The 115343-nt window shown below is 33.4% G+C and carries 104 protein-coding genes, 1 tRNA gene and 2 other annotated features (1 of these 107 running past the window's edge); of the genes, 5 read left to right on the top strand and 100 right to left on the bottom strand.

Annotated elements, in window-relative coordinates:
- The 59 genes from B5D16_RS04740 to B5D16_RS04455 form a co-directional block, all read right to left on the bottom strand.
- On the bottom strand, positions 1–588 hold the beginning of the coding sequence (locus tag B5D16_RS04740) for a leucine-rich repeat domain-containing protein (RefSeq protein ID WP_078765827.1). Its footprint begins 1671 nt before the window's first position; only the first 588 of its 2259 coding nucleotides appear in the window; the start codon lies at positions 586–588; the stop codon falls past the left edge of the window.
- Between the two features lie 261 nt (positions 589–849).
- A complete protein-coding gene (locus B5D16_RS04735; RefSeq protein ID WP_078765826.1) occupies positions 850–3327 on the bottom strand; it encodes a glycogen/starch/alpha-glucan phosphorylase in 2478 nt (825 codons plus the stop codon).
- A 20-nt stretch (positions 3328–3347) separates the two neighbouring features.
- Positions 3348–6512, bottom strand: a complete 3165-nt coding sequence (gene ileS / locus B5D16_RS04730; protein WP_078765825.1) for an isoleucine--tRNA ligase — start codon at positions 6510–6512, stop codon at positions 3348–3350.
- A 58-nt stretch (positions 6513–6570) separates the two neighbouring features.
- Positions 6571–6791: a binding site (T-box leader), on the bottom strand.
- An 89-nt stretch (positions 6792–6880) separates the two neighbouring features.
- Positions 6881–7387, bottom strand: a complete 507-nt coding sequence (locus tag B5D16_RS04725; protein WP_078765824.1) for a hypothetical protein — start codon at positions 7385–7387, stop codon at positions 6881–6883.
- 141 nt (positions 7388–7528) lie between these two features.
- Positions 7529–8233, bottom strand: a complete 705-nt coding sequence (locus tag B5D16_RS04720; RefSeq protein WP_078765823.1) for a CpsD/CapB family tyrosine-protein kinase — start codon at positions 8231–8233, stop codon at positions 7529–7531.
- Positions 8234–8241: 8 nt separating this feature from the next.
- Positions 8242–8964: a YveK family protein gene (locus B5D16_RS04715; RefSeq protein ID WP_078765822.1), complete on the bottom strand. Its 723-nt coding sequence runs from the start codon at positions 8962–8964 to the stop codon at positions 8242–8244.
- 194 nt (positions 8965–9158) lie between these two features.
- A complete protein-coding gene (locus B5D16_RS04710) occupies positions 9159–10232 on the bottom strand; it encodes an LCP family protein (protein WP_078765821.1) in 1074 nt (357 codons plus the stop codon).
- Positions 10201–10923, bottom strand: coding sequence for a CpsB/CapC family capsule biosynthesis tyrosine phosphatase (locus B5D16_RS04705; RefSeq protein WP_078765820.1), 723 nt, complete (start codon positions 10921–10923; stop codon positions 10201–10203). Before B5D16_RS04705 ends, B5D16_RS04710 begins: the two co-directional genes overlap by 32 nt.
- A gap of 86 nt (positions 10924–11009) precedes the next feature.
- On the bottom strand, positions 11010–11726 hold the full coding sequence (locus tag B5D16_RS04700) for a lysophospholipid acyltransferase family protein (RefSeq protein WP_078765819.1): 717 nt from the start codon (positions 11724–11726) through the stop codon (positions 11010–11012).
- Entirely contained in the window at positions 11726–12178 is a 453-nt protein-coding gene (locus tag B5D16_RS04695; RefSeq protein WP_078765818.1) for a hypothetical protein, read from the bottom strand. Before B5D16_RS04695 ends, B5D16_RS04700 begins: the two co-directional genes overlap by 1 nt.
- The gene (locus B5D16_RS04690; protein ID WP_078765817.1) at positions 12175–12609 is read right to left on the bottom strand and encodes a YwiB family protein; all 435 of its coding nucleotides are present in this window, start codon (positions 12607–12609) and stop codon (positions 12175–12177) included. The genes B5D16_RS04695 and B5D16_RS04690 overlap by 4 nt, the downstream gene beginning before the upstream one ends.
- A gap of 39 nt (positions 12610–12648) precedes the next feature.
- Positions 12649–13482: a glutamate racemase gene (gene murI / locus B5D16_RS04685; protein ID WP_078765816.1), complete on the bottom strand. Its 834-nt coding sequence runs from the start codon at positions 13480–13482 to the stop codon at positions 12649–12651.
- 49 nt (positions 13483–13531) lie between these two features.
- Entirely contained in the window at positions 13532–14392 is an 861-nt protein-coding gene (gene ispE / locus B5D16_RS04680) for a 4-(cytidine 5'-diphospho)-2-C-methyl-D-erythritol kinase (RefSeq protein ID WP_078765815.1), read from the bottom strand.
- A 108-nt stretch (positions 14393–14500) separates the two neighbouring features.
- Positions 14501–16231 carry a phospho-sugar mutase gene (locus tag B5D16_RS04675; protein WP_078765814.1) on the bottom strand — a complete coding sequence of 577 codons (1731 nt, stop codon included), beginning with the start codon at positions 16229–16231 and terminating at the stop codon, positions 14501–14503.
- Positions 16232–16396: 165 nt separating this feature from the next.
- A complete protein-coding gene (locus tag B5D16_RS04670; protein ID WP_242942986.1) occupies positions 16397–17764 on the bottom strand; it encodes a CCA tRNA nucleotidyltransferase in 1368 nt (455 codons plus the stop codon).
- An 8-nt stretch (positions 17765–17772) separates the two neighbouring features.
- Entirely contained in the window at positions 17773–18174 is a 402-nt protein-coding gene (locus tag B5D16_RS04665) for a hypothetical protein (protein WP_078765813.1), read from the bottom strand.
- Between the two features lie 81 nt (positions 18175–18255).
- A complete protein-coding gene (locus B5D16_RS04660) occupies positions 18256–18816 on the bottom strand; it encodes a chromate transporter (RefSeq protein ID WP_078765812.1) in 561 nt (186 codons plus the stop codon).
- Entirely contained in the window at positions 18816–19388 is a 573-nt protein-coding gene (locus B5D16_RS04655; protein ID WP_078765811.1) for a chromate transporter, read from the bottom strand. Before B5D16_RS04655 ends, B5D16_RS04660 begins: the two co-directional genes overlap by 1 nt.
- 17 nt (positions 19389–19405) lie before the next feature.
- On the bottom strand, positions 19406–19831 hold the full coding sequence (locus B5D16_RS04650; RefSeq protein ID WP_078765810.1) for a GNAT family N-acetyltransferase: 426 nt from the start codon (positions 19829–19831) through the stop codon (positions 19406–19408).
- A gap of 23 nt (positions 19832–19854) precedes the next feature.
- A complete protein-coding gene (locus B5D16_RS04645) occupies positions 19855–20304 on the bottom strand; it encodes a GNAT family N-acetyltransferase (RefSeq protein ID WP_078765809.1) in 450 nt (149 codons plus the stop codon).
- Positions 20305–20311: 7 nt separating this feature from the next.
- Positions 20312–20770: a GNAT family N-acetyltransferase gene (locus B5D16_RS04640; protein WP_078765808.1), complete on the bottom strand. Its 459-nt coding sequence runs from the start codon at positions 20768–20770 to the stop codon at positions 20312–20314.
- A gap of 20 nt (positions 20771–20790) precedes the next feature.
- Positions 20791–21399 carry a histidine phosphatase family protein gene (locus tag B5D16_RS04635; protein ID WP_078765807.1) on the bottom strand — a complete coding sequence of 203 codons (609 nt, stop codon included), beginning with the start codon at positions 21397–21399 and terminating at the stop codon, positions 20791–20793.
- A gap of 82 nt (positions 21400–21481) precedes the next feature.
- Positions 21482–22879, bottom strand: a complete 1398-nt coding sequence (gene proS, locus B5D16_RS04630; RefSeq protein WP_242942992.1) for a proline--tRNA ligase — start codon at positions 22877–22879, stop codon at positions 21482–21484.
- 209 nt (positions 22880–23088) lie between these two features.
- Complete coding sequence (gene metK, locus B5D16_RS04625) at positions 23089–24276, bottom strand: methionine adenosyltransferase (RefSeq protein ID WP_078765805.1); 1188 nt, start codon at positions 24274–24276, stop codon at positions 23089–23091.
- 297 nt (positions 24277–24573) lie between these two features.
- On the bottom strand, positions 24574–25347 hold the full coding sequence (locus B5D16_RS04620) for a class II glutamine amidotransferase (protein WP_078765804.1): 774 nt from the start codon (positions 25345–25347) through the stop codon (positions 24574–24576).
- Positions 25325–26560 carry a glutamate-cysteine ligase family protein gene (locus tag B5D16_RS04615; RefSeq protein WP_078765803.1) on the bottom strand — a complete coding sequence of 412 codons (1236 nt, stop codon included), beginning with the start codon at positions 26558–26560 and terminating at the stop codon, positions 25325–25327. Before B5D16_RS04615 ends, B5D16_RS04620 begins: the two co-directional genes overlap by 23 nt.
- A 206-nt stretch (positions 26561–26766) precedes the next feature.
- The gene (locus B5D16_RS04610; protein ID WP_078765802.1) at positions 26767–27318 is read right to left on the bottom strand and encodes a glutathione peroxidase; all 552 of its coding nucleotides are present in this window, start codon (positions 27316–27318) and stop codon (positions 26767–26769) included.
- An 18-nt stretch (positions 27319–27336) separates the two neighbouring features.
- Positions 27337–27798: a MarR family winged helix-turn-helix transcriptional regulator gene (locus tag B5D16_RS04605; protein ID WP_078765801.1), complete on the bottom strand. Its 462-nt coding sequence runs from the start codon at positions 27796–27798 to the stop codon at positions 27337–27339.
- Between the two features lie 250 nt (positions 27799–28048).
- Complete coding sequence (locus B5D16_RS04600) at positions 28049–29344, bottom strand: UDP-N-acetylglucosamine 1-carboxyvinyltransferase (RefSeq protein ID WP_078765800.1); 1296 nt, start codon at positions 29342–29344, stop codon at positions 28049–28051.
- Positions 29345–29619: 275 nt separating this feature from the next.
- Positions 29620–30621 carry an immunoglobulin-like domain-containing protein gene (locus B5D16_RS04595; protein WP_078765799.1) on the bottom strand — a complete coding sequence of 334 codons (1002 nt, stop codon included), beginning with the start codon at positions 30619–30621 and terminating at the stop codon, positions 29620–29622.
- 19 nt (positions 30622–30640) lie between these two features.
- Positions 30641–31582, bottom strand: a complete 942-nt coding sequence (locus tag B5D16_RS04590) for an immunoglobulin-like domain-containing protein (protein WP_078765798.1) — start codon at positions 31580–31582, stop codon at positions 30641–30643.
- Between the two features lie 141 nt (positions 31583–31723).
- Positions 31724–32578 carry a zf-HC2 domain-containing protein gene (locus B5D16_RS04585; RefSeq protein WP_078765797.1) on the bottom strand — a complete coding sequence of 285 codons (855 nt, stop codon included), beginning with the start codon at positions 32576–32578 and terminating at the stop codon, positions 31724–31726.
- Positions 32568–33098, bottom strand: a complete 531-nt coding sequence (locus B5D16_RS04580; RefSeq protein ID WP_078765796.1) for an RNA polymerase sigma factor — start codon at positions 33096–33098, stop codon at positions 32568–32570. Before B5D16_RS04580 ends, B5D16_RS04585 begins: the two co-directional genes overlap by 11 nt.
- 109 nt (positions 33099–33207) lie before the next feature.
- Complete coding sequence (locus B5D16_RS04575) at positions 33208–34062, bottom strand: Mrp/NBP35 family ATP-binding protein (protein ID WP_078765795.1); 855 nt, start codon at positions 34060–34062, stop codon at positions 33208–33210.
- A 46-nt stretch (positions 34063–34108) separates the two neighbouring features.
- Complete coding sequence (locus tag B5D16_RS04570; protein ID WP_078765794.1) at positions 34109–34606, bottom strand: GreA/GreB family elongation factor; 498 nt, start codon at positions 34604–34606, stop codon at positions 34109–34111.
- Position 34607: 1 nt separating this feature from the next.
- Positions 34608–35894, bottom strand: coding sequence for a GTP-binding protein (locus B5D16_RS04565; RefSeq protein WP_078765793.1), 1287 nt, complete (start codon positions 35892–35894; stop codon positions 34608–34610).
- 159 nt (positions 35895–36053) lie between these two features.
- Entirely contained in the window at positions 36054–36869 is an 816-nt protein-coding gene (locus B5D16_RS04560) for a hypothetical protein (RefSeq protein WP_078765792.1), read from the bottom strand.
- 211 nt (positions 36870–37080) lie between these two features.
- Complete coding sequence (locus B5D16_RS04555) at positions 37081–37755, bottom strand: DUF4956 domain-containing protein (RefSeq protein WP_200803939.1); 675 nt, start codon at positions 37753–37755, stop codon at positions 37081–37083.
- Complete coding sequence (locus B5D16_RS04550) at positions 37745–38455, bottom strand: polyphosphate polymerase domain-containing protein (protein ID WP_078765791.1); 711 nt, start codon at positions 38453–38455, stop codon at positions 37745–37747. The genes B5D16_RS04555 and B5D16_RS04550 overlap by 11 nt, the downstream gene beginning before the upstream one ends.
- A 395-nt stretch (positions 38456–38850) precedes the next feature.
- The gene (locus tag B5D16_RS04545; RefSeq protein WP_078765790.1) at positions 38851–40734 is read right to left on the bottom strand and encodes an extracellular solute-binding protein; all 1884 of its coding nucleotides are present in this window, start codon (positions 40732–40734) and stop codon (positions 38851–38853) included.
- A complete protein-coding gene (locus B5D16_RS04540) occupies positions 40731–41564 on the bottom strand; it encodes an ABC transporter permease (RefSeq protein WP_078765789.1) in 834 nt (277 codons plus the stop codon). Before B5D16_RS04540 ends, B5D16_RS04545 begins: the two co-directional genes overlap by 4 nt.
- Entirely contained in the window at positions 41565–42608 is a 1044-nt protein-coding gene (gene potA, locus B5D16_RS04535) for a spermidine/putrescine ABC transporter ATP-binding protein (protein WP_078765788.1), read from the bottom strand.
- 17 nt (positions 42609–42625) lie between these two features.
- The gene (locus B5D16_RS04530) at positions 42626–44383 is read right to left on the bottom strand and encodes a tetratricopeptide repeat protein (RefSeq protein WP_078765787.1); all 1758 of its coding nucleotides are present in this window, start codon (positions 44381–44383) and stop codon (positions 42626–42628) included.
- Between the two features lie 226 nt (positions 44384–44609).
- Complete coding sequence (locus tag B5D16_RS04525) at positions 44610–45542, bottom strand: calcium/sodium antiporter (protein ID WP_078765786.1); 933 nt, start codon at positions 45540–45542, stop codon at positions 44610–44612.
- Between the two features lie 125 nt (positions 45543–45667).
- Positions 45668–45823, bottom strand: a complete 156-nt coding sequence (locus B5D16_RS12435; RefSeq protein ID WP_159444277.1) for a hypothetical protein — start codon at positions 45821–45823, stop codon at positions 45668–45670.
- Positions 45824–45893: 70 nt separating this feature from the next.
- Positions 45894–46298, bottom strand: a complete 405-nt coding sequence (locus B5D16_RS04520; protein WP_078765785.1) for a hypothetical protein — start codon at positions 46296–46298, stop codon at positions 45894–45896.
- A 456-nt stretch (positions 46299–46754) separates the two neighbouring features.
- Positions 46755–47138 (bottom strand): ArsR/SmtB family transcription factor, encoded by a 384-nt coding sequence (locus B5D16_RS04515; RefSeq protein ID WP_078765784.1) that lies wholly within the window; start codon positions 47136–47138, stop codon positions 46755–46757.
- Between the two features lie 11 nt (positions 47139–47149).
- A complete protein-coding gene (locus B5D16_RS04510) occupies positions 47150–49102 on the bottom strand; it encodes a heavy metal translocating P-type ATPase (RefSeq protein WP_200803937.1) in 1953 nt (650 codons plus the stop codon).
- A 96-nt stretch (positions 49103–49198) separates the two neighbouring features.
- On the bottom strand, positions 49199–49417 hold the full coding sequence (locus B5D16_RS04505) for a cation transporter (RefSeq protein ID WP_078765782.1): 219 nt from the start codon (positions 49415–49417) through the stop codon (positions 49199–49201).
- A 260-nt stretch (positions 49418–49677) separates the two neighbouring features.
- Positions 49678–51099, bottom strand: coding sequence for a DUF5808 domain-containing protein (locus B5D16_RS04500; RefSeq protein ID WP_078765781.1), 1422 nt, complete (start codon positions 51097–51099; stop codon positions 49678–49680).
- A 2-nt stretch (positions 51100–51101) separates the two neighbouring features.
- Positions 51102–51470 (bottom strand): GntR family transcriptional regulator, encoded by a 369-nt coding sequence (locus tag B5D16_RS04495; RefSeq protein ID WP_078765780.1) that lies wholly within the window; start codon positions 51468–51470, stop codon positions 51102–51104.
- 46 nt (positions 51471–51516) lie between these two features.
- Positions 51517–52278, bottom strand: coding sequence for an ABC transporter permease subunit (locus tag B5D16_RS04490; RefSeq protein ID WP_078765779.1), 762 nt, complete (start codon positions 52276–52278; stop codon positions 51517–51519).
- Positions 52275–53165: an ABC transporter ATP-binding protein gene (locus B5D16_RS04485; RefSeq protein WP_078765778.1), complete on the bottom strand. Its 891-nt coding sequence runs from the start codon at positions 53163–53165 to the stop codon at positions 52275–52277. Before B5D16_RS04485 ends, B5D16_RS04490 begins: the two co-directional genes overlap by 4 nt.
- Positions 53166–53218: 53 nt before the next feature.
- The gene (locus B5D16_RS04480) at positions 53219–53449 is read right to left on the bottom strand and encodes a PLDc N-terminal domain-containing protein (RefSeq protein ID WP_078765777.1); all 231 of its coding nucleotides are present in this window, start codon (positions 53447–53449) and stop codon (positions 53219–53221) included.
- 274 nt (positions 53450–53723) lie between these two features.
- Complete coding sequence (locus tag B5D16_RS04475) at positions 53724–54725, bottom strand: C39 family peptidase (protein ID WP_159444276.1); 1002 nt, start codon at positions 54723–54725, stop codon at positions 53724–53726.
- Between the two features lie 227 nt (positions 54726–54952).
- Positions 54953–55804, bottom strand: a complete 852-nt coding sequence (locus tag B5D16_RS04470; RefSeq protein ID WP_278286354.1) for a sensor histidine kinase — start codon at positions 55802–55804, stop codon at positions 54953–54955.
- A gap of 422 nt (positions 55805–56226) precedes the next feature.
- On the bottom strand, positions 56227–56928 hold the full coding sequence (locus B5D16_RS04465; protein WP_078765909.1) for a response regulator transcription factor: 702 nt from the start codon (positions 56926–56928) through the stop codon (positions 56227–56229).
- A 201-nt stretch (positions 56929–57129) separates the two neighbouring features.
- Positions 57130–58236 carry a helix-turn-helix domain-containing protein gene (locus B5D16_RS04460; protein ID WP_078765774.1) on the bottom strand — a complete coding sequence of 369 codons (1107 nt, stop codon included), beginning with the start codon at positions 58234–58236 and terminating at the stop codon, positions 57130–57132.
- Positions 58227–59519, bottom strand: coding sequence for an MFS transporter (locus B5D16_RS04455; RefSeq protein ID WP_078765773.1), 1293 nt, complete (start codon positions 59517–59519; stop codon positions 58227–58229). The genes B5D16_RS04460 and B5D16_RS04455 overlap by 10 nt, the downstream gene beginning before the upstream one ends.
- 335 nt (positions 59520–59854) lie before the next feature.
- Between B5D16_RS04455 and B5D16_RS04450 the strand changes: the two genes are divergently transcribed.
- Together B5D16_RS04450 and B5D16_RS04445 are read left to right on the top strand one after the other, a co-directional pair.
- On the top strand, positions 59855–61207 hold the full coding sequence (locus tag B5D16_RS04450; protein WP_078765772.1) for an ArsB/NhaD family transporter: 1353 nt from the start codon (positions 59855–59857) through the stop codon (positions 61205–61207).
- A 15-nt stretch (positions 61208–61222) separates the two neighbouring features.
- On the top strand, positions 61223–61819 hold the full coding sequence (locus tag B5D16_RS04445) for a cytidylate kinase-like family protein (protein WP_078765771.1): 597 nt from the start codon (positions 61223–61225) through the stop codon (positions 61817–61819).
- Between the two features lie 63 nt (positions 61820–61882).
- Here B5D16_RS04445 and B5D16_RS04440 read toward each other — a convergent pair whose 3' ends face one another.
- The 30 genes from B5D16_RS04440 to B5D16_RS04295 all read right to left on the bottom strand — a co-directional run bounded on the left by B5D16_RS04440 (position 61883) and on the right by B5D16_RS04295 (position 97263).
- Complete coding sequence (locus B5D16_RS04440; protein WP_242942985.1) at positions 61883–63829, bottom strand: endonuclease MutS2; 1947 nt, start codon at positions 63827–63829, stop codon at positions 61883–61885.
- A 27-nt stretch (positions 63830–63856) separates the two neighbouring features.
- Entirely contained in the window at positions 63857–64573 is a 717-nt protein-coding gene (locus tag B5D16_RS04435) for an SAM-dependent methyltransferase (RefSeq protein WP_078765770.1), read from the bottom strand.
- Positions 64574–65360: 787 nt separating this feature from the next.
- The gene (locus B5D16_RS04430) at positions 65361–65753 is read right to left on the bottom strand and encodes a helix-turn-helix domain-containing protein (RefSeq protein WP_078765769.1); all 393 of its coding nucleotides are present in this window, start codon (positions 65751–65753) and stop codon (positions 65361–65363) included.
- Positions 65737–66663, bottom strand: a complete 927-nt coding sequence (locus B5D16_RS04425) for a CPBP family intramembrane glutamic endopeptidase (RefSeq protein ID WP_078765768.1) — start codon at positions 66661–66663, stop codon at positions 65737–65739. The genes B5D16_RS04430 and B5D16_RS04425 overlap by 17 nt, the downstream gene beginning before the upstream one ends.
- A gap of 135 nt (positions 66664–66798) precedes the next feature.
- The gene (locus tag B5D16_RS04420; RefSeq protein ID WP_341465187.1) at positions 66799–67326 is read right to left on the bottom strand and encodes a GNAT family N-acetyltransferase; all 528 of its coding nucleotides are present in this window, start codon (positions 67324–67326) and stop codon (positions 66799–66801) included.
- A gap of 12 nt (positions 67327–67338) precedes the next feature.
- A complete protein-coding gene (locus tag B5D16_RS04415; protein ID WP_078765767.1) occupies positions 67339–67965 on the bottom strand; it encodes a hypothetical protein in 627 nt (208 codons plus the stop codon).
- A gap of 90 nt (positions 67966–68055) precedes the next feature.
- Positions 68056–68556, bottom strand: coding sequence for an AAA family ATPase (locus B5D16_RS04410; RefSeq protein WP_078765766.1), 501 nt, complete (start codon positions 68554–68556; stop codon positions 68056–68058).
- A gap of 322 nt (positions 68557–68878) precedes the next feature.
- Positions 68879–69568 carry a phosphohydrolase gene (locus tag B5D16_RS04405; protein WP_078765765.1) on the bottom strand — a complete coding sequence of 230 codons (690 nt, stop codon included), beginning with the start codon at positions 69566–69568 and terminating at the stop codon, positions 68879–68881.
- A gap of 291 nt (positions 69569–69859) precedes the next feature.
- Complete coding sequence (locus B5D16_RS04400) at positions 69860–70663, bottom strand: hypothetical protein (RefSeq protein WP_078765764.1); 804 nt, start codon at positions 70661–70663, stop codon at positions 69860–69862.
- Positions 70664–71531: 868 nt separating this feature from the next.
- Entirely contained in the window at positions 71532–72719 is a 1188-nt protein-coding gene (tuf, locus tag B5D16_RS04395; protein ID WP_078765763.1) for an elongation factor Tu, read from the bottom strand.
- Between the two features lie 220 nt (positions 72720–72939).
- Entirely contained in the window at positions 72940–75057 is a 2118-nt protein-coding gene (fusA, locus tag B5D16_RS04390) for an elongation factor G (protein ID WP_078765762.1), read from the bottom strand.
- A gap of 46 nt (positions 75058–75103) precedes the next feature.
- Entirely contained in the window at positions 75104–75574 is a 471-nt protein-coding gene (gene rpsG / locus B5D16_RS04385; RefSeq protein ID WP_200803936.1) for a 30S ribosomal protein S7, read from the bottom strand.
- A gap of 153 nt (positions 75575–75727) precedes the next feature.
- Positions 75728–76141, bottom strand: coding sequence for a 30S ribosomal protein S12 (gene rpsL / locus B5D16_RS04380; RefSeq protein WP_078765761.1), 414 nt, complete (start codon positions 76139–76141; stop codon positions 75728–75730).
- Positions 76142–76369: 228 nt separating this feature from the next.
- Positions 76370–80026 (bottom strand): DNA-directed RNA polymerase subunit beta', encoded by a 3657-nt coding sequence (gene rpoC, locus B5D16_RS04375; protein ID WP_078765760.1) that lies wholly within the window; start codon positions 80024–80026, stop codon positions 76370–76372.
- 14 nt (positions 80027–80040) lie between these two features.
- Complete coding sequence (gene rpoB, locus B5D16_RS04370; RefSeq protein ID WP_078765759.1) at positions 80041–83904, bottom strand: DNA-directed RNA polymerase subunit beta; 3864 nt, start codon at positions 83902–83904, stop codon at positions 80041–80043.
- A 262-nt stretch (positions 83905–84166) separates the two neighbouring features.
- Positions 84167–85540 (bottom strand): hypothetical protein, encoded by a 1374-nt coding sequence (locus B5D16_RS04365; RefSeq protein ID WP_078765758.1) that lies wholly within the window; start codon positions 85538–85540, stop codon positions 84167–84169.
- The gene (locus tag B5D16_RS04360; RefSeq protein WP_078765757.1) at positions 85541–86050 is read right to left on the bottom strand and encodes an RNA polymerase sigma factor; all 510 of its coding nucleotides are present in this window, start codon (positions 86048–86050) and stop codon (positions 85541–85543) included.
- Between the two features lie 179 nt (positions 86051–86229).
- On the bottom strand, positions 86230–86595 hold the full coding sequence (gene rplL / locus B5D16_RS04355) for a 50S ribosomal protein L7/L12 (RefSeq protein WP_078765756.1): 366 nt from the start codon (positions 86593–86595) through the stop codon (positions 86230–86232).
- Between the two features lie 238 nt (positions 86596–86833).
- Entirely contained in the window at positions 86834–87331 is a 498-nt protein-coding gene (gene rplJ, locus B5D16_RS04350) for a 50S ribosomal protein L10 (protein ID WP_078765755.1), read from the bottom strand.
- Positions 87332–87411: 80 nt separating this feature from the next.
- Positions 87412–87544: a sequence feature (ribosomal protein L10 leader region), on the bottom strand.
- A 56-nt stretch (positions 87545–87600) separates the two neighbouring features.
- The gene (rplA, locus tag B5D16_RS04345; protein ID WP_078765754.1) at positions 87601–88296 is read right to left on the bottom strand and encodes a 50S ribosomal protein L1; all 696 of its coding nucleotides are present in this window, start codon (positions 88294–88296) and stop codon (positions 87601–87603) included.
- Positions 88297–88353: 57 nt separating this feature from the next.
- Complete coding sequence (rplK, locus tag B5D16_RS04340; RefSeq protein ID WP_078765753.1) at positions 88354–88779, bottom strand: 50S ribosomal protein L11; 426 nt, start codon at positions 88777–88779, stop codon at positions 88354–88356.
- A 94-nt stretch (positions 88780–88873) separates the two neighbouring features.
- Entirely contained in the window at positions 88874–89395 is a 522-nt protein-coding gene (nusG, locus tag B5D16_RS04335; protein ID WP_078765752.1) for a transcription termination/antitermination protein NusG, read from the bottom strand.
- An 18-nt stretch (positions 89396–89413) separates the two neighbouring features.
- A complete protein-coding gene (secE, locus tag B5D16_RS04330; protein ID WP_078765751.1) occupies positions 89414–89629 on the bottom strand; it encodes a preprotein translocase subunit SecE in 216 nt (71 codons plus the stop codon).
- A gap of 18 nt (positions 89630–89647) precedes the next feature.
- The gene (rpmG, locus tag B5D16_RS04325; RefSeq protein ID WP_078765750.1) at positions 89648–89797 is read right to left on the bottom strand and encodes a 50S ribosomal protein L33; all 150 of its coding nucleotides are present in this window, start codon (positions 89795–89797) and stop codon (positions 89648–89650) included.
- Between the two features lie 237 nt (positions 89798–90034).
- On the bottom strand, positions 90035–90751 hold the full coding sequence (locus tag B5D16_RS04320) for a ComF family protein (protein WP_078765749.1): 717 nt from the start codon (positions 90749–90751) through the stop codon (positions 90035–90037).
- 90 nt (positions 90752–90841) lie between these two features.
- Complete coding sequence (mnmA, locus tag B5D16_RS04315; RefSeq protein ID WP_078765748.1) at positions 90842–91909, bottom strand: tRNA 2-thiouridine(34) synthase MnmA; 1068 nt, start codon at positions 91907–91909, stop codon at positions 90842–90844.
- A 1-nt stretch (position 91910) separates the two neighbouring features.
- Entirely contained in the window at positions 91911–94109 is a 2199-nt protein-coding gene (gene recD2 / locus B5D16_RS04310; RefSeq protein WP_078765747.1) for an SF1B family DNA helicase RecD2, read from the bottom strand.
- 28 nt (positions 94110–94137) lie between these two features.
- Positions 94138–95136 carry a rod shape-determining protein gene (mreB, locus tag B5D16_RS04305; protein WP_078765746.1) on the bottom strand — a complete coding sequence of 333 codons (999 nt, stop codon included), beginning with the start codon at positions 95134–95136 and terminating at the stop codon, positions 94138–94140.
- A gap of 14 nt (positions 95137–95150) precedes the next feature.
- Positions 95151–96455, bottom strand: a complete 1305-nt coding sequence (locus B5D16_RS04300) for a DUF6273 domain-containing protein (protein ID WP_078765745.1) — start codon at positions 96453–96455, stop codon at positions 95151–95153.
- A gap of 76 nt (positions 96456–96531) precedes the next feature.
- Positions 96532–97263 (bottom strand): MIP family channel protein, encoded by a 732-nt coding sequence (locus tag B5D16_RS04295; RefSeq protein WP_078765744.1) that lies wholly within the window; start codon positions 97261–97263, stop codon positions 96532–96534.
- A gap of 186 nt (positions 97264–97449) precedes the next feature.
- Here B5D16_RS04295 and B5D16_RS04290 point away from each other — a divergent pair.
- Positions 97450–97520, top strand: a tRNA-Trp gene (locus B5D16_RS04290).
- Between the two features lie 53 nt (positions 97521–97573).
- On the opposite strand, the gene radA is transcribed toward B5D16_RS04290, so the two are convergent.
- The 10 genes from radA to metE form a co-directional block, all read right to left on the bottom strand.
- Entirely contained in the window at positions 97574–98962 is a 1389-nt protein-coding gene (gene radA, locus B5D16_RS04285; protein WP_078765743.1) for a DNA repair protein RadA, read from the bottom strand.
- 81 nt (positions 98963–99043) lie between these two features.
- Entirely contained in the window at positions 99044–99457 is a 414-nt protein-coding gene (locus B5D16_RS04280; protein WP_078765742.1) for an endosialidase, read from the bottom strand.
- A gap of 115 nt (positions 99458–99572) precedes the next feature.
- Positions 99573–102089, bottom strand: a complete 2517-nt coding sequence (locus B5D16_RS04275; protein WP_078765741.1) for an ATP-dependent Clp protease ATP-binding subunit — start codon at positions 102087–102089, stop codon at positions 99573–99575.
- Positions 102090–102127: 38 nt separating this feature from the next.
- On the bottom strand, positions 102128–103585 hold the full coding sequence (locus B5D16_RS04270; protein WP_078765740.1) for a hypothetical protein: 1458 nt from the start codon (positions 103583–103585) through the stop codon (positions 102128–102130).
- 2 nt (positions 103586–103587) lie between these two features.
- Positions 103588–104868 (bottom strand): phosphoribosylamine--glycine ligase, encoded by a 1281-nt coding sequence (purD, locus tag B5D16_RS04265; protein ID WP_078765739.1) that lies wholly within the window; start codon positions 104866–104868, stop codon positions 103588–103590.
- 78 nt (positions 104869–104946) lie between these two features.
- Entirely contained in the window at positions 104947–105570 is a 624-nt protein-coding gene (gene purN / locus B5D16_RS04260; protein ID WP_078765738.1) for a phosphoribosylglycinamide formyltransferase, read from the bottom strand.
- Positions 105564–106589 carry a phosphoribosylformylglycinamidine cyclo-ligase gene (gene purM, locus B5D16_RS04255; protein WP_078765737.1) on the bottom strand — a complete coding sequence of 342 codons (1026 nt, stop codon included), beginning with the start codon at positions 106587–106589 and terminating at the stop codon, positions 105564–105566. The genes purN and purM overlap by 7 nt, the downstream gene beginning before the upstream one ends.
- A gap of 39 nt (positions 106590–106628) precedes the next feature.
- A complete protein-coding gene (gene purE, locus B5D16_RS04250; RefSeq protein WP_078765736.1) occupies positions 106629–107129 on the bottom strand; it encodes a 5-(carboxyamino)imidazole ribonucleotide mutase in 501 nt (166 codons plus the stop codon).
- A 172-nt stretch (positions 107130–107301) separates the two neighbouring features.
- The gene (locus B5D16_RS04245; protein WP_078765735.1) at positions 107302–108669 is read right to left on the bottom strand and encodes a TrpB-like pyridoxal phosphate-dependent enzyme; all 1368 of its coding nucleotides are present in this window, start codon (positions 108667–108669) and stop codon (positions 107302–107304) included.
- Positions 108670–108916: 247 nt separating this feature from the next.
- Positions 108917–111217, bottom strand: coding sequence for a 5-methyltetrahydropteroyltriglutamate--homocysteine S-methyltransferase (gene metE / locus B5D16_RS04240; protein ID WP_078765734.1), 2301 nt, complete (start codon positions 111215–111217; stop codon positions 108917–108919).
- Positions 111218–111457: 240 nt separating this feature from the next.
- Between metE and B5D16_RS04235 the strand changes: the two genes are divergently transcribed.
- On the top strand, positions 111458–112357 hold the full coding sequence (locus tag B5D16_RS04235) for a LysR family transcriptional regulator (RefSeq protein WP_078765733.1): 900 nt from the start codon (positions 111458–111460) through the stop codon (positions 112355–112357).
- 92 nt (positions 112358–112449) lie between these two features.
- Here B5D16_RS04235 and B5D16_RS04230 read toward each other — a convergent pair whose 3' ends face one another.
- Complete coding sequence (locus B5D16_RS04230; RefSeq protein ID WP_078765732.1) at positions 112450–114237, bottom strand: DUF4832 domain-containing protein; 1788 nt, start codon at positions 114235–114237, stop codon at positions 112450–112452.
- A gap of 864 nt (positions 114238–115101) precedes the next feature.
- Between B5D16_RS04230 and B5D16_RS04225 the strand changes: the two genes are divergently transcribed.
- Positions 115102–115343: transposase (locus B5D16_RS04225; protein ID WP_479723670.1), on the top strand; the 242-nt coding region annotated here is incomplete at its 3' end.

Here is a 115343-nt window from a genome sequence, read left to right as displayed (position 1 = left end):
TTCATCTTCACGATCAATATAGATACCAACTAACTCTTTAGTATCCTTTTTAACTCTGTAAAGTTCATCCACAACTTCATAATTAGGATCAGTCTCTACTACTGGTTCTCTAACCACTTCCACTGGTTCAGTTTCAACTTCAGTCGATTCACCTTCAGTGCTTTCTTCCTTTGCTTTAGTTTCACCGGTATTACCATCATCTGGCTTCCCCTTAGAAATCTCATCTTCAGCCTCTATAAAACCAGCCGCTGGAATCTCAACTTCAATAGGATTTTCATCACTTACAGAATCCTCAACATCAACCTGAGCTAATCCAGTACCCACTGATGTTTCCACTTCAGTAGATTTCTCAGTTTCCTTTTCAATTTTTTGTTTCTTTTTCTTGGATTTTTTCACTTCGACTTTTATGTCATTATCAGTATTAGAAGCTACTTGATTTGTAATCTTCTTATTAGCAACACTTTCAAGCATAGATTTTTTTTCATTTAATACCTGTACCTGATTAAAATATGTATACGTTTCAACGCTACATACTGTAGATAATAATACAATAGCCGTAAGACCTTTTTTAGTAAAATTCTTTTTCATACGTATCCCCGTTTCTCTAGCATTATTTACAGTAACAGATTTTATATTTCCACAAAAATCTTAAAAATATTATAACATAAAAGTTAACATAATTAAACCTTTTCACACTAATTAAAAACTTAACAATTTCTAACAAAAACATAACATATATCTTATATTTACAATAAAAAACTAGTATCAGTAGCATCAACCAAGCGCTAAAGTGATTGATAACTTTCCAATACTAGTTTTGTATATTATGTTAACTAAGTTGAGTTTTAACTATACTTCAACTTTAACTTTTTTAAGTTTCCAAATATCCTTAACATATTCTTCAATTGTTCTGTCTGATGAGAACTTACCAGCATTTGCTACATTTAAAATAGCTGATTTAGCCCAGCGTTTCTCATCCTTGTAAGCTTCCTCAACAGCCTTTTGAGCCTCAATGTAAGCTCTAAAGTCCTTAAGGATAAAGTATCTGTCAGCAACATCTGTACTCTTTGTATTAAGAAGTGAATTATAAATATCTCTGAATCTTTCAGGATCATCTGGTGCATAGAATCCATTAATGAGCTGCATAAGAACCTTCCTAACATCCATGTCCTCATTAAATATCTTCATTGGATCATATCCACCATTCTGCTCATAGTTAATAACTTCATCAGAAGAAAGGCCGAAAATAAATGCATTCTCTTCACCAACTTCTTCAACTATTTCTACATTAGCACCATCCATTGTACCAAGTGTAAGAGCACCATTAAGCATAAACTTCATATTACCAGTTCCTGAAGCTTCCTTACTAGCTGTTGAAATCTGTTCAGATACATCAGCCGCAGCAAATATTATCTCAGCATTTGATACTTTGTAATCCTCAATAAATACAACCTTAAGTTTTCCTTCTATGGATGCATCATTATTAATTACATCGGCAACACTGTTAATAAGCTTAATTGTAAGCTTGGCAATTTTATATCCTGCAGCTGCCTTTGCACCAAATACAAATGTTCTTGGATAAAATTCCTTTTCAGGATGCTCCTTAATCTCATTATATAAGTACATAACATGTAAGATATTAAGAAGCTGACGCTTATATTCATGAAGTCTCTTAACCTGAACATCAAATATAGAACGTGGGTCAACATCTATTCCATTATGTTTCTTAATGTATTCTGCAAGTCTCTTCTTGTTTTTATACTTAATGTTCATGAATTCCTTCTGACATTTTCTATCATCAGCATAAACTTCAAGTTCTTTAATATGTGATAAATTAGTAATCCATTCATCACCAATTTTTCCTGTAACCCATTCTGCAAGAAGTGGATTAGCGTGAAGTAAGAATCTTCTCTGTGTGATACCATTTGTTTTATTATTAAACTTCTCAGGCATCATCTCATAGAAGTCCTTAAGTTCCTGATTCTTTAATATCTCTGTATGAAGTCTTGCCACACCATTAACTGAAAATCCAGCTGCAATTGCAAGATGAGCCATCTTAACCTGCCCATCATAAATAATTGCCATACGCTCAACCTTACCTCTGTCACCAGGATATTTTTCTTCGATTGAAATACAGAATCTTCTGTTGATTTCCTCGATAATCTGATAACATCTTGGAAGTAATCTTGAGAATAATTCAATAGGCCACTTTTCAAGAGCTTCACTCATAATTGTATGGTTTGTATAAGCAACACACTTTGTTGTAACTTCCCAAGCTTCATCCCACTCAAGCATATAAACATCCATAAGGATTCTCATAAGCTCGGCAACTGTAAGAGTTGGATGAGTATCATTCATCTGGAATACTACTTTTTCATGAAGTTTCTTTATGTCTTTATGCTTATCCATGTACTTCTTAACTGCAGTCTGAACACTGGCAGAAATAAAGAAATACTGCTGTTTAAGTCTTAATTCCTTACCCGACATGTGATTGTCATTTGGATATAATACTTCTGTAATAGTCTTTGCAAGGTTTTCCTGCTCAACTGCTGCGTGATAGTCACCCTTGTCAAACTCATCAAGATTAAAGCTTACCAAAGGTTCTGCATCCCAGATTCTAAGTGTATTAACAACATTATTGCTATAACCAACAATTGGTAAATCATAAGGGATAGCTCTAATTGACTGATATCCATCCTGTGTAAAATGGCTTCTGCCATTCTCATCAGTAAATGTTCTTGTATATCCACCAAATTTTACTTCACACGCATATTCATCTCTTCTAACTTCCAATGGATTACCATATCTTAACCAGTCCTCTGGTACTTCCTTCTGATATCCATCTTCAATCTTCTGTTGGAAGAAGCCATACTTATATCTGATACCACAACCATATGCTGGATATCCAAGTGTTGCAAGTGAATCAAGGAAGCACGCTGCAAGTCTTCCAAGACCACCATTACCAAGAGCTGCATCTGGTTCCTGATCTTCAATAACATTGATATCAAGTCCCAACTCTTTAATGGCTTTCTTTATTTCATCCCTGCAGGATAGATTAATGATAATATTGCCAAGTGCTCTACCCATAAGGAATTCCATTGATAAATAGTAAACTGTCTTTACATCTTTTTTATCATATACTCTATGTGTAGCAATCCATTCATCAATGATTACATCCTTAACGGCATATGCTACAGCCTGAAACTTCTGACGATCATCTAATTCATCAATAGTTTTTCTAAAAATATTCTTTGCATTTTCTGATACTTTAAACTTAAACTGTTCACTAGTAAGTTCAACAACATCATTTATAAGACCAGTTCTCATATTACTACCTCCCCAGGTTCTTATGATAATTTGTTAACTGCAAGTGTTACCATTTCAGCATTGATATTCCATTCTTTTTCGTATTTGCTGTCTTTATCTAAGCTTTCAAAATAAATATCATTTGCTAAAACTTCTGAAGCAATCTTATCCTTATTAGCCTTTACAATTTCAGTAACCTTATCGTTATTTGAAACTGCTACTTCGATTTTGTCCATTACTTCGTATCCAGCTTCTTTTCTCATAGTTTGGATTTTTGAAATGATTTCTCTTACAAAACCTTCTTCGATAAGCTCTGGTGTAAGATTTGTATCAAGTACTACTGTAATGCCGTTATCACTGTTCGCTACATAACCTTCCTGTGAAGCTTCATCGATAAGTAAATCTTCTTTTGAAAGAACAACTTCTTCACCATCAAAGTTAAACTTAAGTGCTCCTTCTGCATTAAGTGTATCCATAGCTTCGTTACCATCAACTTCTGTAAGTGCCTGTTTAATCTTTCCAAGAAGCTTACCATACTTAGGACCAACTGTCTTAAGCTGTGGTTTAAATGTATATGAAGTAAAGTCTTTAACTTCCTGAGTAAATACTACTTCCTTAACATTTAATTCATCTTCAATAATTTCTTTATAGTAATCATTAAGGTCAAACTCAGCCTTAATGAACATCTTGCCGATAGGCTGTCTGTTCTTAATATTAGATTCATTTCTACAAGCTCTACCAAGAACAATTGCCTTAAGAGCATTATCCATGTTCTCTTCTAGAGTAGAATCAATCATCTTTTCATCAACTTCTGGGAAGTCGCAAAGGTGAATACTCTCTGGAGCTGTCTTATCAACATTAACAACAAGATTCTGATAGATTTCCTCTGTCATAAATGGAATCATAGGAGCTGCTGCCTTACATACAGTTACAAGTGCTGTATATAAAGTCATATATGCATTAATCTTATCCTGTTCCATACCCTTAGCCCAGAATCTATCTCTACATCTTCTTACATACCAGTTACTTAAATCATCAACAAATTCATCTAAAGCTCTAGCAGCTTCAGGAATTCTGTAATTACCAAGGTTTTCATCAACAGCTTTAACCATTGTGTTCATCTTTGATAATGCCCATTTATCCATAACTGATAATTTATCGTAATCAAGACTATACTTAGTTGGATCAAATTCATCAATGTCAGCATAAAGAACATAGAATGCATATGTGTTCCAAAGTGTACCTAAGAACTTTCTCTGTCCTTCCATAACTGCTTTACCGTGGAATCTATTTGGAAGCCATGGAGCACTATTGATATAGAAATACCATCTAATTGCATCTGCACCATACTCTTTAAGTGCATCAAATGGGTCTACTGCGTTACCCTTTGACTTACTCATCTTCTGACCGTTTTCATCCTGTACATGTCCAAGAACGATAACATTTTCATATGGTGCCTTATCAAAGAGAAGTGTTGATTCAGCCATAAGTGAGTAGAACCAACCTCTAGTCTGGTCAACTGCTTCTGAAATGAACTTAGCAGGGAACTGCTGTTCAAATAAATCCTTATTTTCAAATGGATAATGATGCTGTGCGAATGGCATTGCTCCTGAGTCAAACCAGCAGTCAATAACTTCTGGTACTCTCTTCATAGTACCGCCACATTCGCATTTATATGTAACATCATCAATATATGGTCTATGTAATTCAACATTTGCTGAATCTGGGTTACCAGTTTTCTCTGCAAGTTCTGCTCTGCTTCCGATAGCTTCCTGCTTACCACAGCAATCACATTCCCAGATATTAAGTGGTGTACCCCAGTATCTATTTCTTGAAATTCCCCAGTCCTGAACGTTTTCAAGCCAGTTACCAAAACGACCTTCACCGATTGACTGTGGAATCCAGTTAACAGTCTTGTTGTTAGCCACTAACTGATCCTTAACTTCTGTAACCTTAATAAACCATGATTCTCTAGCATAGTAGATAAGTGGTGTATCGCATCTCCAACAATGTGGATAATCATGTTCAAACTTAGGAGCATCGAAAAGCTGATTTCTCTTATCAAGATCGATAAGTACATCCTTGTCAGCATCCTTTACGAACTTACCAGCAAATGGTGTTTCCTCTGTAAGTTCACCCTTTTCATTAACGAACTGAACAAATGGAAGTTCATACTTTCTACCAACATTTGCATCGTCTTCACCAAATGCAGGAGCGATATGAACGATACCAGTACCATCACTCATTGTTACATATGAATCACATGTAACGAAGAATGCTTTCTTATGCTGCTTATCAGCAACTGTTTTAGCGCATTCAAATAATGGTTCATATTCCTTATATTCAAGATCTGTACCCTTGTATGTTTCTAATACTTCATATGCAGGGGCATCTTCAGTTTTTAATTTTCCTAATACTGTATCTGCAAGAGCTTCTGCAAGATAATATGTAAAGCCATCAGCTGCTTTAACTTTAATATATGTATCCTCTGGGTTTACACAAAGTGCAAGGTTTGAAGGTAATGTCCAAGGAGTTGTTGTCCATGCAAGGAAATATGCATCCTCATCCTTAACCTTAAATCTAACAATTGCAGATCTTTCTTTTACAAGCTTATAGCCCTGTGCAACTTCCTGTGAAGAAAGAGGAGTTCCACAACGTGGACAGTAAGGTACAATCTTAAAACCTTTATATAATAATTTTTTATTCCAGATTTCCTTAAGAGCCCACCATTCTGACTCAATAAAGTTATCATCATATGTTACATATGGATCATCCATATCAGCCCAGAAACCTACAGTACCTGAGAAATCTTCCCACATACCCTTGTATTTCCATACAGATTCCTTACACTGTTTAATAAATGGTTCCATACCGTATTCTTCAATCTGTTCTTTACCATTAAGACCTAAAAGTTTTTCAACTTCAAGTTCAACAGGAAGACCATGAGTATCCCATCCTGCCTTTCTAGGAACGAATTTACCCTTCATAGTCTGATATCTTGGAATCATATCCTTAATTACACGAGTAAGAACGTGACCAATATGTGGCTTACCATTCGCTGTTGGTGGTCCATCATAGAAAGTATAAGTTTCTCCTTCCTTTCTATTCTCCATACTCTTTCTAAAGATATCTTTTTCTTTCCAGAATTCTTCTACCTGTTTTTCTCTATCAACAAAATTGAGATCAGTAGATACTTTATTATACATATGCTTCCTCCTTCTTGGATTTTCACTTATTTTTCTTTATAAATAAAAAAACCGTCCATAATAGGACGATTCTATCGCTTACCACCTATTACATCATGCTCAAGAGTTCCTTGAATATGTGTCCTCTGTAACGGGAGAAAACCGTCAGCGCCTACTAAAAACTTCGGGCTGCAACTCCGGAGTGATGTTCGTTTTGATTTCTATTCATATCCGGCTCTCACCATCCCGGACTCGCTTTGACTTTCAAAATTAAACTACTGTCTCCATCAAAGTCTTTCTTTGTTTATATACCTTGTTATTTTAGCCTAATTATATACTCTTTGTCAAGTAAGTAAAATAAAAAAGAACACCGAAGTGTTCTTTTTTATTTATGCTTTAACTTTACCTTTTTTTACTGTTCCCTTATATCCAGCTTTCTTTAATCTCTTCTTAAGAAGTTTGAACTGAGAAGCTTTCATTTTCTTGTTAACAATAAAAACTGTTTTCTTTGTATCAACGCCGTTGAATGCTCCCTTAGCAAATTTTAAAGCCTTAGTAGGTCTATAACTAAATTTCTTAATTTTCTTACATCCTTTAAATGTATTCTTACCCACCTTAGTCACTTTATACTTTTTGCCATTACAAATAACGTAATCTACGATTGGAGCAACTTTAACGTTCTTTCTATTCTTGATTACTTTAAAACTTGTAGCAGTACCTTTAGTTGTAGTATTATACCAATATATAATTCTTTTAACTTTCTTAGCTACGAACTGATCTTCCTTAGCCTGTGTAGGACTCTTTGTAGTATTATCAGCTGCCATAGCAGGAACTGTACCAAGTACAAGAGTAGATGCAAGAGCCAATGTTGCTGCTCTCTTAAGAATCTTCTGCATTATTCCTCCTCCTTTCCGTAACCATATTACACTCTAGATTCCCTAGATAAAATTATTATAAGACTTGTTAACCATAATTTCAAGTTTTATTTTATATTTTTTGACATTAATTTTATAAATAAATTTCAAGCAAAACAGAAACTATTTTCCTTCTTTGCCATAGTAATATTTTTTACCATAATACTTACCGTATCTTTTTTTAGTTGAATTTACACGGTTTAAAACAACACCAAGTATTGGACATCCCGCTCTTTCTAGTCTACTAATAGAATTTCTAACTATCTGTTTTGATGTAACTCCACCACGGATACATAAAATGACACCATCACACTTACTAGCAATGCTTTCACCATCGGATACAAGTTCTAATGGAGGTGCATCAACAAATACATATCTGTAGTTTTCTTCAGCATATTTTAACATTTCATCAAACTTCTTATTTTCAAGAAGCATTGATGGGTTAATTACATTATCAACATTTGGTAATATATCACCATTTTCATATTCTGTACTGTAAATTACATCTTCTATCTTTGATGAATCTGACAAATAATGAGATGTTCCTCTAAGTTTTCCATTACTAGCTTCCTTAATTCCATAATTTCTAAGCAAAACAGAATTACGCATGTCGCAATCAATCAATAATGATTTTTCTCCCGCCATAGACATCTGTTTCCAAAGATTTGTTGCTACAAAACTCTTTCCTTCATTAGGTTCAGAACTAATTATCATTATCTTTTTTATATCATTTCCTAAAAATCCCACATTAACTCTAAGTCTATTAATTGACTCTTCTAGAGCATATGGAAGTTCATATTTCTTTCCAAATACAATCTTCTTATTCATAATCAATCCTACTTTCCACTTACTTCTTCAAGCTTACCTTCTGGTATTACACTAAGTGGTATAATACCGAATGTCTTTTCAACATCCTCAGCTGTCTTTAATGTATCATCTGTTATAAATAAGAATGTTAATATTCCTAATACTAAAATAGTTAAAAGCATTGCACCAATAATAACATTCTTTGTCATACTTGGTGAACTCTTAACTTTTGGAACAACTGCATATTCAACAATATTTGGTTCAGGTGCTTCCATAATATGTGGAATCTGATCCTTTGTTTTCTCTGCAAGTTCGTTCGCTATATTCTTAGCCTCTTCAGGTTTTGTAGATGTAACTCTTATCTTAACAATACGAGTATCATGTACAACTGATAAATTCATCATTGATAAAACCTGTGAATATGTATAATCAAGTTTCAAATCAGCAATAACGCCTTCAACTATCGGTCTTGACTGCATAATCTGTATATAATCGCTTGATAATGCACTACCTATATTTAAGTCGCTAATATCTACTACTGAATTAGTCGATGCTGAAACCATATACATTGTTGATGTTGCAGTGTACTTTTTAGGAATTGCAAACTTTGTAATAGATCCAGCAATGACAGCACCAATAATAAATGCTGCAATTATAAATAACAATTTTCCCTTAAAATAATATAATAATTCGAGAAGATCGATTTCTACTTCATCATTCGGATTGTAATTCTTGCTTTTGTTTGAATTCATATTCCTTCTCCTTACCTATATACTCATACCTATCTATTTTATCTTTTTTCCGTAAAATAATCAACCTATAATCACTCAAAGAGTTCCCTATAAACCGTGTTTATAAAACTGATTTATTATACTAATATAAAAACGTCCTTAATCTGCTTATATACAATGACATATCAATATAAATAAATTTATTGTTCACCATATTAATTATCTATCTCTAAACAATACAATGTTTTTAACACTTCAATAATTGACGATTTATCTACATAAAACTCAGCATGTTCTAAACCATCACCAAGTTTTTTACCAAGCTTACTTTCTCCATCAAAGGTAAATATACCCTTGCTTGTCATTTTTGAAAGCATATTTGCTATTTTAGAAGCTTCATTTCCGTTAATATCAGTAACTGCCTTATCAGTCATATCCTTATATGCCTCATTAATAAATTTAGGATTATCATTAAACATAGCCTTAGCTTTATCAAAATATGCTGACATATATGTACGCTGTCTTCGCATTCTGGATATGTTATCACCATCTCCAACGCCCATTCTAGCTCTTATATACTTTTCTGCCTGTTCATCAGTAAGCTTAACAACGCTTCCTTCTTTTAATGCTGCATCTTCCTTAGTCAAATCATCTTCTATCTTAACTTCAACGCCATCAACCAAATGATTAATGCTTGAAATGTCTTTCATACTAACAGAATAATATCCATTTATATCTAGTTCACCCAAAAGAAGTGATACTGAATTCACTGTATTCTCACAGGACTGTTCTTTATCCTTACCATACCAATGGGCAGTACATAACTGAAGTTCTTCCATTCCTTCGCCTTCACCAGTACTGTCAACCTCTTTAACATCGCATATGGTATCTCTGTTAAACTGAATATATCCATATTCGTTCTTGGTTTTGTTAATTACCAATAACAATAAAAAGTCAGCCATTGTTCCTCGATACGATTCATCCTTCACATTTTCGTTACCAGAATTATCCGTACCAATAACAAGATAACTTTCTACATCATCAGTATATTTATAAAGTGTATCCCCTATTTCGACATAATTAGTAAGCCCACCAGGGTTATCCTTATTTGTATCCTCTGTTGTTTGTTCAGTCTGCTTACTTATGCTTTTTGCATTTGCTTTATCAGATTCTTTTTCGAAGAAATATATAATCCCAGCAAATGCCCCCACTACTAGTACTGCAAGAATTATTCCACAAACAACCTTAATATTTTTCTTATTCATGGCATATCCTCTTACCGTTTTCATCTATTTTATCAAGGACATCCTGTCCGTGTTTCTTTCGTATTTGCTCCCTAGCCTTTACTAAATTAGGCGTTCTTGTACTTAAATTATGGCAATCGCTTCCTAACAAAATATTATCATGTTTTACAAGCAATTTATCAACCCATCTTTTTTGGAAAAAGCCACCAAGGAAAGCTTCCGCATTAAGCTGAATCAAAAGATCCATGCTAAGTAGCCTATCAAAGTGCTCTTTATCCTTTTGAAATTTATAAAATCTTTCAAGATGCGCAAGAATAACATTAAGTTTTCTGTCATTAATGATATACTCTATCTCATCTATATTTTTCTTTGTCCATTGAGCAAATGGCATCTCAATTAAAATATAATTTGTCCCGCTAATACAAAGACTATCTAAATCTTCAGCCTTACTCATATTTTCAAAATAGTAAACTTCAGAACCTAAATATAAGTTCTTTTCATTAAAACCTACATCACTTAGTATTTTTAATACTTTTTCAAAACTTTCATTACGTTTATTCAAAAATCTAGTGATTGAATTCCTACTAGCATAAAAATGAGGCGTAAAAACAATGTCAGTAATACCGTCTCTTTTTTCTATTTTTAGCATTTCCCTTGTCATATCTATATTTCCGCTTCCATCATCAATTCCTGGAAGTATATGAGTATGACAATCAATTATATGTCTCTCTTCCATAGCCCCATCCTAAACTTTCCCAATATACATCATGAGAACTGAATTACCAGTTCTCATGCATATTGAATACCTTTATTTACGTGTATCTATTTCTGATTTAGCATATCCAAGATAGAATTTCTGGCCATTTCACTAACCTTTTTCTTTTCTTCCTTTGGAAGTTCATCAATGTATATCGGATCACCATATTCCATGGTTACCCTAGCCGCCTTAATATACGGCTTCTGTTTTTCAAAAATACTTTCTGTGTTATAGAATGCAACTGGTACTACTGGAACACCAGATTTCTCTGCAATCTTAAAACTTCCAGCCTTAAACTCTGCTACAGTTCCATCCTTAGATCTTGTTCCCTCAGGGAATATAAATATTGATGTACCATTCTTAGCATAATCTATAGCCTGAAGAATTGTCTTAAGTCCAGCTTTTGCACTACTTCTATCAAGGAATAAACAATTTAATGACTTCATCCACCATGGTAATAATGGGAATTTTTCTATTTCCTTCTTAGAAATAAAACCAGTCAATCTATCAACCTTTGCATATCCTACAAATATATCAAAAATACTTCTATGGTTTGCAACGTATAAAACTGCACCCTTAGGTAATTTTTCCTTACCCTTAACAGTAATCCTTGTTCCACATAATAATAATATGAATTTAAATGCTATCTGTATTGTAATTAAACATATCTTTTGTTTAAGTTTCTTATTAAACAGGCCAATTATGCAATATAACCCATATAATGGAATACTCAAAACTAAAAGAGAGATAATTACAAAAGCAACAATTATTAATCTAATCATTATTTCTTACGACCAAATAGACCTTTCTTTTTCTTATCTTCTTTCTGATATACAGGGCCCTTAAGTCTTCTAGCCTTAGTGATATACAAACCACTTACTGTAGCCATAACTTCCTGCTTTGGAAGTAATGTTTCAAATACTTTTGCATCACAAATAAATGTTACAATCTTAGGACCAACCTTTGCTTTTACAAGTGGCATCTTTGAAAGTTTTGCCATCTTAGGAATACTTTCCATAATACCCTTTGGTAAATTTGCATCCGTTATCTTGCCCTTCTTCTTATCTATAATATACAGCTTCATATCCTGAGCTGCTTCTGCTATCGCCTTTTCATTTTCTTCCTGTCTCTTCTGCGCCTTCTTACCAACTACCACTAATACAGCAAGTGCTATAAGCATGATAACTAGTAATACTATGGCAATTGTTCCCGCTGTTCCAATCGCTAAATTCATTGAATCCTCCTTAAAATGTTTATTTTCATATCACAGGATGATGTTAATTCATCTCCCTGATATAATTCATATTCCATTTCGATAAGTAAGTCATCACCATCTTCAGTTATGTAAACCTCTTTGGTAACCTGCTTTAAACTAAGTACAAGACCTCCAACATCTGTATCTAAATCTCGTACCTCATTCTTAGCAAATGCCATCTTATACTTAAAGTCTCCATTATTAATAACTTCTACTCTATCACCACCTGCCTTAATCAAGGCCTTGGTAATGGCACCACTTTCCTCATCCTTATACTCATAGTTAACATAATGAGTATCATTTATCTTTTTATAATTTCCATCCGCAATGACCGACATAGGAAACTCTCCCTCATCAGTCTTATGAATAGTTGTAATCTGTACTTTTATCTTTTCATTCATATTAATCATATTTCTGTATAAATATCTATTATGGTTAACATAATTTTCTTATACAATATATTCTTCTATCTCAACCTGAGTAATAGTATCTATATCAAATGGAAGTATGGAATTAGCAAATGTTCTAAACTTTCCACCAGCATCACTTACGAAAAATTCATACTTCTCATTTTCATCCATATTAAGCTTACCATCAAACTTCAAATCCTTATCCTCAAGTAATTCCTTAAGTCTCATGGCTGTTTCATAAGCTGGATTAATAAGAGTAACCTTATCACCCATGATTCTACCCACTGTACTTCTAAGAAGTGGATAATGAGTACAACCTAAAATAAGAGTATCAATGTTTTCTGTCTTAAGACCTGCTAAATATCTTTTAGCCATCTCATCAGTAACTTCATCATGAAGCATGCCTTCCTCAACTAAAGGGACAAACAAAGGACATGCCTGACCAACAACAGTAATATCACTATCAAGTTCATGAATAAACTCTGTATAAAGTTCACTTTTAATAGTTGCATCTGTTGCGATTACACCAATTCTCTTATTCTTTGTGGATCTAACCGCAGTTCTAGCACCAGGTTTAACCACACCAATAATTGGAATATCTATTTCATCCTTAATTTCATCAAGTGCCAAAGCTGAAGCTGTATTACAAGCAACAACAATTGCCTTAACTCCCTTACTCTTAAGGAATTTAACTATCTGTCTTGAATATTTTAAAATATTTTCCTTTGACTTACTACCATAAGGAACTCTTGCAGTATCACCAAAATAAACAATACGTTCATCAGGTAACTGTCTCATAATTTCCCTTGCAACTGTAAGTCCGCCAACACCTGAATCAAAAACTCCAACAGGTGCCTGCTTTAAATCATTCATATTTTCCTCCAAATCAGCATTTTATGTAAGCCAATTACATTTGCTGAAATTATACAAGTTCTGTTACATATATCTGTGCATCAGGATACTTAATGCTTAAAACCTTATAGGCCTGTGCAATATTATCCTCATCAGTAAAAAGGCCAAATACTGTTGGTCCACTTCCACTCATAAGTGAATTGTCAGCACCAAGCTCTAACATATCCTCTTTTATCTCGCTAATAATAGGATATGCCGGAATTGTAACACTTTCTAGTACATTCCCAATATTATCTGAAACTGCCTTATAGTCGTTATTCTCAATACCTTTAAGCATAACATCTATATCCGGATGCTTTGTATTTTCATCTATCTTAAGATTTCCATATACAAAACCAGTTGAAACATCAATAGGTGGCTTAACTAAAAGCACTTTACATGATGGTGCGTCACTAAGCTTAGTAAGCTTTTCACCAATTCCTTCAGCAAGAGCAGTTCCACCCATAATACAATATGGAACATCAGCCCCAAGTTTAACGCCTCTTTCACGAAGCTGCGTTTCACTAAGTCCAATATTAAACATACGATTAATACCCACAAGTGTTGCAGCACAATCACTACTTCCACCAGCCATACCAGCAGCAACCGGAATAACTTTTTCAATATTAATCTCTAAACCATCAATAATATTAAACTCATCCATCAATAGTTTAGCAGCTTTATATACTAAATTGGATTCATCCGTAGGAACTGACTTAACATTACATTTAATGTGAATTCCACTTTTCTTCACACGTCTAATTTCAATTCCATCATAGATTCCAACTGTTTGCATTATCATTCTAAGATCATGGTAACCATCTTCTCTTTTCCTTAAAACATCAAGTCCAAGATTGATTTTGCCATAAGCCTTAACGTAAATTTTTTGCATATCCACTCCGCATAACAAACATTATTTGAACTCAAATGCCCACGCGGATGGTTAATATTTTTATCATCCACGTAGGCACATATATTTTCACAATAAATTTCAAGTAATTTATAGCATCTTATTAATCATTTCTACTAAGTCTTTTTCAAATGCCTCACTCTTCTTATCAGCATCTTCTAATGATGTTCCCTTAACACCATAATAAAATTTAACCTTAGGTTCTGTACCTGAAGGTCTAACACATAACCATGCATTATCTGATAAATCATAGTAAAGTACATTTGACTGTGGAAGTCCTGTTGTTGTAACTTCGCCAGTTTCTAAGTTCTTAACTGTATCCTTATCATAATCTCTTGCTGATAATACCTTATATCCAGCGATTTCTGTTGGAGTATTATCTCTAAGAGTATTAAGAATCTGCTTAATCTTTTCAAGTCCTTCAATACCTGCAAGTTCAATAGCCTTAATACCATCTTTGTAATAGCCATACTTTTCATACATATCAAGCATAACATCCCAAAGTGTCTTGCCCTGCTTCTTATAGTAAGCAGCTGCTTCACAAAGAGCCATAGTTGCTACGATAGCATCCTTATCTCTTGCATGTGTTCCAATAAGACAACCATAACTTTCTTCAAAACCGAAGAGGTATGTGCCCTTTCCACTATTTTCGAAACCAAGTATTTGCTGACCGATATATTTGAAACCAGTAAGTACTTCAATAAGCTTAATGTTATATGACTTTGCAATTGCATCTGCAAGGTTTGTTGTAACAATAGTCTTAATTAAAGCACCATCTTCTGGAATACCACTCTTTTCTTTAATCTGGCTGATTTCATACTCAGCAAGTAAGCTACCTGACATATTACCTGTAAGTACTTTGTAATCACCATTCTTATCCTTAACATATACACCAAGTCTGTCTGCATCAGGATCTGTAGCCAAAACTAAATCAGCATCTTTTTCCTTAGCAAGCTTAAGTGCAAGTTCAAAAGCTTCTGCTGCTTCTGGGTTTGGATAACTTACTGTAGGGAAGTTACCATCAGGAAGTTCCTGCTCAGCAACAACATAAACATTCTCAAAACCAATTTCCTTAAGAACACGTCTAGCAGGAATATTACCTGTACCATGAAGTGGTGTGTAAACAATGCTGATGTCCTTCTGCATTTCCTTAATCACTTCAGGGTTCTTAACCTGACTCTTAAGTCTTTCAATATATGAATCATCAATGTCCTTACCAATTACATTGTAAAGGCCTTTTGACTTAGCCTCTTCCTTATCCATTGTAAGAACTTCTGAAAAATCCTTAATTGCCTTAATGGCATCCATAATACCTTTATCATGAGGTGGTGTAATCTGTGCACCATCTTCCCAATATACTTTATATCCATTATATGCAGGTGGGTTATGACTAGCTGTAACGTTAATACCTGCGATACATTTAAGTTCTCTAACTGCATATGATAATTCTGGAGTTGGACGAAGTGAATCAAATACATACGCCTTAATTCCATTTGCATTTAAACAAAGTGCAGCTTCATCAGCAAATTCTGGTGAAAAATGTCTGCTATCATAAGCAATTGCAACACCCTTATCCTGACCATTCTGTGAAAGAATGTAATTTGCAAGACCCTGTGTAGCACGTCTTACGATATACTTGTTCATTCTGTTAGTTCCTGCAGCGATAATACCTCTAAGACCAGCTGTACCAAATTCAAGTTCAGTATAGAATCTTTCCTTAATTTCATTATCATCGCCTTCAATAGCTCTAAGCTCCGCTTTTGTCTCCTCATCAAAGTAAGGATTTGATAACCACTCTTTATATGCCTCTGTGTAATTCATGTTATCCTCCATTTCACTAACATATCGTTAGATTTATTTTCTCTTTTTCTTTGGCTCTCCTATTATGTTTTTATGCGCAAACCCCTACTTTTACACATAAATCCACTAGCTTATAATTATATAATACATCGCTAGAAATTACAAGATTTAACACAAAATAGTGTTTTATAAATACTTTTCTTTAACTATTGTTTCCAACTGTTCATATGTATTAAGCTCTGGTTCATCTACAACCACTTCCAGCAAATGCTTTAAACACTCACCCATTTGCACTCCTGGCTTCATGCCAAGTTTAATCAAATCATTACCTGTTATCTTTAAATCCTTTATTTCTAAAGCATCCTCTCTTTCAAGAATTCTCTTGTAACCTTCCTTAGCAAAATTTAAAGTTTCAATGCTTCTAGCCTTTCCATACTCACTCTTACCATTTAAATCTGCTTCAAACAATTCTAAAAAGTAAGAGAAATACTTCTTTCCTATTCGACTTACTGCTCTTCTTAAAGCCTTGTCAGTATTTGGAAAACTACCTGTCAAATCACTATGACAAGCAACCACCTTAGTAACAATATCCACTGTATCATTATCAAACTTAAGGTCTTTAAGTTCCTTTCTTGCCATATCACTACTAATCTTTGCATGTCCCTTAAAGTGATCAATGCCTTCCTCATCCGTTGTTTTACAAAGTGGCTTACCCATATCGTGGAAAAGAGCAGCCCATCTAAGATAATGGTCATTTTTTATATTAACCAAAACTTTTAATGTATGTTCACCAACTGATGAATCATGATAAGGAGTATTTTGCTCTGTATTCATCATTTCATCAAATGCTGGCATAATCACCTTAGTAATTCCTGTTTCATATAAAGTTCTAAACATCTCTGGATGGCTACTTATAAGAAGCTTATCAAGTTCAACATTAATACGCTCCTTACTAATAAGTTCAAGATTAGGCGCAAGCTCTTCCATAGCCTTTAGAGTTTCATCATCAATCTCAAATCCAAATCTTGCAGCAAATCTTACAGCTCTAAGTATTCTTAATGCATCTTCAGTAAATCTCTCATGAGCTATCCCAACGCATTTGATAATCTTTCTTTCAAGATCCTCAATGCCACCAAATTCATCTATAATTCCATTCTTTGGATTATAAGCCATGGCATTAATTGTAAAATCTCTACGCTTTAAATCTTCTTTCAAGTCCGAAGTAAATTCTACACTATCAGGATGTCTGCCATCACTATAATCACCATCTATTCTATAAGTTGTAACCTCGTAACTTTCTCCACCTTTTCTTACAGTAACTGTACCATGCTGTAAACCAGTATCAATTGTCTTTCTAAAGATGGACTTTACTTCCATAGGTTTCGCAGATGTTGTAATATCCCAATCCTTAGGTGCTTCACCCATTATACAATCTCTAACACAACCACCTACGGCATATGCTTCATATCCTCTATTTTCAAGCATGTCTATAATCCATAAAACATCACTTGGAATTATCTTTTCAATTTTTTCACAGTATAAATTCTTATTCATAATAAATCCTAACTATTAATCTTTCTTGTTTCTTGAACAATTTTAATTCTATCAGTTTGCTTACTATAAAACTGATTCATCTTATTTATGGCTTCTAAATATTCTTTATCAGGGTCAAAGTTAGTTATAACCTCAATTATATAATTATATTTTGCTAAATCTTCTCGATCTGGGAAGAAATTGCTCACAGCATTTGCTCCAATACAATTAATATAATTTCCAACTTTTTTATTTAGATAAACAAGATGCTCTAACTTCTTATCTTCCACAATTTTCTTTTGTTTAAAATCAAACAGTCCTTTTGGTGCATCTACTACCCACGGTTCAATGGTATCAATTATCACCATAATAATACACAAGTTATTATCATCTATCACTATTTTATCTATCTTGTCTAATTCTATAAGCATGTTAATATACTCCTATCAAAAATCATTTACAATCAATTTTTCATTTTTCCTAAAAAAGATTCTTTCATACTAACCTCATATCTACATTGCTCCATAAACTATCGTACCACACACTGCCGATATACATATAAGCATTATAGGTGAAATTTTCTTTTTAAACTTTCTTAATCCAAAATATAAACCACCTAAAACTATAGTTAAAACAATTGCCGGAACATCAGTTTCTGTTTCTGAAGAAATATTGAAATTTTTCCATATCATATATATTCCTGTTGCAAGAATAATACCTATAATACATGGTTTCAATGCACCTAATACTGATTGAAACAATTTATTTTTTAACAACCTTTTAAATAATAACATTATAGTAAGTATTATCAAAAAAGCTGGCAAAACAACAGCTGTAGTTGCGATAAAAGCTCCAAGGATTCCTCCTTTTGAACTTCCTATATATGTTGCCAAATTTACCATAATTGGTCCTGGTGTACTTTCACTAACTGCAATCATATATGAAATTTTTTCCTCATCTATCCATTCATAAGATATAACAATATCGCGAATTAAAGCTATGGATACATAACCACCGCCAAAAGAAAATAAACCAACCTTTAGAAATCCTATTAATAATTCAATATACTTCATCAATCAGCACAACTCCCTTCTGTTTTATTCTTTATCAGAAAGGACACTACCCCAATTAATGCAGCAAATATCATAATCACAAGTGATGATATATGTAATGCATATATATTTATCACTAATACAGCTATACACGCCGAACTTATTATAACCATCTTAAGTACTGTCATTTTTGTATTTGAAAGCATCTTCACAGCCGCATCCACTATCAATAATCCCACTGCAATTTTTATTCCATGAAAAGCATTGGCAACCCATTTTATTTCTAGAAATCCATCCAAATATTTTGAAATAATATATATAATAACAAACGACGGAAGAATCATTCCTATGGTTGCAAAGATAGCACCCAAAAGTTTCTTTCTTTTATATCCTACATACGTGGCACAATTAATTGCTATCGGACCAGGTGTCGATTCAGCAATAACTGTAATATCCATCATTTCTTCATGCGTAATCCACTTTTTCTTTTCTACGCAAATATCCTCAATAAGGGAAATCATTGCATATCCACCACCAAATGTAAATGCTCCAATTTTAGCAAATGTCATAAATAATTCAATTAAAACCTGCATTATTTCATTTTCCCTATTTACTCTTCGTCAAATATCAACCATTGATCCATTCCAGGACCCGCGTCCTCGTTAGGACGTACTCTAAATCCAAATTTCTCATAAAAAGGTTCTTTTCCTATAGCCGAATTTAAAGTCAGTTTTACTTTATACCCCAGTTTCATTCCCTCTTTCAATTTTTGAATGCTTGCTTCAACAAGCTTACGTCCAATTCCCTGTCCTTGATATTTTGGATCAACAATAACATCTGACAAAAAGGCAATATATCCGCCATCCCAAAGTAATCTTACAACTCCAATAGCTTTTTCGTCGTCTCGAACGCACTGAATCATATATGCTTTATCTATACATGCCTTGGCTTGTTCAAGTGGGAATTCAACCCATCCAACCATTTTACGTAAATCCATATATTCTTCAGGTGTAATATAATTTTCAAAACTTATCATTCTTTATTTCCTCTTTATTCAACTTAAATGTCATCTAACACTAACTTCATAAAAACATCTGCGTATTGATTATCATTATATCTTTCCGTTTTTATAAAGCCAACTTTTTCATATAATTTCAATGCCTCTTTATACTTAGACATTGAATCTAACATTATCAATTTATATCCTTTTTCTTTGGCTTTATCAATTACACTATTAATCAGTTTAAACCCAAGTCCTTGTCCTCTTAAATCTTTTAAAAGATATAATGCCTTAAGTTCAGCTGTATCATCATTTATTTTCTTTAATCCAACTGTTCCAACTACTTTATCATCTAGAACCAAACAAAAAAATACATCAAAGTATGTTTCTATATCATTATAAAAATAATGCCTTCCATATGGTTCAAATTTCTTTCCCAATTCTCTAAAACAATTTTCTGTAAACGCAAAAACGTCTTGCTTATATTCTTTTTTATACTCAACTATCATTGGCTTATTAAACCTCTCTAGTCAAAACCATACATTCAGTTGAATCAGCAAATCCCATGCTTTCATAAAGTGGTCGTCCTGATTCAGTTGCATCTAAACTAATCTCTGTAGTTCCTGCTTTCCAAGATTCTTCAATTAATAAATCAACCATTTTTCTTGCAATACCTTGACGACGATATTCACTTCTTGTATATACATTCATTAAATGAGCACGTTTTCCTGTAGGATGATTAAAAGCTGGCATTACTCTAATAAAACTCATTGATGCACAACCAATAACTGTATCATCATCATACGCAAGCACCGTTATATGATCGCCATTCAAAAAATAATCATAACTTTCATTTACCATCACATCAGAATACTCGTAATCTTCTGACAGATTATTTACAACCTTAAGCATTTCAAGACGACTACTCATCAATTCATCAATATCATCACTTGTTGCTAATCTTATATTAATCATTTACTTCTCCCTCATAACTCCTACACCATATACGACATATCATTAATATGTCTCACCATATGCTTTCCATCATCACCAACAAACATATGAGAAACTCCGCCTCCTGGTCCATGAATATCAACTTCCATTAAAGACTCTACAGAAATACCTATAAACATAGCATTCCATAAACTTAATAAATCTCCATGGGAAACAATAATGATATTTTCATCATCACTTGCCATCACCTCTTCATAAAATGGTCTAAGGCGATTCCAAGCATCTCTTCTACTTTCTCCGTCTGAGAACAATCTATCATCAACTGTTTTTTCCGGGCACTCAATGTTTTCACGTAACCACTGAACAGACTTACCACAGCACTTCCCAAGATTTCGCTCTCTAAGTTCTTGCTTAAAGATAGGCTCAACACCAAGATATTTTGTTATTTCTTCCGCTGTTTGTTTAGCACGCTTAAGATCAGATGAATATATAACTACATCCTTCTCAGCAAATGCCTCTTTCAACTTTTTACCAATTGCATCTGCCTGTTCTTTTCCTAAGTCTGTCAAATCCCAATCCGTCCATGAACCTACCATTCCATTAGTATGATGGACCGACTGCGTGTGTTGAATAGTAACGATATGTTTCATTGCTTGCCCCCTTTCTATTCAAAACGAGCCGAACAACGGTAATACTCCATCGTTCAGCTCGACATTTTTTTATATATTAATCTTAATATGCCTTGCCCCAGTATACCATCTTCTTAGCTGGTTTACCGCAACATACACATTTATCACTAATCTCTTCCTGTTCAAAAGGCATACATCTACTTGTAGCTGTTGTTTCTTCCTTAATCTTGTTTTCACATTCAACATCACCACACCACATAGCCTTAACAAAACCTGGCTTATTAGCAATAACATCTTTGAATTCTTCCCAGTTTTCAGCTTTATATGTATGTGAATCTCTGTGTTCTCTTGCTGCAACAAGCATATTCTTCTGAATTGTTTCAAGAAGTTCTGAAACCTTGCTTTCAATTTCATCAAGTGAAACTGTAATCTTTTCAGCTGTATCTCTTCTAACAAGTACTGCCTGATTATTTTCAATATCCCTTGGTCCAACTTCAACTCTCACAGGAATACCTCTCATTTCACATTCTGCGAACTTAAATCCAGGTGACTTATCTGTATCATCAACTTTAACTCTAGCAACCTTACCAAGTTTTTCCTTAAGTTCGAAAGCCTTATCCAAAACGCCTTCCTTCTTCTGCATAATTGGAACGATGCAAACCTGAGTTGGTGCAATTCTTGGTGGAAGTTTAAGACCATTGTCATCACCATGAACCATGATAACAGCACCAATAAGTCTTGTTGTAACACCCCAAGATGTCTGATGAACATGCTTTAATGTATTATCCTTATCTGTAAACTGTACACCAAATGCCTTAGCAAATCCATCACCAAAGTTATGGCTTGTACCTGATTGAAGTGCCTTACCATCATGCATAAGTGCTTCAATTGTATATGTGCTTACCGCACCAGCAAATTTTTCCTTATCTGTCTTCTGACCTTTTACAACAGGAATTGCAAGAACGTTCTCACAGAAATCTGCATAAACATTAAGCATCTGTACTGTACGCTCTTCTGCCTCTTCTGCTGTAGCGTGAGCTGTATGACCTTCCTGCCATAAAAACTCTCTTGAACGTAAGAATGGTCTTGTTTCTTTTTCCCATCTTACTACTGAACACCACTGGTTATAAACCTTTGGTAAATCTCTATATGACTGGATATCCTTCTGATAAAAATCACAGAATAATGTTTCTGAAGTAGGACGAACACATAATCTTTCCTGTAACTGGTTTAATCCTCCATGTGTAACCCATGCAACTTCAGGAGCAAATCCTTCAACATGATCCTTTTCTTTCTGTAATAATCCTTCAGGAATTAAAAGCGGCAAGTATACATTCTCTACTCCTGTTTCTTTGAACTTAGCATCGAGCTGTTTCTGTATTAATTCCCAAATTGCATAACCAGCGGGCTTTAATACCATAAATCCTTTAACCGATGTATAACCTGTAAGTTCAGCTTTTACAACAACGTCAGTATACCATTGTGCAAAATCTTCCTCCATGGAAGTAATTTCTTTAACTGCTTTTTTCTCTGCCACTTTAAAAATCCTCCTAATTTATATTTTAGAATAACGCACTTATTATATCATTAAACATTATTTCTTGCAATTAGGTAAAATATAGAAAAATTCATATATTTAGATTTACAGAAGACTAACAAAAAGAAGTCTATATCAATTTGATATGGACTTCTTTTATAATTATTATTGTATTATAAATACTTCTTTAAATCTTCTACTTTGTCTGTCTTTTCCCAAGGAAGTGAAATATCAGTTCTTCCAAAATGACCATAAGCAGCTGTCTGCTTATAAATTGGTCTTCTAAGATCAAGCATCTTAATAATGCCTGCTGGTCTAAGATCAAAGTTTTCTCTAATTATTTCTACAATCTTTTCATCTGATAATTTACCAGTACCAAATGTATCAACCATGATTGATGTTGGCTTAGCAACACCGATAGCGTATGAAAGCTGAATTTCACACTTATCAGCGATACCTGCTGCAACAATATTCTTAGCAACATATCTTGAAGCGTAAGCTGCAGATCTGTCTACCTTTGTAGGATCCTTTCCTGAGAAAGCTCCACCACCGTGTCTAGCATATCCACCGTAAGTATCAACAATAATCTTTCTACCTGTAAGGCCGCTATCACCATGTGGTCCTCCAATTACAAACTTACCTGTAGGGTTAATAAATACTTTTGTATTATCATCAATCATATCATTAGGAATAACTGCATCTATAACATACTCTCTAATATCCTTATGAATCTGTTCCTGAGTAACATCAGGATCGTGCTGTGTTGAAATAACAACTGCATCTATTCTAACAGGTTTACCATTTTCATCATACTCAACAGAAACCTGACTCTTACCATCAGGTCTTAAATAAGAAAGTGTACCATTCTTTCTAACTTCAGTAAGCTTTCTTGTAAGTTTATGAGCCATTGAAATTGGATAAGGCATAAGTTCATCTGTTTCGTTAGTTGCATAACCAAACATCATACCCTGGTCACCTGCACCAATTGCCTCAATATCACTATCGCTCATCTCATGCTCTCTATGCTCTAATGCATCATTAACACCCATAGCGATATCTGCTGACTGTTCATCAAGCGCTACCATAACACCACATGTCTCAGCATCAAATCCATATTTACCTCTTGTATATCCAATTTCAGTAATTGTATCTCTAACTACTTTCTGTATGTCAACATATCCTTCAGTTGTGATTTCTCCCATTACTAAAACAAGACCTGTTGTAATTGCTGTTTCACAAGCTACTCTACTCATAGGGTCCTGTTCAAGCATTGCATCAAGTATTGCATCTGAAACCTGATCACAAATTTTATCTGGATGTCCTTCTGTAACAGACTCCGATGTGAAAATTCTTTTTTCCATCTTATCCTCCTATTTATTTGCTTAATTCATATCCTTATAGATTAACTATCTCTCATTAAATATACATATATAAAATTACATTAAATATGCACACCGACTATATTGTACACTATAACTAAAAAAATATCCACATAGAAATTATATATGATAATTATTTTTAATAAACAAAATCATAAAATATTATTTATAATATAATAACTACACATCTATCAATGTAAGCCAACAAAAAAACTTCGAATTAAATTCAAAGTTTTTTGTTTCATCCATATGGCATCTTATCACAATAAATTCTATTTTCTATAGTCCAGAATACGCTAAATAAATCATATTGATTTTTTCTAAATCTTCAACATAAGTATGATTATGTTTTTCTCCTGTATAAACTAATTTTCCATTATTATAGACTAATAAAGTATTATCACTTATTTCATCCCATCTACCATTATCAAGTGGTTTTGTTGAGAAAATTGCATATCCATCTTCCTGTTTTCTATAAAGAGTTCCATCTGCATTCTTATGAATATACATATACTCACCATCAGATAATATAAAGTTTAACTTATTCCCTTTAGATAATTCTTTTGCGATTTCCTCAATAAGTTCAACCCTTGCATTAACATCAAATCCATTAAGTTCTTCTTCTAGCAATGCATTAACTCTATCTATTATATATAATAGAATTCTTTCACTATCAGTACTACCCTTTTGTTCATATTGATACTTCACCAATTTATCTGATTCAAAAATCGTACCATTATGAACAAGTGTCCATGATCTTCCTGATGCATCCTTACCAGTAAATGGATGAGTATTTTCATACTCAACATGACCAATAGTAGCCTTTCTAATATGGGCAAGTGTATGACCAGAAGCTATTCTACTATTAATTCTACTCTTTAAATACTTACTCTTACTAACCTTTACCGGTTCCTTTTCTATGGACACATTTCCATCATCACAAATTGCAATTCCCCATCCATCCGGATGTTCAATTCCATGCGAAAAGAAAATTCTTAAAAGCTCATTTATTTTAACTTTTCTATTTGCACTAATTCCAAAAATCTCGCACATATTTTAAGTACTCCTTCTCTTCATTATCCAATCCATCAGAAGCTATACTTAAAAGTTTCTCTGCATGTTCAATAGCCTTTCTTCCATCATAAATCTCTGCATCAAAACCATCTTTTTCAACACTTTGTATTGCCTCATTTATGTCATCAATTGTTGTAATACTCTTGTATTTATCTAATAATCTATCTATATTTGCTGCATTATAAATCAAACCTTTAATCAATGCAGCAAATGCTACTGCCACATCAATAGGAACAGCATCAGCAACTCTTATCTCTATATATTTCTTAATTCTAAAATGATAAAATCCCATAGAAATAAAATGTTCAATATATCTCTTCTTCTCATCATCTGATGCATTATCATAATCAATTATTTTTTCATTAATCAAATCCAATGCGTTTTTATTTCCAACATAGGAAGTTTCACCATTCTCAGTTAATAATATAAGAGGTGTATGAACCACATCTTCAGCTATCTTTCTATATCCAAAATCAACTATGGAATGATCTAAAAATCCCGTTCTATCTTTATCAAGTGCTTCCCATTCCTGAATTCTTATTAGATGTTTCTTACCATCTGATTCAGGAAGAACATAATCAGGATTACTCTTATTTTCAAACATAATTGAAATAATTGGTGAAATAATTTGCAACACTTCAAGTTTTCTTCTTAAATCATCCTCACTTTTATAATCCACTGAAATCTGAGTTGAACCAGAAGCTCTCATCATATATTCACCGTACTTACCACTACTCTTAAAATACGCATCCATATATTTGTATCTATTCTTTTTTGAAAGTGGAATATCTATTGGAAGTATCTTACCATTTTCAACTGCAGGTAAAACTCCTCCTACTTCAATATGGTATCCAATTTGTTCAAATTCTTTATCCCATAATTGTCTAAAATCCTCATAGACTCTCTTTATATCTTCTATTCTTTCATATGGATTAATACTAATTTCAAACTGACAAGCTGGTTCAAGTGTAATTACATATTCTTCACTTACATATCCAACAACATATCCATCAGTATATAAAGGCTTTGCACCAATACCTTTAGCCACTTCTTCAATCAAAGGTACTATCTGTTCAAATGTAATTTGAACTCCTTCTTCATTAACAACAAAATGTTCAATCTCTAATCCTAGTTTTTTATTACTCGTTTCACCTGATTTTATGTATTGTACAATATCCTCATAAATACTCATACTTTTTTCCTTTCAACACATTAAATTAATTTCCAATAAATAATATTACATAATAGCCATATGTAAATTATCTATTATAATCTTATCAAAAATGTACGTTATTGAGAATTTCTAATATTTTATGGTATGTTATAGCCTCAAACTATCACTCATTCATTTACTACAAAAACAAAGATGCCGCGAATAAAATTCACGGCATCTACACTCTATTTTTCTAATTCAGCTTCAACGGCTTTTCTTACTTCTTCCATTTCTACTGTAGGTTCAAACCTCGCAATTACATTACCATTTCTATCTATTAAGAACTTTGTAAAATTCCACTTAATATAAGCTTTATCTCCAAATTTCTTATTATTTAAAGCAGCGAACTTATCAAGTGAAAAGTTCTTTAATCCCTTTCCAAATCCTTCAAATGGCTTTTGTTCTGCCATCCATACAAATAATGGATCTGCATCTTCACCGTTAACATCAATCTTAGCAAATTGTGGGAACTCTGTTCCAAACTTCATTGTACAAAATTCATGAATTTCATCATCACTACCCGGAGCCTGATCTGCGAACTGATTGCAAGGAAAATCAAGTATTTCTAATCCTTTATCCTTTAAATCCTTATACATAGCTTCAAGAGGTTCATAATGTGGTGTAAATCCACATCCAGTAGCTGTATTAACAACTAGAATAACCTTCCCCTCATAATCCTTTAAACTAACTTCTTCTCCACTTCTGTTCTTAACTGAAAAATCATAAACTACTGCCATAAAAATACCTCCTAAATATTAATTATTACTATTATGTTCCATATTACTTAGCGCCTTATATGTTAATTTATAAAGAGTTTCATACTCTTTTAAACTAAGTCCCATACAGTTTGCCATGGCAATAGGAACTGATACTGCCTTATCCTTTATGTCTCTTCCTTCACTTGTAAGTTTTATTATGAGAATCCTCTCATCCTCAGCACTACGTTCTCTTATTAAATATCCCATCTGATCTAGTTTTTTTAAAACAGGAGTTAATGTACCGTAGTCTAAATGAAGCAACTTAGCAAGTTCTCTTGATGTAACCTCTTCATTCTCCCAAAGTACCATCATAACTATATACTGCGTATAAGTTAAATTTAGTTCCTTAAGGAAAGGTCCATACTGTCTAACCAGTTCCTTTGAGCAGGCATATAAAGGAAAACAAACCTGGTTGCTTAATTTTAATGCATCATACTTTGTTTCATTTTCTTTCTTCATAATTTCCTCCTCTATTTTACTTTTGTACAATTTACTTGTGTACAATTATTGTATTTCTAAAAAATAAATTTGTCAAGTGTTTTCCCATAAATCCCCGAAATCGATTTTCTCATTTCGGGATTGTATCACGGTCGTCAAATGCTTGAAAGCAAGTTTTCAGCACTTTCCTCGTCGTGTAAACAAAAAAAGAAACAGATTATTCTGTTTCTTTCTTATTAATATTCTACACTAATATCATACTAATATTTACTTAATTAACAGCTCTAAATTTGAATTTCTGCTCATCATAATCAGCATCAACTCTTTCAATAACTGCACCTAACTTTCTAAGTTTACCTTCAAAATCCTCATATCCTCTCTGGATATACTGAATTTCATCAACTGTAGTATAACCTGTTGCTGCAATACCAGCGATTACAAGTGCTGCACCAGCTCTAAGGTCAGGTGCTGAAACCTGAGTACCTTCAAACTTTTCAATACCAGTAATAATTGCTGTATTACCTTCAACTTTAATCTTTGAACCCATACGATTAAGTTCATCAATATATCTAAATCTGTTTTCAAAAATACTTTCAATAACAACTGATGTTCCACCCGCTAGCGCTAATGCAACTGACATCTGAGGTTGCATATCTGTTGGGAATCCTGGATAAGGTAAAGTCTTAATTCTAGCAGCCTTCATCTCATCAACACCAATAATTCTAACAGCATCATCATATTCTACAACTCTACATCCAATTTCAAGAAGTTTAGCTGTAATACACTCTAAATGCTTAGGAATAACATTCTTAACTGTAATATCACCCTTTGTAATTGCTGCTGCACACATAAATGTACCAGCTTCAATCTGATCAGGAATAACTGAATACTCTGCCTTATGAAGTTTTTCAACTCCCTTAATTCTAATAACATCAGTACCAGCGCCCTTGATGTTAGCACCCATGCTGTTAAGCATGTTAGCTACGTCTACGATATGTGGCTCTTTAGCAACGTTTTCAAGAATTGTGCTACCCTTTGCAAGTGCTGCTGCCATCATAACGTTAATTGTTGCTCCAACTGAAACAACATCAAAGAAAATATGGTTACCAGTAAGTTCTTCTGCATTTGCATAAACCATACCATTCTTAATATCAACATTCGCACCAAGTGCGATAAATCCCTTGATATGCTGATCAATTGGTCTACTACCAATATCACAACCTCCCGGAAGAGCAACCTGTGCCTGATGCATCTTTCCGATAAGTGCACCAAGCAAATAATATGATGCTCTGATTTTTCTTATATATTCATAATCAACTCTTGTTGACTCGATTGTACTACCATCAATTATGACTGTGTGTCTGTCAACTCTCTTAACTGTTGCACCAATACCTTCAATAGCCTGAATTAAAACATTAATATCATTAACATCTGGTAAATTATCTACAGTAACTTCCTCATCAGCCATAATAGCTGCTGCAAGAATACCTAACGCAGCATTTTTAGCTCCACTAATCTCAACTTCCCCTTTTAGAGATGTGTCCCCTTTGATAACATACTTTTCCAAAATTGTACCATCCTCTGTAATTTACGGTTTTTGAATAAACCATTTTATTTATGCTAGTGTAACTCCTAATGCGCATACCCACACCCATAGACACTCTACCGCTAACATATCTACATACTTATGTGTAATTTTATCACTTTACATAATATTTGTAAATACTTTAGAGTAAAAATGTTACAAAATTGTTACATCGAGAAATCAATATATTGTTATAATTCGTTAACCAAAATACTTAATATTGTAGTATCCAAAGGGATTTGCTGATTGTCGTATGATTACTTTATGTCAAACTCACAAGCTACTTCATAGTCTTCACATTCGGGTACATCCTCATAGTACCCTATTACTGCCCTATATTTACCACTTTCTAGTTTTCCATACTCACCGAGTACATAATCAAATGTATTCTCCTGAGAAGTTGGAAGAGTCCTTGTTTCATAATAAATTTCATATAAGGACTCCTTTGGCAAATCATACCATTTATCTCCTATTTTCTTTTGAATACGTCTTTCGCTTACCTTAATCCATTCCTTACCTTCATTTTTTATTTTTACTGATACATATAAATCCCTATCTATATCAACTCCTGTAGCTGAAACCCCAGCTCTTTCCTTGGGTATTTCATTTTTTTCTTCGCTATAGAATTCCGTATTATACTTGCAAAGTAATTCAGCATTTGTTAATTCACTTCCACCCGCAAATAAATTCCGCCCAAGTTCATAATACTCTTCTTCGTCATCATCTTCTTCGTCTTCTTCGTCATCATAGTATTCATCGTCTTCATCGTCTTCTTCGTTTTTCCTATCTCCCTCTCTCTTCACATCTAAATACTCGTACTTATCATATATCTTCTTAAAATTACATTTTGTTTTATATAATTCATACTCATGCTTTATTTCAGACCTTTCTCCCGAATCCAGTTTTTTTGCTGTTCCTTTTAGTAAATATCCATCACAATATGTAATTTCTACCTCACTTTCATCTGTGTAAAACTTAGCCCCATAGCATGGTGACTTCATTTCACTAACTTTTTCTAACGGAATCTGTTTTAACCTCAAACTACTTATTTTGTTATATATTTTCTCTTGATTTTCATTCACAAAAATTAATTTCGTTTGTTCACCATCAAAATACATTAAATCTACCATAGCATGTTCTTTATTTACATCAACCAAAAGATCATTACAACCTTTTCCAATGTGATCCATAAGCATTAACAAACCAACAAGCAACAATACAATAATTAACGTTTTTCTTTTTTCCTTAAAATTTTTCATTAGTCTTCCTCTCAATTAGCTATTTTATATCAAATTCACGTGCCACTTCGAAATCTTGAGAATTAACACTACATACTTGTACCACTCTATATTTTCCTGTACCCAAATCTTCATATTTTCTTATTGAATATTTAAAAGTTTCTTCATTTGAACCAAATATACTTCTTCCAACAGCATCTTCAATAAACATTCCATCAGTTGGCAAAATAACCCATTTATCTTCTACTTTCTTTTGAATGCTCCAACCTAATAAATTATAATCTACATTTCCATCATTTTTTATTTTTATCGCTATCTCATCATCCTTGTTTAAATCAACATCCGAAATAGAAACACCTCCTTTTTCTGAAGGAATTACCTCTTCTACTTCTCTGTAAAATTTTGCGTTATAATTGCAAAGTAGCATAGCATTAGGCATTCCTACTCCACCCTTACTAATATATTCTTCTGCTTCATCATCCACCATCTTATATTTATCAAATGCACTCATATAATCGTAATCAGCCTCATATAATTCATACTCATGTTCAAACTTGACATGTTCTTCTGTTCCAACATTTTTTACTGTTCCTCTAAGCCACATTCCATCATAATATGTAAGTTCAATTTCTCCATATTTATCATTTTTTACTTCAATTCCAAAACAAGGAGTTTTTATTTCACTAACCCTTCCTAAAGGAAGCGGTTTGATTTTTAAATTAGCTATTTCCTCATATAACTCTTTTGCTTTGTCAACATCAACATATCTCATTTCTGTTTTTTCACCATCATAATACAACATTCTACTCAAACAATTATCAATGTCGGCATTTTCTAAAAGATTAGTTCTTTCCTTATTCATTTTTTCAGGATCAATAACTCCTTTATTATCACCTTTTGTGCCACATCCAGTAATACCAAGCGCACATATGACAATCATCGCCATACTTATTATTTTTCTTTTTTCTTTTAATAATTTCATATAATCACCTCCAGCAAATACTTTTTCCCGTTTCATATATTAAACACTTCAAAATTTAAAACGTTACAAAAAAAAGAAGTGATATTATAAAATTTAATATCACTTCCCATATCATGAAGTCGTAATGCAAAACTATTTGATTTATTCTCCGTATATAACTTCTTCATCATTTCCTGATACTACAACAACTTTTGTAATCTCCTGAAGTTCAACATCACAGAAATATCCCTGTGTTTTTGATGTATTATTAAAAAGTGTTGTTCGTGGATTCTTAATATATAATGTATCTCCCTTAACTGAAATACTATAACCTTTTATAATCTTATCTGAATAAAATCTTATTACTGAAACCTTTTCAAATTCAGTTCCTTCCTGAATTGCTGTTCCTGTTCCCTGATAACCTCCAGCATACACCATCCGGCCATTCCCTTCATAGCGCTGATCAGAACCAATTCTACTTAATTCACTTTCTGAAATCAATCCATCATAACCATCAACTTTTGAAAATCCTGGAATAATAACTGGAACGTATTTTTCACTTTTGTTTTCAGAATCGCCATCATTTATTAATACCATTTCTCCTTTGAATTCTTCCATCTTCATGCCATCGCTTCCAATTGCGCAATCCTGTTTATCCAAAACCTCGACTACAACGTTTAAATCTTCAGAACTAATACTTTTAATTGGAGCATATAATCCAAACAATAATACTACAACAACTCCAATGCATGCAGCTGCAATTTTTCTTGATTTACCAGTTTTTCTATTAATGTCCTTACTTACTCTTTTAATTAACTGTTCATCACTATCAAAATTATTTACATCGTAAGAAGCAATAGCTTCTTCACCTTCCTTCATTGATTCAAGTACATGTCTACATTCTTCACATTCCTTGATGTGATCTTCAACCATCTTTTTACTTTCATCACTACATAAATCATCAATATATAAAGGCAACATATCTTTTACGATATTACACATTTTTTCATTTTTCATAATCCATCATTCCTTTCAACTTTTCTTTGCTTCTGTAATAAATTACTCTTGCCCAATTTTCACTTTTGTGTAAAACAGTACCTATTTCCTTAAATGATAATCCTGAATAAGTTCTAAGTTTTACAACTTCCTTTTCAGCCTCCGAAAGGGATTCTATGCATTCTCTAAGTTCACGCTTTTCTTCCCTCTCTATAAATTTTTCTTCCGTAGAAGACGAGGTGTTAACTTCAAGATACTCCCTGTCATCAAGTGAAATATTCATATTCTCTTTTTTCTTTAAATAATTGAAATATGTATTCTTTGCTATTGTACAAAGCCATGCGTATAAATTCCCGCCTCTAAATGAATCTATATTTACTATGGCTTTATAAAATGTCTCGGATACTATATCATCGGCCAAAACATCATTATGACAAAGTGTCAATACAAATTTTTTTAAGGGAATACAATACTTCCTGTATATCTCTTCCATATCCGGCATATGCTCACCTCTCATTGCTTCACCTCGCCCTCTTATCATATAAACAGGCAAGATGAAAAAACATTACAAAAAAGTTGAAAAAAATTTTTTTATCAAAAAAAATGCAGGCAGCTGACTGAATGCTGCCTGCGTTATACTCATTATAACATTATTTATCCAAGTTTTCCAAAACCTTTGTTGCATCTTCAATATACTTATTTTCACTTAAATCAAACGCACCCTTATCAGCAAGACTAGCTGACTTTGTCATAATAGGCATCTTACCTAAAACATCAATACCAAGTTCTGCTGCAATTTCGTCAATCTTGCTTTCACCAAATACTGGAATATGCTTTCCACAATCTGGGCATTCAAGATAACTATAGTTTTCAACAACACCTAAAATTGGAATATCCATTTTCTTTGCCATGTTAACAGACTTACCAACAATCATCTTAACAAGATCCTGAGGTGATGTAACTATAATTGTTCCATCAACAGGAATAGACTGGAATACTGTAAGTGGAACATCACCAGTTCCTGGTGGCATATCGATAATTAAGTAATCAAGGTCACCCCAAACTACTTCGCCCCAGAACTGCTTTATTACACCTGCGATAACTGGTCCTCTCCAAACAACAGGATCATCATCATGTTCAAGTAAAAGATTAACAGACATTACTCTAATACCCATTGCTGTTTCACCTGGTATAATTCCATCATCAGTACCTGTAATATTGTTCTTAACACCAAACATCTTTGGAATTGATGGTCCTGTAATATCAGCATCTAAGATACCAACATTATAACCTTTGCTTTTTAAATCAACTGCAAGTGAAGCACTAACAAATGATTTACCAACACCACCTTTACCACTCATTACAGCAATAACATGTTTAATGTTACTAGCTTTATTAGCTGGATCAAATGCTGGCTTAGCTGATCCACAGTTCGATGCTGATGGACAAGTTGCACAACTTGATGGATCACATCCACTCTCTACGCTCTTATTTTCTTCTGCCATAATAAACTCACTTTCTATTGTTTAATTTACTCAATATAATACATGACTAAAACTTTCTAAGTTCAAGTTCACCCTCATATTTTTTTATTTCTAATATCTTAACTTTAGATACATTACCATTAGGAAGAGTAAACTCTGCTTCATCTCCAACCTTCTTGCCTTTAACAGCCATCCCTATTGGAGAATCAATGCTTATCTTTCCTTCCCTTGAATTTCCTAAAACAGTTGTTACTAAAACGAAAGTTTTCTTTCGATTCATATCTATGAATTCTACTGTAACTTCCTTATTAAGACCAACCTCATCATCTGTAGATTCGTCTTCTATAATCTGTGCTGTCTTAATCATCTTTTCAAGGTATCTAATTCTTCCTTCATTTTGATTCTTATACTGCTTAGCAGCTTTATATTCAAAATTCTCACTAAGGTCGCCATGCGCTCTTGCTTCCTTTACAGCCTCAAGAGCTTCTTTTCTTACAACAACCTTTCTGTGTTCAATTTCAGCTTCCATCTTTTCGATATCAGATTTTGTTAATTTATCAAACATATTACTTACCTAAACAAGAATCTAATCCTTTTTCAATTTCTTCCTGATTCATGTGCTGACCAATAAATACAAGTTTAATCATACGATCACCGTATTCTTCATCCCAGTCTTTTAAGATACTTGGGTCATTAGCTAATGCTTCTTCCTTAATATCCTTAGGAGCAGCAGCAACCCAGCAACCATAATCTGTTGCGCTCATCTGCCAACCTGACTGTTCAAATACATAAGCAGTATCTCTTTCTCTTTCAAACCACATAAGACCCTTACATCTAATAACGCTCTTAGGGAATTTAGATAACCATTCTTCTAATTTTTCCTTAACAAATGGTCTTCTTCTTAAATATACAAATGTTGCGATACCATATTCTTCGCCATGAGCGTGGTCGTGATCATGATAATGTCCACAACTACACTTTCCATGTTCATGGTCACAATCGTGGTCATGGTCATGATGATGTTCATGTTCGTCGTGATCATGTTCATCATGATGGTGATGTTCATGCTCGTCATCATGGTCGTGATGATGATGCTCATGTTCTTCCTCGTGATCATGTTCATCTTCTTCCATAGCATGTACCCAACCTGCTGATGTACAAACCTTTTCAAAATCAAAGTTATTTGTATTTAAAATCTCACTAATTTCTACTTTACCATATGAAGCTTCAATCATCTTAGCTTCTGGCTGAAGTGCACGAACTACTGCCTTAACTTTATCAAGTTCCTCAGGACTTACGCAATCAACCTTATTAATAATAATCGTGTTACAGAATTCAATCTGCTGAATTAAAAGATTTGCAATATCTTCATCTTCTAATTCTTCATCCATTAAGTCATCTCCGCCACCAAACTCTTTAACAAGTCTAAGTGCATCAACTACTGCAACTACATTATCAAGTCTTGCAATGGCAGGAATGTTATACTGTGCACCTGAACCATCCATCATTGTAAGTGTCTGTGCAATTGGAATAGGCTCACAGATACCACTTGCTTCAATAAGAATATAATCAAACTTATTCTGATTAACAAGACCTGTAATCTGATCCATAAGATCTGTCTTAAGTGTACAGCAAATACATCCATTCTGAAGTGGTACTAAACTATCATCAGTACCTGTAACCTGTCCACCTTTTTCAATAAGTTCAGCATCAATATTAACTTCACCTATATCATTTACGATTACTGCAACTTTATAACCTTCCTGGTTATTAAGTACATAATTAAGCAATGTTGTTTTTCCTGCTCCAAGGTACCCTGTAAGGAGCGTAATTGGTATTAACTTCTTATCCATTTTTTCCTCCATATTCCAAATATGCATCTGCTGCATATATACTTACAAATAACTAGTAGGTTTAAACACAGTCTAAACCTACATAATTATAATTCAATTATTTAATTATTTCAACCTCACGCCTATTCGCTAATGATAATTTAAATCATTAATTCATTTCTATTTACCATCATTCACATTGGTATTACCTTTATTTTTAATATACCATTCCAACATGCCCAGGTCTTCTTTAAACATATCACTATGTGAACCTGTTGCCTCATCTTCTAATTTATAATAGGTCTCAAGTTTTTCATCAAACACATTTTTGTTTTCAACTTTTCTCTTTGCACTAGTTGCCAAATCACGATAGGCCTTTCCAGCTTCATATAATTTATCCTTACAAGCTTCATCGTATTTAACCTCACCAATCCCATCAATAAGTTCCTCTACCTTATTTGCGAGGTACTCATAATATCTGTCTTCGATTTTATTATACTTTGTCATATTCTCAACAGTTAAACGAATATCTGACGGAAGCGAATTAAAAGTTTTTACAATGTATTCAGCTTGTGGAATGTCTTTTTCCATATCAAAATTTTCATCAAGGACTTGTATTTTTACGTTTAATGCAACTACTTTTTCTCTTGCTTCTTCACGATTATCCTTATATTTTTCCAGTCTTGACTTTGCATTAATTAATTTGCGATATAGTTCATTATCAATATATTCTCTTTCTACATCTTCAAGTTCTCTTACCCTATGAACATAATCTTCTATGTCGTTATATAGTTCTTCTTTTTTCCAATCTTGCCTACAGGATTTGCTTCTTTCAATCAATCCTCGCATTTCTCCATTATAATCTTCAGCAATGGATTTTGCTTTGTCCCTATCAACCGAATTAAAAATAATGGCATGAATAAGACCTATTGCTATTACCAATATTATAAAGCCCATAAACAGGCCTTTAAATCCTTTTAAATCTTCTTCAAACATACAACCACCTGCATAAATTTATTTCACATACAAACAATTATACCATATTGTTCTATTAAAACAACAAACGGCAAATCCATTAAGGATTTGCCGTCGTTAATTTTGACCCTTTCCCTTTAGAGGTAAATCAACTAAATATAATTGGCTGCTGTATCATTAACTTTAAAGTTTGTTATCTCCATTATCTTTTAGGCTTAATAATAGATTGTATCTATAATTCTTCGCCTGTTGCCTCTAAATTCTTACAACAAACAATTGATAAATTTCCGTTTCTACATCTAATTTCATCAATCATCTGCTTTTCACTATTTATGTCATTTATAAGAACTGCATATTCGAGTTCATACATACTACCAAGATTTACAGTTTTTACTCTATTAAGAATAACCTTTCCTGTAAACTTTTCAAATATATCATCAAACACCCCACTATAATCAAGATTTTCCGGTATTGTAACCTTAAGTGTTTTTTCAAACTCACTACATTCGCCGAACGAACTCTTTGCAAGTATTAAATATACTGCACATATAAATACAGTAAATACTGAAGCAAATCCTACAAGTCCCATACCACAAATAAGTCCAATCGCCATACTAAGGAATACTGTTGCTATCTCCTTTGAAGTACCAGGTATCGATCTAAACTTAACAAGACCAAATGCACCTAAAACTGCAACTGAAGTTCCTAAGTTTCCATTAACAGCAAATATAACCACTTGTACAAGAGGAGGTAAGAGCACAAGAGTCATAACAAAATTCTTTGTATACTTTCCTGTCTGCATATAACACTTTGCTATTATAAACCCTAGAATCACAGCCACAACACTACAAATCAAAACAGCTGGAACCTTTCCTATCGAACTATCTAAAATACTATCAAACAACATTTATGTTTCTCCTTTCATCGTTGCATTTTTTGTAAATATTACCATACTTAGAAAATGAAGTTGGATATATCTTTAACTCGGTTAAAATACTTGTTAACCATAACGGAAACGCATCTGCCACTTTTATTTCCAGCAGCCTCAAATCATCATCAAACAGACGCTCTCCATAATCTCCATTTATCATGTCTATTTCATCTTCCCTGTATCTTATATTTCTGTCTATAGTCATTCTAACCATGTCTTCATTAGTACTAAAAAATGCCTCCCTGTCATATGCTAAATATAGCTTAGCCACAGGATTATAAAAATCTAGAAAATAATCAATCTCCTTTGTTATTTGACTATCTTTAGATGGATGTTCCTTACCGAGCATAAATCTTTTAGCCTCATCATAGGTAAACTCTTCTCTTCGTTTATATACAATTCCTTTAAACTTCTTTTTAATCTCTATGAAACTTGCCGATTCCTTAGATGGCGTTCCATAACATCTTAATCTTATTTTTTCTTTGTATACTGGTTTTTCTATTGATCTACTTACAAGCTCATAATCATCCGTATCAAAATAAATGTTACATATGGTATGCAGTCCATATTGATCCATCTGCATATATGGATCAATTGCCTCAATGAACTTATCATATGTACTCTTGTCAATTAAATACTTTTTCTCTACTCTTTTAAAAACCATTTCAGTTGCCATATAGCCACCACCTTTTCAATACATTACATAATTTCTTATGTTTTACTAGTCCCTTATTAAATTCCATACATAACAAATTATCATAGCAACCAATTATTTCGGTTTTACCTTTTTCTAATCACTCCTTTCAAATTAATATTTATATTCGTATTCTTTTTTAAATTGTTTTTTCATCCGCCCATATAATATATATATTTAATATACATATTATATACAGTAAAACTATCATATAAATAAACCCCCTCAAATTCAATAGAATTAAGACATTCTTGACTTAACTGTTAGAAAAAAGTTATAAAAAAATGTTAATAAAATAACAACTGCATTTGCTCCATAGTAAAAAAGAACAATGATTATAAATAACCATTGTTCTTTGTATCTTTACTATCAATCATCTATCGCGACTTAACCTTAGTCCAGATTTCATCGCAATACATTCTTGTTTTTTCATTCTGATCATGGAACGCTTCATTCTTTGGATTTGAAATATCAGGTGCACAAGCATTATTACCTTCGTATTCCTCATCTCTAAAGTACTCATAGACTGACTTGACTGCACTATCATAACCGATATACTCAGTGTTAGTTGTAGCAACATCCTCTCTTAGGAAAAAGTCCATGTACTTATACGCTAAATCCTCATTAATACAGTCCTTTGTAAGAAGCATGGCATCTGTCCAAACATTACTACCTTGATTTGGTACAAAGAAATCCATGTCTCCATTCTCAGAAACTATGTAAGCACCATCTCCTGAATAAACTACTGCCATGGCTTTATTGCCTGAAATCATGTTATCTATAACATCATCTCCTGCATATACAGGTTCCATCTTATCATGCTCATCTATAAGCCATTCATATGCTTTATCGAGTTCATCAGTATTATCCGTATTCATGGAATAACCTAATGCCTTAAGAGCAATCATAAGTGAATCTCTTTCAGAATCATACATATAAAGATTTCCCTTATACTTTTCGTTGTTTAAAATCTCCCAACCGTCTTCAAGGTCCTTTTTATCAACAACATTTTTATCATATACAATTCCAACTGTTCCCCAGTAATAAGGCACAGCATACTTACTACCTGGATCGAATTCATTATCTAAAAGTTCTGGAATAATATTCTTTTTATTTGTAATTCTACTCCAGTCAATTTCTTTTAAATACTCTTCACTAATAAGTCGTTCAATCATATAATCACTAGGAATTACAATATCATAAGAAGCTCCACTTTTAAGCTTTGTATACATTGATTCATTCGAATCAAACGTTTCATATATAACCTTACAATTATACTCTTTTTCAAACTTCTCAATAAGTGACGTATCAATGTATTCTCCAGCATTAAACACTCTAAGTTCAGGTTTATTCTTAATCTTTAAGAAGCTACTAATACAATAAACCGCAAAAAGACCAACACAAGCAAATCCAACAATGCTAAACACTCTCTTTACTCTCTTAGAAATAAGAGGTGTTGAATAAGATTCTCTCTTAAATCTTCTTTTCTTAGCCACATTAGGGATAACATTAACCGCAACAATTATCACTACAACTACTAAAATAAGAAGTGTAGAAAGAGAGTTAATTGTAGGATTTGTTCTCTTAGTCATGTTATAAACAACAATTGAAATATTTGAAACACCATTACCTGTTACAAAGTATGATACAACAAAGTCATCAAGTGACATTGTAAATGCTAATAACATACCAGCAAATATCCCTGGCTTAAGCATAGGTATAATAACCTTTGTAAGTGCTTCAAATGGTGTTGCACCTAAATCCATTGCAGCATCTGCTAGATTATGGTCCATTGAACGAACCTTTGGATAAACGCTTGTAATTACATACGGTGTACAGAAAAGAATATGTGCAAGAAGCATTGTTAAATATCCTCTTCCCATACGAAGCGATGTAAATAAAATCATAAGTCCAATTGCCGTTACTATGTCCGGATTCATAATCGGAATATTATTAATATTTAATATACAATCTTTTACTACTTTTCTACTTTTCGAAAGTCCAATAGCTGTTATTGTTCCAAGTACTGTTGAAACAAATGTGGCAATTATGGCAATACTAAGCGAAACATACACTGATGAAATAATGCCTTCATCAGTTAAAAGTTTTTTATACCATCTAAATGAAAAACCAGTAAACTTAGTTAAGGATTTAGATGAATTAAAAGAAAAAACCATAGTTACAACTATTGGTAAATAAAAGAAGATGAAGCAAAGTAATATATATAATTTTGATCCAATCGATATCTTCTTTTTACTCATGCGCTCTTACCTCCATTCTCTTCAGAATCAAGGCTTCCAACAAGCGCCATAAATATTAAAATAAACACTGCTAAGATAACTGAAATTGCGCTACCAAAATTCCAGTCACCAACTGAAATAAACTGATTTTCAATCAAGTTACCAACTAATACATACTGATGTCCACCTAAAAGAACTGGAATTACGAAACTTGAAATTGATAATAAGAATACCAATGTAACTCCATTAACAACACCAGGAATTGATAGTTTTAATATAACCTTTCTAAATACCTGGAATTTATTTGCTCCAAGATCACTTGCGGCTTCAACAAGTGAATGGTCCATCTTTGCAAGACTTGTATGAATTGGAATAACCATAAATGGTAAAAGATCACACACAAGACCCATAATTACCGAAAAATCCGTATACATAAATGTATGCTGGTTAAGTCCTAAAAACTTAAGAAGTGAATTAACAATTCCATTATCTGCTAATAAACTAATCCATGCATATGTACGAAGAAGTGTATTAATCCACATAGGAATTGTAACAATTAAAATCAATATGCCCTGCACATCATCATCAAAAAGAGAAATAAAATATGCAAGTGGATAAGCTAACAACAAACAGATAACAACAGTAATTAATCCAATCTTCATAGATTTAGCAAATACATTCAAATAAACTGGATCAGTTATCTTCCTAAAATTATCAAGTGTAAAATGTATGGTCAAAAGAGAGTTATCATCCACTGTAACTGAATATAAAACAATCATAAAAAGTGGAAGAACTATAAGCAAAAATGACCATAATATATAGGGTTTTACAAATCCTTTATAATGACTCATTTATGCCTCCTTACCATGCATTACCTGAATATCATATGGATCAACTGATAAGCCTACTTCTTTACCAATCTCATAATTCTCTGTTGTATGCACCTTATAATCTCTATATTCTGTTTTTATCATGTATTCATAATGAACGCCTCTAAATACCTTAGATACTATTTCACCAGTAACATTACCTTTTTTCTTTGAAACAATATCAATATCTTCAGGACGTAACACTACGTCAATGTCTTCATTTTCCTTAAATCCCTTATCAACACACTCCCATTCACTTCCATCAAAGTAAACAAGGCAGTCCTTAATCATATTACCAGGGATAATATTTGATTCACCTATAAATCCAGCAACGAATCTGTTCTGTGGTTCGTTGTAAATATCAATAGGCGAACCTATTTGCTGAATAATACCATCATTCATAACAACAATAGTATCAGACATTGATAATGCTTCTTCCTGATCATGCGTTACAAAAATGAAAGTAATACCAACTTCCTTCTGAATCTTTTTAAGTTCAACCTGCATCTCCTTACGAAGTTTTGCATCTAATGCGCTAAGAGGTTCATCTAAAAGTAAAACCTTAGGTTCATTAACTAACGCTCTTGCTATTGCAACACGCTGCTGCTGACCACCAGATAAAGAAGTTACATCTCTTTTTTCAAATCCAGAAAGACCAACAAGTTTAAGCATCTTTGAAACCTTTTCTTCTATGATGGTCTTATCCATCTTCTTCAAATTAAGACCAAATGCAACATTATCATAAACATTTAAAAATGGAAAAAGAGCATACTTCTGAAAGACAGTATTAACTTCACGCTTATATGAAGGAATCTTTGAAATATCAACACCTTCAAACACTACCGCACCATCATCAGCATCTTCAAATCCGCTAATAATTCTAAGAATTGTAGTTTTACCACATCCACTTGGTCCAAGTAATGTAAGAAATTCCTTTTCCTTAATATTTAAATCGATACCCTTTAAAACCTGAGTATCATCGTATGTCTTCGTAATGTTTTTTAACTCAATAATTGTTTCTGCCATTTCATCTCCTCTAAGATTTATTTTTCGTCATTTTCCATCTTTTCATCCACTATAGATTCATCAATAACAAGCTTTCCTTTTTTCAATTTGTAATCAACGCAATCTAGTTCAAATTCCATGTTATTTAAATACATAAACTGATATGAAACAGGATTATTAGGCTCCTCTTTTTTCATATCAATTCGCATTCTTGCAAAATTATCAATATTTTCAACTGTTCTATCAGTGATTGGATCACTAAAATCATTATTATCATCCGTTTTAAAAATAGGATTTATTTCATCAACTAAAACAGAAAATTCACCTTCTTCAATTGTGATGTCATTATCTAGTTTCTTCACAATTTCAGAGAATCTCCCCTCTGCGAAAAATGTGTATTTGCTGGATAATTGAACCTCTTCAATAATCGGATCACTGAACAAGAAATTATTTACTTCCTCCTCACCATTTTCAGACATGGTAATTCCTTCAGCCGTAATCATAACTTCCTCATCATTAAGAATCTTCATAGTCACTCTTACGACTCTATTTCTATCTAAAAGATGATTTACACATGGTAAAAACGCATAATCAACCTCATCAGCAAATGTTAACCCAATCGAATCATCTTTTAATATAGCATCTCTTGTTCTATCAATGCTCTTTTCAATATTAGACAATACTTTTTTATCGCCAAAATAATCAAAATCAACACGTTTTCCTATAGCATACATAGCCTTAAGATAATAATTATATGCAGTGAATAAATCCTTTTCAACTACATCACCATTTTCAAAAAATGAACCCAGTCTTAAAGCAACATCTGCATACTTACAACCAAACTCATTATGTTCTAATCTTTCAAGATTCTCATTATATATTCTAGCAACTAAATCAATAGCAACCTTTTTATTAACAGGGACGCCCTTGCCTAGTCTAAACATATCTGAAAGCTTATATGCAGATTCATAATATCCACCCATATGACCACAGGTAAAATACTTAAAAGCCTTATCATACTCAGGTACTCCACCATTACATCTTCCATAATAATATATATAGCCTAAAGTATTAGCAAATTGAGCATCACCGGTTATTTCATATAATCTTTCAAATAAATCCCTACTCTTTTCCCAGTCACATTCATAAAGAGCATTTCCACCGTAAAGAGCATAACCCTTAGTAGCCATGGCCTCAACTAATTCTCTTTCAACGCCCTCTTCAAGCATCTTTTTAAACTTTTCTTTCTGCTCTTCATCCATTTCTTCAGCATTACCTGGAGCACTAAAAATCTGAATAGCACCTCTAATCTGTTCGTCCGTATAAGCATACTCAGATTCATCTCTGCCCTTATTAATTTTATATGTTTCACCAGCCTGAATAATAGTAGCAATTATTTCATTAACATCCATATCATCATTAAAGAAATATTTATACTTTATAAGTTGAAAACAATGCCAGGTAGCCTCATCATCCTCTGTTGGAATATTAGGAATATAATCATCATATTTTTCAACTAATTTATCAAACCCATAAAAGTCAAATAACACAGAATATAATTTTGAAAACCACATCATTAATTTTTCATCAGGATTATCAGCAAATTGTGCGTTAGTACATGCCTGAATAAAATCATCCACATCTGGTTTATAAACTGTAATGCTATCATCCTCATTATTAAGTTTCTTCTTTATTTCATCGTAGTTATCAGAACCATCCAAATTAAGCTCTGCTTCACTCTTAAGAGTTTCAAAGTCAATTTCCATTCTGAAAAACTTCTTAAAAAATTCCTGCATTTTACTCCTCCAATTATTATTCCCCATAAATTATTTATACCAGCAAATTACCTTCTTTAATTTCTAAAATATACTTCAAAAACAAACTAAACATATAATATCATAACAACCGTTTTCTTACCATAAAAATTTACAGACAATAATTCAAACCTTACGTGTTTGCAGATTAATATTATCTATCTGAATATAAAAAAGACTGACGAATTTAATATCGTCAGTCTCCATATTAATTATTATTAAATAAATATACAGAATAAACTGCATACTCACAAAGTAAAATCATACCACCTACACGATTTAATTGTTTTCTTTTCATTGTCAACAAAAAGAGTGAAATCCCTGCTAAAACAGCAACTATTCCATCCACAATAAATGGATTTTGAAATTTTATCGGTATTATAATTGATGATGTTCCAATAACAAACAAAATATTAAATATATTACTGCCCACAATATTTCCTATTGCTATATCATCGTTTCCCTTTCTTGCTGCAATAATAGACGTAACTAATTCAGGAAGTGATGTTCCTAAGGCCACAATAGTTAATCCGATAATTCTATTACTTATTCCTATTTGCTTAGCAATCGCTGTTGCCGCATCAACAGAAATATTACTTCCTAATATTATGGTTATTACTCCTATAATTGCAAACATTAACAGTTTCCAAATGGTTTCTGTTTTATCTTCGAGATTATCATCTTTCTCTTTTCTACTTAAGAAAAACAAATACATCAAATATCCAAGGAAGAAAAACCACATTATCATTCCTTCTATTCGAGAAATGCTATTTTTTTCTATTCCCATTACAATCATCATTATAGACATAAAAATCATAAATGGGATCTCGTATTTCAATGTACTTTTTTTTAAATTCAAAGGTATAATTAACGATGTTATTCCTAAAATAATTAGGACATTTAAAATATTGCTTCCTATCACATTGCCTACTGATATTCCAACATTTCCTTTTAAGGCTGCAGTTATACTCACTGCGGCTTCCGGTGCGCTAGTTCCCATTGCGACTATTGTAAGCCCAATAACTATTTGCGGTATTCCAAATCTATTTGCTATACCTGAACACCCATCAACAAACCAGTCTGCACCCTTTATCAGTAAAGCAAATCCGATACATAATAGTAGTATTTTTAAAGCTATCATTTTTTATCGCCTTCCTTTTCATCGTCATCACCAGTATCTCTACTCATCCACCAGCAAAAAATCCCTGCACCTACTACTATTACTGTCATAACTCCAACTATTATATTATCCATATTGTTCTCCTTTTAATCATATAAAGACTTTCCGTATTTTATTTTTCTGTAAAACTTATAGATTATTGTTCCAATAATCCCTAGAATTACAGCAATAGATGAACCACCTCCAACTATTGCCATAAAAGCAAAAACAAGGTAGTTGCCTATACTATGTAAAATAGTCATTTCATAACCTCCATCTATTTTTTTGTACTCAAATAAACCTATGTTTCCATAGGCTAAAAAATAGATTCAGTTATTTTTTTCCGTCCTTATCGTGAATAAATCGAAGAATATTGACGTAAGATAAATTAATATTATCTAAATTTACCCTATTCAATATTAAGAAAAATAATAGAAAAAGACTAGTTATTATGTTATTTGAAAATCCCAAAACTAAAACATTCCGGTTGTTAGAGCCATTTTTTCCATTTTTTAAATATAATTGGCTAGAAGCAGTCCCTCCTGTTTCTTTTATGTTTTGTTGGAAATATATGTCATCGTGTGTCGAAAGATACTCTATCGAAAAACTTACATTTCTGCTAATTCCATTCTCTTGCACGCAAAAAAAATCCGTTTCTAAATTACCGAAACAGAAGGAAGAAAACAATAAACATAACGATATTATTGCACATATTAATTGTTTCTTATTTTTTTTCATGAGTTCTCCTAAATACCACCTATAAATAGTTCTTAAAGAATGAAATTGACAAAAGATATCATATCCTCATAATATCTCCTTAAAGCAAAAAAACTGAGCTCAATGCTCAGCTGGTCCCCAATGTTAAAAAACTTTGGGCAACTCTGTTACTTTTATTATACACAAATTTTCATATAATTCAACTAACTTTTTTAATCTGACATTTATACTGACGTTTTATAAAAGTCGCCCAGGTGTTCTATGGGTTCCTCCTTCCATTGATTTTATAATTATCGCAACTTCTTTGAAATATGACTCAAAACTGACTCAAAAACAGCATTTTTTGATGTCTTTTTATACTTTAAACGCGATAAAACCTGAGAGTTTTATTTATTTTGCAAAGAAAAAGCTGCTGACTATGCCAGCAGCTTTCAATATTTCATTCAAAATAGACTTGTAAAACATTTAGGTTATGTATTATTCTTCAATGTGTTCAATGCCCTGTGCAATGATACTTCTTACGTGGTCATCGGCAAGGGCATAGATTATACTTTTGCCTTCTCTTGTTCCTTTAACTAGTTTGCTTTGTTTTAAAATCTTTAACTGATGTGAAATAGCAGACTGAGTCATGTTAAGAGTTTCTGCAATATCACATACACATAAATCTGCTTCAACTAAAGCAAAAAGAATCTTAATTCTAGTTGAGTCTCCAAAAACCTTAAAAAGTTCAGCTAAATCATATAACTCATCTTCATCAATCATTGAAGCATTTACCTTTTCAATTTTATCCCTATGAACATGAGTATGTTCACACTTTATATCTGAATAATCTTCTTTATTCTTATATTTTTTCTCAGCCATAATTTACCTCATTAATTAGTTCTAAGTGCTCTAATAGCATTAAGCACTGCTAATACCATAACACCAACATCAGCAAATATTGCAAGCCACATATTAGCAATTCCTACTGCACCAAGTATTAAACATAATACTTTAACTCCAATGGCAAAATAAATGTTCTCATATACAATCCTAATACACTTTCTAGCAATCTTTATGCTTCTATGAATCATAAGTGGATCATCATTCATTAATACCACATCCGCTGCTTCAATTGCAGCATCCTGACCAAGTGCTCCCATGGCAACACCAATGTCAGCTCTTGATAATACTGGAGCATCATTTATTCCATCTCCAACAAATATAAGTTTACCATCATCTTTCATATTTGTCAGTAATTCTTCTACTATTTCCACCTTGTTTTGTGGTAATAGATTAGCATAATACTTATTTGCACCTATTTGCTTAGAGACATCTTTTGCAACTGCTTCAACGTCACCTGTTAGCATAATGTTTTCCTTAATTCCAATATCTCTTAATTTTTTAAGTGCTTCTTTCGCTGTTTCCTTTATCTCATCAGAAATAACTATACAACCCTTATAAACTCCATCAATTGCAACATAAACTATGGAACCTGATTTATCACATTTTTCAAATGCAACATTCTCCATATCCATAAGTTTTTCATTACCACAAAGTACCTTCTGTGAATTAATACTACACTTAATACCCTTACCTGATACTTCTTCAAAACTTTCTTTATCTAAACCACTATCTAAATCTGCGCCATTTTCTTTACTTAAATAACCATTTACAATACTTCTAGCTATAGGATGGTTTGATACAGATTCTGCAATAGCAGCAATTCTTAAAAGTATATTTTCATCGCATCCATTTGCTGGGATAATTCGTGTAACTTCAAATACACCCTTTGTCATAGTGCCAGTTTTATCAAATACAACTGTACTTACCTTTGACAAATTTTCCATGTAATTAGAGCCCTTAATAAGTATACCTTCATGACTAGCTCCGCCTAGACCGGCGAAAAACGTAAGTGGTATGCTTATAACTAATGCACATGGACAACTTATTACAAGAAATGTAAGTGCTCTATATATCCATGTTGTAACATTAGCATCATGACCTGTAATAGTTAGTAGCGCAGGCGGAATAACTGCTAATGCTAATGCTAGATAACAAACAAGTGGTGTATATACCTTAGCGAACTTAGTAATAAAATTCTCCGGTGTACTCTTTCTTGAACTAGCATTCTCAACAAGTTCTAATATCTTGGAAGCAGTTGATTCATCAAACTCCTTAGTTGTTTCAATACGTAAGATACCGGACATATTTACACAACCACTTATAACTTCATCCCCACTATTAACTGTTCTTGGAACACTTTCACCAGTAAGAGCTGCAGTATTAAGTGTCGAATTTCCACTAATCACCACTCCATCAATTGGAATCTTCTCTCCTGGGTAAACCACGATAATACTTCCAACCTCAACTTCGTCAGGATCAACCTTCTCTGTTTCTCCATTTTCCTCTACCTCAAGATTAGCATAATCAGGTCTAATCTCCATAAGGTCAGATATGTTCTTTCTGCTCTTGCCAACTGCAACTGATTGGAACAATTCTCCTATTTGGTAGAAAAGCATTACTGCAACACCTTCTACGTACTCGCCCATTATAATTGCTCCAATTGTTGCAACGGCCATAAGAAAGTTTTCATCGAAAACTTGTTTATTTAAAATTCCCTTAAAGGCTTTTCTTAATATATCCCATCCCACAACAAAATATGGAATCATAAACAAAATAAACTCAAGTACATATTTCATCTTAAATATTTTATTCAATAAGGATACTTTTTTATCAGCAAATTCACTTGGAATAATACCAATACTTAGTATCAATTTGATACTAACAACCAATACTATGGCTATAATTATATTCCTTGCTGCCTTTTTCTGCTTATTATTCATATAATCACTCTCTATTCGTAATATACTAATCTTTATTAATCTTTTCGATAGGCTCCCATTATTTTTCCATATACATTACACTATGCGATTAACATCCTATAAGTAGATTTCACAATCATCTTCTACTATCTTACAATTCTTAAGAACCTCATTCATAACCACATCAACGTTAGCATCATCTTCAAATTCAACCTTCATTTTTAAAGTCATGAAATTAACTGTACAATCCTTAACACCATTAGTATTTTTAGCTGCATCTTCCATCTTGTTAGCACAGTTAGCGCAATCTACTTCAATCTTATATGTCTTCTTCATAATCCATATCTCCTTTTTCTTTTAAATACTTAATAAATCAATAAATAACCTCTATACTTCATCATTATTGGAATTTATCTGTTTACAACATATGAACATTCATTCATATGTTTAATTGTATTATAACAATGACTTTTACATCTGTCAACCATCTATATATAATTCTTTTCTATAACCACAAAAGCCGCGCTTTTAAAGCACGGCTTTTACTTAACTATTATCAGAAGTTATATTTATGATATTTAAAACATCTGATAATATTATTTATTCAGTTTGTCTTTAATGTCATCAAAGGTTTGTTTGGTATCCTTATCTTCTGCCTCACTTATAAAATATGTTTTCTTATCTGTAGTTATTTTAATATAGTGATCATTCTCTGGATTTAAAAATACTTTAACTGCTCCTTCACCCTTTATATTAAAATTACCTTTCAAAAGATTAGGCATGCCAACACCATTTGTTCTGGAAGCTTTAACATCTTTAAACTTTCCTAAAAGTTCAACTGACTTTATATCATCAATATCTATTTTATAATCGTCTCTTAACTGATGACATATTACTTTGTCATCTTCAATCTTAACATCAATTGGAACAACTTCATAAGCTCCAAGTAAACCAACAGCAAATAAACTTCCTATAATAGTAAGTCCTAAAACAATCATCATTATTTTTCCTACTGTTGTTCCGAAATTAACTGTGGTACCAAATCCGTTTCTCTTTTCAACATTAATTCTCTTATCATTTGGATTATAATAAAACATACCATAAATCCAATAATCATCATCATCAACTTCAATGCTTGTTTCTTTCTTATAGATTGAATTAATCTTACTATCCCTTAATACATAAATTCCTATTCCTAAGAAAAGGAAAAACATATAAACAACCATTGCTATAAGAACATATAAATCATCAACTAAATCAAAGTATATTAAAACCAAGTTAACTATAATGTATAGCGTATTTATCCAAAGCATGCACTTAAGGCTATTACTATAATTTCTTTTCTTAGCTCTGTTATAATTTAGATTCACATCACTGTCTTCAGAAATAACTTCATTTTTCATACTATCCATAATAAATGAACAAATATAAGCAATAATAGAAATTGAATAAAATGAGCCAATCATTATTGTATAAGTATATGTTTTAGATAAAGATAAATTATCTCCGATAATCTCCATATCAAATAAAACTGCAATCACCATACATACAAAACCTATAATTAACGGAAGAATAAATCCTATCCCTTTATTCATTCCATATGATAATGTATTCTTAGTATCAATAATTACCTTTTTTTCATTTTTGATCTGTATAGTCTTTTTAAATGTTTTTAATTCCTTATTACCTAAAACATATGGAATGTAAATAGCAACTATAGCCACTAACAGCCACATGGTCCATAACGAAATTTTAAATGTAAAGTTATCTAGGAAAAATAATAAAGCACCTATAACTGCTAATACTATGGATAGTTTTAAAAAATTCTTTCTGTGTTTATCATAAATATCCAAAACTGTTTTTTTATTCTCATCTTTATAATATTCTTTCCTATTTCTAAGCCCATATATAAACTTAGCTTTTTCTACATTACTTGGATAATACTTAAATCTAGTAAATGCAGCCACTCCGATAAAAGAAATAAAAAAGATTAAACCTGTAATCGTAACAGCACTCATAACTAACCCTCCTTATATAAAAGTTTAACTTCTTCTATAAAATCTTTTTCTGATACACCCGCAAGTTTTGATTCAGATATAATTCTCTTTAGTTCATTTTTATTTGCTGAATTAATCTTACCATCCTGCTTTATCATTTCCCTAATAACTGCGCCTTTTTTTCGATCGGTTAGTATATACCCTTCCTGCTTAAGCAACTGATATGCCTTACTAACTGTCATTGAATTAATTCCAATTTCTAAAGCTAACGCTCTAACCGTTGGCAATTGCTCTCCAGGTTTTAACTTCCCACTTGAAATTCCATTTATTATTTCATTTCGTATTTGCTGATAAATAGGCACATCTGAATAATCATCAATTCTTATTATCATTCACATCACCATCCTATAAATTTAAAATCCAAAAATTATACTCTTCCTATAACGCCTTCTTCTTAAAAATGTAACTTGATAATCCAATATTAAATATGATTAATATAATAGTTACCACAACTGCATATTTATAATCAGCAATACCAAGATTTCCTTTTAATAAACTCATGCCATCCATTAATTTATTCGGAAAATACTTTTCACACTTTGGAATAATACTAAAGATACTAAATATAAAAACTATCCCTCCACATCCTATTAATACTCCACTCATAGTTTTTGAAATCACGCTAAACAAAATCATAAGTGAAAGAACATATACTCCAAAAACATACATAATAATTACAGCAAATGAAAGGTTTTTAACTTTACTTACATCCCAATAAAATAATGTATAACCATGTGTTATAAAAAAGCAAGTAAAATACATAACAGTCCATATCATAAATAGAAAAATACTTTTTGCATACAACACTTTTCTTCTTGAAAGTCCCTTTGTAATCATCATAACCAAAGTACCTTTTTGATATTCAACAGTCATAAACCCAGCAAATATTAACACAAATGCTATAAGTGCCATTGGAATATTTTTATAAAACTGTGCATACGAATCAAAAGCCGTAACCTTAACTTCTGTAATTATCATTCCTGATTCTTTTAAGTCATCTGCAAACATTTTGTAAAGTTCCGGTGTAAGTTTTGCAATTGCTGGAGATAAAACACCTATGATTGCAAATACAAAAGCAGAAATATATATTTTTCCATTTCTAATATTCTCTAACCATTCTTTATTAAAAAATGAAATCATTGCTTCGTCACCTCCACAAACAAATCTTCAACCGATGGTTCAACTCTTTCTATCTTTAGTGGCTTAATATCATTATTACTCATATACTCTAAAATATTTGATAACTTAGTAACATCTATTAATTCAAGTTCATCATCACTAATTTTTCGTAATCCTTCAAAAACTCCAATCAGTTCATCATTATGTCCATCAGAATCAATAATATATCGATTCTTTCTATTTTTATTTTTTATATCCGAAATCTTTCCACTTAAAACTATCTTTCCATCATTTAGAAATGCCATCTCATCACAAATCTTTTCCACATCTGAAAGAATATGTGTTGAAAAAATAATTGTTGTTTCTTTCTTAGCTTCAAGTAAAATCTCAAGAAGTTCCTTTCTACCTATTGGATCAAGTGCTGATGTAGGTTCATCGCAAATCAAAAGCTTAGGTCTTGAGAAAAGTGCTGCTGCAACTCCAAGTCGCTGCTTCATTCCTCTTGAATACCCTTTTATCTTTTTCTTTTCACCAGCGAGTCCAACTTTTTCAAGCAATTCATCAGTTCTCTTCTTAATATCATCACTTTTCATCTTAGAAATCTCACCACAAAGTTTTAAGTATTCTCTAGCATTCATGTAATTATAAAACTCTGGCACATCAGGTAAGTAACCTATGTAACGATTAGTTTCATTATCTCCATACTTTACTTCTTTTCCATTAACAAATATCTTACCTTCATCACTTTTCATAAGCCCCAAAATCATCTTCATGGTTGTAGTTTTACCTGCACCATTCTTACCTACAAATCCATAAATTGTATTACTACTTACTGTTAAATCAACACCCTTTAAAACTTCTTTTTCAGCAAATGCCTTTTTAAGATTATTAATTTCCAAAATATTCATATCATCACCAATTATTCTTTATATTTATTCATCACTACCATCTTTATATGTCATTAATCATCTTCTCTTCCAAATACCATATAGATAATTGGTCCAACGAATTCACATCCAATTGTTGCAACTATTACCCAAAGTAATCTACTTCCTCTTTTATAATGATCATGTCTAAAGATATGAACCATAGTAAATATATATAATCCAATCTGAAGCGCAATAAGTGGAATCAAAAATGGAATCCAATCCTTTGGAATTGTCTTACTTGCTAATAATAATGTTGTATTCATATTATATCCTCCTTTACATCCCCTCACTATTTCATACATCTTTGTTTTGTATATCATGTATTATTTGTATTACTCTTTATAATACAAATAATACAATCAATTTTTAAATTTGTCAATATGGTTTTAGAAAAAAGAATTTGTTACACAAAAAAACGTCCGCAGATAAACTGCAGACGCTATTTTTTATTTGTATAGTATGTTATATTGTATTGAATTGTAATAAGTTTTTTATTCTATTTTCTTAGTTTTTGTTATTTAATTCTAAATTTGTTGCTTAGAATCCTTCAACGAATTCATCTTCATACATGGAATAATCATCTTCCATATACTCCTCTTGCTCATACCCGTATACCCAAAGATTTTTAACCTGAGGTATAAGCTCATCTAAATCCCACGACTTTTGACTGTTCTCTATACTATTAGGATCATTCACTTTTACTTTTCCGTCTTCATCAATACCTGTCAAAACAATAAAATGACCACTATTAGTAAAATCTCCGGGACCCATTATACATATAATTGGTAATCCTTCACGCAAATAATTACTAACGACATCACTATCAGCTGAAATATTTGATGCTTTAAGTCCTATTTCATAAGCCAAATCTACCATCATATTCCACGATGAACCAGCTCCATCAACATAATAGCCTTTACTATCTGCCAATTTTGCTAATTTATCAGGATCATACTTCTTTTTTCCAGTAAGTCCACAATAGACCATACTAAGCGAAGTTGGTCCACATCCAGTAAGCGCCATAAAGTCATCACCATATTTTGAATAGCCCCATCTTTCATCCCACTGTAAGAACAATGGAATTTCGCCCTTTTTCAATCTTTTCATGTCTTTGCTTATATCGACACCATTCTGATTATCCAAATAACCCTCATTATTTAAATCTTTTTCCATGTGTTTTTCATAATTTAAAACAAAGGTTCTTGCTTCTTTGTTTCTCTTATATAATTTGATTAGACTTTCTGGGTAATTCTTTTCTTCTAATTTCCCTAATTGACCAGAATTTTTAATGGTATCAACTACATTCTTTCCGCCTTTAGCCATGAGTTCTATAATATTGTCTTCTTTGTTCTTATCACCTCCATAATATTGTGTGTTTTTATTAAAACTTAGTTTTAATAACCCTGAAACACTAATGAGCAGAAGACACAAGAAGAAAAAGAATAATGGAGTTATCTGCTTCTTCTTTCTTCTTTTTACATGTCTTCTGTCGTTTCCATTCCCTCGATTTGTAACATTGAAATCATTATAATCTGTCATGCTTCCTCCGTGTAGATAACTCATTTTTTGGAAAACTTTATTTTTTCATGTACGATAAATATTTACAACATTTATCTTATGCATAGATTATATTATATTTATTAAATTTAGTTTTTAAGGACACCTTTATGATTTCTTACAAATTTCTTAACAAAGCTTTTTATAAATATAAAAATGGTTGAGAATACTCTATATATTCACAACCATTTTTAATCTAATTCATATATTTATAAATCAACTATGAAAACAATTTCTTCGTTTTCACTTTCACATCTAATTTTACCACCATGTAGTTCAACAATTTCCTTTGAAACAGCAAGTCCAATACCTGAACCACCCACATTAGTAGATCTTGAACTATCCATTCTAAAGAACTGTTCAAAAATGTGCTCCTGCATTTCCTTTGGAATTGTTTTTCCGAAATTCTTAGTAACTAATCTTATTCCACTGTTTCGATTAATACTATTTTTAACTACATTATTATCACTTTTTTTATTATTGTTTTCTTTTATACTATCAGTCTTTTTATTATTCTCTTTACTGTCAGCTTTTTTATTAGCCCTATCTAGTTTATTCCTCTTAGGAGTATATGAAACATCCTCAACATATGTAATTTCTGATTCTGATTCTTCTTTTAATTTATCCTCCTCACTTACTCTAAATAACTCAATCAAAACATCCGTTCCAGCATAACTATAATTAATTATGTTTTTAAACAGATTATCAAATACTCTTTCCATCTTATCAACATCACATGTATATAAGATATCTTTTTCAATATCAACAGTAACCTCTAGTTTCTTTTCGTAAAACTGAGGATAAAATTCCACAAGTATTTGCTCAAGCATAATGGATAAATTAACATTTTCCTTATGTAGAATAATCTGAGTGAAATTATATCTTGTGATATCAAAAAACTCATTCATTAATTCTTCTAATCTAACAGACTTTGCATATGCAATTTCAGCATACTTATCCTTAGCTTCCATAGGAAGATCCTTCTCACAATGAAGAAGTTCTAAGTATCCAATTACTGAAGTAAGTGGAGTTTTTAAGTCATGCGCCATATACATAATCATATCATTTTTTCGTTGATTAGCTTCATGAACCGCCTTCATTCTAAGTTCGTATTCATATTGTAAAAGTTTTAATTTTTCCTGAACTTCTCTGTATTCATCCGGGAGCACTACTTCCTTAGTATTACCAGAATATATGCCTTCGATTGCTCCTACTATGGCCTCAGATCCTTCAGCAAATCTCCAACAATTATAAACTGTTATAAGCACTGCTCCTATGAACATAAAGATAACTACTATTTCAACTTTGTGATAATCAATCCACTTAAGACGTTTATACCATATTTCATCTGGATACCATATATACTGTTTACAAAAATAAATAGCCGTCAAAAACACTGTTATTATAATTGAAAAACAGATGGCAATAACAACAAAGCTTTTTAGAAGTAGTCGTCTAAATACTATATCCCTGTTCTTATGTATCATAACTTATATCCTACTCCCCATACTGTTTTAATGTATATTGGTTTTCTAGAATTTTCATGCATCTTTTCACGTATTCTCGCAATATGAACAAATACAGTATTATTACTATCAAAGTATTTTTCTTTCCATACCGCTTCAAATAATTCCTCTGAAGAAACAGCCATTCCTTCATGTCTTGCTAAATAAAGTACTATATTAAATTCAATAGGAGTTAAATCAAGCACTTCGTCGTAAAGTGTAACTGTATGCTTACTAGCATTTATCTCTAAACCATTAATAAGATACTTTTCTTCTTCATTTTTATTTTCATTCTGCTCAAGAGCCACATTGTAATTTTGCGCTCTTCTAATATTAGCTCTTACTCTAGCAATAAGTTCTAACATCTTAAATGGCTTTGTAATATAGTCATCTGCTCCAAGCATAATACCATTGACCTTATCTGTATCCTCAACCTTCGCGGTTAACATAATTATAGGAAAGAAAAACTTCTCTCTTATCTTTCTGCATATAGTAAACCCATCCACATCAGGTAACATAACATCTAAAATAGCAAGATCTACATGATTATTTTCAACATAATCAAGCGCTTCCTGTCCTCTTTCAAACTTAGCTACCTCATAACCTTCATTCTTCAAGTATATTTCAATCAAGTCTATAATTTCTTTCTCATCATCTACTAATAGAATTTTTCCTGACATGTCATTTTTCTCCATACTATAATTCTGCATCCTCCCCTTATCCCCATATATTTCTAGATAATCCTGCAGTCTGATTATCCAGAATACAATTATCTCATATTCTCACTAATTATACCTTAAGAAAATCTTAAAATAAATATATAAAATAAAAAAAGAGTATAAAACAAATCATCTAAATCCCTGTTTATACCCTTTAAATATTTACTTATAAAGCAACTCGTATTCTGCTTGTACTTTCTTTACAAATTTATGCTTATTCTTTGGCATGTAATCATATAACTGCTTAATCAAATCATACAATCCATTTCTTACATCAGCCCCTAAGATATCAAATTCAAAATCATGATCTAGATGATTAAACTTCATATTAGCAAATAACTTCCCCTTTTCTTCAAGGTTATCAAAATCGCATGCATACTCATAAGCTTCACGAATATATTTCTTCATGTTTTCATCATCATTCATGCAGCAATATATAAAACCCTTCATAATAAAATTTATAGTTTCAATTCTATATAAAGCTTTTGAGTCACCTTCCATACAAACAGTTTCAATAATTTTATTCGATACATCCATTAAATCAAGTGCCTCAGATAAATCTTTAGCTTTACCTCTTCTTACTAATGAAACTGCCATCAAAACGCATGCATTAAAGATTCTACTTGTACTAGTCAAGAAACAACTTGATCCGTGTAAAAGCGCCTTTTCTATGTCTCCGTTTCTTAAACATATCTCTGAAATTGTATAATCATTCACTCCATCATAGTTAATCTTTTCAAGTTCACAAACAGCTCTTTCAAAATCATCACTTCCATAAAGTGATGCTATTCGAACCTTTATAGTATATTCATTCTGCGAAAAATCTTCATCATCAGGAATAAACAAAAGTGCCTTCTCAAGTAATTCAATTGCTTTATTTCTATCATCCAAATTTCTTGTTGTAAACCATCTATAATAATAAACATTAGCTCCTACATTAAGAATTTTAAAATTCTGAGGATATCTACCTAGCGCTGCCTGCACCTTACTAATTGCCTCTTCAAATTTATAATCCTGAAGAAGACTCATAACTTCACTTTCTATATCATCTATTTTTTTTGACGAAAGATCAAAGCCAAACAATACGTCCATTGATATGTTAAAGAAATCCGCAAGTTCCATTAGAGTCATAACATCAGGCACATTATTTCCATTCTCCCATTTTGAAACTGCACCGGTTGTAACCCCAAGGGCTTCCGCAAGTTCTTCCTGAGTAAGCCCCATTTCTTTTCTGTATTTTTTTATATTATCCTTAAGTACTAATTCCATGCTAACTCCTTATTTTCATTTTCTGTGTTTTCAGTCTCTTCCTTTATCTCAAATTCCAAATTAATTAAATAGAATACTGCTGCACATATTAACATTATAATTCCAGCTGCAAATACTAAACTCATTGCATTTATTCTAGCTACAAGCATACTTACTACAAATGATCCTACTGGAATGGATGCTGTTGCTATAGCTCCAAAAACAGCGGCAGCTCTTGATAAAAATTCCTGTTTTACACTCTTTAAAAAATATATGTTTGTAAGTCCAGCGAACATTGAAGCGAATAAATTCATTATAAAGAATGATAATCCTGCAATGGCATATCCTAATAATTTTTCTCCCTTAAAGAATCTACCAGTTGTTAATACACACATAAACACTCCAAGAATAAATGTTGTACAAACAGTCATCTGTTTTAAATTAAATTTTTTCTGTACTCTTGGAACAAGAATTGCACCTAGAATCGCTCCAACTGCATTAGCTATTCCAATTACACTTAACAAATCACTTCCAAGACCAAATCCCTCATTAGCAATTGGTGCTAAAAGAGAATTAAGTGGAACTAATGAAAGATTAGCAATAACCATTACAATACATAAATTAACAACTACCTTGTTACTTCTAATATAACCAAGTCCATTCTTTAAAGTATCAAAATACTTTTCACCTTGAATCTTCTCTTTCACATCCTTAGTTAGTACCTTTATGCCACTAACTAATATACCTGCAATTAAAAATGTTAAAGCATCAATAAACATTGCAGTTCCAATTCCAAATTTAGAAATAATGATACCTGCTGCTCCTGTTCCCACAAGACATGCTGCAGATGATAATGCTGAATTAATACTAAGTACATGTGGAATATCTTTTTCATCAACAATCATTGGTAAGAACGCTGAACCCGCAGGTAAATTAAAGGATTCAATTGATGTAATCAATAATGCAAATACCAATGTCATATATGGATTTAAAAGATTATTCATGTAAAGCAATGCAAAAAAACTAATGATTCCAAATCTTAAAATATGTGTACCTACAATTACTTTTTTCTTATTTAACTTTTCAACATACGCTCCAGCAAATGGCTGTACAACAACATTAGGTAAAACATATAATCCAAAAATAATTGCTGACCATGCACCACTATGAGTTATCTGATATACAAGCCAGGTAAAAGCTATCGCATCAATTGAATCTCCAAATCTATTTATTAAATTTGAAAACATAAACTTTCTGTAATTTTTCTTTTTAAATAAATCTCTGTATCTAATTTTATCATTCATAAGAATACCTCCTTTTGTGGGCTTTTTCTTACGCCCCTGTCCTTATCTATGATTAAATTATATACAGTCTTTATAAAAATCTTAACATAGCAATTATCCAATTTCAATAAGTTTTTCTTTCCGTACTGGAAAGTTTTGTTGTAAAAATTAATCACATTATTATGCATAACAATTTTTCTTATTCTTTCGCCTTATACAATAGTAGTTTTCATTGACTTTTTCACCGAATATGGTATATTTATTAATGGTTTTTATTTGGGGTGCGCTTTATTTGTCGCACCCTTTTTTATATAACAAAATAATAGCGGATTTACCGCAGATTTGGAGGCCTATCTATGCTAGCAGCACAGGTTTTTGCCGTTGCTATTTTCATCGGAATGTTTATCATGATTGTTCTCGATAAAATAGAACGACACTATGTAACTCTTGGCAGTGGTATTCTCACACTTGTCATCGTATTTGGTATATGTATGAGAGATGGTTCTGCCATTGTAAACACACTTGCTTTCAAACAATTCTTTACTAAAGATTTTTGGTATCAGGTTACTGAAAGCGAAAGCTCAGGAATCAACTGGGCAACTATACTTTTCATTGCAGGTATGATGTTAATGGTTGAAGGAATGGCTAAAGCCGGTTTCTTCCGTTGGCTCTGTATGAAAATTGCATTTATTGTAAAATGTAAGACTGTACCTATTTTTATCACATTTACAATAATGGCTGCTTTTCTTTCAATGTTTATTGATAGTATTACAGTTATTATGTTTTTAGCAGCTGTTACAGTTGAACTTGCGCAACTACTTAAATTCAATCCAGTACCTATGATACTTTCTGAAATATTTTGTGCGAACCTAGGCGGTAGTGCAACAATGTGTGGTGATCCACCTAACATTATCATCGGTACTTCACTTGGTTTTTCATTCTTTGATTTCCTTGGAAATACTGGTGTAGTTGCAGGAATAAGTCTTTTAGTTGTAATTTTCTTCCTATACTTTGCATTTAGAAAGGAACTTGTAGCTAAAGCAGGCGAAAAACCAGATGTATCTAAATTACCAGATCCATCTGAAGCAATAAAAAACAAGAAAGATTTCGTAATTAGTAGTATAATATTTGCATGTGCAGTAATTTTACTTGTAACTCATGGTTCAACTCATCTTACTGTTGCAACAATAGGTTTGTTTATTGCATTCCTTACACTTATCACATCTGGTAAACATGCACTTGAACTACTTAAGAAAGTTGACTACAAAACTTTAGTATTCTTCATTGGATTATTCATCGTAGTAAGTGGTCTTGAAGAAACTAAAATTCTTGATATCATTGCAGACTTTATTGAAGATATTAGTGGTGGCAATAAACATCTTATGATAATAATCATTATTTGGGTTTCTGCCGTTGCAAGCGCATTTGTTGATAATATTCCATTTGCTGCAACTATGGTTCCTGTAATTAAGAACCTTGCCGCAGCTTCAGGATTACCAATTAGCACTCTTGCTTGGGCACTTGCCATCGGTACAGATATCGGCGGAAGCGCAACACCTATCGGTGCATCAGCTAACGTTGTTGGTACATCAGTTGCAGCTAGAAACGGATACCCTATCGGTTGGGGACGTTACTGTAAGAAACTTGCACCTGCAACAATATTGGTATTATTAATTTCAACAGTATATCTTTTCGTAAGATATCTATAATGTTAGGAGGTTTTTATGTCACAGATTATTATTTCCGTTGGACGTGAATTTGGAAGTGGTGGAAGATACATCGCTGAACAGCTTTCAAAAAGATTTGACATTCCTTTATATGATCGTCATCTCATCACAGAAATTGCTCAAAAAACTGGAATGACGGAAGAACAGGTTAATAAGTACAACGAAGCTCCAAAGATTAAAATTCTCTCTAGAACAGTTAATGGTTATAGCAATTCAATCGAAGATAACATTGCAGAAATGCAGTTTGATATCATCGATAAGAAAGCTAAAGACGGTGAAAGTTTTGTTGTAGTTGGTAGATGTTCTGAAACAAAATTAAAAGAATATCCTGCACTTGTTTCTTTATTCGTACTTGGTGATATGGATAAGAAAATTAAACGTGTTATGGAAATCTATGAACTTAATGAAGAAGATGCTAAGAAATTCATCACTAAGAAGGATAAAAAGCGTAAGAGATATCACAACTATCACTGCCAGGGCAAATGGGGTGATTCAAGACTTTATGATATTTCAGTAAACAGTTCAAAACTTGGTGTTGATAAAACTGTAGATTTCATAGAAGAATATATAAAAGCTCGTATGGAGAATATGTAATTATATTTGCTCATATTGTGCGGATTAAAAAAGAACTTGTGAAATTCACAAGTTCTTTTTTAACTATTTCTCTATATCATAATGATAAACTTCATCGGTATACTTCCTATCAAGATCATGTTTAATCTTTCTATTTTCAACCGAATCAAAAACAATTGAAAAATCATAATCCTCTGGATAGAGTTCTTCTGACTTAACTAAAAGTTTAACTCTCTTATGATTAATATATATTTTCTTATCAGCAACCTGAACCCTTAACACACCTTTTTCATTAACAGGCTCACATACTATGCCAATCTTTTTATCAGGAAAAACCATAACACTATCACCTATGGTATAAAGAGTGCTTAACTTAGTATCTTTATGATACTTTCTCTTTTTAATGATAACATTCTTAACTTCTTTCTTTTTTAAATTATCATTCTTAAATTTATAATTACTAATTGCTCCTTTTCCATAAGCTGCTGTAACGGCATTTTCTAGCATCTCCTTTGGCATTCCAAGTCTATCTGCTATATAGAATGCACAACTTTCTCCAGCCTCACCAATTACCATTCTATATGTTGGCTTAAGTGTTTCCTTATCAAATGTCATTCTAGCATTTATGATTCCTTCTGTTTTATCAGCATATTCCTTAACTTCAGGATAATGAGTTGTTACTAAGAAGTTTGCATTGCTCTTTCTTAACTCCTCTAATATTGCAGTAGCAATTCCCATGCCTTCTGCAGGATCTGTACCAGAACCTAATTCATCCATAATAACAAAGCTATCCTTATTAACTTCTTTTAATATCTCAAGTACATTTTTAATGTGCGCTGAGTATGTTGAAAGATTCTCTGATATGTTCTGTCCATCTCCAATATCGCATAAGTAGTTACTGTTCATGGATATATTTGCTGCTTTGCAAGATACATGAAGTCCACACTGAGCCATATAAGCATTTAACATTACCGTTTTTATTGCTACTGTTTTACCGCCTGTATTTGGTCCAGTTATAACTATGCCTCGTTCAGTTTCGCCAATCTTAAAATCAAGTGGCACACTAATGCTTTTATCCATCAATGGATGTCTAGCCTTAGTTAATTCAATTTTTCGTTCAAGATTAATTTGTGGTTCCACGCAGTCCAAATCAACACTTAACTTTCCTTTTGAGAATATAAAGTCTAATTTTTCTATCATTCTCATATTTTCTTCCATAACTGGTATCGCATAAATAACCATTGCTGTTAATGTATAAAGAATGTTATAGACTTCATTTTCTTCTTCAATCTTTAAAAGAGCTAGTTCTTCGTACTGCTTTGCAACTCCTGCAGGTTCAACAAAATATGTGCTTCCAGTTGATGACTTATCAATTACACTACCCTGAATTTTATATCTATAATCCTTTTTAACAGGAACGCAAACTCTACCATTTCGAAGTGTGTAATAGGTATCAGCCATACACTCCTTATTATTTCTAATGGTTTGCTCAGCCTTTTGCTTCATTGACTCTTCAACACTAATCATCTTACTTCTAATGTCAAACAATCTATCTGTAGCCCTGTCATCAACTCCATCATTTCTAATCTTCATGTTTATTTCCTCACGAAGTTCAGGAAGAGCATCAAGATTTTCATCGTAGTAAGCTAATGAATTATAAAACTGCTTTCCTCTGCTTAAATAATCTCTAAGTCTTTCAACAACCACCAACACTCTTTCAACTCTTTCAAGCTGATAAGGTGTTAAGCAATCACCCTTTTGACCAATTGCCATTATGTCCCTTATTTCTGTAATGTTTTGAAATGGTGGAGTTCCGAGTTTTTCAATCATTTCCTTACTATTTGTTGTATCACGAAGTCTGTTCCTTAGTTCCACTTCATCAAGGCAAATTTCTGTATTTTGTATACACTCCTTGGCATAATCAGTAATTGCCAAATTCTTCCATATATTTTTAATCTTATCAAATTCTATTTGTTTTTCTGTATGCATTATTTGTGTGCTTCTTTCTGTATTTGTTGTTTCTGTGTTCATCTTATCTCCTTCTTTATAAGGATTTGATTACTTTTTCTTAATTACAAGACCGATGAAAGATAGGTATTCTCCAAGTCCCTTCATAAAGAACTCCTTGTCCTTCTTTCCAAATTCATGACCGCAATTAAACCAATCTTCCCAAGCCTCATTAAAACAATCTAAATCAAATTCCTCAACTATTTCATATTCTTCATAATTATCTAAAAGTTCTAACCACCATTTTCTACAGTGGAATTTATTTAATTCATCATAATCTTCTTCAAACCATTTAACCATTAAGTCAGGATAATTGTCACTTAATTCCTTTTTTAGTCCAGGCATCGCAATAATAGCAAGCCCATCCTTCTTTAAAAATGGAAGTATCTTTTCCTCAAAGAAGTTCTTCTTTCCTGCGAAATAATGAAATGCATCTATGCAAACCATCACATCAAAATATCCTTCAGCAAATGGCAACTCATTCGCATCAACTTTTATCGGAATCACCTTATCAGCAACTCCCCATTCTTTAAAACTTTCATAATTTACTGTTGGATTAATCCAAAGTTCCGCAGCATAGACTAAAGAGTTGGTTTCATTTGCTAAGAATAAGGATGTAATTCCCTTTCCTGCGCCAAGATCTAAAATTCTGCTGTTTTCCTTTATCGAAACCTTATTCATCATTTCATTTAAAAGCTGTAAACTATTTGGTCCCATTAAATATTCCTCTGTACAAAATCCTTTATATTTTTCTAATCTGTTATTCATGTTTTCCTCCTTTACTGGTAAATATGTATTGCATAACTATCTTTCAGTCTATCTATATATTTTAGTCATTTACATATTTAGTTATTTTACATATCTACTCTTATACTTTTGCATTTATATGTTCCATCACATATTTCATGCAGCCTACAGTTACTATATGAATCTACCTAGATACGCTTGAATAAACAAAAAAACCATAATATCTACACATAGATATTATGGTTTATAATCTCTCCAATAAATTATATGATTATTTATATAATGCTTATGTATTTTACATTTAATACTTTAAATAAAATCCGACTAAAACATATATATTCATAAAATATATATACTTATCAAATACATATACTTATCAAATACATATATTCATAAATTATTATAATAAAATATGTCCTAATAGATTTAATTTATTATGTTTTATAATCAAAATAATTTAAATATTCTCAAGGTATACGTTAATCACACATGATGGACTTTCCCCATCATACCAATCAACATCCACAATATTAAGCGTATTTTAATAAGCTAGCACTACTCCTACTAGCTCATCAGGTAAATTCAATCGATTCATTGAATTCAACCTTGCAATATTAACTTTTGCAATGGTTAGTTAATTACCACGCTTAACATAAACTACCTCGTTTTCTATAAATTTTTCTTAAGTATAACTTATTTATTTTTATATGTCAATTAGTCATTTATCAACTGACTAATTATCTACATTATTTTATGTAACCCAAGTACCCTAAACAACTCAAATGATTTATCTATTTATAATCGCTTATTAACTCGGAAAGCCATTCAAACATACAAATACCGCAAACGATATTATGTCAACTAAAACAAATACACCTAAGATAATTCCAGCGATTTTTAATCCTTTCTTCGCCTTTTTCTTATTAGTATCCGTCAACACCTTTTCCTTTATATCGCTATAAAGTTCCGATTTGTTCGAAGTTTCTGTGGCATTTGCTGGTTCTTTATCAAGCACCAACTCATCTAATGACACGTCAAACAACTCGCTTATGGCTACCAAGTTTTCCATGTCCGGTGTCGAGTCGCCGACCTCCCATTTCGAGATTGTCTGCCTTGAAACATTTAGTCTATTTGCTAGTTCCTCCTGAGAGAAACCCTTCTGCTTTCTCAATGTATATAATTTATTATTGAATTCTGCCATTATCCATCTTCCCCTTCATCTTCTTAAACAACACAGCAAATACAATTGCATAAACAACAGTTGTAATTATACTTGCTTCCATCCCAAATTCTCCACCATTTAATATATTCTTCTCTTTTACATTCAACAATATAATTCCAGTACTCTGACTTTCGCCACCACTAAGTGTCAATCCCATTACAAAACACAATATGAAATTCCAGGCACTGTGTAATCCACATGAAATCCATAGATTCTTCTTCTTAATCATAAGCATTGAAAAAATAAATGAGATTAAATACATATTTATTGTTCCAATAATCACATATTCAATACTTCCAGTCATGCTCGAAAAATGTGGAAGAGCAAATGCTGTGGAACTTATTATAATAGCTGGCCATACTGAGATCTTCTTTCTAAGACTGTTAAGCAAAAATCCTCTGCACATTATTTCTTCTGTACAACTTTGAATAGTGTAGCCAAGTAAAAACAATACAAAACTCTGTATTGGAACATTTTTGTTAATTGATTTGTATTCGATTGCATTTGCTAAAATGCTTATGCTAACTATTATAATTAATAGGATTGCTGCATACAGTGCACCGATCAGAAAATTACTTACCTTTTTGTTTAAACCTAAATCCTTAATTGTTCTTTTTTCAAAGATTTTGCAATAGATTATTGTAATCGTAGCAAATACTGCAAACCCATAATATGATAAAAGAATTGCAGCATCACCTTTTGGCATGTCGCCGTGAAGTGGATCATATCCTAGTGCCATTAGCGAACCAATTATTATTCCTTCACCTATAACTGCTGAAAGAAAATAAATCAATATAAATGCCGAAAACTTTTTCGCTACATATTCTACCTTGCTCATTTCCGCTCTTCTGTTTAACGGAAAAACATTTTTTATAATACCTGTAATCATCAAATATTACCTCCTTCATTTGATGATTCAATCGTATTATTTTCGGTAAAAATTCTCTACCAAGCATGCTTTGCAATCTGTCAACTGATGTTAACATTCGCGTAAAATCAAGGAGAAATGGCAGTTTTGGACAATTTAAAATGGATAGTCGAGAATTATCTCCATACCAACCTTCTGAGGTTTCATACCTAGCTTTTCATAGAATTTCATTGCACCTTCATTGCAACTCCAGACGTTCAAAGTAACGTTGTAATAACTATGCTGCTTAGCATAATCAATAATATATTTATACAAGAATTCACCAAGACTCTGATTTCTCATTTTTTCATCAATACAAATATCATCGATGTATAAAGTCTTAATATCCTCTAACAAGTTATCATCTTTTACACTCTTATCAATACAGAATGCATGTCCTAAAACACTTTCATCTGAATCAGTAATTACAAATATAGTTTTTTTGCTTTCGCCATAACTAGTTCCATTTTTACTATCCTGTTTTGAATCTTCATTAATCATATTAATAAGTTCTTCTCTAGTATACTTTGTAGTTGGTCCTTTAAATATATCAGGTCTACCATTATGATGAACCATATCAACCTGAACCAAAAGATCCATTATCTTATCTATGTCCTTTTCTTTAGCTTTTCTTATAATAATCATAAATCATCCCTCCTACGCTTTTGAAATTTTTATATATCGAATAATTCTAGCCATAATCCAGCTAATAAAAAGAATTACAACAAATATTAATATCCCTACTCCTAGACCCCATTTAACAAATCCATACCAATCGTTTGAATTTGGCCACTTTCCAACTCCATTAATCAAAATATTTAAAAGATAGATAGACCCATAAATAGCTGTAGGTATCATACAAAAGAAAGTATATTTAAAAGGTAACTCTTCCTTTTCTATTTTCATTACCATAAAATCAGCAAATGCTACCACAGGTAATATCAAATGAAACCATAAATTTGCTCCCTTATACATATCCTTAAAACCATATATGCGGACTAAAAATACAATTACTGTCATAAATGTTACACATACTAGTACCAGTGAAACAAACTTTAACATAATCAATTTATCTCTATACTTCTGATATAATAACAAACTTATTAATGCTACCAATCCACAAAACTCATTACTAAGCACAGTATAGTATTTAAAGTTTTTAATTCCTCCCGAGGCTAAATCTCCACCATCAACATTACTATACATAATTATTGTACCAATAATCGCACACATAATTATCAAGAGATTAGTAACAAACGACATTTTATTATATTTTTCTTTCATAGGCAATTCCTCCTAATCTCTATTTCTGTGAATTAGAATCAAAAAAATTAAATCATTTCTTCACTGTTGATTAAATAATTCCTTATTTTTTCACTGTATACTAAAACTATTACTAATCTTATCCGTTACTTTTTCTACTGAAAGTTCACTAGTATCCAAAGTATTCTTCAATGTTTCAAAGTAAGAAAGCGACTTAATGCTTGCATCAAGCCATTCATCTGTACGCCACTCACAAGCTGTATCATCTTTCCAACGTTCTATCAATTTTTCTTTACTGCAAATAAGTGTAACACTATTTATATCTAAGCCTATATTCTTAATGCCATCTATAATGCTTTCATAAACCCAAGCATCATCCATTAACCACACCAGAACTATCATTTTGCATTCGGTGCATTTGCTGTAATTATCAACCATATGAAGTATGTTATTAACTGCCATGGATTTAGTTTCACGATTCCCAACAAATGGATGAAGATCCATGCACCAATCTCCATCTATAAATGCAGTTTTAGGATTTTTATTTGCAATATACTTTCCAATTGTAGTCTTTCCAACGCCCATAGGGCCATTAATTATAATTACTTTCATTTAATTTACTCTTTTTTATCTCATCTCCATGTATTCCACCACCCGGAAATTTGTAATACTTTTCCTTTTTGCTATATACAAGCGCTATCCTATCACCCTGAATAATGATTGCTCTTGCCGATGGTCTTCTATATACATCGTCTGTTTATAGTCTTTTAAATCTATTTCAAAAAGTCGTTCCATATTGTTCTCCTAAGATGATATTTATATATAAAGTATATATAATGTATTTTTTATTGCTTCTAATATATTGCTTGTACAATATTTTCTGACAATTATTTTAATTAGATTCTCATAACACTAATTGATATATTCTAACTAACTACATTAATGTTTGTTCATTTATAATTAAATGAAATTCAAGATTTAGAAATCTTGCCGCCTTACGACAAAGAAGCATTCTCTCCATAAAGATTTCAAAATATTCTCCAATTTCTCCATATCTAGTATCTATTTCTAATTTAAGTTTTATCGCCGTATGGTCTTGATTAATCTTAAGTTTTGATGATTTAACAGAGTAATTAACTCTATCATGAATATCATAATTATTTTCATCTTCATCCTGGACTCTATTTCTTCTAACATCAGACTTATCAGCTAATATAAGCGCGGCTGCTATATCACTTACCGGCACTCCACTTCCTTCATCATGATTTCCTATCGCTCTAATAATTGGGGCAATATCTTCAGCTGGAATTCCCATTTTATCTAGCAAATAAAAAGTCATAAGTGCACCAGACTGACTATGATCAACACGATTTATTACATTTCCAAGATCATGCATCCACGCTGAAGTTAACGCTAAATCAATAGTATGATCATCTACACCAAGCGTATCTAATATATACGCAGTTCTATCAGCTACAACACCAATATGTGCAAAACTATGTTCAGTAAACCCCATAGCATGCAATGACTTATTCTGCTCTTCAATATATACACTAATTTCATGATTTTGTTTTACCTTATTAAATAAAGGAAATCTATTTTCATCATTCTGAATATTACTCATACCTTCTATCCTTTCGTAAGAATTCTTAACCTGTATAAGTATTCTTAATATTATTAATTATCAAAATCCTAAATCTTATATCTAAATTTTTTCCATGTAATATATTCCTAAAACTACCAGTTATCTTCATTCTTAGGCTTATATCTAAATTTTTGCCATATAACTACTAACTATCAATATATTTAGTCATATATTTCATTACTTCATTATAAAATTATATCAAATATCTATAGCAAAAAATACTTAATTTTATCCTTATTTTTCTCTAAAATCCCTAAAATACTAATATAATTAGTTTAAATAATGCTTAATTTTATCCTTTACATTTGAGGTGTTTAGAGGATGAAATCTCGTTTCTCTAGATATTATAAGATTCTCTCCTTCTCTAATATTATTCTGTTCAAATAATTCCAATTTAAGTATTGTATTATTTAAATATTCCTCCTCATCTAACATACCTAAGTGTTCCCAATAATATTCTTTTCTTGTTTTAATATTTAGGACAGTAAAATCTGGATATACTACCCTATCTCCTACTTTTATAGGTTTCTCATAATGATATGGGATATTTGCATAATATAATGCATCAGCAATAATAACTTCCGATTTAGATCTTACAATCTCACCTCTCTGAGTTTCAAAACCTACAGTCCCAGCTTGAATCTTCTTTCCTACAAAATCTTCTTCTTGCCATGCTTTAGCATATTGTTCATCAGTTAAAACAATAGGAGTAACTACTGCTTTTCTTCCCATCGGTAAACCATTATATATATCTTCATAACTTTTATCAGGAAAACCATTAATATACTTACCTATACATTTCAATTCTAGTTCAATAGCTTTCATAACCTGTTTTTCATAATCCCTTTGCGCAAGTTTTCTAGCTATATCTAGTTCTGATTTTTTAAGGTATTTAAACTCTGATGGTTTTCCCTTTTTATAAATGATATACTGTGAACTTTTATTTCTCTTTTCGACTTTTAGATTAATATCGTCTCTATACTTATTTTTTGCAAGCTTTCCAGTCAATTGTTCAAGATATAAACGTCTTTTCTTTAGATATTCCAAGAATTCATTTTTATTTGTTGTTTTCATTTATTTATTCCTCCTATTTTATTAATTGTAAATATAAAATAGGATTAGCACGTATAGTGTTATTATATAATCAACACCACAAAAAGTAAATATCTTTTTGACAATTGTTTGATTCCTTCCTTTTTTACATTTTCGGCTAATAGGAAAGCAGTTGGTCGACTATACACGCAAAAACACACTTTAACTTGCTTTCCTTTTTACTCTTTTTGACTAAGAGGAAAGCAACTGGCATGTCCCACCTACAAAAGCAAGCTCTAACTTGCTTTCTTTTCTACGTTTTCGTTCAATAGGAAAGCATATGGCCGGCTACTTTCACTAAATCAAGTTTCAACTTGCTTTCCTTTCTACTTTTTTAGCTAATAGGAAAGCATATGGCCGGCTCTCCATACAAAAGCAAGCTCTAACTTGCTTTCCTTTTTGCTATTTTGGCTAATAGGAAAGCATTTGGCCGGCTCAACATACAAGAAGCAAGCTCTAACTTGCTTTCCTTTTTACTCTTTTGGCTAATAGGAAAGCAACTGGCTTGCTCCACATACAAAAGCAAGTTCATATTTGCTTTCCTTTTTACTCTTTTTGGCTAATAGGAAAGCATTGGCCTTGCTCAACATACAACAATACCATAAAAAAACAGCTCTTATAATTTCACTGCCAATTTGCTACATCAACCTCGAATCCGCACCCATTACTGACTTATTGATTGCCAATACTTTTCTCAATATAACTATAAACTAATTCAAGGCAATCAATAAGTGACGTAGACATTCATTAAATGTCTACGTCAAAACATAAAAAAATAAGTCCAACAACAAGCAAGCTTGTGTTGGACTTATTTTTTTATGTTTATCAGTAAACACTTAACTCAAAGTCATTACTGAATAATTGTAGCAACCTTACCTGAACCTACTGTTCTACCACCTTCACGGATAGCGAAACCAAGACCCTGTTCCATAGCGATTGGGTGAATAAGTTCAACTGTCATTTCTACGTTGTCACCAGGCATACACATAGGTGTTTCTGCTGGTAAGTTACAAACACCAGTTACGTCAGTTGTTCTGAAGTAGAACTGTGGTCTGTAGTTGTTTGTGAATGGAGTATGACGTCCACCTTCTTCTTTTGTAAGAACGTAAACCTGAGCAGTAAACTTTGTATGACATGTTACTGTACCTGGTTTAGCAAGAACCTGACCTCTTTCGATCTGGTCTCTGTTGATACCTCTAAGAAGAGCACCGATGTTATCACCAGCCATAGCTTCATCAAGCATCTTTCTGAACATTTCGATACCTGTTACAACTGTCTTCTGTGTTTCTTCTTTAACACCAATGATTTCAACTTCATCTGAAAGGTGAAGTGTTCCTCTTTCTACTCTACCTGTAGCAACAGTACCACGACCTGTGATTGTGAATACGTCTTCTACTGGCATAAGGAATGGCTTATCTGTATCTCTTTCTGGATCTGGGAAGTAGCTATCTACTGTATCCATAAGTTCCATGATCTTGTCGCCCCATTCTCCGTTAGGATCTTCAAGAGCTTTAAGAGCTGAACCCTTAACAATTGGAGTACCTTCGAAACCATATTCTTCAAGTACTTCTGTTACGTCCATTTCAACTAATTCGATAAGTTCGTCATCGTCTACCATATCGCACTTGTTTAAGAAAACAACGATCTTAGGTACACCTACCTGACGTGAAAGAAGGATATGCTCGTTTGTCTGAGCCATAACACCGTCTGTAGCAGCTACAACAAGGATAGCGCCGTCCATCTGAGCAGCACCTGTGATCATGTTCTTAACGTAGTCAGCATGACCTGGGCAGTCAACGTGAGCGTAATGTCTCTTGTCTGTCTGATATTCAACGTGAGCTGTTGAGATAGTGATACCTCTTTCTCTTTCTTCTGGTGCCTTATCAATGTTTTCGAAATCTACTTTTTCGTTACCTTCAACTCTTTCAGCAAGTACCTTTGTGATAGCAGCTGTAAGTGTTGTTTTACCGTGGTCAACGTGACCGATTGTACCAATATTACAATGTGGTTTTGTTCTGTCAAATTTAGCTTTTGCCATTTTTAATTCCTCCGTTTATTAATTATAATTTCCCCCGTGGGGTGACTAAGACTTGATCATTTATAAATCTTAGTAATGACAATAATCTGGGAGGAAATAATTTCCTCACACTAATTACCATTATATTTAATAAATCCATAATTTTCAAGCCTAAATTATAAATATATTTGTTTTTGTATCCGCTGGTTATTACCAGCAGATACATCGTTAATTTTTTTAATTATTTAACCTTGCTAGCAATAACCTTTTCCTGAACTGACTTAGGAGCTGGTTCATATTTTTCAAAGAACATTGAGTAGTTACCACGACCCTGTGTTCTTGATCTTAAGTCTGTTGAGTAACCGAACATTTCTGCAAGTGGAACGAAACCTCTAACGATCTTACCACCACCGAGGTCATCCATTTCCTGGATACGACCACGTCTTGCATTAATATCACCAATTACATCACCCATGTATTCTTCAGGCATTGTTACTTCAACTCTCATGATAGGCTCAAGTAATACTGGATCAGCTTTTGCCATAGCATCCTTGAATGCCATAGAACCAGCAATGTGGAATGCCATTTCAGATGAGTCTACTTCATGGTATGAACCATCCCATACTGTAGCGTGAACACCAAGTACTGGGAAGCCTGCTAAAATACCAGACTGAGCTGCTTCTTCGATACCTTCACCAACTGCTGGGATGTATTCCTTAGGAATGCTACCACCAACAACTGTTGATTCAAACTTGAATGTTTCTTCACCGTTTGGATCCATTGGTTCGAACTTAACTTTACAGTGACCGTACTGACCACGACCACCAGACTGCTTAGCATACTTGCTATCAACATCAACAGCCTTTGTAAATGTTTCTTTGTAAGCAACCTGTGGAGCACCTACGTTAGCTTCTACTTTGAATTCACGAAGAAGTCTGTCTACGATAATCTCTAAGTGAAGCTCACCCATACCAGCGATGATAGTCTGACCTGTTTCATGGTTAGTATGTGCTCTAAATGTAGGATCTTCTTCAGCAAGTTTTGCTAAAGCTTCACCCATCTTACCCTGACCAGCTTTTGTCTTAGGCTCGATAGCGAGCTCGATAACTGGTTCTGGGAATTCCATTGATTCTAAGATAACTGGATGCTGTTCATCACAGATTGTATCACCAGTAGATGTAATCTTAAAACCAACTGCTGCAGCAATATCACCAGAGTAAACTTTATCAAGTTCCTGTCTGTGGTTTGCGTGCATCTGAAGGATACGACCAACTCTTTCCTTCTTACCCTTTGTAGCGTTAAGTACATATGAACCTGAGTTCATTGTACCTGAGTAAACTCTGAAGAAAGCAAGTTTACCAACAAATGGGTCTGTCATAATCTTGAATGCTAAAGCTGAGAATGGTTCTTCATCTGAAGAATGTCTAACAACTTCGTTACCAGCATCGTCAACACCTGTGATATCAGGGATATCTGTAGGAGCTGGCATATACTCGATAATAGCATCAAGTAACTTCTGAACGCCCTTATTTCTGTATGCAGAACCACAACATACTGGAACTGCTGTACATTCACATGTACCCTTTCTAAGAGCAGCCTTAAGCTGTTCAATAGAAACTTCCTCACCTTCAAGGTAAGACATCATAAGTTCGTCATCAAGTTCACAAATCTTTTCAACAAGTTCATCATGATACATCTCAGCATCATCCTTCATATCATCAGGAATATCTGTGATTGAAATATCATCACCCTTGTCGTCATTGTAAATATATGCTCTCATTTCGAAAAGGTCGATAATGCCCTTGAACTCATCTTCTTTACCAATTGGTAACTGAGTTACGATAGCATTCTTACCTAATCTTGTTTTAATCTGATCAACTGCTCCATAGAAGTTAGCTCCTAAAATGTCCATCTTGTTGATGAACGCCATTCTTGGAACGTTATATGTGTCAGCCTGACGCCATACGTTTTCTGACTGTGGTTCTACACCACCCTTAGCACAGAATACACCAACAGCACCATCAAGTACACGAAGTGAACGCTCTACTTCAACAGTAAAGTCAACGTGACCTGGAGTATCAATGATATTGATACGATGCTCAAGTGCACCTGGTTCTGGTTTATTATCTTTCTGACGTGTCCAATGGCATGTTGTAGCAGCTGAAGTGATTGTGATACCTCTTTCCTGCTCCTGTTCCATCCAGTCCATTGTAGCAGTACCTTCATGAGTATCACCAATTTTATAATTAACACCAGTATAATAAAGAATACGCTCTGTTAATGTTGTTTTACCAGCATCGATATGAGCCATAATACCAATATTTCTGGTTCTCTCTAATGGATATTCTCTTCCAGCCAATTTAGTTCCTCCTTTTCACCAATAGGTGAATAATCTAAAAATTTAATTAGAAACGATAATGAGCAAATGCCTTGTTTGCTTCTGCCATCTTGTGCATGTCTTCTTTCTTCTTTACAGATGCGCCTGTGTTGTTAGCAGCATCTAAAATTTCGTTAGCCAATCTCTCTTCCATTGTCTTCTCTGATCTCTGACGAGAATATAATGTAAGCCATCTAAGAGCAAGAGCCTGTCTTCTGTCAGGTCTTACTTCGATTGGTACCTGATATGTTGCACCACCGATACGTCTAGCTTTAACTTCAAGCTGAGGCATAACGTTATTCATAGCTTCTTCGAATACTTCAATAGCATCCTTACCAGCCTTCTCTGCAACCTTATCAAAAGCTCCGTATACAATCTTCTGAGCTACACCTTTCTTACCATCTAACATAATGTTATTGATAAGCTTTGTAACTACGATATTATTGTACATAGGATCTGCTAATACTTCTCTTTTCTGAGTATGTCCTTTACGTGGCACGGTACTTCCCTCCTTAATAATAATATTAGATCTTCGGTACTCACTTATTAATTTGTGTTCGCGCACGGTTACAATCTATTGTCAAAACAATACTTTCACTTAACCGGCACACAAGTAAGTCTCAAGTGACCTTTACTTTTTTACCTTAACTTTTTATTCCTTTGGTTTCTTAGCGCCGTATTTTGAACGAGCCTGACGTCTCTTAGCTACGCCTGCTGTATCAAGTGTTCCTCTAACAATATGGTATCTTGTACCTGGTAAGTCTTTTACTCTACCACCACGGATAAGAACTACGCTATGTTCCTGAAGGTTATGACCTTCACCTGGGATATAACTTGTAACTTCCATACCATTAGAAAGACGAACTCTGGCAATCTTACGAAGCGCTGAGTTAGGTTTCTTAGGTGTAGCAGTCTTAACAGCTGTACATACACCTCTTTTCTGTGGGGAAGCCGTGTCTGACATTTTCTTCTGAAGAGAATTATAACTCTTTAAAAGTGCTGGTGCAGTTGACTTCTTTACAGATGCCTGTCTACCTTTTCTTACTAACTGGTTAAATGTTGGCATTGTTTCACCTCCTATATTATTTCTTTTTTGCACACAAAAATAAACGATATAAAATCGCGTGCCATTAGAATATAACAATTCTAAAGTCAAAAGTCAAGTATTTGCTGAAAATTCATATATTTTTCTATGATAAATCACTTATGTTTTTATCAAGCCAAACTATATTTATTAAAAATGGACCAATGCAATAAGCATCAGTCCATTTCTTTTTGTTATTAAATAACTTTATTATTCTTCAGAACCTGTTACATCGCCTTCAAAGTTTTCATCAAATACTTCGTCATCAACAACATCATCAACAACATCGCCAATCATGTCTGTACCGAATGAAATCTCTGCATTCTGGCTAAAATCAATAACATCTTCTGTTTCAGTATCAAGTTTAACGCTTCTATATCTTCTCATACCAGTACCAGCTGGAATAAGGTTACCAATAAGAACGTTTTCCTTAAGGCCGATAAGTGGATCAATCTTTCCGTTAATAGCTGCTTCAGTAAGAACTCTTGTTGTTTCCTGGAATGAAGCTGCTGAAAGGAATGAGTTAGTTGCAAGAGATGCTTTTGTAATACCAAGCATAACCTGTGTACCAACAGCTGGTCTCTTTCCTTCTGCTTCCATCTGCTCATTAAGTTCATTAAAGTCAAGTACGTCAACCTGAATACCTGGTAAGTAACCAGTATCACCTGGCTCATCAACCTTAATCTTCTTAAGCATCTGACGAACGATTACTTCGATATGCTTATCGTTGATTTCTACACCCTGAAGTCTATATACACGCTGTACTTCACGGATCATATAATCCTGTACTGCACGAAGACCCTTAACCTTAAGTAAGTCATGTGGGTTAACACTACCTTCAGTAATTGGATCACCTTTTTCAATAATATCGCCATCATAGATCTTAATTCTTGAACCATATGGGATTAAGTATGTCTTAGTTTCACCATCTTCAGGATTTGTGATAATAACCTCACGTTTTGTCTTTGTTTCTTTAACTTCAGCTCTTCCACCAAATTCTGCGATAATAGCAAGACCCTTTGGCTTTCTAGCTTCAAATAATTCTTCTACTCTAGGAAGACCCTGTGTAATATCATCACCAGCAACACCACCAGTATGGAATGTTCTCATAGTAAGCTGTGTACCTGGTTCACCGATTGACTGAGCAGCGATAATACCAACTGCTTCACCAACCTGTACAGCCTGTCCTGTAGCCATGTTAGCACCGTAACACTTAGCACAAACACCAACATGTGATTTACATGTAAGAATTGTACGAATCTTAACAGATTCAACACCTGTTTCAATGATAGCTCTTGCTCTCTTAGGTGTAATCATATGATTTGCCTTAACAATCATATTACCGTCTTTATCAAAGATTGATTCAGCAGCATATCTACCTGTAATTCTTTCTTCAAGACTTTCGATTACTTCCTTACCATCACTAAAGCCCTTAATTTCCATGTAAGGAATATCCTTACCTGCACAACAATCTACATCACGAATAATAAGATCCTGTGATACGTCTACAAGACGTCTTGTAAGGTAACCTGAATCGGCTGTTCTAAGAGCTGTATCTGATAAACCTTTACGAGCACCGTGAGCAGAAATGAAGTATTCAAGTACGTCAAGACCTTCACGGAAGTTTGACTTGATTGGGAGCTCGATAGTTCTACCTGTTGTATCAGCCATAAGACCACGCATACCAGCAAGCTGTTTAATCTGCTTGTCAGAACCACGGGCACCAGAGTCAGCCATCATGTGAATGTTATTATACTGGTCAAGACCGCCTAAAAGTTCGTCAGTAATCTGATCATCGGCCTCTTTCCATGTTTCAATAACCTGTTTATATCTTTCTTCATCAGTTATAAAGCCCATCTTGTAGTCATCTGTAATTTCTTCAATAACTCTTTCAGCTTCATCAATGATTTCCTGTTTCTTTTCAGGAACTGTCATATCTGAAATTGAAACTGTCATAGCAGCTCTTGTTGAGTATTTATAACCAATTGCCTTGATGTCATCAAGAACTTCTGCTGTTCTTGTAGCACCATGTGTATTAATAACTTTTTCAAGAATCTTCTTAAGCTCTTTCTTCTTAACTAAGAAGTCTACTTCAAGCTTTAAGAAATCTTCATCTTTTTCTCTTTTAACAAATCCTAAGTCCTGTGGAAGGATTTCGTTAAATAAGCATCTACCAAGTGTTGTTTCAATAACACCTGTTACTTTTTCACCCTTGTCGTTGAAAGCACTTACCTGAACTTTAATCTTTGCATGAAGTGTGATTACACCATTTTCATAAGCAAGGATTGCTTCGTTAACGCTCTTGAAGTATTTGCCTTCACCCTTAACACCATCTCTAGACTGTGTTAAGTAGTAAATACCTAAAACCATATCCTGTGATGGAACTGCAACTGGTGCACCATCTGATGGCTTAAGTAAGTTGTTAGGTGAAAGAAGTAAGAATCTACATTCAGCCTGAGCTTCTACTGATAATGGAAGGTGAACAGCCATCTGGTCACCATCGAAGTCAGCGTTGTAAGCTGTACATACGAGTGGGTGAAGTTTAATAGCTTTACCTTCAACTAAGATAGGCTCAAATGCCTGAATACCTAATCTATGAAGTGTAGGAGCACGGTTAAGCATAACTGGGTGCTCTTTAATTACTTCTTCAAGTACATCCCAAACTTCTGTCTGGAGTCTTTCAACCATCTTCTTAGCACTCTTAATGTTATGTGCTGTACCATTTGCTACTAATTCTTTCATAACAAATGGTTTGAAAAGTTCGATTGCCATTTCTTTTGGAAGACCGCACTGATAAATCTTAAGTTCTGGTCCTACTACGATAACTGAACGTCCTGAGTAGTCAACACGCTTACCTAAAAGGTTCTGACGGAAACGTCCCTGCTTACCTTTAAGCATGTCTGAAAGTGACTTAAGAGCTCTGTTACCAGGTCCTGTTACTGGACGACCTCTACGACCATTGTCGATAAGAGCATCTACAGCTTCCTGAAGCATTCTCTTTTCATTTCTTACGATAATTTCTGGTGCAGCAAGATCAAGAAGTCTCTGTAATCTGTTATTTCTGTTAATGATTCTTCTGTATAAATCATTAAGGTCAGATGTAGCGAATCTACCACCATCAAGCTGTACCATAGGACGAAGATCAGGTGGAATTACTGGAATTACATCTAAAATCATCCATTCTGGTTTATTATCTGATGTTCTGAAAGCTTCAACAACTTCAAGTCTCTTAACGATTCTTGATCTTTTCTGTCCTGTAGCTTCCATAAGTTCTTTCTTTAATTCTTCATAATCTTTTTCAAGATCAATAGACTGAAGTAATTCTTTAATTGCTTCTGCACCCATACCTACACGGAAAGCATTGCCCCATGTTTCAAGCGCTGTTCTATATTCAAGTTCTGTAATAACCTGCTTATACTGAAGATCAGATTCACCTGGATCTAAAACAATGTATGAAGCAAAATATAATACTTTTTCAAGTACTCTTGGTGAAAGGTCAAGAAGTAATCCCATTCTACTTGGAATACCCTTGAAATACCAAATGTGTGATACAGGTGTAGCAAGTTCAATACTACCCATACGCTCTCTACGAACGTTTGACTTAGTGATTTCAACACCACACTTGTCACAAATAACACCTTTGTATCTAATCTTTTTGTACTTACCACAATGACATTCATAATCCTTGCTTGGTCCAAAAATCTTTTCACAGAATAAACCATCTTTTTCTGGTTTTAATGTTCTGTAGTTAATTGTTTCTGGTTTCTTAACTTCACCCTTTGACCAAGCTCTGATCATATCTGGTGATGCTAAACCAATTTTTATCTTATCAAATGATATTGGCTGATAATTAACTGTATCTGGCATTATTCCTCTCCCTTCTATTCTTCTGAATCATCTTCAAATGAATCTTCAATAGAATCATCGAATGAGTCACTAAAATCATCTTCAACATTTTCATCTTCAACTGCAACATATTCTTCACCATTGAATTCTTCCTGAGTAAATCCAGTTGCATTCTTGAATTCATCATTATTTCTTCTAGGTGAACTATCATTTAAAATTGAGTTGAAGTTTGTAGGTCCATCATCAACGCTTTCCTTAAGTTCTACTTCTTCGTCATTTTCATCAAGAACTCTTACGTCTAATGCTAATGACTGAAGTTCTTTAATAAGAACCTTAAAGCTTTCTGGAATACCTGCCTGTGGAATATTGTTACCCTTGATAATAGCTTCAAATGTACGTACACGACCAGTAACATCATCAGACTTAACTGTTAAGATTTCCTGAAGTGTATATGAAGCACCATAAGCTTCAAGAGCCCAAACTTCCATTTCACCGAATCTCTGTCCACCGAACTGAGCTTTACCACCAAGTGGCTGCTGAGTTACAAGTGAGTAAGGACCAGTTGAACGAGCATGAATCTTATCATCAACAAGGTGGTGAAGTTTAAGATAATGCATGTGTCCGATTGTAACCTTACCATCAAAGTATTCGCCTGTACGACCATCACGGAGCTGAACCTTACCATCTCTAGTAAGTGGAACACCCTTCCATAACTCTCTATGATCGCGATTTTCATAAAGATATGTTAACAATTCTTCGTCTAAAACATCTTTATATTTATCTTCGAATTCCTTCCATGATGTGTTAACGTAGTCATTTGCTAAATCAAGTGTATCCATGATGTCTTTTTCGTTAGCGCCATCAAATACTGGAGTAGATACGTTAAAGCCAAGTGCTTTAGCAGCAAGACTTAAATGAATTTCAAGTACCTGTCCAATGTTCATACGTGAAGGAACGCCGAGTGGGTTAAGCACGATGTCAAGAGGACGACCATTTGGTAAGAATGGCATATCTTCAACTGGTAATACACGTGAAACTACACCCTTATTACCATGACGTCCGGCCATCTTATCACCAACGGAAATCTTTCTCTTCTGTGCTATGTAAATTCTAACTGTCTGGTTTACACCAGGAGCAAGTTCATCACCGTTTTCTCTAGTAAATACCTTAGCATCAACAACGATACCATATTCACCATGAGGTACCTTAAGTGATGTATCTCTAACTTCTCTAGCCTTCTCACCGAAGATTGCTCTAAGAAGTCTTTCTTCTGCAGTAGGTTCTGTTTCACCCTTAGGTGTAACCTTACCAACTAAGATATCGCCTGCACGAACTTCAGCACCAATTCTAATGATACCTCTTTCATCAAGGTTCTTAAGTGCATCATCACCTACACCAGGAACATCTCTTGTAATTTCTTCTGGTCCAAGCTTTGTATCACGTGCTTCTGCGTCATATTCTTCAATATGGATTGATGTATAAACATCATCCTGTACTAATCTTTCACTAAGAAGTACAGCATCCTCGTAGTTGTAACCTTCCCAAGTCATGAAACCGATAAGTGGGTTCTTACCAAGAGCGATTTCGCCGTCCTTAGTTGAAGCACCATCAGCGATAACCTGACCCTTAACAACATGTTCACCCTTATCAACGATAGGTTTCTGGTTGTAACAGTTACTCTGGTTACTTCTTGAGAATTTAATTAATTTATAATCTTCTGTCTGTCCATCTTCATCATATCTGATTGTGATTTCCTTAGAAGTTGATCTTTCAATAACACCGTCTTTCTTTGCAACTACGCAAACACCTGAGTCAACGGCTGCCTTACCTTCCATACCTGTACCAACAACAGGAGCTTCTGTTGTCATAAGTGGAACTGCCTGACGCTGCATGTTAGAACCCATGAGCGCACGGTTAGCATCATCGTTCTGAAGGAATGGAATCATGGATGTAGCAACTGAGAATACCATTCTAGGTGATACGTCCATAAGGTCAATATTCTTCTTATCGTACTGTGATGTTTCTTCACGGAAACGTCCAGATACGTGATTATGTACAAAGTGACCTTCTTCATCTAAAGGTTCGTTAGCCTGAGCTACAATGTAGTTATCTTCTTCATCAGCTGTAAGATAAACAACTTCATCTGTAACCTTTGGATTTTCAGGGTCTTCTTTATCTACTTTTCTATATGGAGCCTCTACGAAACCATACTCATTAAGTCTAGCATATGTAGCAAATGAGTTGATAAGACCGATGTTAGGTCCTTCAGGAGTCTCGATAGGACACATTCTACCATAGTGAGTATAGTGAACGTCTCGAACCTCGAATCCGGCTCTATCTCTACTAAGACCACCAGGTCCTAATGCTGATAAACGTCTCTTATGTGTAAGCTCACCAAGTGGATTGTTCTGATCCATGAACTGAGAAAGCTGTGAACTACCAAAGAATTCCTTAACTGCAGCTGTAACTGGCTTAATGTTAATAAGACTCTGTGGAGTAATATTCTCAAGTTCCTGAGTTGACATTCTTTCCCTTACAACTCTTTCCATTCTTGATAAACCAATACGATACTGGTTCTGTAAGAGTTCGCCAACTGCTCTAATTCTTCTATTTCCAAGGTGGTCAATGTCATCCTTATTGCCGATACCATATTCAAGGTTTAAGCAATAGTTGATTGAGGCAATAATATCCTCTTTTGTGATATGCTTTGGAATGAGCTCATGGATTCTTCTCTGAATAGCTTCCTTGAGTTCATCTTCACTATCACATTCTTCTAAAATTTCTTCTAATACTGGATAGAATACTCTTTCATTAACTCCCAATTCTTCGCAATCAAAATCAACAAAGTTGTTGATGTTAACCATCATGTTAGAAAGAACCTTAACATTCTTTGTTTCTGTTTGTACCCAAACAAAAGGAACTGCAGCATTCTGAATTTCATCAGCTGTTTCCTTTGTAAGCTTAGTTCCAGCTTCAAATAATACTTCACCTGTTGATGGATCTACTACATCTTCAGCTAAAACACTCTTATAAATTCTATGTAAGAATGAAAGTTTCTTATTAAACTTATAACGTCCAACCTTAGCAAGATCATATCTCTTAGGATCAAAGAACATTGCTGTGATTAAACTTTCAGCACTTTCTACACTTAAAGGTTCACCTGGTCTAATCTTCTTATAAAGTTCTAATAAACCTTCTTCATAATTTGTAGAAGTATCCTTCTCAAATGTAGCTAAGATCTTAGGTTCTTCACCAAAAAGTTCAGTGATTTCTGCATTAGATCCGATACCTAAAGCACGGATAAGTACAGTAATAGGAACCTTTCTTGTTCTATCTACACGAACGTTAAAGATATCGTTTGAATCTGTATCATATTCAAGCCAAGCACCACGGTTTGGAATAACAGTAGATGCGAAAAGTTCCTTACCAATCTTATCTCTTGTTATATCGTAGTAGATACCTGGTGAACGTACAAGCTGTGAAACAATAACACGTTCAGCGCCGTTAATAACGAATGTACCGGTTTCTGTCATGAGTGGCATATCGCCCATGAAAATTTCATGGTCAACGAATGAGCCAGTGTCATTATTGTGAAGTCTTACAGTTACACGAAGAGGTGCTGAATATGTAGCATCTCTTTCCTTACACTCCTCAATAGTGTACTTCTTGTCTTCTTCACAAAGTCTGAAGTTGATAAATTCTAAGCTTAAGTGTTCTGAAAAGTCTTCGATTGGAGATATATCATCTAATACCTCTCTAAGACCTTCGCTTAAGAACCACTCGTAAGAATCTCTCTGTACCTCAATTAAGTTAGGTATATCAAGAACGTCTTTACCTCTTGCATAACTAACTCTTGGATTTTTACCTTCGTGAAGCTTGCGAATTCTGTTTTTTTCCATTGACATTTCACCTCTATCTTCAATATTTAGGTGCCACTATTGTAAAAATTTAACCTTCATTTTTATAAATTTTTATAAAAGGGCATAATGCGCCTATTACGACACAATAGTGCATCTGACATCATATCATATTTAAGTCAATAGGTCAAGTGTTTTTTATTTTTCTAAAAAAATAATTAACCACAAGCAAATACACCTCTAATTGCTAGAATTACTTATCTAACAAATAGAGGTGCACTTTACTAATCTAACCAATTATTTATTAATACTCTACATCTTCAACTTTTTTGCTTTTATAAAAATATTTCTTTGCACTATTATTTCCCGGTTCGTCTACCTTATCATCATGATACCAAAAAACAGCATAATCATCTGTAGCTTTTACTGCAAATATATCCTGTTCAGTAACTCCTAGATCTTTATATGATATAGTGCTTATCTTCTTTATTTCATTTTTGTCCATATCATAACACATAATAGTTGTTTCTGAAAAATCGGTAAATCCTTTTTTATCAGTCTTTTCATGATTTTCATAATATAGTTTACGTCCATCTTTAGAATAATTTAATCCACCATAGTAAAAATCACATTCCGAACGTTCACCAAGATATATTATTTCTGTTATTTTTCCACCGTCAAGTTTTTCTACATATTGAGGTCTCTCACCCGGATGTCCCGGTGGGTCGTATTTATATTTTGGAACTTCACTAGTAATAACATATTTATCATCTATAAAATCTTCTATCTTTCTATTTTTGTAGAATTTTAATTTTTTATTTTTTCGGTTTAAAACAAATGAATAATATTCTGTACCCGACCAGTCTTCACTATCATAAGATTTCTCATTAGGATATATTTTTTGACCTGTTATATAAATATAATTTTCATCCATTTTTACTATGTTAGGCATAAAATTTTCAGTTAATTCTTTTTCAAACTTAGCTACATAACTACTTTTTAGATTATCAGCATCAAAACTTTTCAATCCATATGTATCAAAATAATATAGAGTATTTCCATATTTGTAAATATCACCTATCATCTTATAATATCCTGGGACTATAAATTCATCGACTGTTGTTTTAGATTTGTCAAGATTATTCTCAACCTCAATTTTATATTTCCCTGTTTCACCATCAACAATTTTAGTGTTTACTACATAATCTCCAAACTTAAAACTATTAAATTGCGGCTCAAGTATATACTCATATCCATTTCCTTCTTGTACAACTTCCCCAACCGACTCCTCTTCAACAAACTCTGTTTCTTCCGTTATCTTTTCAGTATCTTTTACAATTGTTTCTGTTTCCTTTTCAGTTAATCTTTCAGATGTTTTCTCAATATTCTTATTTACGAATTTATTTCCATCCCCATTATTATTTGAGTAATAAATAACTCCAGCAATCATTGCACCTGAAGCGATTAAAGAAAAAGACGCAACCGCAACTTTTTTAAGTATATCACCATATTCTTTTTTCTTCATAATCTGTGACCTTTTAACATCAAGTTCCGATTTGTTATTTTCCGAACTTTCCGAACCTTTCTTTAAAATTTCTTCAACAATACGTTCCTGTGATTCGGTACTAAATTCAAGATTATCATATATTTGATTTTCACCATTTTTCCAAAAATCCATTTATAGCACCTCCTCTAAATAAAATTTCTCGTAGGTTTTCTTCAACTTTTCCCTACCTCGTTTCAATCTCATTTTAACAGCCGATACCGAGATTTCTAAGATATCGGCTGTTTCTTCAACAGAAAAGTCCTCAATATAGTGAAGTACAATTGCACTCTTATACTTATAATCAAGTTTTGCTAACTCAATAAATTCTTTCATATCTTCATTATCGTATCTTTTCCCAATCGAGAGGCACTCTTCTATCTTTTCCAATTGTATGTAAGAATGTCTTTTCTTATATTTCAAAAGATTCTTACACTTATTCTGGGACACTCTAATTAACCAGGCCTTCTTATGAATTTCCGAATCAAAATCCGGCCTATCCACATAGTACTGAAGTAATGTTTCCTGGATAATATCCTCAGTATCATATTTGTTTTTTACCATGATGAAACATACCTTAAATAGCATTTCTCCGTATGTCTTCATTGTTTCTTTTAAATCTAATTCCCTATCCTGATTATTCATAGCGTCTCCTATAAAAGTTTTACCGGTTTAACCTTTTCACCCTTAATACAACTGAAAAAGCATTTAGGTCACAAAAATTTTTTATACCTCTCATTTTATAAATCATTCATTATTCTACCACATAAAAAAGACCATGGACAATGTCCATGGTCTTTGTAAGTTCTAAATTCAGATTACAATTATTTAACTGTAACAACTGCACCTTCATCTTCAAGCTGTTTCTTAAGAGCTTCAGCTTCTTCTTTTGTAGCGCCTTCTTTGATAACCTTAGGAGCTCCGTCAACAACTTCCTTAGCTTCCTTAAGTCCAAGACCTGTAGCATCCTTAACAACTTTGATAACCTTAACTTTGTTAGGACCTACTTCTGTAAGTTCTACGTCGAATTCTGTCTTTTCAGCTGCGCCGCCTTCAGCACCGCCTGCTGCTGCAACTACAACACCTGCTGCTGCTGATACACCAAATTCTTCTTCACATGCTTTTACTAATTCATTTAATTCTAATACTGATAACTTTTTGATTTCTTCGATAAATTCCTGAGTTGTCATTTTTTATTCCTCCATTTAATATCTAATTTTAATTTGTTTTCTAAATTCTAATAAGGTTAATGCTCGGTAAAGGTTACCTTCGCATTAATCCTGCTTCGCAGGACATAACCCCTCCGGGCTTATGCCAAGTACGATAGTTAACTCTCGGAAAGGATACCTCGAGTTAATCACTCCGTGACATGCATTCCTTCGGAATACATGCAAGTACGATTTAAATTTTCTTTATGAAAATTTAAATCTATGCAACCTCTTCGTCTTTGCTATCTGCAACCTGCTTGATAACACGAGCGAAGTTTGCAATAGGTGACTGAATACTTCCAAGGAGTTTTCCAAGAAGTACTTCTTTTGATGGAATACTTGAAATAGCCTTAACTCCAGCTGCATCATAATATGTACCATCGATAACGCCGCCCTTAACTTCAAGAGCTTCAGCGTCTTTAGCGAACTTGCAAAGAACTCTTGCAGCTGCTGTTGCATCTTCTTTACAAATAGCAATAGCTGTTGGTCCTTCAAGATTCTGAGCAAGGTCAGCGAATTCTGTACCTTCGATAGCGAAATTAATCATAGTATTCTTATATACTTTGTATACAACGCCAGCTTCTCTTAATTCTCTACGAAGATTTGTATCCTGTTCTACTGTAAGACCACGATAATCTACAACTACAGCTGTCTTTGCGCCATCAAGTAATTCCTTAATTTCGTCTACGATAGGCTTCTTAATTTCTACTTTAGCCATGATCTGCCTCCTTATTTTATTTGTTTGCCGTTAAATAAAGAGTTTTATATGAGATTAGAAAATTCCGGCTTTGCCAGTATTCTAATCAACAAAAACCTCTCCATGCCTAGACATAGAGAGGTGTAAATAATCTTATTTATCTAACTCCTCGGTAGGCTTAATAAATAATTACGCTTTCGCACCTACTGTCTTCGGCAATTGGACTTTAAGTCCTTGTGCATAATAGCACATTTATTATGATCTGTCAACTTTTAATCCAAAATCCCTAATTAGTTAGAGAACTTAGAAACGTTAAGTTTTACACCAGGACCCATTGTAGATGTAAGAACTACGCTCTTCATGTACTGACCCTTAAGTGTACTTGGCTTAACCTTGTTGATAGCATCAATAAGCGTCTGGAAGTTTTCTGCTAACTGGTCTTCACTGAATGAAGCTTTTCCAATTGGCACGTGGATAATATTGGACTTATCAAGTCTGTATTCAATCTTACCAGCCTTGATATCGCTAACTGCTTTAGTTACGTCCATTGTTACTGTACCAGCTTTTGGGTTTGGCATTAAGCCCTTAGGACCGAGTACACGACCAAGTCTACCTACGACACCCATCATATCTGGTGTAGCAACTACTACGTCAAATTCAAACCAGTTTTCATTCTGAATCTTTGGAATTAATTCCTCACCGCCTACAAATTCTGCGCCTGCAGCTGTAGCTTCATCAGCCTTGTCTCCCTTAGCAAATACAAGTACTCTAACTGACTTACCTGTACCATGTGGAAGAACAACAGCTCCACGGATCTGCTGGTCTGCGTGACGTCCATCACATCCTGTTCTGATGTGACATTCTACTGTTTCATCAAATTTAGCAACAGCTGATTCTTTTACTAATTTAATAGCATCTGCTGTATCGTATAAAGTAGCTTTATCAATCTTGCTAGCTGCTTCTACGTATTTTTTACCATGTTTCATTTAATAACCTCCTAGTGGTAATAACGGATAAACCTCCCACTTTTCTTTTAATAATTATTAGTCAACTACTGTGATACCCATACTTCTTGCTGTACCAGCGATCATGCTGATAGCTGCGTCCATGCTTGCTGCATTAAGATCTTTCATCTTGATTTCAGCAATCTTCTGAAGTTCATCTCTTGTAATAGATGCAACTTTAGTTCTGTTAGGAACACCTGAACCAGACTGAATCTTGCAAGCTTTCTTTAAAAGAACTGCTGCTGGTGGTGTTTTTGTAATGAAGCTAAAGCTTCTGTCTGAATAAACAGTAATTACAACTGGAATAATCATTCCTGGCTGATCAGCTGTTCTAGCATTAAATTCCTTTGTAAACTGTACGATATTTACACCATGCTGACCAAGTGCTGGTCCAACTGGTGGTGCTGGTGTAGCCTTACCAGCTTCGATTTGAAGTTTAATATAACCTTCTACATTCTTTGCCATTGTGGCACCTCCTATTGTGGTATTATCGGGAATCCCTCCCACTGCCTTGTTAATCTTTACAAGACATTCTTAACTCTATTAAAACCTTATGGTCTTAATCCATCTTCTTAACTTCTGAGAATCCAATTTCAACAGGTGTTTCTCTACCAAACATATCAACACTAATTGTGATAGCCTGTCTACTTTCATCAATTCTCTTAATGACACCAACTGTGTCTTTCCATGCACCTGCTATAACAGATACTGTATCGCCTACTTCGTAGTCGCATACGATCTTTTCCTTCTTTCCAATACCAAGATTAATCATCTCAGCCTCAGTTAAAGGTACAGGTTTTGATCCAGGTCCAACGAATCCTGTTACACCTCTTGTATTACGAACAACGTACCATGTATCATCGTTCATAATCATATTGATAAGTACATAGCCTGGGAATAACTTCTTAGAAGCCTCTTTCTTAACGCCATCCTTAATCTCAACCACATCCTGCATAGGTACTGATACCTCAAGTATCTGATCCTGGAGATTTCTGTTTTCCACAGTCTGCTCGATGTTAGTCTTTACTTTGTTTTCATATCCTGAATAAGTATGAACTACATACCACTTTGCTTCTTCCATACATTCTCCTTCTTGTAATTAAGATAAAATCTTATCAATTCCTAACTGCACCAACATATCAACTAATTTGATAATGATACCAAGTATAACGGATACGATAACTACTGCTGTTGTTTCTTTTACGATTGTTGGTCTATCAGGCCAAATAATCTTATTGAACTCAGCCTTAAGATTCTTCCACCAACCGCCAGCACCTGAACCAGATTTCTTTTCTTTCTTTTCTGATTCTGACATTTCTCGCTCCTTATCCAATTACTTAGTTTCTTTGTGCATTGTATGTCTCTGACAAAATCTACAATACTTCTTTGTTTCCATTCTGTCTGGGTGTGTCTTCTTATCTTTAGTCATATTGTAATTACGCTGTTTACACTCAGTACATGCCAATGTTATCTTTACGCGCATAACTTCCACCTCCGCTAATAATCTTTTTTGATTCCTTTCTTTTTATGTACCAATTTCTATCGCAGCAAATGCTTTCTTTCGAAGTGGGATATCTACTAAAACGCATTCAATCCGCTATAAAAATTTGCGCACAAAAAAAAAGACGCTTCTTCCATCGCTAGATTAATATAACATACCCACAAAAAACAGTCAACACTTTTTTCGTAATTTGTTATATCCATTAGCATAAGCATCTTTTTAATTTCCCATTCCAGTAGCTACTGTAATAAAGAAAACTTTACTAACACCGCTTTCTAATAAAACCTTACTAGAACTTGAAACTGTAGCACCAGTTGTATATATATCATCAATAATCAATATATTCTTATCCTTAATAAGATTTAATTTCTTATCATCAACCATAATCGCTTTTTCCAAATTATTAAGTCTGTCAAGTCTTGTAAGTTCTTTTTGCGGTTTGGTTTTCTCAACTCTAATTAATGCTTCTGTCCAATCGCATTTGCTAAGTTTACATAACTCAGAAGTGAGAACAGCTGCCTGATTATAACCACGCTCAATAAGTTTCTTCTTATGAACAGGGATTGGAACAATCAAATCAATATTCCAAAGTGAAATCCTATCTGCATAGGACTGCATAATACTTTCAGCGAAAAACTTGGCATTCTCTCTTCTATTATGATACTTAAAATCCATAAGTGCATTTTTAATTGCATCATTATAGTAGAAAACCGAACGCCCCTCTTCAAAATAGGTCTCACTGGTCTCACAAAACTTACATATGGTACTTGCTCTATCCTTAAGTATCTTTCCGCAGTGAATACAAGTGTTCTTATTAGCATAAACAAGCCTACCATTACAAACATCACATATTAATTTATCATCAGATAAGGTTTTACCACATATCGGACAAGTTCTTGGATAAACAATATCTAATATACTCTTTAACCCCTTCATACTCCTCCTTATTTCAATCTTAAACTAAAAAAACTAAATAACGTTATTATCCAGCCCCACAAAGAAAAACTAAACATACTAACTCACCTCCTAAACTATTGTTCCACCACCGACAACATAATCACCATCATACATAACCAAAGCCTGGCCCTTTGTGATGGCTCTCTGTGGTTCATCAAACTCAACAAGTAATTCATCATCACCAATCTGAGTAACAGTAGCCCATGTTTCAGGCTGACGATAACGAATCTTCGCCTTAACTCTAATAGGCTCCAAAATGTTATCAACTGTAATTAAATTAATGAACTTACAATGTAAAGTCTTTGTAAATAAATCTTCATTACGTCCAAGAATAACCTGATTCTTTACAAGATCAAGTTTAACAACATACATAGGTTCCTTAAGAGCAAGACCTAAGCCCTTTCTCTGTCCAATTGTATAATTAATAATTCCCTTATGTCTTCCAAGCACATTCCCTTCAAGGTCAACAAAATCGCCTTCCTTGTAATCCCTACCTGTATAAGACTTAATAAAATCAGAATACTTACCTTCCTGAACGAAACATATGTCCTGACTGTCATGCTTTCTTGCATTAACGAATCCATTCTCTTCAGCAATGTCTCTTGCATAATTCTTTGTCATCTCACCAAGTGGAAACTGAACGTGGGATAACTGTTCCTGAGTCATAGAATAAAGAACGTAACTTTGATCCTTTGTATCATCAACTGCCTTCTTAAGTAAGAATCTTCCATCCTTTTCCTCAATTCTTGCATAATGACCAGTTACAACATAATCACACTCAAGTTCCTTAGCTCTTGAGAAAAGTTTTTCAAATTTTAAATATCTATTGCAATCAATGCATGGATTAGGTGTCATGCCATTTTCATAACAGTAGATAAACTTATCTATAACCTCTTCTTTAAATCTATCAGCAAAATTAAAAACATAATAAGGCATGTCTAATTTAAAGCACACTGATCTAGCATCCTCAACATCCTTAAGAGAACAACATGAATTCTCTCTTGAAACATTAACATCCTCATTATCAAATAATTTCATTGTAACACCCATGCATTCGTAGCCTGCTTCTTTCATAAGAAATGCAGCAACTGATGAATCCACGCCACCACTCATGGCTATAAGTGCTTTCTTACTCATATTATATCCTACCTTTTAATCTATCTTTTAAACCTGAATATCTAATCTGTGTTGATTTGTTTTCAATCATATGCGAAAACATCTCACTACTTCCAACTATGCATACACATTGCTTTGCTCTAGTAATTGCTGTATATAATATGTTTCTATTCATAAGTTGCATTGGTCCTGTAAGAAGCGGAATAACAACCGCAGGATACTCTGAACCCTGTGACTTATGAATCGTAATTGCATATGCAAGTTCAAGATCTGATAAATCTTCAAATTTATAATTTACAATCTTACCATCATCAAATCTTATTCTCATCATATTAGCAAATTCACTGATTTGCAATATAATTCCGGTATCTCCATTAAAAATACCTGTACCTCTTTCAATAACTATGCCTTTATTATTCTCATATTCCCATTCATAATCATAGTTATTCTTAATCTGCATAACCTTGTCGCCTTCTCTAAAGAGTTTATCACCATACTCTTTTTCGGCTTTCCCAGTATCTTTTGGATTAATACATGATTGTAAATATTTATTGAAGTTTTCAACACCAAGGACGCCCTTTTTCATAGGAGTTAGTACCTGAATGCTACCTATATCACTATTTACATATGAAGGTAACTTATCCATTACCAAAGTTTTAGTTGCTCCAAGAATTGAATAAGCTTCATCTCTTTTCACATATACAAAATCCTTACTTTTCTTTGTAAGGTCAACTTTCTTGCCATCATTAATCATATGAGCATTAACTATGATATCGCTATGTTCACTCTGTCTAAAAATCATCTTTAGTTCAATAACCTTAATAACTCCCGACTCAATAATGTCCTTAAGAACATTACCCGGTCCTACTGATGGGAGCTGGTCCTTATCTCCAACTAAAACAAGATGTGCTCCATATGGAATTGCCTTAAGTAATGCCTTCATTAAAAAGATATCAACCATTGACATCTCATCTATTATTATAACTTCTGCTTCTATTGGATTAAACTCATCTCTTCCAACATATTCTTCAGAAGCATCTCCACCCTTTGTAATTTCCAAAAGTCTATGAATAGTTGATGCTTCATATCCAGTGCTTTCTGTAATACGCTTAGCCGCTTTACCTGTTGGAGCTGCAAGTTTTACACTCTTCCCAAGATAAGTACACATACTTATAATTCCATTAATTATAGTTGTCTTACCTGTACCAGGTCCACCAGTTATAACCATAACACCTTCTGAAGCAGCTTCTTTTATTGCATGCATTTGCTCCTCATTAAAATGTAAGTCAATTCCTGATTCAACCCTTTTTAATATATCATCATTAATAGAAAACTTTTCATATCCATCTTTAATCTTCAGCAAATTCTGCGCAATGTTTTTTTCAACATTATAAAAAAGTATGTCATACACGAAGTCAACGCCATCGATATTACATACTTTTATCCTCTGCTCAATCAACATATCCTTAAGGTATTTGTCGATATCGTAATCCACTCCAAGTATTTCGACGGACTTAGATTTAAGAGTATTAATGTCAAGACAGGTATTACCGTTCTGTGCGGCCATACTTAAAACATAAGTTATACCTGACTTGATACGATACTCACTATCAACTTCAATTCCAACTTTACCTGCGATGTCATCTGCAATTTTAAATCCAACACCCTCTATGTCATCTGCAAGTTTATAAGGATTTGTTTTTAATATATTAAATAATTCATTTCCATATAAATTATAAATCTTTGCAGCAAGACCTGTTGTAACACCATATTTTTGTAAGAAAATCATGGCATCACGCATGCTACGCTGATTTGAAACCTGCTCATAAATAGTAAGAGCACCTTTTCTTGAAATACCCTTAACTTCCGCAAGTCTTTCTGGTTCATTCTCAATAATTTCAAAAGTTTTATCTCCGAACTTATCAACAATTCTTCCGGCCATGGTCTTACCAATACCTTTGATTGCTCCAGAGCCTAAATACTTTCTTATTGAAAGTTCATCATTACTAATCTTTACTTCGTAACTTGAAACCTTTATTTCCTCACCGTATGTATCGTGAAATATCTCTTCACCTTCTAGAACTATATATTCACCCTCATTAATAATAATATTACCCACACAAGTATGTGAACCATCCTCTGATTCAACAACAATGATTTTATAATCACTATTAGGCGAACTATATAAAATTCTCTCTACATAACCAGCAAGTTTTACCATATCTCCTCCTATGGAGTAATTTTTTATTCTAATTAATTGTTAAGCTTTCCTTAGGTGAGAAGAACTCTGTGTATCTTCCTGTACCAATTGCAACAGCTGTCATAGGTTCTTCTGCAATCAAAGTATTAATACCTAACTTGGCTTCAATTAATTCCTCTAATCCCTGTAAGAGACTTCCGCCACCAGTCATAACTATTCCACGATGAGCAATGTCCGCTGAAAGTTCTGGTGGAGTTTTTTCAAGTACTTCATGAATAGCTTCAATAACCTGAGTGGTAACATCGCGAAGTGCTTCCTCTGTTTCCTCTGATGTAATGATAATACTCTTTGGAAGACCTGTAACAAGGTTACGTCCTCTAACTTCCATCTTCTTATCATCATTTCTTCTATAGCAGTTACCGATTTGAATTTTTACTTCTTCTGCAGTTCTATCACCAATCAAAAGATTATGTTTCTTTCTCATGTATTTTACAATGGCTTCATCAAAATCATTACCAGCCACCTTTATTGAAGAACTCTCAACTACACCACCAAGAGAAACAACTGCAATATCAGTAGTACCACCACCGATGTCTACAATCATATTTCCACATGGTCTCATAATATCAAGTCCAGCACCAATAGCTGCTGCCATTGATTCATCAACAATAACAACAGATCTAGCACCTGCCTGATAAGTTGCATCCATAACAGCCTTTCTTTGAACATCTGTTGCTCCACTAGGAACACATACATTAATTCTAGGCTTTCTATAACTTCTCTTGCCAATCGCCTTCTGAATGAAATATCTAATCATCTGCTCAGTAACAGAATAATCAGCTATAACACCTTCATGAAGTGGACGAAGGGCAACAATATTACCAGGTGTTCTACCTACCATAAGTCTTGCCTCTTCACCAATGGCTTTAATTTTCTCTGTATCTCTATCAAATGCAACAACAGCTGGTTCCTTTAAAACTACGCCTTTACCTTTTATGTAAACCAATATGCTAGCTGTACCTAAATCAAGTCCAATATCTGTGCTCAAATCACACCTCCGTATTATTTATATGATACCCACATTGCTGGGCGACAATTAATAGATTTGTCTGTTGCAACATAACCATCATACATGACTTCTCCATTTGAAACAAACGCTACCTTATCCTGTGAAGATCCAGGGCCAATTAACCACCAGTCCGTCATATATGCATCTAAATAATAAGCATACTGTCTTGCCTGAAGATCATTAAGGAAAAATAACTTATCAACTGTATCTCTTCCAGCTGTAGTATCAGAATCAAATCTGTCCTTAGCTAAAACTGCTGATTCCTTAATGTGACTAGCTTCTGTTGATGAAAAATATTCTTTAATAAAATCCTTATTGAAATACTCTCTTATTGAGCTTTCTGCCCAAGTAATATCACCTGGCTTATTATTATATGCGCCATAAGGTTTTGGTTCACTCTTTACAAGTAAAACTTCACCCTTTTCGTCATTTCTTTCAACAATTTTCCATCTGTAATGACCATATGTAACACTTGCCTTAAGTTTTCCATTCTTTATAACTTCGAGTTCGCATTCACATTTCTTCTGTTCGCATTCATAAAAGTTTTCCAATTCTTTGAACTCATTAATGGCTGCTTCGTATGCCTTTTTAACGTCATCATCCTTTTTGCCGTCTTCACCCTTTTTACTTTTTTTAGCTTCCTTAGCTAATTCTTCAGCAGCTTCCATCTTTTTACATGCGCTCTCGATTTTTAACTTAACAACTTTTTCACTGTCAGGTCCAAAGCCCTTAAGTTTTGTATATATTTTAATTGCGTCCTTATAGTTACCAGTTTTCACAAGTGTATCAGCCTTGAAAATCTTATATCTATCAGACTTATAAAAAACAACAGCTAAAACCATCAAACAAGCAAATAAAAACATTCCAAGGAAAAAGAATACTCTTCCCTTCATTAACTTTTCATTTCTTTCTTTTTCAACCTTAGCTGTATGAACTTTATCTTCTTCAGCAAATTTAACGTCATAATCCTTAGCCTTAGCTAAAAACTCTTCCTTACTTTTTTGAATATTCTTGATTCTTTCCTTAGAATCCTTAAAATCTCCAAGATCTTTATATATCTTTATAATAGTATCGCACAATGTTGCTCTATAACTATCATAATTTAAGCATTCTAATGATGCTTCTAATTGTAAAGCCTTCTCATACTTTTCATCGTCTGTTAATTTAACAACTTTTTTAGCCATGATTTCTAAACAAATAACTTCCTTTCTATTCTTTCCCTTTTCCACCTCTAACTTGTAAATTATAGCAAATGTCTTAAAAGTTTTCAATACATTTGCTGTAATGGTAAACTCCATACATAAAAAGACAGGGACCACAGAGCAAATGCTTCTGCAGTCCCCGCAAATCAAAACGATTCATTTACATATTTAATTATCTTTTAATTGGAGTTCTCTTAACTTCTTCTGGTTTTTTCTCCTCTGGATAGAAGAATCTAAATGCAAGTGCTGCAAGTGCTGCTCCAATAAGTGGGGCAAATAAGAATACCCATGATTGCTTAAGTGCTGTTCCACCAAGGATAAAAGCTACGCCCATGCTTCTTGCAGGATTAACTGATGTTCCTGTTAAAGGAATACCAATAATATGAACAAATGTAAGTGTTAAACCAATTACAATACCTGCAATATTACTACACTTTGCGTCTGAAGTTACTCCTAAAATAGTAAGTACAAATACAAATGTTAAAATAATTTCAACAACTATAGCACCAAATGCTGAAAGCCCTAGTGCACTTGCCTTACCATAACCGTTAGTACCAAATCCTCCCATTTCAAGAGTCGTACTTTGTACTATAAAATAAAGCATACCTGCTCCAATAAATCCACCAATAAACTGTGAAATCACATACCCAATTAAATCTTTAACATTCATTTTGCCTGCCACAAAGCATCCTAATGAAACAGCAGGATTAATGTGACAACCTGATACATTACCAATAGCATATGCGCAAGCTACAATTGACAAGCCAAATGCTAATGCTATTGTTAAAACTCCTCCAAATCCAATACCAGTTCCAGCAGTTGCTCCTCCTACAACCATAGCTGTACCACAACCAAACAGAGTCAGAACAAAAGTTCCTAAGCATTCTGCAATATACTTCTTCATAATAATTCTAGCGTGAACGCTACTCCTTTCCATAATTATTTTTTCAGCAAAACATATTACTGTTATAAATATTTTAACACTACAATCATATTATGTCAACATACTATCGACAGTATTACAATAATAAATTCAAATTATCCTTGACTTTATGGTGGCTTTATGATATAAATATCTAGGTGTCAACTTAGGGGCATAGTTCATCGGTAGAATAAGAGTCTCCAAAACTCCAGAGCTGGGTTCGATTCCTAGTGCCCCTGCTAAAAAAAGCATCTGCAATTTGCAGATGCTTTTTTCTATGTCTATTTTATTTTTAAGCAAATATATCTGACCTTGTAATCTCCGAAACATTACCTATTGGAATAAATGTAAGACCATATTCTTTATTAATATCCTTACAGTCCTTACATAAAGTCTTATATGAAATCTCAGGAAGGATTACTCTGTTAAATCCAAGTTTTTTAGCCTCTAATATTCTTGCCTTATCCTGTGTTACACTTCTAACCTCACCTATAAGACCAATCTCACCAAATACAATTGTATCACTTGCAACGGGCTTATTCTTAAAACTTGAAACAAGACTTATTGCCACGGCTAAATCAAGTCCTGGTTCATTAAGCTTCATGCCTCCTGCTATATTTACATATGCATCGCAATCAGATATTGATAAACCTGCTCTTTTATCTAAAACTGCAAGCAAAAGATTAACTCTATTATAATCCATACCTGCTGCTGTACGCTTTGGCATAGAGAAATTAGTATTACAAACTAATGCCTGAACTTCAACAAGAAGTGGTCTTGTTCCTTCCATTGCACAAGCTACAACTGTTCCAGCTGCATCCACTGGTCTTCCTTCAAGCATAAAAGCTGATGGATTAAGGACTTCTCTTAAACCATCATTTCTCATTTCAAACACGCCTATTTCATTAGTCGCACCGAATCTATTCTTTACACTTCTAAGCACTCTGTAACTTTCGTGTCTATCACCTTCAAAATAAAGCACAGTATCAACCATGTGTTCAAGTACACGTGGGCCTGCAACAACACCTTCCTTAGTAACATGACCAACAATTACTATAGGAATATTAAGTCCCTTTGCAAGCTGCATTAAAACATTGGTAGACTCTCGTACCTGACCAACACTACCTGGTGCAGAGCCAACTTCTTCCTTATACATAGTCTGAATAGAGTCAATTATAACAAATTCAGGCTTTTCATCCTTTAATACACTTTCAATATTTGAAAGATCTGTATCACATAAAACCTTTAAATTATCATTAGTTTCACCAAGTCTGTCAGCTCTAATCTTAATTTGTCTTAGCGATTCCTCACCAGATATGTATAATACTCTAAGACCTGCATTTGCTAAGTTTCTGCATACCTGAAGCAAGAGAGTTGACTTTCCAATACCAGGATCACCACCAACAAGTGTAAGCGAACCAACTACAATTCCACCGCCCAAAACTCTATCAAGTTCATCAAATCCTGTATTTATTCTTTCACCATCCTCGTTAGTTACTTCCTTAAGAGTTGTAACTGTACTTTTTGAAATACCCGATACTATTTTAGATTTAGATGATGTATTAACTTTTTCTTCAACAAATGTATTCCAAGCCTTACAGGAAGGGCACTGTCCAAGCCACTTTCTACTTTCATATCCACATTCATTACAAAAAAAGACTATATTACTACCTTTTGCCATCATTCCTCCAATATATTAATAAAACAGGCCCGAGCTTTCGGACCTGTTTTAAACTATATGTACTTTTCTAATGTAGTGCAATTAGCACTTTTTAATTTTAACTTCCTTCTTTGAGTCCTTGTCCATCTCTATACCAACTGTAAGCTTTCCGCCTAAGTTTGTCTTAATAACACCAAGATCCTCACCATCTACTGAAACACTGTACTCACTGTCTGGTTCAACACCAACAGTAACCTGTGTATCACCTAAACCTTCTACAAAGAATGAAACTAAATCTCCATCAACTTTAAATGAATTTACAGCGCTTCCTGGTGTTGATTCATATACAAATTCACCATCTCTTTCAAGCTTTGTAATATCCTTATAAGTTTTTACTTTGTATAATGCTCCGTTACATTCAAAATCGGCTAACTTCTTCTTTTCAGGAAGTGTGTAATCACCAAAACTAAGTGAACCATCCTGTTCTTTATGTAATAAATCTTTAACTATAGCCATCTCTTTTATAACCTCCAACTACTCTTTGAAAATTAATCGTCAAACGAAAAATCTCCTAGATAAATTATAACATATAAATTTTTAATTTCATATAGCATTTGTTATGAAAATAATTTTATTTTTTAGCAAATGTTACCTTACCGTCAACGATACTGCAAGTAATACTATCACCTTCTAAGAATTCACCCTTTAAGGCTGCATCTGAAATTTCATCTTCAATATATGTCTGAATTGCTCTTCTCATAGGACGAGCACCAAATTTCTTATCATAACCTTTTTCTAAGATAAATTCCTTTAACTTAGGTGTGAACTTAAGTGTAATTGCTAGCTGTTCATCAACAATCTTGGCAACATTCTTAAGCATAATGTTAACAATACCCTTAACTTCATCCTTAGTAAGCTGATGGAATACTATAATTTCATCAATACGGTTAATAAACTCAGGCTTAAAGATTCTGTTAACTTCTTCCATAACATTACTCTTCATAGTTTCATAATTACGCTTCTCATCTTCACCAGCATTAAAACCAAGGGTCTTAGGTTCAACAATTCTTGCAGCTCCTGCATTACTTGTCATTATGATAACTGTATTCTTAAAGCTAACCTTTCTACCCTTTGAATCAGTTAATATACCGTCATCTAATACCTGAAGTAAGATATTAAACACATCAGGATGTGCCTTTTCAACTTCATCAAATAAAACAACAGAATATGGATTTCTTCTAACCTTTTCGCATAACTGTCCACCTTCATCAAATCCAACGTATCCTGGAGGCGAACCAACAAGCTTAGAAACACTATGTCCTTCCATAAATTCTGACATATCAACTCTTATAATTGAATCCTCACTACCAAATACACTTTCAGCAAGTGCCTTTGAAAGTTCAGTCTTACCAACACCTGTAGGGCCAAGGAAAAGGAATGAACCTGTAGGTCTCTTTGGATCCTTTATTCCAAGTCTTCCACGTCTTATAGCCTTTGAAACTGCCTTAATTGCATCTTCCTGGCCAATAACTCTCTTATGTAATTCATCCTCTAATTTAAGGAGTCTCTTACTTTCTGTTGTTGCAAGTTTTGAAACAGGAACCTTACTCCACTTAGAAACAATATCACAAATTTCCGCTTCTGTAACACTGCCTCTAGATTTAAGTTTGTCATTCTCCCATTCATCAATTAACTTATCATATTTCTTCTGCGCTCTGTCTAATTTCTTCTTAGTCTTTGAAATCTCATCAAGATATCCCTGCTTTAACATATCAGCAATTTCTTTCTTAAGAGTTTCAACTTTTTCACATGTATTTACTAACGCCTTAGGCATTGTAATTGGCTTTAACTTAACCTTAGCAGATGCTTCATCAATAACATCAATCGCCTTATCTGGAAGGAATCTGTCATTGATATATCTAGCTGATAATGATACAGCTGCTTCAATCGCGTCATCAGTTATGTTAACCTTATGAAATTCTTCATACTGCTTTCTAATACCCTTAAGAAGTAAAACTGTTTCTTCTTCTGTAGGCTCATCAACCTCAACAGGCTGGAATCTTCTCTCTAAGGCAGGATCCTTTTCTATTCTCTTTCTGTATTCACCAATAGTTGTTGCACCAATAACCTGAACTTCACCTCTTGCAAGTGATGGTTTTAAAATATTAGATGCATCAAGTGAACCTTCAGCACTACCTGCCCCAATTAATGTATGAATTTCATCTATAAATAATAAAACATCCTTACTGTTAGTAACTTCATTAATGATGTTTTTAAGTCTTTCCTCAAACTCACCTCTATACTTTGAACCAGCAACAGTACTTGTTAAATCAAGCATTACAATTCGTTTTCCTAAAAGGCAATCTGGAACATCACCCTTACTAATTGCAATTGCAAGACCTTCAACTATAGCTGTTTTACCAACACCTGGCTCACCAATAAGACATGGATTATTCTTAGTTCTTCTACTTAAAATCTGAATAATTCTTTCCATCTCATAACTTCTGCCAATAACAGGATCAAGTCTGTTATTTCTTGCTTCTAAAGTCAAGTCCCTGCCATATTCGTTAAGAGTTGGTGTATCATCAGCAGATGATACATTAAATCCCATCATATCATTTAAAAGGTTGGCATGTTTAAAACCTGCTCCTTCTTTAGATTCATCTGAAGCCATATTTATTTGCTTTCCGATACCATTAGAAAGTGCGTTAAGTTCTGAAATCATTTTGTCAAAGTCTACATTTAAACTTTTTAAGATTCTATAAGCAACAGTACCTTTAGTCTCAAGAAGTGCGATTAAAATATGCTCTGTTCCTGTACTAGTTGTACCCGCAACTGTTGACTTAGCCTGTGCAAGTTTAAGTACCTGTTCAGCTTTAGGTGTCATGCTTCCTGCTAATTCAAGAGCAATTCCACCTTCTTTTTTAACTATGGTATCAACTATATTAACAACATTTTCTATATTTACACCGTATTTTCCAAGAAGCGCACTTGCAATACCGCTTCCAACGCCTAAAAGCCCCACCAAAATATGCTCTGTTCCAATATAAGTAACGCCAAGCTGTTTTGCTTTCTTTTTCGCTATCTCAATTGCTGCCTCTGCCTGCTTTGTATACTTAATCAAACTACCACCTCCATTAGTTTCCATATATTGCCAAAAAAGGACAGTTAGAACTGTCCTTTTTTCTAATCATCAATCATGATAAATTCAAATCCATCATCATCGTCATCATCATCAACTGGACTACTCTTCGCTGCAGTCTCTGCTTTTCCTTCACTTCTTACTGGAATTTCTCTTCTAGGTTCAACGCTTGGTCTGCTTGCTCTAGCTCTGTTCTCCCAGTTAGATATTGAAGGCTTTTTATCTTCACTCTTTGGTTTTCCTTCAAATTCTTTTTTAACATCATCAGTCATATCAATTGATAAATCATCATAACCGATAGGTGTTACGCTCTTCATATCCACATCTTCCTTAGGTTTCTTTTCAACCTTCTGATTTGGAACAACTGTTTTAATACCTGGCTTTTCAACATAGTACTTACTTCTCTTACTTGTTGCTCTAATAGCCTTATCTTCAGCATCCTTAAGCTTTCTTCTAAATGAAGCAATCTTAAGTCCTAAATTTAGGATAACAAATCCAAGAACTACAATTAATACAATAAGACCAATAATGATTTTCCACTTAAATGAATTTTCCTTATTATATTTCTTAACAAATGCATTGTATTTCTTATCCTGTTCTGCAATAGTTTTATCCGCTGTATCAAGTGTAGCTTCTGCAGACTCATTTATGATAAATCTCTGGAATACGTTTTCCTTGCTATCAAACTGATAGAGACCAATCTCTCCATCCCAGTTCATAAGGTATAAAAGATATAAACCTTCTTCTTCGTTTTTAACCCATACCTTAACTCTGTTTCCACAAATTTTGATGTACTCTCTATCATATTTTTTAAGACCCTTATCCCTTGTTTCTGGATGTGCGATAGTATATAATCTGCTCTTTACCTTAATTTCCTTAAGTTTAGAAAAACTATCCTTAGTCTCGTTATATACAAAGAACTCACCTTCACCACTTTCGTTTAAGAGATATAAAAGAGTCATGTTCTTAGCTTCACTAAAAGCAGCTACAACCTTTGTATCATGATACTTTATCTTTTTTCTCTTAAAACCATATGGTAATTCAATATCCTTTAAACTCTTCTTAACGTAATACTTTGCGCCCTTTTTCCCGATAACTTCCAATGTACTGTCAGCCTCATCATGCTGCTGAACATATTCATTGTACTTATCATCTGAAAGAGTTGTATAAACAGTATACTTAATTGTACCAACTGAACTTTTAACAAAAATACGACTTGTATTTTCACCTGGATCCATCTTAGTCCAGTCTGTGGTATATGTAGCATTCTCATCATTTAATTCAGGCTCAATCACCAATTCTTTAACATTCTCCGGTGCAACCGCCTTAATTTCCTTACTATCTGCTTTATACTCCTCAGTCAAATAAACATCAACTGTACCGCCCTCTGTAGTCTTACCTGTAATCTTAACATCTTTAATACTGCTATCAGCAAATACTGAAGAAGCCATCATAAGCACAGTGGCTAGGCTAGTCAATGTCAATCTCTTTAACAATTTCATTCCTATGCCTCCTCAATAGCCTTACCTATATCATTTCTCATGTATTTATTTTCAAAGTCTATCCACTTTGTTGCTTCGTAAGCATTTGCTCTAGCTTCAAGAAGAGTATTACCCTTAGCTGTAACGCCTAATACTCTACCACCATTTGTTACGATTTTTCCATTATCCATCTTAGATGCTGCGTGGAATACATAGTACCCATCCTTACCATCAAAGTTTTCAAGACCTTTGATTTCAAAGCCTTTTTCATAACTTACTGGGTAACCATCTGATGCAAGAACAACACAAACTGCTGCATTATCCTCAAATTCAAGATTAATCTTATCAAGTGTACCATCGATACAAGCTTCGATAACATCAATAATATCATTCTTCATTCTTGGAAGAACAACCTGAGCTTCTGGATCGCCGAATCTTGCATTATATTCAAGAACCTTTGGTCCATCACTAGTTAACATAAGTCCAAAGAAGATAATACCTTTAAACTCTCTGCCTTCTGCCTTCATGGCATCAACAGTAGCCTGATAAATATACTTCTTACAGAACTCATCAACTTCATCTGTATAGAATGGACTTGGTGAAAATGTACCCATACCACCTGTGTTAAGTCCTTCATCATTATCCTTAGCTCTCTTATGATCCTGAGCTGAAGTCATAATCTTAATTGTTTTACCATCAACATATGAAAGTACTGAAACTTCCCTACCTGTCATAAATTCTTCGATTACCATTGTGTTACCTGAATCGCCGAATTTCTTATCAAGCATAATTTCCTTTACACCATCAAGTGCTTCTTCCTTTGTATTACAAATAAGAACACCCTTACCAAGTGCAAGTCCATCAGCCTTAAGTACGATAGGGAATTTAGCTGTTTCTAAATATTTAATAGCCTCATCAGCGTTATCAAAATTCTCATAACCAGCTGTAGGAATATTATATTTCTTCATAAGATCTTTTGAAAATGCCTTTGAGCCTTCAAGTATTGCGGCATTCTTTCTTGGCCCAAATACTCTAAGACCAGCTTTTTCAAATTCATCTACGATACCACCAACAAGTGGATCATCCATACCGATAATTGTAAGATCTATTTCTTTTTCTTTAGCATATGAAACGAGTCTTTCAAATTCCATAACGCCAATATTTGCGCACTCTACAACTTTTGGAGTCTTAGCAATTCCTGCATTGCCTGGTGCAACATATATTTCATTAACCTTTTCACTTTTTGATACTGAATATGCAATGGCATGTTCTCTTCCGCCACCGCCAACTATTAATACTTTCATTATTTTTCCTTTCGATGTGACGATATTTAATTGCTTTCAAATATCTATCATTCTAAATATTTATGAAATAAAATATAATTATTTAATTTTCACCTTACCATCTACGACTTCAATTTTGCCATTTGCAATATAGTCGATTGCTTTTGGTAATATTTTCCATTCTGCTTCTTCCATAACTCTGCGTTGCAAAACTTCTGGTGTATCATCTTCTAATACGTTAACTGTCTGCTGGAAGATGATTGGACCTGTGTCAGTTCCATCGTCTACGAAGTGAACTGTTGCACCTGTAACCTTAACGCCACGTTCTAATGCTGCTTCATGAACTTTAAGTCCATAAAATCCTTTTCCACAAAATGAGGGAATAAGTGATGGATGTATATTTATAATCTTTTCTGGATACTTCTCTATAAGTGCTTTTGGAAGAACTACCAAGAATCCTGCAAGAACAATTAAATCAAGATTAAATACATCTAACTGTTCAAGAAGTGCCTTTTCAAACTCTTCTCTTGTTTCATATTCCTTTGGAACAACAGCCATGTTACGAATGTGGTTATTCTCGGCTCTTTCCAAAGCAAATGCATTCTTATTATTACTAATTACAACTTCAATTTTAGCATTTGTTATTGTACCATTATCAATTGCATCCATTATAGCCTGTAAATTAGTACCACCACCTGATACTAAAACACCTACTCTTAGCATAAAGTAACTCCTTTTTCTCCTGCTTTAACACTACCTACAACGAAACATTTTTCTCCTGCTTCTTTAATTGCAGCCATAGTCTTATCAACATCTGCTGGGTCAACTGCAACAATCATACCAAGACCCATGTTGAATGTATTATACATCATATGTTCATCAATGTTACCCGTCTTTGCAAGTAAATCAAAGATAGGTGGAACATCGTAGCTATCTTTTTTAACTTCAGCACATACTCCATCAGGAAGCATTCTAGGAATGTTTTCATAGAAACCACCACCTGTAATATGGCTACAGCCTTTAACCTTAACTCCTGCATCCTTAATAGACTTAAGTGCTTTTACGTAGATTACTGTTGGAGCTATTAAAGCTTCACCAAGAGTTGTACCAAGTTCATCATAATATTTATCAAGTGACTCTTTTGTCATCTCAAATACTTTTCTTACAAGTGAGAAACCATTGCTATGTACACCACTTGATGCAATACCAATAAGAGTATCACCTGGTTTAATATCTGCGCCTGTAATCATATCTTTCTTATCAACAACACCTACAGCAAATCCAGCTAAATCATATTCATCCTCTGGCATAAGACCTGGATGCTCTGCTGTTTCACCACCAACAAGTGCTGCACCTGAAAGAACACAACCCTTAGCAACACCGCTTACGATTTCAGCTATCTTTTCTGGATAGTTCTTACCGCATGCAATATAGTCAAGGAAGAATAATGGTTCTCCACCTGAACATGCAATATCATTAACACACATTGCAACTGCATCAATACCAATTGTATCGTGCTTATCCATAAGGAATGCAAGTTTAACTTTTGTACCACATCCATCAGTACCTGAAAGAAGAATAGGTTCCTCCATATCCTTAATTGCCTTTAAATCAAAGGCTCCAGCGAATCCGCCGATTCCTCCCAATACTTCTGGTCTGTTAGTTGTCTTAATGTGCTCCTTCATAAGCTCAACTGACTTGTAACCCGCTTCGATATCAACTCCGGCTTTCTTGTAATCCATATTATTCCTCCATATGTTTCATTATATTTTTATATAAAATTAATAGTTCTCGTATCCAACTTCCTGTAAACGTGCATCCTTTGCAACTACCTGGTTCTTAAGGTCTTCCTTGTACTCCTTAAGTTTAGCTAAGATTGCATCATCACTTGTTGCTAAAATCTTAGCAGCAAGAATACCTGCATTAGCACCACCATTAATTGCAACTGTTGCTACTGGAATTCCTGAAGGCATCTGAACTATTGAATATAATGAGTCCCTTCCTCCAAGAGATGTTGTATGCATTGGAATTCCTATTACTGGCATTGGGAATATAGCTGCGCACATACCTGGAAGGTGTGCTGCCATACCTGCTCCTGCGATAATTACCTTAAATCCTTTTTCTTCAGCAGTCTTAGCATACTCAAAAAAAACATCAGGTTCTCTATGTGCTGAAATGATAGTCATTTCAAAATCGATTCCTAACTGTGTAAGTATGTCAGCCGCTTTCTTCATAACAGGCATATCTGAATCAGAGCCCATCACAATCCCTACTTTTGCCATAACAAAAATCTCCTTTCAACTACTCGACTTCTAATTGTTTTGTCATTTTCTCTCCTTTTCATACGCCTAAAACAACAACTTTCATTATATTATATTTGTATTGTCAAGTCAATTGAGCAAACCTTAATTTTTACTTAAAAATAAAAAAAGTTGCGGCTATTGCCGCAACTTACTAATCTACCTTTGGTAATGTTGAAAGTGACTTCTCTAGATCAGCATCTGTTGGGATGTAATCTGACATTTCACCATCATTAAACTTCTGATATGCAACCATATCAAAATATCCTGTACCTGTAAGACCAAATACAATATTCTTAGCCTCACCAGTTTCTTTACACTTAAGTGCCTCATCAATAGCAACTCTAATTGCATGACTACTTTCTGGCGCTGGTAGGATACCTTCTACTCTAGCGAACATCTGAGCAGCTTCAAATACCTTAGTCTGTTCAACACTTGTTGCTCTTAAGATGCCCTGATCGTAAAGTTCTGAAACAACACTACTCATGCCGTGGTATCTAAGACCGCCAGCATGATTTGCTGAAGGAATAAATCCACTACCAAGTGTGTACATCTTAGCGAGTGGGCAAACCTTACCAGTATCACAGAAGTCATATGCATATTTACCTCTTGTAAGAGATGGACAAGATGCTGGCTCAACTGCGATAATATCGTAATTAGCTTCACCTCTTAAGACTTCTCCAGCAAATGGTGAGATAAGACCACCAAGATTTGATCCACCACCTGCACAGCCGATAATCATATCTGCCTTAATACCATATTTATCAAGTGCAGCCTTTGTTTCAAGACCGATAACTGACTGATGTAAAAGTACCTGTGATAATACAGAACCTAAAACATATCTATAACCTTCCTGAGTTGTAGCAGCTTCTACAGCTTCAGAAATTGCGCATCCTAAACTTCCTGTAGTACCAGGAAATTCAGCGTTAATCTTCTTACCGATTTCAGTTTCCATAGATGGTGAAGGTGTAACCTTCGCACCATATGTTCTCATAACTTCACGTCTAAATGGTTTCTGTTCATACGAAACTTTAACCATATAAACCTGACAATCTAAATCAAAATATGAACAAGCCATTGAAAGAGCTGTACCCCACTGACCTGCACCAGTTTCTGTTGTAACACCCTTAAGTCCCTGCTTCTTAGCATAATATGCCTGAGCAATTGCTGAATTTAACTTATGAGATCCTGATGTATTATTACCTTCGAACTTATAATAAATGTGAGCAGGTGTTCCAAGTTTCTTTTCTAAGCAATAAGCCCTAACAAGTGGTGATGGTCTATACATCTTATAGAAATTTCTAATTTCTTCAGGAATTTCAAAATAAGGTGTAGTATCATCAAGTTCCTGTTTAGCAAGTTCTGTACAAAAGATATGTGATAACTCATCTATTGTAACAGGCTGTAATGTTCCTGGATTTAAAATTGGTGCTGGTTTCTTCTTCATGTCAGCACGTACGTTATACCATTCCTTAGGCATTTCGTTTTCTTCAAGATAAATCTTGTATGGTATTTCTGTCATAATGTAACTCCTTCCGAATTCACCCCATGTGAATTTATAAATTTAGAAGACTTTCCGAACCTTCTAACACTGTTTAAAATAATACCACATTTTGCTATTCATAGTAAAGTATTCAAAGCAAAAAAACTAAACACTCATATTACTCCAAACATAAAAAATGGAATATATAATAAAAATCCGTTAACCAGATCAAGTAATACTCAATCTAATTAACGGATCTATATTTAACCTTCTACTTTTTCTAATTTTATACTGCTTTCTGTTCATCCTGCGCTCTTACTTCTTTAGCTGCAAGAACGAGGTTGATTAAGCTTTCTTTAGTTTCTTTATCTCCTCTAGTCTTAAGACCACAGTCTGGGTTTACCCAAAGTTTATTATCATCAAGTTTTTCTCTCATTAAGTTAAGAGCATTAACGATTTCTTCAACTGAAGGTACACGTGGGCTATGAATGTCATATACACCAGGGCCAACTTCTGTTTTAAAGTTATTTTCTTTAAGTGAATCAAGAATCTGTAAGTCAGATCTTGAAGCCTCAAATGTAATAACATCTGCATCCATTGCATCAATTGCAGGAATAATATCTGTAAATTCACTATAGCACATATGTGTATGAATCTGTGTTTCTGGTTTTACGCCACTATGAACAAGTCTAAATGCAGGAATTGCGAAATCAAGATATTCACTATACCAGTCTGACTTTCTAAGTGGAAGCTTTTCACGAAGAGCAGCCTCATCAATCTGAATGATTTCGATACCATTTGCTTCAAGGTCAAGTACTTCATCTCTAATTGCGAGTGCAATCTGAAGTACACTTTCCTTAATTGTTATATCTTCTCTAGGGAATGACCAGTTAAGGATTGTAACAGGGCCTGTAAGCATACCTTTAACTTTCTTAGTTGTACACTGCTTAGCGAACTTACTCCACTCTACTGTAATGCTTTCCTTTCTTGAAACATCACCCCAGATAATAGGTGGTTTAACACATCTTGTTCCATATGATTGAACCCAAGCTTTTTCAGTGAATACATAACCTGATAAATGCTCACCGAAATATTCAACCATGTCATTTCTTTCATATTCACCATGTACTAAAACATCGAGACCAATTTCTTCCTGAAGTGCAATACATTTAGCAATTTTTTCTTTATTAAATTTAATATACTGTTCCTTGGAAATAACACCATTCTTATAATCTCTTCTATTCTTTCTAACCGCAGCTGTCTGTGGGAACGAACCAATTGTTGTAGTTGGGAACAATGGTAAATCAAGTTTTTCTTTCTGAATCTTTTCTCTTTCCTCAAACTTAGGAAGTCTCTCATAATCAGATTTTTTAATTTTTGAAACTCTATCCTTAACTTTCTTATCAAAGCTGTTAATTCTACTTGCATGTAATGCCTGGTTATCCTTGTAGCACTTAGAACCCTTCTGAGCAAAATCATCAAGTTTTACAAGTGCAGCAATTTCCTTAAGTTCAACAAGTTTTTCCTTAGCAAATGCAAAATGTTCAATATAATCTTTCTGTAACTTAGTTTCACTCTCTGTTGTATATGGAACATGTAAAAGTGAGCATGATGTACTAATCACAATATTTTCATCACTCTTGAGAACTTTCTTGATTACTTCAAATGTATCTATTGTCTTTCTGTAATTATTTCTCCAAATATTTTTACCATTAACAAGACCAGCAAATAGAATCTTATCAGTTGGGAAACCATATTTTTTAATAAGATTTAATGATTCCTTACCTTCAACAAAATCAATACCAATACCAGCAAATGGTAACTTAATCAAATCCTCATAGATATCTCTTACATCACCAAAGTATGTCTGTAAAATAACCTTAACACCACTATTACTATTTAATATGATGTCATATAAGTAATTAAATAATTCTTTATCCTTACTATCTAAATCTCTAACAAGATATGGTTCATCAATTGAAACTGTCTTACCACCTGCAGCCTTAATATCATTAAGAAGTTTCACATACTCAAGTACTAACTTTTCTTTAACATCATCAATAGTTTTACTTCCAACAAATTTTGTTAATTTAAGGAATGTAAAAGGTCCAATCAAATTAACCTTTGCATCAATATCAAGTGAAACTGCTTCTTTATATCTTTCAATTACAGTTTCATCATTTAATTTAATCTTTGTATCATCCTCAAATTCAGGAACAATATAATGATAGTTTGTATTAAACCATTTCTTCATAGCGAGAGCTTTTACATTACCTTTATCTTTCTGATAACCTCTTGCCATCGCAAAATAAGTATCAAGTTCTGATAAACCTAATTCCTTGTATCTTTTAGGAATAACATTAAACAATACTGCTGTATCTAATACATTGTCATAGAATGAAAAATCATTTACTGGAATATATGTAATTCCTTGCTTACTCTGTTCAAGTAAATTTTCTTTTCTAATTTCACTAGCAACATTTTTTAATTCTTCTTCACTAATTTCACCTTTAAAATATTTTTCTGATGCAAATTTTAATTCTCTATCTTTTCCAATTCTAGGAAAACCAATAACTGCTGTTTTCATTTTATTTACCTTCTTTCTATTTTATTATTTTTCATAAAAGTTTCTATAAATAATTATTTTACCAAAGATACTTTGCTATAAATTTTTCTTGTGTATCTTAATTTCATTTTAAATTATAAATTATTTTTGTAAAGCGGTAAAATACAAAAAAACATATCTTATCCATAGATTTTTTCTATGAAATATGGTATAATTATCACTATAATCTATGTATATAATTTGTTATAAAAGGAGACTATAATGACAATCAAACAATTAAAATACATTATTGCTGTTGCTGATGCAGGAAGTATAACAGAAGCCTCTAAAAAATTATTCATTGCTCAGCCTAGTTTAACTGCATCTATACAAGAACTCGAAAAAGAATATAACATTACAATTTTTTCACGTTCAAAAAAAGGAATTAAACTAACTAATGAAGGTGAGGAATTCTTAGGATATGCAAGACAGGTTCTTGATCAATTAAATCTAATTGACGAAAGATATACAGGAACATCTCTTTCAAAGCAGAGATTCTGTGTATCCTCGCAGCATTATTCATTTGCTGTGGAAGGGTTCGTTGAACTTTTGAAAAAATATGGTGGCGAAAAATACGAATTTCACATGAGAGAAACTGAGACTTACGATATCATAGATGACGTTACTCATCTACGAAGTGAAATTGGAATTCTTTATATTAACGATTTTAATAAGACTATTATTGAAAAAACTCTTCGAGATAATAATTTAAGTTTTACTAGTTTATTTAAGGCTACTCCTCATGTATTTGTTGGTAAGGATTCTCCACTTGCCAAAAAGAAATCTCTTACACTAGAGGATTTAAAGCCATACCCTAGACTTTCATATGAACAGGGAAGCCATAACTCTTTTTATTTTTCAGAGGAGATTCTAAGTACAGTGGACTGCGATAAGGAACTAATTGTTAAAGACAGAGCAACTCTTTTTAACCTTCTTATCGGTATGAATGGTTATACCATTTGTAGTGGTGTTATCAGTGAAGAACTTAATGGACCTAACATTGTAGCCAGACCTCTTAATGTTGAAGACTACATGGACATAGGGTACATACTTCCAAACTCAACTAGAATTTCAAATCTTACAAGTGAATATATAAGTATATTAGAAAAACTTACAAAGTAAAACAGGTTCTAGGATATCCTAGAACCTGCTTTTTGCGTTTATGTTTAAGAGATAAAACTTAATGAATTTATATTAAAACCCATCAAGTTTATTTACTTTATAATTTTACTTCTATCTAAGATAGTAAAACTTCCGAAATAATTTGCTCCTAAGGTTTCGTTCCATATTCCTTTATCATCTGCTTTCTTTCTTGAAACGCCCTTACCCTTATTAGCAAATTTTACAGGATAACCATTAAGTCCATTTGAATCATCACTATCAGCGATTCTTAAGTAAACCTTATATGTACCATTTGGCATGTCATCCTTTAAATCAACCTGAGCTTTGAACTTTGTCATGCCTTCGTTAGCAGATGTATTTTTATCATCTGATAACCAATTTCTAACATCGCCATTCTCAACTTTTTCATTTCTCGATCTACTAAGTTTCGATAATGGATACTCATATGTTTTACCATTAGCATCCTCAAATATTAACTTCAATTTCTTTGTTCTTGTAATATTAGCAAATCCAACATTTTCAATCTTAGCTTCAACGCCAAAATTTTCATATGTTGTTATTTCTTTTGTAAGCTTAATTTCTCTAGCCACATATCTATAACCCATGTGGTTTCTTAAATACACATAACCATTCTGGCCTTCATAATTTTCATCATAGTTACCTGCATTAGCATCATCCCTAAGTAGTGAATCGCTACTATCTTCATCACCTTTTAACTGATTTAAAGCAGTAGTGTTCCAACCTATGTTAAGGTATGATGTATGTGTATCAAATGCTTCCTTTGTAATAAACTTAAGTGTATTATATCTATTAATTTCTTTATGTTTCTTATCTTGTGCCCAAATAGCCATTTCTCCACCATACAATGTATGCTTAGTCTGACTCTTAAGCCACTTAATTGCTGTAGCTCTAGTCTCATGTTTAGAAAATGTTCCTCTGTCCGTTGTGCTTCCAAGATATGAATCATTAAAGAATCCAAGATTATACTCTTTCATGCCTGATGTTGGAATGTACTCACCAACATTTTCATGCTTTACATTCTTACCCTTAAAGCTGTTTGCATTTGCGAAATTAATATAATCTTCCACTTTTCTGATTAAAACTGGAATTTCAGTATCATCTAATAAATCAAGCCATTTGCCAATAATCTTATTATAATGATCAGCACCTGAAACTACTTTATTGTTCTTTGAATCATAAACAGTTTTCATCTTTTCCGAGCTATGCATTTCGCCCCACTGACCGATTAATCCTGCCTCTAATCCAATAATAACATCCTTGTATTCATGTAATACAACACTTAAGTCTTCCTGGTGCTTATTAATTAAATCTGAATCACCAACCACATATGTCTTACCACCAACTGTTACTCTCTTTTCAGGCTCATAGCTTGTTCCTGAATTGTAACCTGGATCATAAGCAAATCTGATGATTACAGTTCTATGATTATCCCTACACTTTTTAAGCTGTGTTCTTAAAGCATTAAGAGCCTTATCATTAATATGATAATTGCTAAGTTCTGATAAACCAGCTTGCTTTCTGTAATATGGTGAGAAATGTGAAATATCAACTCTAAAGTGAAGAAGATTATTAGTCTCCTTTTCCTTTAATTCATCACCATTTTCTGTAAGATTCATTCTGAATCCCTTATAAAATCCCATTCCAGGATTTTCAACATTATTAAGTGTCTCAGTATCACTAATGTCTGTAACCTTAGTTTTTACTCTAACACTATACTGATCAACAGCATAAGCTGCTTTTGTTTCAACCTGATGTATTGACCACCCCGCAACAACCAAACTAAGCGAAGTAACCACACACGCAACCCTTTTTGATAATCCCTTTATACTAAGGTTTTCTCCATTCCTTTTCTGTTTCATAACTACTCCTGTTTTATCTCAAAAATTCTTACCCCGAATTAGTTATGCTCCCGGTGTCATCCCCAGAATTTTTTTAAATAAACCAAAAGTTTTATCCACTATTCACTTCATAATTTTTATGGTTGAAACCCACTATTCACTTATTTCTACTCCTGATTTTATATCAGGAGAGCCCTCCGCGGCTTTGAGCGGAGTCAAAGATTCTCTGTAAGAGAATCTTCATTAGCACATTAATACTGCATCAGTCGTCTTCTCGGTTTGACAACTAATTCCTTTTAACGCCGTTTTTCAGTATATCATAGTTTATTATTCTTTCAATCGTTTGAGCCTCACTATATATAGCAAATTCTTGGTTTCATGGCAAATAATTCTCCTTAAACGTTTTAGTAACCAAACTCCCCTCTTTAGCATTGACTCCAATCTATGATAGTGCTATAATGTGGAACGTTTGAAAAATCCACATCAAAGAAAGGCGAAAAAATGCAAACAAATAAAAAGAAATTAATGCTTATGCTAATATTTTATCTAATTGGAAGTTTAATCTTCTTCCCAACATTAATATATATGTTAAGACACATAAACGAAAACTTTCATTTAGAAGTCCTTTTGACTTTATACTTTATTTCTTTTATCTTTTATACCATTTCTTTATATTACGGAATAAGGTATAGTTTATTACCAAAAATAAAAAAACATTATGAAAACAAATAGTAAAATCAACCCGCTAATTTAATATTCTCTTTAGATTTACTTTTCTATTTGTTAATCTTAATTTTTCATTTTAAAAGGGGCTGTAAAAAAAATCCCCTAATAGAAAAACGGCTATGAGCTCGCGCTCATAGCCGTTTTTTGATATAATTAATTATGCTAAAAAATAAAAATATCAATGATAATTATACAGCACGTCAGCTAAAATTACCATTGGTTATCGAAAAATTAATTGATATTTCTGATCCGGTTTATACTTTTTGTGATGTAATGGATCACATTGACCTAACACCATACTTTGTAGAAGGGAAAGGCTACAAAACAGGTCGCCCAAGATGTGATGCAGAAAAGTTACTAAAAGTTATTCTGTTTGCTTTCATGGAGAACGGTTATTGTTC

This window comes from Eubacterium uniforme (assembly GCF_900167115.1).
GTDB lineage: Bacteria > Bacillota > Clostridia > Lachnospirales > Lachnospiraceae > Eubacterium_S > Eubacterium_S uniforme.
Note: the sequence above shows the minus strand (reverse complement) of the source record. Positions and strands in the feature narration are given on the sequence as shown.

Bases quoted from the DNA above. Each gene is read 5' to 3' on its own strand.
- purN (WP_078765738.1), bottom strand. From the start codon at position 105,570: ATGCTAAGAGTAGGTGTTTTAGTATCAGGTGGTGGTACTAATTTACAG.
- B5D16_RS04615 (WP_078765803.1), bottom strand. From the start codon at position 26,560: ATGAGTATTTATGAGGATATTGTACAATACATAAAATCAGGTGAAACG.
- B5D16_RS04455 (WP_078765773.1), bottom strand. From the start codon at position 59,519: ATGAATGATAAAATTAGATACAGAGATTTATTTAAAAAGAAAAATTAC.
- B5D16_RS04580 (WP_078765796.1), bottom strand. From the start codon at position 33,098: ATGATAAGAGGGCGAGGTGAAGCAATGAGAGGTGAGCATATGCCGGAT.
- proS (WP_242942992.1), bottom strand. From the start codon at position 22,879: ATGGAGGAAGATTTTGCACAATGGTATACTGACGTTGTTGTAAAAGCT.
- B5D16_RS04655 (WP_078765811.1), bottom strand. From the start codon at position 19,388: ATGCAGGTTTTAATTGAATTATTTATGACATTTGCTAAAATTGGAGCA.
- B5D16_RS04485 (WP_078765778.1), bottom strand. From the start codon at position 53,165: ATGAATATTTTGGAAATTAATAATCTTAAAAAGGCATTTGCTGAAAAA.
- B5D16_RS04610 (WP_078765802.1), bottom strand. From the start codon at position 27,318: ATGGCAGTAGTTTATGATTTTTCAGTTAAGAACAGAAGTGGAGAAGAA.
- B5D16_RS04700 (WP_078765819.1), bottom strand. From the start codon at position 11,726: ATGATTAGATTAATAATTGTTGCTTTTGTAATTATCTCTCTTTTAGTT.
- B5D16_RS04690 (WP_078765817.1), bottom strand. From the start codon at position 12,609: ATGATTAATATGAATGAAAAGATAAAAGTACAGATTACAACTATTCAT.
- rplJ (WP_078765755.1), bottom strand. From the start codon at position 87,331: ATGGCTAAAGTAGAAATTAAGAAGCCTATCGTAGACGAAATTAAGGAA.
- B5D16_RS04565 (WP_078765793.1), bottom strand. From the start codon at position 35,894: ATGGATAAGAAGTTAATACCAATTACGCTCCTTACAGGGTACCTTGGA.
- B5D16_RS04410 (WP_078765766.1), bottom strand. From the start codon at position 68,556: ATGAAAGTAATTATAATTAATGGCCCTATGGGCGTTGGAAAGACTACA.
- B5D16_RS04270 (WP_078765740.1), bottom strand. From the start codon at position 103,585: ATGAAATTGTTAAAGAGATTGACATTGACTAGCCTAGCCACTGTGCTT.
- B5D16_RS04435 (WP_078765770.1), bottom strand. From the start codon at position 64,573: ATGAATAACAGATTAGAAAAATATAAAGGATTTTGTACAGAGGAATAT.
- B5D16_RS04525 (WP_078765786.1), bottom strand. From the start codon at position 45,542: ATGATAGCTTTAAAAATACTACTATTATGTATCGGATTTGCTTTACTG.
- B5D16_RS04605 (WP_078765801.1), bottom strand. From the start codon at position 27,798: ATGAAGAAAGAAAATGAAACAAAGTATGATGCATTAAAATTAAGCAAC.
- B5D16_RS04420 (WP_341465187.1), bottom strand. From the start codon at position 67,326: ATGATTATTATAAGAAAAGCTAAAGAAAAGGACATAGATAAGATAATG.
- B5D16_RS04400 (WP_078765764.1), bottom strand. From the start codon at position 70,663: ATGAAAACAACAAATAAAAATGAATTCTTGGAATATCTAAAGAAAAGA.
- B5D16_RS04360 (WP_078765757.1), bottom strand. From the start codon at position 86,050: ATGAATAATCAGGATAGGGAATTAGATTTAAAAGAAACAATGAAGACA.
- B5D16_RS04460 (WP_078765774.1), bottom strand. From the start codon at position 58,236: ATGGAATTAGTACTTAAGGATAATATAAAAAAATACAGAAAAGAAATG.
- B5D16_RS04465 (WP_078765909.1), bottom strand. From the start codon at position 56,928: ATGTCAGGAAAAATTCTATTAGTAGATGATGAGAAAGAAATTATAGAC.
- B5D16_RS04725 (WP_078765824.1), bottom strand. From the start codon at position 7,387: ATGCAGAAGATTCTTAAGAGAGCAGCAACATTGGCTCTTGCATCTACT.
- B5D16_RS04480 (WP_078765777.1), bottom strand. From the start codon at position 53,449: ATGAATACAACATTATTATTAGCAAGTAAGACAATTCCAAAGGATTGG.
- B5D16_RS04585 (WP_078765797.1), bottom strand. From the start codon at position 32,578: ATGAAAAATGAAAAAATGTGTAATATCGTAAAAGATATGTTGCCTTTA.
- B5D16_RS04405 (WP_078765765.1), bottom strand. From the start codon at position 69,568: ATGAGTAATATTCAGAATGATGAAAATAGATTTCCTTTATTTAATAAG.
- B5D16_RS04640 (WP_078765808.1), bottom strand. From the start codon at position 20,770: ATGATTAATATAAGATTAGCAACAAGTGATGATATTGATGAATTGATG.
- B5D16_RS04500 (WP_078765781.1), bottom strand. From the start codon at position 51,099: ATGAGTGCTGTTACGATTACAGGTTTAATCTTTTTTATTTCTTTTATC.
- potA (WP_078765788.1), bottom strand. From the start codon at position 42,608: ATGGCAGAAACAATTATTGAGTTAAAAAACATTACGAAGACATACGAT.
- B5D16_RS04295 (WP_078765744.1), bottom strand. From the start codon at position 97,263: ATGAAGAAGTATATTGCAGAATGCTTAGGAACTTTTGTTCTGACTCTG.
- B5D16_RS04235 (WP_078765733.1), top strand. From the start codon at position 111,458: ATGACAATCAAACAATTAAAATACATTATTGCTGTTGCTGATGCAGGA.
- B5D16_RS04650 (WP_078765810.1), bottom strand. From the start codon at position 19,831: ATGATAAGTTTTGAAAATTATATTACACCTGAAGAATATATGGATTTA.
- B5D16_RS04320 (WP_078765749.1), bottom strand. From the start codon at position 90,751: ATGAAGGGGTTAAAGAGTATATTAGATATTGTTTATCCAAGAACTTGT.
- B5D16_RS12435 (WP_159444277.1), bottom strand. From the start codon at position 45,823: ATGACTATTTTACATAGTATAGGCAACTACCTTGTTTTTGCTTTTATG.
- purE (WP_078765736.1), bottom strand. From the start codon at position 107,129: ATGGCAAAAGTAGGGATTGTGATGGGCTCTGATTCAGATATGCCTGTT.
- rplL (WP_078765756.1), bottom strand. From the start codon at position 86,595: ATGACAACTCAGGAATTTATCGAAGAAATCAAAAAGTTATCAGTATTA.
- B5D16_RS04635 (WP_078765807.1), bottom strand. From the start codon at position 21,399: ATGAAACATATCGTTACTATTCAACACACGCAGTCGGTCCATCATACT.
- ileS (WP_078765825.1), bottom strand. From the start codon at position 6,512: ATGTATAATAAAGTATCTACTGATCTCAATTTTGTTGATAGAGAAAAA.
- B5D16_RS04530 (WP_078765787.1), bottom strand. From the start codon at position 44,383: ATGCAGGAATTTTTTAAGAAGTTTTTCAGAATGGAAATTGACTTTGAA.
- B5D16_RS04675 (WP_078765814.1), bottom strand. From the start codon at position 16,231: ATGAATTACACAGAGGCATATAAAGAGTGGTTATCAAATCCTTACTTT.
- metK (WP_078765805.1), bottom strand. From the start codon at position 24,276: ATGGAAAAAAGAATTTTCACATCGGAGTCTGTTACAGAAGGACATCCA.
- B5D16_RS04515 (WP_078765784.1), bottom strand. From the start codon at position 47,138: ATGGCTGAGAAAAAATATAAGAATAAAGAAGATTATTCAGATATAAAG.
- B5D16_RS04735 (WP_078765826.1), bottom strand. From the start codon at position 3,327: ATGAGAACTGGTCTTATAAATGATGTTGTTGAACTTACTAGTGAACAG.
- B5D16_RS04705 (WP_078765820.1), bottom strand. From the start codon at position 10,923: ATGGAAGAGAGACATATAATTGATTGTCATACTCATATACTTCCAGGA.
- B5D16_RS04570 (WP_078765794.1), bottom strand. From the start codon at position 34,606: ATGTTTGATAAATTAACAAAATCTGATATCGAAAAGATGGAAGCTGAA.
- rpoC (WP_078765760.1), bottom strand. From the start codon at position 80,026: ATGCCAGATACAGTTAATTATCAGCCAATATCATTTGATAAGATAAAA.
- rpsL (WP_078765761.1), bottom strand. From the start codon at position 76,141: ATGCCAACATTTAACCAGTTAGTAAGAAAAGGTAGACAGGCATCTGTA.
- B5D16_RS04555 (WP_200803939.1), bottom strand. From the start codon at position 37,755: ATGTTGTTTGATAGTATTTTAGATAGTTCGATAGGAAAGGTTCCAGCT.
- tuf (WP_078765763.1), bottom strand. From the start codon at position 72,719: ATGGCAAAAGCTAAATTTGACAGAACAAAACCACATTGTAATATTGGT.
- B5D16_RS04365 (WP_078765758.1), bottom strand. From the start codon at position 85,540: ATGGATTTTTGGAAAAATGGTGAAAATCAAATATATGATAATCTTGAA.
- B5D16_RS04415 (WP_078765767.1), bottom strand. From the start codon at position 67,965: ATGAAAGAAAAATATAATAAAATGTCGTTTGTTACTAATCTCTTGATA.
- B5D16_RS04560 (WP_078765792.1), bottom strand. From the start codon at position 36,869: ATGTTTGAAGAAGATTTAAAAGGATTTAAAGGCCTGTTTATGGGCTTT.
- B5D16_RS04430 (WP_078765769.1), bottom strand. From the start codon at position 65,753: ATGGCAGAATTCAATAATAAATTATATACATTGAGAAAGCAGAAGGGT.
- B5D16_RS04495 (WP_078765780.1), bottom strand. From the start codon at position 51,470: ATGATAATAAGAATTGATGATTATTCAGATGTGCCTATTTATCAGCAA.
- B5D16_RS04230 (WP_078765732.1), bottom strand. From the start codon at position 114,237: ATGAAACAGAAAAGGAATGGAGAAAACCTTAGTATAAAGGGATTATCA.
- B5D16_RS04710 (WP_078765821.1), bottom strand. From the start codon at position 10,232: ATGAAAACGGTAAGAGGATATGCCATGAATAAGAAAAATATTAAGGTT.
- rpoB (WP_078765759.1), bottom strand. From the start codon at position 83,904: ATGGAAAAAAACAGAATTCGCAAGCTTCACGAAGGTAAAAATCCAAGA.
- B5D16_RS04280 (WP_078765742.1), bottom strand. From the start codon at position 99,457: ATGGCTATAGTTAAAGATTTATTACATAAAGAACAGGATGGTTCACTT.
- B5D16_RS04545 (WP_078765790.1), bottom strand. From the start codon at position 40,734: ATGAGTAAAAAGAAGATATCGATTGGATCAAAATTATATATATTACTT.
- B5D16_RS04520 (WP_078765785.1), bottom strand. From the start codon at position 46,298: ATGAAAAAAAATAAGAAACAATTAATATGTGCAATAATATCGTTATGT.
- purD (WP_078765739.1), bottom strand. From the start codon at position 104,868: ATGAAAGTATTAATAGTTGGCGGTGGCGGAAGAGAACATGCCATTGCA.
- B5D16_RS04695 (WP_078765818.1), bottom strand. From the start codon at position 12,178: ATGAATTTAGCGATTGGAACAGCGGGAACAATTGCCATAGTATTACTA.
- B5D16_RS04660 (WP_078765812.1), bottom strand. From the start codon at position 18,816: ATGAAGTATATTGAATTATTAATAGGATTTCTAAAGGTTGGTTTATTT.
- secE (WP_078765751.1), bottom strand. From the start codon at position 89,629: ATGTCAGAATCAGAAAAGAAAGAAAAGAAATCTGGTTCAGGTGCTGGC.
- B5D16_RS04245 (WP_078765735.1), bottom strand. From the start codon at position 108,669: ATGACAGAAATACCATACAAGATTTATCTTGAAGAAAACGAAATGCCT.
- rplA (WP_078765754.1), bottom strand. From the start codon at position 88,296: ATGAAACATGGTAAAAAATACGTAGAAGCAGCTAGCAAGATTGATAAA.
- B5D16_RS04440 (WP_242942985.1), bottom strand. From the start codon at position 63,829: ATGAACACAGAAACAACAAATACAGAAAGAAGCACACAAATAATGCAT.
- B5D16_RS04590 (WP_078765798.1), bottom strand. From the start codon at position 31,582: ATGAAATTATTAAAAGAAAAAAGAAAAATAATAAGTATGGCGATGATT.
- B5D16_RS04715 (WP_078765822.1), bottom strand. From the start codon at position 8,964: ATGAATTCAAACAAAAGCAAGAATTACAATCCGAATGATGAAGTAGAA.
- B5D16_RS04505 (WP_078765782.1), bottom strand. From the start codon at position 49,417: ATGAAGAAGACATATAAGATTGAAGTAGATTGCGCTAACTGTGCTAAC.
- B5D16_RS04275 (WP_078765741.1), bottom strand. From the start codon at position 102,089: ATGGAAACTAATGGAGGTGGTAGTTTGATTAAGTATACAAAGCAGGCA.
- B5D16_RS04475 (WP_159444276.1), bottom strand. From the start codon at position 54,725: ATGACAGATTATAATGATTTCAATGTTACAAATCGAGGGAATGGAAAC.
- B5D16_RS04575 (WP_078765795.1), bottom strand. From the start codon at position 34,062: ATGGCAGAAGAAAATAAGAGCGTAGAGAGTGGATGTGATCCATCAAGT.
- B5D16_RS04450 (WP_078765772.1), top strand. From the start codon at position 59,855: ATGCTAGCAGCACAGGTTTTTGCCGTTGCTATTTTCATCGGAATGTTT.
- B5D16_RS04720 (WP_078765823.1), bottom strand. From the start codon at position 8,233: ATGAATAAGAAGATTGTATTTGGAAAGAAATATGAACTTCCATATGCT.
- B5D16_RS04620 (WP_078765804.1), bottom strand. From the start codon at position 25,347: ATGTGCGAGATTTTTGGAATTAGTGCAAATAGAAAAGTTAAAATAAAT.
- B5D16_RS04595 (WP_078765799.1), bottom strand. From the start codon at position 30,621: ATGAAAAATTTTAAGGAAAAAAGAAAAACGTTAATTATTGTATTGTTG.
- ispE (WP_078765815.1), bottom strand. From the start codon at position 14,392: ATGCAAAAAATTTACGTTAAGGCTTATGGCAAAATCAATCTTGGACTT.
- murI (WP_078765816.1), bottom strand. From the start codon at position 13,482: ATGAATGATTTAAAGCAGGCACCTGTTGGAGTTTTTGATTCAGGTGTT.
- B5D16_RS04445 (WP_078765771.1), top strand. From the start codon at position 61,223: ATGTCACAGATTATTATTTCCGTTGGACGTGAATTTGGAAGTGGTGGA.
- recD2 (WP_078765747.1), bottom strand. From the start codon at position 94,109: ATGGTAAAACTTGCTGGTTATGTAGAGAGAATTTTATATAGTTCGCCT.
- metE (WP_078765734.1), bottom strand. From the start codon at position 111,217: ATGAAAACAGCAGTTATTGGTTTTCCTAGAATTGGAAAAGATAGAGAA.
- B5D16_RS04490 (WP_078765779.1), bottom strand. From the start codon at position 52,278: ATGATTTCATTTTTTAATAAAGAATGGTTAGAGAATATTAGAAATGGA.
- B5D16_RS04425 (WP_078765768.1), bottom strand. From the start codon at position 66,663: ATGATTACAGGTATTATAAAAAATGTTTTTCCGTTAAACAGAAGAGCG.
- nusG (WP_078765752.1), bottom strand. From the start codon at position 89,395: ATGGAAGAAGCAAAGTGGTATGTAGTTCATACTTATTCAGGATATGAA.
- B5D16_RS04540 (WP_078765789.1), bottom strand. From the start codon at position 41,564: ATGAGTCATTATAAAGGATTTGTAAAACCCTATATATTATGGTCATTT.
- purM (WP_078765737.1), bottom strand. From the start codon at position 106,589: ATGGATTACAAGAAAGCCGGAGTTGATATCGAAGCGGGTTACAAGTCA.
- rplK (WP_078765753.1), bottom strand. From the start codon at position 88,779: ATGGCAAAGAATGTAGAAGGTTATATTAAACTTCAAATCGAAGCTGGT.
- B5D16_RS04645 (WP_078765809.1), bottom strand. From the start codon at position 20,304: ATGATAGTTGAGTATAAAAAAGAATATAAGCAAGACGTTTTTGCGTTT.
- B5D16_RS04550 (WP_078765791.1), bottom strand. From the start codon at position 38,455: ATGGCAACTGAAATGGTTTTTAAAAGAGTAGAGAAAAAGTATTTAATT.
- radA (WP_078765743.1), bottom strand. From the start codon at position 98,962: ATGGCAAAAGGTAGTAATATAGTCTTTTTTTGTAATGAATGTGGATAT.
- B5D16_RS04300 (WP_078765745.1), bottom strand. From the start codon at position 96,455: ATGGAGTTTACCATTACAGCAAATGTATTGAAAACTTTTAAGACATTT.
- B5D16_RS04470 (WP_278286354.1), bottom strand. From the start codon at position 55,804: ATGATTATGTATATGGCGCATGACTTAAAAACTCCACTTACTTCAGTA.
- B5D16_RS04670 (WP_242942986.1), bottom strand. From the start codon at position 17,764: ATGAATAAGAATTTATACTGTGAAAAAATTGAAAAGATAATTCCAAGT.
- rpmG (WP_078765750.1), bottom strand. From the start codon at position 89,797: ATGCGCGTAAAGATAACATTGGCATGTACTGAGTGTAAACAGCGTAAT.
- B5D16_RS04665 (WP_078765813.1), bottom strand. From the start codon at position 18,174: ATGCTTATAGAATTAGACAAGATAGATAAAATAGTGATAGATGATAAT.
- mnmA (WP_078765748.1), bottom strand. From the start codon at position 91,909: ATGAGTAAGAAAGCACTTATAGCCATGAGTGGTGGCGTGGATTCATCA.
- B5D16_RS04510 (WP_200803937.1), bottom strand. From the start codon at position 49,102: ATGAATAATAAGCAGAAAAAGGCAGCAAGGAATATAATTATAGCCATA.